This is a genomic window from Thalassospira sp. SM2505 (genome assembly GCF_054901115.1).
In genome coordinates this window covers 403,524-518,866 of record NZ_CM142731.1, presented here as the reverse complement: position 1 = coordinate 518,866, position 115,343 = coordinate 403,524, and the positions used below count along the sequence as shown (strand labels likewise).

Sequence of the window (115,343 nt, the reverse complement as noted above, 5' to 3'; positions counted from 1 at the left end):
CGAAACTGACGCTCGCCTTCGCGGCTAAAACGTACGATACGCGACTCCGCCACCCGCCTGGCCCAGCCCAGATCGTAAAACCGGTCGAGCAATGCCGCGCCGAATGATCCGGCCAGATGGGATTGCCGTGCACTCCAGTCCAGACATTCGCGGCAAAGCGGTCGGCGTTTGCTGCGCAAGGCATCAAGATCAATACCGAATTCCCCGGCAAATGTGATCCCGGCTGCGGTCAGGGCAACACCGTTCAGGTCACTTTCAATCAGATTGCGCTTTGTTAGCCCCTCAAACAGCGCAACCCCCATATCCCCGGCCAGATGGTCATAGCAAACGCGCGCATGGCGTAATTCCGGATCCTTGGGGCCGGTCCGCACCCGGTTATGCCCGACCCGGTTGGCAATCCCCATCAGCACTTCAAGCGCCTCGACAATATCGGGGCCGGAAAGGGTGAAATAGCGATGCCGCCCCTGCTTGCGCGGGGTGACAATCATTCCGGCCTCAAGCTTTGCCAGATGCGAGCTTGCAGTTTGCGGCGTTACACCGGCTTCTTGCGCCAGTTCGGTTGCGGTTAATGCCCGACCACCCATCAGAGCGGTCAGCATGTTTGCGCGCGCCGGATCACCAAGCAATGCAGCCACGCGGGCAATATCGGGTCCTTCTTTCATAGTTCGATGGTAATCGAAGCATCTATGACCGGCAATCGCGATAATGGTCCTGTCACCTGATCTCCTGAAAGGACGTTGTCATGATCACCTGTTTCATCCGCTATGAAATCGATCCATATAAAAAGGATGCCTTCATTGAATATGCCCGCAACTGGGGACAGGCCATTCCGCGCTGCGGGGCCGACCTTGTCGGGTATTTCGCACCGCATGAAGGATCGGTCTCAACCGCCTATGGCATCTACCATTTGCCCGATCTGGCCTCATATGAAGCCTATCGCGCCCGGTTAAAGGACGATCCGTTGGGTCGGGAAAACTACGAATTTTCCCAACGTGAAAAATTCATCCTGCGCGAGGAACGCCAGTTTCTCAAAATTGCTTCCACCCCGCATACGGAGCTGATCAAACCATGATTGCCGTCATCTTCGAAGTCACGCCCCATCCGGCCCGCTATGATGATTACCTTGCCATCGCAGCCGATCTCAAACCGGTGCTTGAGAAAATGGATGGTTTCATCTCGGTCGAGCGGTTTCAAAGCTTGACCACGCCGGGCAAGGTTCTGTCACTATCGTTCTGGCGCGACGAGGAAGCGGTCAAGGCATGGCGCAATATCGGTGAACATCGCACGGCACAGAGCAAAGGCCGAAATACGATATTTGAAGATTACCGGCTGCGCGTGGCAGGCGTGATCCGTGATTATGGCATGCATGAACGCGATCAGGCGCCTGCCGACTCCCGCCATCAGCATGAAAGTCCCTAGATCATAAGTTTTTTTTGATCAGGCCTCTGCCGGTTTCGGGGATGCTTCGTCATCCCCGACCTCTTCGGCGTCGTCAATCTGCTGTGGTTTGGCACCGCCTTTGTAATCAAGCAGCATCACCGCCAGAATGACAATCCCCGCCCCGATAAAAATGACCGGTACCGGCAACATGTCAAAAAAGATCAGATCCATCGCCACCGAGAACGGCAGGGCCGTATAGGCCGCTGGCGACACCACACTGGCATCGGCCACCCGCACGGCCCGCAGAACCATGTAATTGGTCATCATCGCAAAGAAACCGGCCCCCGCCGAATAGGCCCAATCGGCAAAAGACGCCGGCTGCCAGGAAATCAGGGCAATCGGAACCCAGATCACAACTGCGATGATCTGCGGCCAGAACAGCATGGAAAAATTGGTTTCGGTGCGCGTCATGACCTTGGCAAACAGGGTCTGGGCCGAGAAGCAAAAAGCCCCGAACAGGGCCGCGGCAACACCAAGCGGCACCCCGAAACCATCCATGCGCGGCGCGCACATTACCCAAACTCCGACCAGTCCGAGCAGGGTGGCAATCATTTTACGCGCTGTCAGCTTTTCACCGAGAATCACGACGGCGAGCAAGACTGTCAGCAATGCCTCGATAAACAGATAGGCATTGACCTCGGCGATGCTCATCTGGCGCAGCGCAAAGAACACGAAGAACAGCGACCCGTACCACAATATTCCGCGCGCAATATGGGCCATCGGGCGGCGGGTCCTGACTGGACGCACGCCAATAAACATCAGAACGATCAGGAACACCGCAACTGTGGTGACTGCACGCATGGCGATGATCTGTGCGGTCGGGACATCATGGGACACCAGCTTGGCACAGACATCGACAAAAACGCCCGAGGCCATCGCAGCAGTCATCCATAAAACGCCGCGGACATTTCCGCTCAGGCGCATCAGCGTCCCGGTCATGATCGTTTCCAATTTCATGGGTTATTTGGGGGTTTCCGGCAGTCAGGGAGACTGGCTTACGGGGTGGCGCAAGGAGACATCGGAAAATCTTCGGCCGGAAACCCTTTATGCAGATGATACTGCCCGCTTGTTTGGAAAAATACGAATGAAAGGTTTTCAGCCATTGTTGAGTTTTTTTTGCCCCTTTTTAACATCAGTCCTGATAGACAATATTGACGAAGGAAACTGTTCGTATGGAAACACAAAATGCGCCGGAAATTGCCCCCCTTACGCGCACTTGTCGCTTTTGAAGCCACCGCCCGCCACCAAAGCGTAAAAGGTGCAGCCGAAGAATTGCACGTCACGCAAAGTGCCATCAGCCATCAGCTGCGCCAGCTTGAGGAAAACCTTGGTGTTGTGCTGTTCACCCGCAAAGGTCGGGGACTAAGCACAACCAAATCGGCCGAACTTCTTTTGCCGCGCCTGACCGAGGCCCTTGACGGCATTGCCGATATCACCAGCGAAGTCGGCCCGGACAAGGGCAAGGCAATCCGTATCGGCGCGCTTGCAACCCCGGCATTGACCGTATTGCTTTATGAACTTGATAACCTGCGCGACCGGCTGCCATCTGATATTCCCGTCCAGTTCCGCAAGATCGAGTTTGATGACGGGCTTGATCCGCTTGAAATTGATCTGGCTCTTCAAATCGCGCCCAAGGACCTGCCCGGTCCGGAAGACTGGGTAACCGAACTTCTCACCCCGGAAGTCTATACCGCCTTTGCCGCCCCCGAATGGCTGGCAAAGCGCGGCTTTGATGCGTGTCATATCAATGTTTCGGAACTGGGCCCACGTGATATTCTGCTGATTGACAGTGACAGCGAACAGTTTGCCCAGATCGAACAATGGTTCAAGGATGCCAGCTTCTCGCTCGCCGATTGCTGGACCTTCAGCCACCATATCTGGGCACTCGAAGCCGCACGCGCCGGACAGGGCATCGTTGCAAGCACCGATGTCGTTGCACGTAACTATGTCGAACGTGGCGAGCTGGTTCCGCTGAATTTCCCGGATTTCATTTCGCACTGGTGGTATCGCCTTCTGATCCGGCCTGCACGCCAGAAAGACCCGGTCGTGATCGAAGCCGCCAAATGGATCAGGGAACTGATCAATCCCAAAACCGCGTCACTGGCGCGAAAGAAGTTTATGTAAGCAATTTGTCAATTGCCCTTAAGATTTCGTAAGGGTAGGCTCGGGTAATAAAAACGGGCAAAGCTGCACAAAAACGGGGTAAACGGGGTACGTGGGGGGAAGATGACATCCTTGGTGTCGGTCGTGGTCACGACCTATAATTGGCCTGAAGCACTTTCTCTGGTGCTGAATTCGCTTGCCGATCAGAATGATCGTAACTTTGAAATCATCATTGCCGATGACGGATCAGCAGGTCCGACAACACGTGTGATCGAAAATTTTGCAGCAACCTGCCCGGTTCCGGTCAAACATTACTGGCATGAAGATAGCGGTTTTCGCGTCGCCAAGGCGCGTAATGGCGCCATTGCCATGGCCGAAGGCGAACTTGTCATCTTTATTGATGGTGACTGCTGTGTCATGCCCGACTTCATCACCCGCCACCGCAAGGCAGCCGAGGCCGGATGCCTTGTTTCAGGCAAGCGCGTTTTCATCAAGCAGCGCCTGACCAAAACCCTTCTCGAGCGCAAATGGGCCTTTCACAAATGGCCGCGCGCAGCCCTTTTTGCCGTATCGCTTTTCGGATTCTGCAATCGACCGTTCCAGTTCATTCGCCTGCCCCATAAAGGCCCCTGGCTTTGGGAGCATGAAAATTGCTGGCGCAAGGCGCAGACCTGCAATCTTGGCGTTTTCAAAGCCGATATTGATCGTATTCACGGCTTTGATGAAGCATATGAAGGACATGGCTGGGAAGATTCCGATTTTGTCCTGCGCCTGTTGCGGTCAGGCCTGCGGCGCAAGAATGTCGAATATTGCTCGCCGGTGCTGCATCTGTTCCATGATCGCAAAATTCCAGCGCGTCATCAGGGCGGCCTTGTATCCAACTGGCATCTGTTTAACGAACACCTGCTAAATGATCATGATCGTTTCCTGCCATCAACCGTCGTTGCCCGGGCAGAAACCCCTGAATCGTCTTCTTTATTCGCATCCGCAAAAGAAATTGCCTGATTTTCGACCAAGGATGCATGTGGACCCCCTTGGAAGCTGCGGCAATTCGCGATAAAAGGTCGGCATCATTCTCCTTCGGGTGCATTTTTGCATCTTCGAAGCCGAACACAGCCGTCCCGGATACCGGGGCATGCCTTTATAGAAGCGAAAGGGATTTTCCCAGATGGATCTCAGCAAGATTGCCGTCGGCAAAGATGTTCCGTGGGACGTAAATGTCGTCATCGAAATTCCGCAGGGCGGACCGGTCAAATACGAAGTAGACAAGGATTCCGGAGCTGTCTTTGTTGACCGTTTCCTGCATACCTCGATGTATTACCCGGTCAATTACGGTTTCATTCCCAACACCCTTGGCGAAGATGGTGACCCGGTCGACGCGATGGTCATGTTCCGCGAGCCGGTCGTTGCCGGTTCGGTGATCCGTGCACGCCCGATCGGTGTTCTGATCATGGAAGACGAAGCCGGTCAGGACGAAAAACTGATCTGCGTTCCCCATGACAAGATCGACCCCTACTATACCGACATCAAATCCCACGAAGATCTTCCACAGATCTTCCGCGACCAGATCCAGCATTTCTTCGAGCGTTACAAAGACCTCGAAAAAGGCAAATGGGTAAAGGTCACCGGTTGGGAAGGCGCTGAAAAAGCTGCCAGCCTGATCGAAGAAGGTGTCGCACGCCTGGCCAAGTAAATCTGGCAAAATAGTCGGCCCTGCACGATTATAATGATTGCAAACAACGCTCTGTTCGAACGACAGAGCGTTGTTTTTTTGACTTTTTGTCAAAATAGACGACAATGCAGTGTGTTTTGGGGCTCTCATAACGTATCGGAATTCGATCCGTGCCCGATGAACAGAACGACCACCCTTCCAGCATCATAAAAATCATAAGTGCCGACATCACGACGCTGGACACAGATGCGATTGTCAACGCCGCCAATCAGGCCCTTTTGCCCGGCGGGGGTGTTTGTGGTGCCATTCATGCAGCTGCCGGACCGGAACTTGCCAGGGCCTGTGCCCCGCTTGCGCCCTGCCCGACCGGACAGGCATGCATCACACCGGGATTTGGTCTGAACGCCCGTTTTGTCATTCACACGGTTGGTCCCGTCTGGCAGGGCGGAAACCGTAACGAGGCCACCCTGCTTGCTGCCTGCTACCGCAACGCAATTCTGATCGCAGTGCGAAACAACCTCAAATCAATGGCGTTTCCGGCCATATCCACAGGAATTTTTGGCTATCCGGAAAACCTTGCCGCCGACATCGCCGTATCAACCATTTGTGAGGTGACTGGCGAAATTGCCGCAATGCCACAAATTTACCTTTGTTGTTTCTCATCCTCGTCGCGCAATTGTCTCGAAGACGCACTGCGCAGATACCAAAAAGGCACGGACTGAATGCAAAGCGACGCCATTGCACATGAAATATCCCAACCGCTTGAAATTACGGCTTCGGCGGATGGTGTCCTGCGCGTGGGAGATCACGAATTTCGCTGTGCATTCGGGGTTAATGGCATCATTGATGCCCACAGCAAGACCGAGGGCGACGGCAAGACACCGGCCGGACGCTGGAAATTGCGCTATGTGATGTATCGCTCTGATCGCAGACCCTGCCCGAGAACAAAACTGCCCGCAACTACCATTTCCTTCTCGGACGGCTGGTGCGATGATCCCGATCACCCGTCCTATAATTGTCCCGTAAGACTTCCGTTTAGCGGAAGTCACGAAAAACTGTGGCGCGACGACAATCTCTATAACATCGTTGTCGTTCTTGGTCATAACGATGACCCGCCGGTACCGGGAAAGGGGTCGGCGATCTTCATGCATATTGCCAAACCCGACTATAGTGGAACCGAGGGATGTATTGCCCTTTCAGAACAGGATCTGGAAACACTTCTGGGTCTGGTGCAATACGAAACCTATATCTGCATCTCACAGTGAAATCATGCACTTGCCGTTTGGGCAGCGACACCCTAGGTTCAAGAGCTGAATTAATTCACGGGACAAGTCATGATTGAAGACGATTATCTGTATAAAAAGGGCGGAATGTCTGGTTTCGGGGCACGCCTGAAAGGTATTTTCGGATCGCGCAAATTCTGGATTCGCAGCCTTGCCGTAATCGTTCTGATCGCGCTGGTCTATTATCCTGCGGGCATGGCGCTTGTACATCGTATTGATGACAATCCCGATTTTACCGGCAATTACCAGGGTGGCAGCCATGCGGTCAGCACCGCTGCCGGTCTGATCGACCGCGAGGTCAACCAGAACCGCTGGACCGCGAACGACCCGTTCTTCCTGCCCGGTAGCGCACTCGACAATATGCCGAACTTCCAGACCGGCATCATTTATGCCCTGTCGCGTTTTTCGATTGAACTGTCCGATCAGATCGGGCGTACCCGCGGATCAAGCCAGGTTGACCCCGATCTTGATGATGCCGCCGGGCTTTTGAAGTTCCGCGGCGACAAATGGGTGTTTGATCCGACCGTATCGCTGCTGCCCGGTGTGACATCCGAACAGCAATACCGTCAGGCCATCCGCGCACTTGAAAATTACAACAAGCGCCTGACCACCGGCGAGGCCGTGTTTGAACGCCGCGCAGACAATCTTCAGGAAACACTGAACCGGTTTGCCAATGACCTTGGTTCGGCATCGGCCCTGATTGATGACAAGGTCGATGCACCGTCCCTGTTTGATCGCACCGCCGATGACGTGTTCTATGCGACCAAGGGACGCCTTTATGCCTACAGCCTGATCCTGCGCGATCTCGGAACCGATTTCGAACAGATCATCAATGAACGGCAAATTGCGCCAGCCTGGGCAGAAATGATCGGATCGTTGCAATCAGCCGCCGCCCTTGATCCACTGGTTGTGGTGAACGGGTCAGCGGACGGGATCATTTTCCCCAACCATCTGGCGGGACTGGGCTTCTATCTGTTGCGCGCACGCACGCAGATGCGCGAAATCAGCAGCATCCTGCAGCGTTAAGCGTCATTGCGCCCCGATCTGACCGTACGGGGAATACCTGACTTGCGCGCTGCGACTTGATCTTTTCCGCTTTTTGCCCCATTTAGGGGCTAACCTAATGAAATGCAGATTGTTGAGCGGGCAGCATAAGCCCCGGCAATCAGAGTGAGAGGACAAGCCGACCATGTTCATTCAAACCGAACCGACCCCGAACCCGGCGACACTCAAGTTCCTGCCGGGCGAAGAAGTGATGGGCCGTCTGGGCACCGCGAACTTCATTAAAAGTGACGAAGCCGTCAAATCGCCGCTTGCGCGCAAGCTGTTCGAAGTTGATGGCATCGCCGGTGTCTTCCTTGGCGGTGATTTCATCACGATCACCAAGGACGATTCCAAAGACTGGCAGACCCTGAAACCGCAGATTCTTGGCGGTATCATGGAACATTACACCTCCGGCCAGCCGGTTCTTGACCAGAATTCCGATGCCGCAACCGGTGCCAGCACCGCTGCCGAAGGCGACAACGAACTGGTCAGCCAGATCAAGGAACTGCTTGATACCCGTGTGCGTCCGGCTGTGGCCCAGGACGGCGGCGATATCGTCTTCCACAAGTTCGAAGACGGCGTTGTTTACCTTGAGATGCATGGCGCATGTTCGGGCTGCCCGAGCAGCACCGCGACCCTCAAAATGGGTATCGAGAACATGCTGCGTTATTACGTGCCAGAAGTTCAGGCCGTCGAACCGGTAATGGCTGACTGATCTTTCCGAGTCGTTAAAAAAATCTTTAGCCCGGCGCAAACTTTTGCCTGCGCCGGGCGTTATTATTTTGCGTAAACGGGAAGGTTTACGCGGCGTTTTCAACTTGTGGAAATATTGCCCGTTGCGATCTTTGGCGCTGGAAGGCATAGATATCGTCCACTTGGGATGGACAGTGTTACTGATCCTGGAGATACAAGAATGACTAGCGCAAAAACAGGAAATTACCGGAAAATTGCGCTTGCTTCGGTCACCGGAGCAATCGGTTTACTGTATGTTGGCATTTTTGCCGGAATTGATGTCTCTCCGACCCCGGCCGGGTTCGGGATCGATATCCCGGCAGCCAGCCCGAAAGAAGTCACGGTCACAAAGAAAAAGCCCGTTTATCGCCGGGGACCTGAGGTTGTTGCACTTAACCAGTATTTCAACAGCATCGGTTACGACCTGAGTGATATGACGGAAGTACCGCGCGTCTATATCAAGCGCGTCCCCAAGGGTCTTGGGGAACTGGCATCCGTTGACGAGCGCAAGACGCTTTTCCTTCGCATCATGTTGCCGCTGGCCATGCGGGTGAATGAAGAAATTGCCACCCGTCGTGACCGCCTGATGGCCATCCAGGCCAAAGGCATTTCCGGCACTCCGGTCAGTGCGGCGGATCAGCAATGGGTTGAGCAGCTCATGAAACGTTATCGCGTGACCGATGGCGGCATCACGGCTCTGCTTGAACGTATTGATATTATCCCGACCTCTCTGATCCTTGCCCAGTCGGCCGAGGAAAGCGGCTGGGGCACGTCGCGCTTTGTCCGTGCAGGCAATGCCCTGTTTGGTCAGTGGGCGTGGGGTGATGAAGAAGGGATCGTTCCCAAAGATCGCGAGGAAGGCAAGAATCACGTCATCAAGTCATTTGGCAGCCTGATGGACAGTGTGCGCGCCTATGCCCGTAACATCAATTCCCATCCGGCCTATCAGGCCCTGCGCGAACGCCGCGCGGTTCTGCGGGCCAATGGTGACCTGATCAATGGTTGGGACCTTGCCGAAACCCTGACCAAATATTCAGAACGCGGCGAAGAATATGTCGACAGCCTTCATGCCATCATGCGGGCCAATGGCCTCAATGAGCTGGATGGTCTGACCTTTGCGGCTGGCGATGTTCCCCCGCCGCCAAAAGTTCTGGCCTCACTTGACTGATCACGGTCGACTGGATGGACCAACAGATAAGCAAAAGGGACCCCGAACGGGTCCCTTTTTTACATCATCGCACGACAGTGTCAGGTGGCGGTCGGAAATCTTATCGCTCCCCGCGATAGATCCAGCCCTTTTCGGACTTCAGCAACCGGATTTCGTTCTCGACCGTGCGCCGGTCACCGGGCTTGAATTCGCCTTCCTTCATTGCCAGCATTTTGGTTTTCACCAGATCAATCGCGTCACTGACCGTATTGCCAACATCATCCATATTTCCGGCAGCCTTGCCCCTTTCGCTGACATCATCGGCAAAGTCGGCGATTGAACGATCAAAGACCAGCTCATAGCGCACCATCACAATAACCTCGTCATCTCCTTCGGAAATGCTGTTGGTTTTGGTGACATTTTCCACATGGCCGACCTTGGCATAGGGATCTTCGCGGAAACGTTCGATCACCGCTGTGGTGATCTCGTCGGCATTCGGCCCGCTGGCCTGTTCGTCTTCACAGGCGGCAAGAAGCGGGAAAAACATGAAAACAGCGAGAAATCGGGTCAGCTGGCCCATACGGCATTTCCTATTTTTTGTGCAATAATGGCATGACATGTTGGTCATATGCCCAAATCATGTGGCAAAAATCGGGTCAAATTGCCTTTGCCACCATATGGTATCACATAAGATATCCATCCATTATTTCAGAAACGCCGTGTCTGGTCAGGACCATATTTCGATCAAAATCGATATCCATGCTGATGCATAATCCGGAACTATGCTCTGGACAGGACACCAAGCTTGATCCTTTATGAATCAAGGCATTGCACCCAAGGCTTCTGGAACTGAATTGTGATTTTTGATCTGATCATTGCATTTGCGACTGTCTGCGTTGCAATAGTCCTGTCGATGCGTTCTGTCGCCTATTTTCCCTTGTGGCGTGCCGTTGTTACCCCGCTTGCATCAATCATTGGCAGCGGTTTTTTGTTGCTTGGCCCGATCCTGAATATCGGATATGGCGGCTATGCGCCGCTGATCATGCTGGTTCTGTGTTTTGTCGCCTATCTGTTTGGCGGTGCGATCCGCTACAATATCGCATCGGGTGAAAAGGCCATTCAGGATGGCGACTTTGGCCCGCTTGCGATCCGGATCGAAACCCTGTCCTCCTGGGCGCTGGCCTTTGCCTATATCATCTCGGTTTCCTATTACCTCAATCTTCTGGGTGCCTTTGCGCTCAGTCTCACACCATTCAAGTCCGGTTTTGACGCCAAACTTCTGACCACCGCAGTTTTCATCACTATCGTTCTGGTCGGATGGTCGCGCGGTTTCAAAAGCCTTGAGAAGATGGAATATGTATCGGTCAGTTTGAAACTGGCGATCATTGCCGGGTTGCTGGTCGGTTTGATGGCGCATTTCGGCCATCGGGCGCTTGATGACGCCCTTATTTTCAATCCGGAAAAAGTTACCGGCTGGTCCGCTGTCACGCTGACCTTCGGATTATTGATCACCGTCCAGGGCTTTGAGACATCGCGTTATCTTGGATCGGAATATGATGCCAGAACCCGCATCAGATCGATGCGTCTGGCCCAATGGCTGTCGACGGCGATCTATCTGGTTTACATCCTTTTGATTTCATATGTCTTTCGCCCCGATCAGATGTCGCCATCTGAAACCGGCATCATCGACATGATGAAGATTGTCGCCCCGATCCTGCCCTTCCTTCTGGTCGCAGCCGCGCTGGCATCGCAATTCAGTGCGGCAGTTGCCGATACCAGCGGATCGGGTGGTCTGTTTGCCGAACTGTCGCGCAAGCGTATCAGCGAGCGCCAGGCCTATTTACTACTGGCTGTGATCGGCATTGCATTGACCTGGTCGGCCGATATCTATGCGATTGTCAGCTATGCCTCGCGCGGATTTGCCATCTATTACGGCTTGCAGGCGGGCTTGAGTGCGGTGATAGCGGCCAAACAACAAGCTGGCTGGCATCGGGTCGGATTTTACGCGTTGCTCGCCGCATTGGCCGCTGTCATCGCAGTTTTCGGTCAATCCGTCGAATAGCGCCTGCATCAACGCAGCATAGAGACAAAAATGGCGGAGACTGAAAATCAGCTCCGCCATTTTGCAAAAATCATCAGACCTTTACCTTAACCGTGCTCGGCCTCATGAGCAGCCAGGGCGGCAAGATTGACAAGATCATTCACGGTCGAGCCCATCTGTGCGATCTGGGCCGGTTTTTCCAGCCCGATCATCACCGGACCAACCACCGTACCCCCGCCAAGCTTGTCCAGAAGCTTCGATGCCGTCGTTGCCGCATGAAGGGCCGGCATGACAAGCACGTTGGCCGGACCGGACAGGCGGCAGAACGGATAAAGCTTCAGCAATTCGGTATCGAGCGCGACATCGACCGCGATATCACCATCGAATTCGAAATCGACATTGCTGCGTTCAAGAATGCCAACAGCTTCGCGGATACGGTCGGTATCAGGGCTGTAGGGGTTGCCAAAGGTCGAATGCGACACCATCGCCACACGCGGCTCATGACCAAGCTGACGGGCCTTCTCGGCAGCCTGGATGGCGATCTCGGCCAGTTCTTCGGCATTGGGAAGGTTGTGCACGCGCGTATCGGCGATAAACACCGTGCGGCCCTTTGCAATCGCGATCGAAAGACCCATCGGGATTTCGCCCTGCTTGGCATCGATCACGGTTGCGATATCGGTAAAGCTGCGTGCAAAGTTGCGGGTCAGACCGGTGATCAGACCATCTGCATGACCCTTTGCCACCATGACGGAGGCAAAAACGTTACGTTTCTGGTTCACCATGCGCTGGCAATCACGCCACAGATAGCCTTTGCGCTGCAGGCGTTCATACATGAATTCGGCATATTCGGCATTATGACCCGAAAGTGCAGCATTGTTGATTTCAACACCTTCAAGGCTTTCGATGCCAAGTTTCTTGGCACTTTCATGGATGCGATCTTCGCGTCCGATCAGGATCGGCGTGCCATAGCCCGAATTGCGATAGGCCACAGCTGCACGAATGACCGTTTCCTCCTCGCCCTCGGCAAAGGCGATACGTTTCGGATGCGCACGGACATAATCGGAAATCAGCTGAAGATGGGCGGCCGTCGGATCAAGACGACCACGCAGCTGGTTTTCATATTCTGCCATATCAATGATCGGGCGACGGGCAACGCCACTATCCATTGCCGCCTGGGCAACGGCCTTTGGCACCGCAATGATCAGACGCGGGTCAAACGGGGCCGGAATGATATATTCCGGACCATATTGCAGACGACGCCCGGAATAGGCCGCAGCCACTTCGTCAGGCACATCTTCACGCGCCAGCGACGCCACCGCATGAGCCGCAGCAATTTTCATTTCCTCGTTGATCGTCGATGCCTGAACATCAAGCGCACCACGGAAGATATAGGGGAAACCAAGCACATTGTTGATCTGGTTCGGGTAATCCGAACGCCCGGTCGCACAGATCGCATCATTACGGATCCCGGCGACTTCTTCCGGGCTGATTTCCGGGTCCGGGTTGGCCATGGCAAAGATGATCGGCTGTTTGGCCATCGATTTGACCATCTTGGCCGTCACTGCCCCCTTGACCGACAGACCAAAGAACGCATCGGCACCATCCATGGCTTCTTCAAGCGTACGGGCATCGGTTTCTGCCGCATGCGCCGATTTCCACTGGTTCATGCCATCTTCGCGACCTTTATAGATCACGCCGCGCGAGTCACACATGATGACATTGTCCGGCGACACACCCATGCTTTTGACCAGCTCGCAGCAGGCAATCGCCGCCGCACCGGCACCATTGATGACAAGCTTGATGTCCTTAAGCTCGCGCCCGGTCAGGTCGCAGGCATTGATCAGGCCCGATGCCGCAATGATGGCCGTGCCGTGCTGGTCATCGTGGAAGACCGGAATATCCATCACTTCGCGCAGGCGCTGTTCGATGATGAAGCATTCCGGTGCCTTGATGTCTTCAAGGTTGATGCCGCCAAACGAAGCCCCAAGGAAACGCACGCAATTGACGAATTCGTCGACATCCTCGGTCGAGACTTCAAGATCAAAGCCGTCAACATCGGCAAAGCGCTTGAACAGCACAGCCTTGCCTTCCATCACCGGCTTGGAAGCCAAAGCCCCAAGATTGCCGAGGCCCAGAACCGCAGTCCCGTTGGAGATGACCGCAACAATGTTACCCTTCGAGGTGTAATCATAGGCAGTGGCAGGGTTTTTCGCGATTTCAAGACACGGCACCGCAACGCCCGGTGAATAGGCCAGGGACAGGTCGCGCTGGGTGGTCAGCGGCTTGGATGCGGTGATTTCGATTTTGCCGGGGCGGCCGCTGGAATGAAACAGCAGCGCTTCGCGGTCACGAACCTTGATTTCTTTATCTGACATTATGTTTTCACTGACGCTTGCGTGGTAAGTTGGAAAGCAATCTGCATTGCGTGTGTAGTTTATCCTGATCGACATAAATTCGGTGTGGGACCGTCATGTCGGACCGCCCAATAAATCAGGCTTCGCGCCCCGGGTCAAAGGCGACGTTAACGGCAACCGCAAAATTACGTAGCGTTTTCTGTATGTTGCGATGCAACAATACACATCCTTACCTGTATATTTTGATCCTGTTTTCGCGATTGCCAGTTGACCGCGGGTCCGATCATGACAAATCTGTTGGCAAATAGACGTGATTTTTCAGTGACGTAATTGCGCGATCCCGATCCTGCCATCCGGGCATAAAACACGTTGCAGCGCGCAATAAAGGACGGATTTCAAACGGAAAAACACCTTTTCCACGATCCGGAAAAACTCAGGGGAAACAGGGTGATGCAACCGCTTCTAAGGGTTCTGACCATCATCGGAATGACAATCTGCGTCGCGACACCGGGCGTAATGTCCGCAACCGCAGGCGAAACCGTTTCATTCCCCTTTGATCCGGCCACAGGTGAAAGCCGCCTGTATGATGTGGTCAAAACCCGCGAAACCCGGCGCAATCTTCAAAGTGATCAGACAAGTACCAACCGCCTGACCATGTCGATCCCGATAACCGTGACGGGTAAGGATGATCAGGGCTTTGAAATGCGGGCGTCCTATAACGACATCGCCATTACCGCACCGAATGCCGATGACCCGGCCTATCGCCTTGCCACCGGGCTTGCCAGACTGACAGAGGGTTTCGGTTTTGAATTCCGCACAACCGATACCGGCGTTCCGGTTGCCCTGACCAATATGGAGGCGGTCAAAACCGATCTTCTGCCGCGGGTCTTTGCCAAACTTGATGATGTGATCGCGCATTATACCGATAATCCGCGCATGGCCGCGACCCTTGATCCGGTGCGACAGGCCTTTGCCAATATGTCAGCCGGGGTCGGGGTTCAGATCACCCTGCGCGATGTCTTGCCGGTCTTTTCGGTCACGGGGATCGAATTGCCACTTAACGAACCGCTTGCCATCCATCGGGAAATACCGTGGGAGCTGACCGGATCGAACCTTGTGGTCACTGGCGAGATGAAAATAACCGCGATCAATGAGGATCAGGCGACCCTCACGCTCAGCCAAAGCTACACCCGTGAAAGTGTGCGCAACGGCATTGCCTTTTTGCTTTCGCAGATGGCGGGCATGGACAAGGCATCAATGGAACGCACCACCAAACAGCTCCGCGCCTGGGAAGATTACGACATCCAGACGACGATTACCGCCACCCTGCCGCGATCTGGCGGATGGCCGACCCAGATCAACCATCACCAGACCTTTATCGCCGCCGGTCAGACGCAAACAACCCGCCTGAGCTACAGGCTGGCCAACTAAACGGCCTTTTGGTCGCTATTTCGCGACATGCAGATGGATGTTGGTGGCCCCATGTTTTTCCAGAATGGCTTTTGCCGTTGCTTCGGCACCTTCCATCGACGGATCAAGACGCACCCACAGGATCACGGAGCCTGCATCAACTGCACGGGCAAAATCCTCGGTATGCGGGGTGGATGTGACTTCATCAATGAATTCACGAAGGGCAACCGCGCCAACCCCTGCCCCGATCACAATGGCTGCCGGGGCGGTTGCCGCCCCGCCAAACAGGGCAATGGCACCAGATGCCACCAGCGGCACTTCATATTTCACTTCACCGACCAGTGCGGTCAGCACATCTGACCAGGACCGGCCGTCTGATCCGGCGACATCAATCGATTCATGGGAACTCAGAACCGAAAGATCGGTTCGCGCAAAACCACTGCCCCGCAGTGCATTCACGGCAGCATTAAAGCTGTCTTTCGTATCGAACAATCCGACCAGTTCCGGGGCCTGCGAGGTGGTCTGTTCTGCTGCCATTTTGCGCTCTCCTTGGTGACTGTTTTCCGCTACAAGAATGTCAGTACACATCGACAGTCCTGTCCGGTGCAATACATATATATTTTACGGAAATTCAGGCGTTGCAATGGCATAGGTCAAAAACTATGACTTCGCACTTTGCCACCTCTCGTCAATGCCTTCAGGGTTTGCTATCACAGACGTCATGAACAACATCGCTGATACATCCGACACCACACCGACCGCGCCATCCTTTTCCCGTGAAGGCGCAACACCAATGATGATGCAGTTCCTTGAAATCAAGGAACAGTATCAGGACTGCTTGCTGTTTTATCGGATGGGCGATTTTTACGAGCTGTTTTTTGACGATGCAGTCAAAGCCGCCGAAGCCCTTGATATCGCCCTGACAAAACGCGGCAAGCATCAGGGTAACGAAATTCCCATGGCCGGTGTTCCCGTCCATAGTCACGAAACCTATCTTCAGCGTCTTATTCGCAAAGGGTTCCGTGTTGCTGTCTGCGAACAGATGGAAGACCCGGCAGAGGCCAAAAAACGCGGTGCAAAATCCGTGGTCAAACGCGGTGTTGTCCGCCTGATTACGCCGGGCACCCTGACTGAAGACAGCCTTCTCGATGCACGGCGCCACAATTATCTGGCAGCCGTTTCGGAAGTGCGTGGCAAGGTCGGTCTGGCCTGGCTTGATATGTCGACCGGCGACTTTTTTGTTCAGCCCTGCGATATGGCAGGCCTTCCGGCCGCTCTGGCACGGCTTGATCCGGGCGAAATCCTGTTTTCGGAAAAGATGCTCAACCGCGCAGAGGTGTTTGACATTTATGCCGAATACAAAAACATCATCACGCCGCAGCCGACTGCGCGCTTTGATGCCGAAAATGCCCAGCTGCGCCTGAAAAAGCTCTATCAGGTCGAAGCCCTTGATGCCTTTGGCGGGTTCGAGATTGCCGAACTTTCCGCAGCCGGGGCGCTGATTGATTATGTCGATCTGACCCAGAAAGGCCAGATGCCCCGTCTGTCGCCCCCGACCCGTGTGGCCGAGGGTGCGGCGATGGAAATCGATGCCGCCACCCGCCGATCACTGGAACTGATCCAGACCCAGTCGGGCGAGCGCAAGGGATCGCTTCTTTCGGTCATTGACCGAACCCGGACCGGGGCCGGGGCACGGTTGCTGGCCGCCCGTCTGTCGGCGCCTCTGACAAATGCCGAAGAAGTCAATAAACGCCTTGATCTGGTTGAATATTTCCATGATCGCGATGCGCTGCGCTCGGACCTGCGCGCCGCCCTTGGGGAATGCCCCGACATTGAACGTGCGCTGTCGCGTCTGTCGGTTGGCCGTGGTGGTCCGCGTGATCTGGCCGCGATGCGTGATGGTCTGGCCTGTTCCTTTGCGATTGGCAATCTGCTGGCCAAGCCCGATGGCGGCAATGATGGCCTGACCACCCAGCCAGAGGCACTTGGCGATCATTTGACCGCAATGGGCCATCATGGCGATCTGATTGATCTGTTGCGTCGGGCAATGTCGGAAAACCTGCCGCTTCTGGCCCGTGATGGCGGCTTTATCGCCGGGGGATATCACCCGCCGCTTGATGAATTGCGCATGCTTTCAAGCGAAAGCAAAAAACTGATCGCCAATCTTCAGGCTCGTTATACCGAGCAGACCGGGATTTCAAATCTTAAGGTCAAACACAACAACGTTCTGGGCTATTTCATCGAGGTATCGGCCAAAACCGCCGACAAGATGATGGAAGAAGACGAGTTCATCCACCGCCAGACCATGGCAAATGCGGTGCGTTTCACCACCGTCGAGCTTTCCGAACTTGAAAGCAAGGTCTCCAAGGCAGGCGACCAGGCGCTTGCCCTTGAGCTTGAACTGTTCGAGGAACTGGTTGCCGCCGTTCTGACCAAGGCCGACGCCATCGCCAAATGTGCGCAGGCATTGGCCGGTCTTGATGTATCTGCCGCCCTTGCCGAACTGGCCCGTGATCAGGGCTGTGTGCGCCCGAACATCGATAACAGCCTTGCCTTCGACATTCGCGGCGGTCGCCATCCGGTGGTCGAAGCGGCCCTGCGTGAAAATGGCGACTCACCCTTCGTTGCCAATGATTGCCGTCTTGAAGATGAACAAAGCCTGTGGCTGATCACCGGTCCGAACATGGCCGGTAAATCGACCTTCCTGCGCCAGAATGCCCTGATTGCAGTTCTGGCCCAGATCGGCGCATTCGTTCCGGCGGCCAAGGCCCATATCGGGGTGATTGACCGGCTGTTTTCGCGCGTCGGTGCGGCCGATGATCTTGCCCGTGGCCGATCGACCTTCATGGTCGAGATGGTTGAAACCGCATCGATCCTTAATCAGGCCACCGACCGGTCGCTTGTCATCCTTGATGAAATCGGGCGCGGCACGGCAACCTTTGATGGCCTGTCGATTGCTTGGGCTGTGGTTGAAAACCTTCATGAAATCAATCAATGCCGTGGCCTGTTTGCCACCCATTATCATGAACTGACCGCGCTTGCCGCCAAGCTTGCCCATCTGTCCTGTCACACCATGCTGATCAAGGAATGGCAGGGCGAGGTCGTGTTCCTCCATGAAGTCGGTGCAGGCAGTGCGGATCGTTCATACGGCATTCACGTCGCCCAGCTTGCCGGTTTGCCAAAACCCGTGATCAAGCGCGCCGAACAGGTTCTGAAAACCCTTGAAAAGGGCGAACAGGGCGGCGCGGTTTCCAAGCTGGCCGATGACCTGCCACTATTTGCGGTGGCCATCGAACAGGCCGCAAAGGAAGAACGTGCGAGCACCCCTTCCCTGTCGGATGGTCAAAAGGCCCTTCTGGATGCAGTTGCCGATCTTGATCCCGATAACATGACCCCGCGCGAAGCCCTTGATGCACTTTATCGGCTGCGTGCTTTGAAAGACTAGGCAATCAAAACTGGATCTGGCAAAGCTGGATCTGGCGCATGAAAAACAGGCACCTTGCCCTTATATGAGGCAGGTGCCTGTCTTGTTTTGACGAGCAAGCAGCACGATCTAACAGCCCGGATTTCGGCACAGCACATGCATAGGGTGCGGTCGCAATAAATTGTCGTTACTATGGTATTGGCTTTAATCGGCACTCAGACCGCAAGCAGGCGCAAGGAAACCGACCAACGTGACCTACAAGATCAAGAAGCAGCGCGAAATCATCGACCGGAAGACAGTCTTTGCCGAGCTTGAAGCGATTGCAAATGACCCGGATCTGAAAAACTTCAAACAGCGCACCGCAGTTCTCAAAAAGCTGAAATCGGTCATGGAGGCCGGTCGCACTGTCATTCGCACCCGCTTTGAAGCCAGCAATTCCGGTCAGGAAACGGTCTTTTCCAACAGCTTCCTGATGGATCAGCTGGTGCGCCTGATCCATGATTTTGCCATCAGTTTTGTCTATCCGCTGCATAATCCCACCAATGAACAGCGCATGTCGATTGTCGCGGTCGGCGGTTACGGGCGTGGCGACATGGCACCGCATTCGGATGTCGATATCCTGTTTCTGTTCCCCTACAAACAGACCGCCCATGGCGAACAGGTGGTTGAATTCATTCTTTATATGTTGTGGGATCTGGGTCTTAAGGTCGGTCACGCCACCCGGTCAGTTGATGATTGCCTGCGCATGGGCAAACAGGACATTACGATTCGCACCAACCTTCTAGAAAGCCGGTTCGTCTGGGGCGATGAGGAAACCTATAATCTGTTTCGCACCCGATTCATGGATGAACTGGTCAAGGGCAGCGGTCTTGAATTCATTGAAAAGAAACTCAATGAACGCGATGACCGCCATGTCCGGATGGGGGATTCGCGCTATGTGGTCGAACCAAACGTCAAGGATGGCAAAGGCGGCCTTCGTGACCTGCACACCCTGTTCTGGATCGGCAAATATCTTTATCGCGTCAATTCACCGATGGAGCTTGTCGACCTTAAGGTCCTGACCCGCAAGGAAGCACAAGGCTTCCTCAAAGCCCAGAATTTCCTGTGGGCTGTGCGGTGCTGGTTGCACTATCTGTCTGATCGCGAAGAAGACCGTCTGACCTTTGACACGCAGCGCGAAATTGCATCCCGCCTTGGCTATACCGATCATGCCGGGGCCTCGGGTGTCGAGCGCTTCATGAAACACTATTATCTGATGGTCAAACATGTCGGCAACCTGACGCGCATATTCTGTGCCGCCCTTGAAGAACGCCATCAGCGTCGCCCGCTGATCCGTTTCCCCGGCAAGCTGTTTGGCACCAAGGAAATTGACGGGTTCGAATTACGCAATGAACGACTGACCGTTGAAAATCTCGGCGTTTTTGAAGAAGACCCGATCAAGATTTTGCGCCTGTTCCTGGTCGCCCATCAGAACGGGGTCGGCATCCATCCCGAAACCCTGCGTTGGGTGACGCAAAGCCTGAAATTTGTCGATCACAAATTGCAAAATGATCCGGTTGCCAACGAGGTCTTTCTTGAAATCCTGACCCACCGCAACAGCCCCGATATTGCCCTTCGCAAGATGAACGAGGCCGGGGTTCTTGGCCGTTTCATCCCCGATTTCGGGCGTGTCGTTGCCCAGATGCAATATGACATGTACCACACCTATACCGTGGACGAGCACACCATCCGCGCCATTGGCATCCTCAACCAGATCGAAAATGGCGAACTGGCCGGAGACGCCCCTGTGGCCACCCGGATCATGGGCAAGGTTATCTCGCGGCGTGTGCTTTATGTTGCCGTCCTGCTTCATGATATTGCAAAGGGACGAGGCGGTGATCATTCCGAGCTTGGGGCCGAGGTCGCCGAAAAACTCTGTCCGCGTCTTGGCCTGTCACCGGCCGATACCGAAACCGTTTCCTGGCTGGTCAAGGCCCATCTGTGGATGAGCCTGACCGCCTTCAAGCGTGATCTCAATGATCCGACCACGATCAAGGCCTTTGGCGATCTGGTGCAGTCACAGGAACGTTTGCGCTTGTTGCTATGTCTGACCGTGGCCGATATTCGCGCGGTTGGCCCGAATGTCTGGAATGGCTGGAAGGCAACACTTTTGCGTGAGCTCTACTTTGCCACCGACGATCTTCTGTCGGGTGGCCTGAACGCCGACAGCCGCGATTCGCGTGTTGCCAATGCACAGATGGCCCTGCGCGAGGCACTGGCCGATTGGCCAACGGACGATATCGAAGACTTCATTGATCGCGGCTATCCGTCCTATTGGCTCAGTTTCGATACCGATGTGCATGTCAAACATGCCTATCTGACCCGCGATGCCAAGAAAACCGGTGCCGAGATCACCGTTGATGTCCGCATTGATACCGAAATCGATGCCACCGAAATCACGGTTCACACCACCGACCATCCGGGCCTGTTTTCCCAGATTGCAGGTGCCATGGCCCTGTGCGGGGCCAACGTTGTTGATGCAAAGATTCTGACCCTTGCAGATGGCATGGCGCTTGATACCTTCTTTGTTCAGGACACCAATGGCGAGGCGTTTAACGACACCGCCAAGCTCGAAAAGTTGCGTGAAACCCTTGAACAGGTGATTTCGGGCCGCCTGCGTCCCAGTCATGAAATCGAACGCCGCCAGACCAAGGACAACTCGCACCGCACCGCCGTCTTCAAGGTCGAGCCGAACGTCATCATCGATAACAAGGCCAGCCGCACCCATACGGTGATTGAAATTACTGCGCGCGACCGTCTTGGCCTGCTTTATGACATCACGCGCGCCTTGCGTGACCTGTCATTGCAGATCGCATCAGCCCGTATTTCCACCTTTGGCGAACGCGCGGTTGACGTCTTTTATGTGAAGGATGTGTTTGGCCTGAAAATCGATAGCCGGACCAAATTTGTCCAGGTCAAGGAAACCCTGACGCAATCGATTCAGAATAATTAAGACCCGTGAAATACAAACCGGATTGATCCAGCACCCATATGGCGTCCTTGACGCCACCACGGTATGGATCAATCCGGTAGTTCCAATCTCCGCGATCAGAACAGTATCTTGTCGTATGGAGAATTGTGACGGACGAGGAAGGGTAAAAAACCAAATCCGACATCGTGACCTGTTATTCACGGTGTCGTTGTCCTCGGAGTGCAGCAGGTTGAGGTGGATCCCCTTATTTCCCCGCCCGTCCAATAATGAGGCTCGCGTCCCAACGAATCCTCAGCGAATTGGAATTTAGTCCCTCAGCAACCTGTTTTCTGTGACGACTGTCACAACCGGCGAAAAAAATGCCCCGGTTCAACGACTTTCATATTTCTGTGATATAGGTCTGCCCGGTTTGCGACACCTCATTACGACTTCTTCACCTTCACCTGTCAGATTTTCATCCAGCCAGCTTGATAATTGCCGCAATTGGCGATCATCACAGCACACCCCGACGACTCTTTGAGACGGAACGCTTTCGAATGTCGCTTGTACGCTCCATTGCCACGGTGAGTGGCTTTACCCTGTTGTCCAGATTGCTGGGCTTTTGCCGCGACATTCTGATTGCCGGTATGCTGGGGGCCGGGGGCATGGCCGACGCATTTTTTGTTGCGTTCAAATTTCCAAACCTGTTTCGCCGTCTGTTTGGCGAAGGAGCCTTTTCGGCGGCTTTCATCCCGCTTCTGGCCGGTGACATTGAAAAGCGCGGCATGGAGGCCGCGCGCGAATTTGCCGCACGCGCCATGTCGATGCTGGTGCTGATTACCGGTTTTCTGGTTGCAATCATTGAAATCATAATGCCCTGGGCGATGTATGTCTTCGCGCCGGGCTTTGCCCAGGACCCGGAAAAATTCGCGCTGGCCGTCGAATTGTCGCGCATTACCTTCCCCTATCTTGCCTTTATTTCTGCCGTCGCGCTGATGTCGGGTGTTTTAAACACCCTTCACCGCTATGCCGCCGCCGCCGGGGCGCCGATCATTCTCAATATCTGTCTGATTGCCGCCCTGCTTGGCCTGACACCGATGACCGAAACCCCGGCCCATGCCCTTGCATGGGGGGTGGCCGCCGCCGGTGTCGCCCAGTTCATCTGTCTGGTCATTGCCTGCAAACGCGCGGGATTTGCCATCAAATGGCAGATGCCCAGGGTCGATGACCGGGTCAAACTGCTTGGCAAACGCATGATCCCGGGCATGATCGGGGCTGGCGTCTATCAGTTGAACCTTCTGATCGATACCATGCTGGCATCGCTTGTTTCCGACGGGGCGGTGTCCTGGCTTTATTATGCCGACCGTGTACAACAGCTCCCGCTCGGGGTGATCGGTATTGCGATTGGCACTGCTCTTTTGCCGACGCTTTCGCGCCAGTTGCAGGGGGCTGATCCCAAAACCGCGATGTATAGCCAGAATCGCGGCATTGAAATCGCGCTTTTGCTCACCCTTCCGGCCGCGGTTGCCCTTGGCGTCATGGGATTGCCTGTGATCAATGTCCTGTTTGAACGCGGGGCCTTCGGGGCCGAAGAAACCCGCATGACCGGCCTTGCCCTGATCGTTTTTGCCTTTGGCCTGCCGGCATCGGTTCTGGTCAAGGTTCTTGCACCGGGCTTCTTCGCCCGTGAAGACACCAAAACTCCGATCCGCATCGGCATTTCCTGCATGATCCTGAATATCGTTCTGATCATCGCCCTGATGCCATGGTTCGGCCATCTTGGCATTGCTGCCGCGACCTCTGTGTCGGTTTGGGTCAATGCCGGATCATTGGGCTTCCTGCTTCATCGCCGCGGTGATCTTGTGTTTGATGCCCGACTGGTCAGACGGTTGCCGCGCATCTTGCTGGCATCGGTCCTGATGGGGGCGGCATTGTGGTTTGCCATTGATGTCTTGTGGGACAATGATGCGCTTTCGGTCATGCGGATCACCATCATGACGGCCTGTGTCATTGGCGGTTTGATGGTCTATGGCCTATCGGCCCAACTGCTTGGTGCAACCAACCTTTCCGAGCTCAAGGCGACCTTCAAACGCGGAAAAGCCCCCCGCACGGAATAAATCCGGCCAATTCCCGACAAGCTGCTTGACCTCATCGCGCCGGGCGGCTTAACTCCGCGCTGCTTGCTTGCATGCTCGTCCGCCGGCGGGTGTCCAAAACCTGGCGGAGTATGCAGGCTTTATTGATCATCACTTGAAATGGACGACAACGTTATGGAACGTGTGTTTTCGGGCGCTCAGCCCACCGGTAACCTTCATCTTGGCAACTATCTTGGCGCAATCCGTAACTGGGTTGCCTTGCAGAAGCAGTATGATTGCATCTTCTGTGTTGTTGATATGCATGCCATCACGGTCTGGCAGGACCCCAAAGAACTGCGTTCCAACATCCGTGAACTTGCTGCGAGCATGATTGCGTCGGGCATTGATCCGGAAAAACATGTGCTGTTCAACCAGAGTCAGGTTTCCGCCCATGCCGAACTGGCCTGGATCTTTAACTGTGTCGCGCGTATCGGCTGGATGAACCGCATGACCCAGTTCAAGGAAAAAGCAGGCAAGCATCGCGAAAATGCCTCCCTTGGTCTTTATGCCTATCCGAGCCTGATGGCCGCAGACATTCTGGCCTATAAGGCGACCCATGTTCCGGTTGGCGAAGACCAGAAACAGCATCTTGAACTGGCCCGCGATATCGCGCTGAAATTCAACAATGATTACGGCGTTGAAGATTTCTTCCCGCAGCCCGAACCGCTGATCCTCGGTCCGGCGACACGGGTAATGTCGCTGCGGGATGGCGCGAAAAAGATGTCCAAATCCGATGCATCGGATATGGCGCGTATCAACATGACCGATGATGCCGACACGCTGTCCAAGAAAATCCGCAAGGCCAAAACCGATCCGGAACCACTGCCGAGTGAAGCAGCCGGTCTTGAAGGCCGCCCGGAAGCCAAGAACCTGATCACCATCTATGCGGCCCTGACCGACAGCACGGTTGATGCGGTTCTGGCCGAGCATGGCGGCACGCAATTCTCGGGCTTCAAACAGGCGCTGACCGATGTGGTTGTTGAAAAACTCGCCCCGATCACCGAGGAAATGGCACGCCTTAAGGCCGATCCGGCCTATATCGACAGTGCACTGGCAAAGGGTGCGGAGCGCGCCAATGCCATCGCCCAGCCGATCCTGCGCGAGGTCAAGGAAATCGTCGGCTTCCTTAACAGCTGATCAGGTCACCGTTTGAAATGACAAAGCCCGCTTGTGCATCACAGGCGGGCTTTTTTTAAACGCGGCATTGCCAAGGACGATCAGATGGCATTGCCCGTCGATTGGGGCTGGTTCTGCTTTTGCATGGCCTGATATTTCTTCAACCCGTCCATCATGGTCTGGCTGAACCATGCACCAACCGGTTCTTCTGTCCCGATATGGCTTGATGCGCGTTCCATCAGGGGGTGCATTTCGGCTGCGTCCTCTGCTGCGCTGTTGGCCGTATTGTTTGTCGCATTATTCAAGCGCGTATCGCTACTGTGGCTGACCGGGCGCGCTGTCATAGTCCCCTGATCGACGACCGCATTGCTGCTGGCAACGGCTTCTGCTGCCATGGTCTGCGCCTTGTCACGCCCAAGGGCTGCGTTAAACCGTGCTGCCATTTCGGCAGCGGATAACGGTTCACCATCTTCGCCCTGGAATGACGATTTGGCGTTCCGACTTTCCTCTTTTACCGTATTAAGCTTGGCAATACGGGATTCATGTTCGGCCATTTCCGCCGAAATCGCAAAACTGCTGCCCTCCCGGCTTACCCGTCCGCTGCTTTGCGCGCGTGCCCATACCGTATTGCCGCCATCATTGCTAAATGTCGGGCGACGAAGGCCATCACTGGCAGACGAGTTTGATGTAATGGTCTGTTTGAGGTTCGATACCGGGTTGGTAGTTCCCGCTGAGGCCATGGCAACGGCCAGTTCTGCGGGATCATTGGCGGGCAGCTTGCTTGCGCTTTCGGCTTGGCCAATCTGGGGCTCGGATTGCGGCTGCATTTGTGCAGTTTGCTGTGCCTGCAGCACCGGATTTGCTATCGGTTGTACCGATGCCGCGCTTTGCCCCCAGGGCAGATTCAGATCACTTGCCTTGATGCCATAGGCAGCTGCGTTCGAGGCAGTATTGGCCGATGCCAGAATGGTCTGGTCAACCGGGGTGGTGGGTGCTGTTTGCACAATCGTTGCCTGCTCTGCCGCTGAAGTGCTTGCAAGACCGGATGGTGCTGTTTGCGGCCCGGCCATCCAGGGCAGAACCAGATCCCCCTGATATGTGGCGTCAAAGGCTGCGACATTGGTCGGTGTTGCGGGGGTTTCGGACGCATCGGCAATCGCCGTCCCGGCATCACCGGAACCACCACCAAAGCTGTCCTCGACAAAGGCCATGACGTGCGCGCCGGTATCTTCGCCGGTCACCGCATCAACCACGGCATCAATTGCCGCCCCGGCAAGGCCAAAGACCCCGCCAAACAACCCGCCGCCAACGACACGCGCACCGTTACCCAGTTCGTCACCGGTCAGCGACCGGTAAATCATCCCGACACCGGGAATGTGTTGCAGGGGATTAATCACATCAATCATATCGCTGAATTCAAAGCCGTCCTTGCCGAACATATATTCGGAAAAGCTTCGGCCTTCCGATGTATCGGAAAGCTGGTCAGCCGCGTTGGACTGGGCAAACTTGTTGCCTGCCACATCCCCCGCGACGCCCGGAACGCTACCGGGCGAAATTTGCCGCCAATTTGCACCAATCGACATGATTGTCCTCCTCTTGCCAGATAATTTGCAAAAGGAGTGCCAATTTGGGATTTAATTAACTCATTGAAAAATAGGAATTTTATTCTTAGTAGCTCCGACGCATTCCTGCCTGTCGGAATCTTCTGCCGGGTACCCTAGAACAGATGCCCGGCCCGCTCTTTCTTGGTCTGAAGATAGAATTCATTATGACCATTGGACGGGAATTTGTGCGGAACACGTTCCGACACTTTCACCCCCCAGCTTTCCAGACCCGTCATCTTTTCCGGGTTGTTGGTCAGCAAACGCACCGTTTCAAATCCCAACTGGCGCAACATTTCGGCCGCAGGGCGGTACACACGTTCATCGGCATCAAAGCCAAGCTCTTCGTTGGCATCAAGCGTATCAAAACCACGATCCTGCAAGGCATAGGCACGCAGCTTGTTGACCAGTCCGATGCCACGTCCTTCCTGACGCAGATACAGCACAATACCGCCCTGCCCACCCCGCGAGATTTCTGAAATCGCGCCCCGCAATTGTGGGCCGCAATCGCAGCGCAGTGATCCGATCAGATCACCGGTAAAACATTCAGAATGCAGGCGGATCAGAACCGGCTTGTCCTTGGCTGGTTCGTCAATCACGATTGCCAGATGCTCCTGCCCACCATCTTCGGGACGAAACGCAATCACGGTTGCATTTTCGGCATCTTCTAGCGGCACACGGGCTTGGCTGACCTCGCGCAGACTTGCTGCCGAGGCATTTTCATATCCATTGATGCTTTCAGATTGCAGCACCAGCAAATTTTGGGCACGCGCAAGGTTTTCAAGCTGATCGGGCGCAACCGGTACGGTTACGACAGCAGGCAAAAGACGGGCAAGTTTGGCCAGACGAATGGCGGCACTTTCGGCCATCGAAACCGGGCGCCAGTCGCCCTTTGGCAATGCATCAAGATCAAGCAACGGATTGGCGATCTCGCCCAGACGATCGGCATTGATGCCTGATCGATCCGCACTGACAAAGGCGATAAACGGATCATCCTTGCATGCCCGCCCCAAGGATTTTGCCCGAACGCGCGGAATAACAATTGCCGGTGCTTCGCCTTCGCGGGCAATATCACACAGGCGATCAAAACCGATCTGCGACAGGGGTTCTGCGGCAATCACGGCAACGCTGTGGGCTTCACCATTGTCATGGCCCTGCACCAGGACGATCTCGCCACGGCGCAAATCGGCCACGGCGCGCGACACAGTCACCAGATCGGTGGCCGGGGTCAGATTGCTGTTATTTTGGGCCGGGGCGGCAGAACTTTGAGTCATCGTTATCTTGTCTTTGTGATCACAACATCGCGATCCGGTGGGTATGGGGCTGGATAAGGACCCGGATTACTTAATATAACCGCATTGGTCTGTCTGGTTCATTTCCAAGTGATGCGCAAAATCGCAGGAAGATAAACATCTTTCAAGATTTTACGACAAAACTGTCCGGATAAACCGACGACGTGACTGTATTAAGTAAACTGGGTCCTGCACAGGGTTAAAGCGAAAACAGTTTGTTCTTGAAAATGCACTTTAAGGCGCTGATCCTAGGTTATGTACTTTATATAGGGCGGGCTGGCCCGGATGTTCCAGAAAAACAAGAATGTATCCGGCAGTAAGGCAGGCCCAATATATAGACCGGATCGCGCAAGCAGCAAGGGATGGTGAATGTCGACAGGTAAACAGGTTCTTGTGGTCGAAGATGATGCAGCGCTCAGCCAGTCATTGACCGAACAGCTCCGACTGCATGAAGAGTTTGAATGCGTGGTCGCCAAAAGCGGGACAGACGCGCTTGAAGCCGCCAAGGACTCCTATTTTGATGTGATCCTGCTTGATGTCGGATTGCCCGATATGGATGGTCGCGATGTGTGCAAGCTCATGCGCCGGGCCGGTGTAAAATCACCGATCATCATGCTGACCGGTGCCAATAGCGATTCCGATACCATTCTTGGCCTTGAATCGGGGGCCAATGACTATGTCACCAAACCCTTTCGGCTTAATGTCCTTCTTGCGCGCATTCGTGCCCATATCCGCCAGCATGAACAAAGCGAGGATGCCGTTTTTGTGATTGGCCCCTACAGTTTCCAGCCAAGTGCGAAAATCCTGATCGAAACCGCGACCGAAAAGAAGGTCCGCCTGACCGAAAAGGAAACCTCGATCCTGAAATTCCTGTTCCGGGCCGGTGACAAGCCGGTCACCCGCGAGACCCTTTTGGACGAGGTTTGGGGCTATAATGCCGGGGTTACGACGCATACGCTTGAAACCCACGTCTATCGGTTACGTCAGAAAATCGAAAAAGATCCTTCCAATGCCGCAATCCTGATCACCGAGCCTGGCGGCTATAAACTGATCCCGTAACCCCGAATTCCGTCGGTTTTTTTGTATTTCTGCCGTTGGATAAAAAAATCCCGTTCCTTACGGGATTTTTTTGTCACAAACCGTTGGTTCATCCGTCTATGAACTCGGCCTGATTATCCACAGAAAATCAAAAATACGTATTTTTTGGATAAACCCGCATATTTATGGCGATAAACTCACGATATTTGCGGTTTTTGATGCCAAAACACCAAAATTCCCCTCAATTTAAGGCAATATTGGCCGTTCAATAGCCCCTTGACCCGAAAATAGCCGTTCCAACCCGGACATGCGTAGCACCAAGACGGATTGCCGCCTCGTAATCACCGCTCATTCCCATGCTTTTGATTTTCAATCCATGACGCTCGGCAATCTTGCCAAGCATGGCAAAATGCGGAGCTGGTTCTTCGTCGACCGGGGGAATGCACATCAATCCCCTGATCGGAAGTTTCAGCTCATCACGACACATTCTGATAAACTCATCCGCATCCTTGGGCGCGATACCGGCTTTCTGATCTTCTTCGCCGGTATTGATTTGAATGAACAGGTCGGGGCAAAGCCCCGTATTGTCGCGATGCTTGGCCAATGCATTGGCAAGTTTCGGGCGATCAACGGTCTCGATCACATCAAACAGCGCAACCGCATCCTTGAGCTTGTTGGTCTGAAGCGGCCCGATCAGATGAAGTTCGATATCGGGAAATTCTGCGCGCAGGCCCGGCCATTTTCCGGCCGCCTCCTGCACCCGGTTTTCGCCAAAGACGCGCCTGCCATCAACAAGTGCCTTGCGAACATGATCTGCTTCATGATTCTTGCTGACACAGACAAGGGTGACCTCGGCCGGATCGCGCTTTACCGCAGCACAGGCAGTGTTGATATTGCCCTGAATTTCAGCAAGATTTTCGGCAACATCGTTCTTGCCGGGTGACAGATCATTATCGCTCATGGATGATGGGCCTTTAAACGGTGGCAAAGAATGCACGCCCCAAACGTGCAGAACCAGGATTGTATCAATGGATGACACCCTGATAAAGCAGGCGCGCCAACTCAATTTGCGCAATGGCGAGCCAACAGGTGTCATTGCGCCGGTAATTCTGATGACAGATGATCTGCGTTTGCCCGATCCGGTGGCAGCAATCAAGCAATTACCGCGCGACAGCATGGTTATTTTTCGCCATTACGATCATCCCCAGCGTGCCCGCCTGGCCGCAACATTGCGCCAGATATGTCGGGCGCGCCACATCCCGTTTCTGGTGGCAAATGACCTTTCGCTGGCCCTTACGGTTTCGGCAGACGGGCTTCATCTTCCGCAATATCGCATCCTGCAAACGCCGCATATTTATCGGCAAATTCCACGTGATATCGTCGTGACATCGGCCTGTCACGACATGCTGACGCTGAGGCACCTCGCATTACTCCCGGCCCGATATCGCCCCGATGGTGTTTTGATCTCGCCGGTATTTCCAACCCGAAGCCATCCCGGCGCACCAACCCTTTCGCACAGAACGGTTTTGCACATGGCGAGTATTTGCAAACATCTGGGCATCACCCCGATCGGGCTTGGCGGGATTAATGCAAAAACATGCAGAAATCTGCGGTCCTCATCCCTTGCTTCTTTGGCCGGGATAGGGTTTTCTTCTGGCTGAAACCGCCCAAATCCGGTTGATCGGAGAACCACCGCAAAATGCCCCGCCATCTGCACCCATCGCGCAAAACATTCTCGCGATTTGCCTCCAGACACGCCTTTCAGTTTGGCTTGCCCAATGTCAGCACCGCTTTAATTCAGCAATCTGACGACAGTCCTGTTTATTTTACGCGCGTAAATTCCCTTTTGCGCCAACAGGTTCTTGGTACTGCCAAAGGTGTCAATATCAAGTCGGATGCTTTTCGGTTTCAGGTACTTCCACGTGCAAAATGGGCAGATACCGATTTTTCCCGAAATTCCGTGCTGTTTCTGGTGCCTGATGATGCGCTGGGCGATTGTGTTGGCATGACACTTTTCCTCAAGGCCCTTCGTCTGCGTTATCCCTCGATCAGAATTGGGGTGCTAAATAGCGGTGCGGCCTCGGACATCTTTGCGCTGGTCCCCGATATCGAGATTTATCAGCTTTTTATCTCCGCCAAACAACTTGCCCGGTTCGAACATGTGATTGACCTGAGCGAGATGGAGGGCTGGAAAGATATCGCGACCATGCCGGTTAATCCGGAAGAAGCGTTGTGCGAGGCCTTTGATATCCCGCTCAGTCCTCTGCCCCCCCGCAAGGTAGGCGCTGGCCCTGAAATGCAGATCGGGATTGTGCCGATGGCATCATCGCCATTACGGACTTTGCCGATTGATCTTGTGCGCAAGATCACAACATTTCTGGATCAGAAGAACACAAGGATCACAATCGTTCTGAATGCCTATCAGGGGGTGATGAAGGCCTATAAGGCAGCCCTCGGAGATTTCGAATCAGAAAACGTCCGGATTATTGATGGTTTCAAGACAATCGGTGATTTGGTGAGTTTCGTTTCACAGCAGGATTATATGGTGGTTGCCGATAGCGGCCCGGCCCATATCACCAAGCTGTTTCAAACCCCCGGGCTTGGGATATATAGCTCTGCTTCTGCCGATATTCTTCAGGGACGACACCAGAATTTACATAGCTGGCAAAGTGATTTTGTCGGTCCCCATTGCGCCGCGCCATGTGGTCTTGCCAAAGTGCGGGCAACAGCAGATGGAAAAATTGGCTGCATGGGAAGCTTGAACCTGTCTGCAGCTGAACTCGGCCAATTACCCCAAAAAAGCGATCCGGCTTTGGCCATCGCAATGGTGACAGATCACCCGGTACCTTGTGTTATCCAGCTTGTCCAGCAGGCACCTGATATTCTTGAAAAACTCAAAACCGACCTGAATCTGAGCTGAACAGCAGATCGACGTTCATATCCCCATTGAAGGCGTTCAAACAAAAAAAGGGGTGGCCAAAGCCACCCCTTCTTCGTCTGTATCCAATTCCGAAGAATTAGAAGTTCAGAACCAGACCGGTTACAGCGCCGTAACCGTCATTGTCTGCGATGCTTGCGCTATCAGCTTCATCGTCGAACCAGAAGATCGAGGACTTCCAGGTCACGCCGGCGCCAAGGGTGTAAGCAAGACCAAGATCAACGGTGCTGACTTCGCCGGTGCTGGTTGCCGAGGTGGAACCAACTTTGCGGTTGCCGTATTCAGCATAACCATAGGTCAGGGAAACTTTGGCAGCATCCATTGCATAGGAAACGCCTACGTCATATGCGTCGGTGTCACCAGCAGTTTTGGAGTTCTTGCCCTGTGCGTAATCGTCTTCGATGTGACCCCAGGAAGAACCAACGGTGAAGTTGCCAAAGCCAACATTCGCACCAACACCGTACCAGTTGCCTTCGCCCTGGTTTTCGCCAACAGCAGAAACACCGAAGGAAATGCCATCGAAGTCAGCCTGGTAGCTCGCGCCAGCAGAAACGATGTTGTCGCCACCGGTTGCGGTGTCGTTGTTGTTCGAACCGCTGTCGTCAGCATAGGAAACGCCAGCCTGGAAGCCACCGAAATTCGGGGTGAAGTAGGTAACGCGCTTCTGGTCGCCGCTCGACGGAACGGTATCGATCAGGTATGCGTCAACCCAGTTGGTCAGGTCGCCATCGTTAACGCCAACCGGGCCAACAGACGGTGCGGTGATGCCAAGCGAGTCAGCAGCCGAGTCGTCTTTACCCAGTTTGAACTGACCGAAACCGCCGTTTACGAACAGGTACTGTTCGTCGATCTGGTCAGAGGAGGTTTCACCTTCAAGCTCGATGACCGCACCAACTTCGATGCCGTTATCAAGGGTGGTTTTGCCTTTGAAGTGAACTTCGGTGTCGGACTGGAAGGCGTTCTTACGCTCTCCAACGTCCTGGTCAGCGAAGCCAGCCCACTGCTCCATGTAACCACCAACTTCGAGCTGGATTTTCTCAGAAGCCTGAGCGTTGCCTGCGACTGCTACAGCGACGAGCGCGCTGGAAGCAAAAAGAATCTTTTTCATCTTTACCCTCAAAGAATGACGTTTCGGGAATGAAGGGTTGAACCGAGCGGCCCTTCAATCTGTCGAAGGCCATAAAGCCAATTAAATGACTGTCGGTCAATATACTTAACTAACCATGGGTCATTTAAATATCGCAGTGTGACATTTATAGCACAACAATCTGGCATTATACTCGATATTTACGGGATAAATGGCTGATATCATCGTATTTTCCTGTACCAATGGTCACTTAAAATACCTATACGACACAGTAAAAGTATATCTTTTCATTAAATATCCATTGGTCAGAAATTACGCGCAATGAAATCTGACACCGGGCAAGCCCTGCTCTCTCCCATAACAGGCTATTAAAATCGCCCCATCACCGTCGCCTCAAATCGCGACAACAAAAAAGCCCCTGTTACAGGAGCTCACGTTGCAGAACGTATCTGTCAGACTGCCGCACAATCGCGGCGGGCACAGCTCTTCACGTGCGAAACTTTTTCGAGCTTCTAAAGAAAATCCGGCAAAAAAGAAGGGGGTGGAAAATCCACCCCCTTCAATTCTTCAACTAATCTGAAACAGATTAGAAGGAGAGAACGAGACCGGTAACTGCACCGAAGCCTTCGTTGTCATCAGCGGTACCCGCGTCCTGGCCTTCAGAGTCGAAGTAGAAGACAGAGGATTTCCAGGTAACGCCAGCGCCGAGGGTGTAAGCAAGACCGAGGTCGATCGCGCTAACTTCGTCCGAACCAGCAGCAGTGTTCGACGAGTCGTCATCAGCATATGCATAAGTCAGGGAGACGGAAGCTGCGTCCATTGCGTAAGAAACGCCAATGTCGAAATGCTTGTCGTCGTCAGCAGTGGTACGGTTACCACCGGTACCGGTACCGATGTTTGCAGTTACGTTTTCGCCGTAACCGAATTCTGCGTCACGACGCATTGCCGAACCACCGATGGTGAACGCGCCGAAACCGACGTTTGCACCAACGCTGTACCATTCGCCTTCGCCGTAATGTTCACCGGTAACTGCAACAGCAACAGAAACGCCGCCGAAGTCGTTACGGTATTCAACACCAGCAGAAACGCGGCTGTCACCAGCGGTCGCTTTGTCGTTGTTTTCCGAGGTGTCATCGTCAGCGTAGGAAACGCCAGCTTTGAAACCACCGAGCGACGGGGTGTAGTAGGTCAGACGCTTGGAGTCGCCACCAGCCGGAACGGTGTCCGGAATCACTGCCAGCGTAACCCAGTTGGTCATGTCGCCGTCATTGGCGCCAACCGGGCCAACTGCCGGAGCAGAGATGCCCATGTCGTTAGCAGCGCCGTCTTCGGCACCAAGCTTGACCTGACCGAAGCCACCGTTGACATACAGGTACTGTTCGTCAACCATGGTGCCGGAGTTGCCGCCTTCACCTTCGAATTCGATAGCTGCACCAACTTCGATGCCGTTATCAAGGGTGGTCGAACCTTTGAAGTGAACTTCGGTGTCGGACTGGAAAGCGTTTACGTTATCGATCGAATCGTTGTCCTGATCGGCAACACCAATCCACTGTTCCATGTAACCAGAAACGCCCAGGCTGATTTTCTCAGAAGCCTGTGCCTGGCCCGCGAAAGCAACAGCGACGAGTGCGCTGGAAGCTACCAGAATCTTTTTCATCTTTTCCCTCAACGTCTTTGCAAATGCGTTTGCCGCATAACAAAATTTAGGTGAGCAGCTTTTTTGTTTTTACCGCTCGGTTCGACGCTATGGAGCCAGCATTTTTCCGTTCCGTCAACGGTACTGTGATCAAAATGCGACATTTTTCACATCATGTTGCACAAAAACCACACATGTTTTTATTTGCCCCGCGCCCCATCCGCCTTATAGTGCGGGCAACTGCCAAGCGACACTCGTTATTAAGGGCTACACCGTGAACAGTTCTTTCGCCAAAATCCTGTGTATTGCGACACTTTCTGCATTCTTGGCCTCCTGTGCCGGTACACAGGCAGACTATGACAATTTCCCGGGCTCGGCCCCTGGTGATCGCAAAATCAACGGGCGCAGCGCAACCCGTGCTGACTTGAAGAAAGAAGGCACGCTGTTTGGTGACGACGGCCTCAATATCTTTGGTGGCGAGGAAAACAAACAGGGCGGCGGTTCCGGTATTGGCGTTAACAGCTTCCTGTGGCGGGCAACGCTTGATACCCTGTCCTTCATGCCGTTGAATTCCGCTGACCCGTTCGGGGGCGTGATCATTACCGACTGGTATGCACCGGCCGAAACCCCCAATGAGCGCTTCAAGCTGACTGCCTATATCCTTGGCACTGCGCTGCGTTCTGACGCCATCAAGGTTTCGGTATTCCGTCAGGTCAATGTTGGTCCCAACCAGTGGCAGGATGCCGTGGTTGAGGGAGGAACTGTTACATCGCTCGAAGACGCCATCCTGACCCGTGCGCGTCAGTTGCGTATTGACAGTGCCAATGTCCAATAAGGTCAATGACCGGACATACTTTATATATATCACCTGAATATAACCCCCATTCGCTGGAACGCGACTGGGGGTTCTTCATGCGTGCGCAATACCCCGAGATCTATGCCGGTTTGGCTCGCAGCCTTGATGACATGCGCCTGATACTGTTTGCCCGCATCGCGAACATTCTTGCCTCAACCGGAAAAGCTGAAAACCTCCAGGCCAATACAGGCCAGGTAGCCCCAAAGGTCACAACGGATGCGATCGCCAAGAGCAGTGTGTGTGTCTATGACGAAGTCGGACTCGACACCCTGTCACTTGCCTTACTGGCCGATGTTCCCATCCACCGGCCCCTGCACCTGAGCCATAACAGTCTGGTCGGACAATGGCGCTGGTTGCGACAGGTGTGGCGTCATTGCGTTCCCTTGACCTATCCATCCCGACCAGATACGGGCTTGGAAAAGTTCGAGCCCCACCCTGAAATCGTTGAAGCCATCCGGCAAGGCCGCAACAATGCGGCCATTGCCCTCTTGCGGCAAAGCTTTCAAAAACTCGACTCGGGCCAGAGCGACAAAACCGGCATCCGCTATCAAACTTTCCTTGCCAATCTAACTCTGTTTTGCCCTTTTATCGGAACCGAACTATTGTGGCGACAAGGCCTGATCACGGCCGTCAAAGACAGAAGGCTTGATTAAATGAAATTGCGCGCGGTTTTTCCGGTTTTTGCACTCATCACCCTGACAGCACTAGGCGCCTGTGGTTTCCGGCCGCTTTATGCCACCAAGGGCGACAGCTACAATACCGCGGCAAACATGGCACTTGTTGATGTCGCTGTAATCAATGACCGCGTCGGCCAGATAACCCGGAATGCCTTGATCGAGACCCTGACTCCACGCGGTCAAAGTGCCAGTCCACTCTATGACTTGAAGGTAAGCTTGAGCGAGTCGACCAGTGAACAGGGCTTCACCAAGGACAATGAAGCAACCATCGCCGACTATCTGATCACTGCAACTTATGAACTTGTACGCAGACAGGATTCCAAAATTCTGCGCCAAGGGAATGTGCGAACCCACACCAGTTACAACATCGTTGAATCCGACTTCGCCAGCATCGAAGCAGAAAGTGCCGCACAGGCAGATGCTGCCCGCACTCTTGCCCAGCAACTTGCAAATCAGGTCGCCATTGGCTTGCGGTCTCAGTAATTTCCCGGTCGGTGAATTCGTAAATTAATGCGACACCCCATTGCTTTAACCAAGGCGCTTCATGAAGCTTAAAGCAGCCCAAGTTGAGAACTTTTTGCGTGCCCCCGATGCCAAGGCGCAGCTTATCCTGATCTATGGTGAGGATGAGGGCCTTGTGCGTGAACGCGCCGTGAAACTGGCCAGGACCGTGGTCGAGGATCTCAAGGATCCGTTCCGGGTTGTCGAGCTTGGCATTCCCCAGCTTAAGGAAGACGCAGGGCGCCTCCGCGACGAGGCCGCCGCCATCAGTTTTGGCGGCGGACGCCGTGTCATTCGGATCCGCGACATTGGCGAAGCCCAAGCCCCCTTGATTGCTGATTTTCTCACTGATCCTGCCGGTGATGCGCTGATCGTGATCGAGGCCGGCAGTCTGGCATCAAAATCCAAACTGCGTCAGGCGGTCGAGAAGGCCGGCAATGGCATGGCCCTGCCCTGCTATGCCGATAGCGGACGTGATATCGAAGGCCTGATCCAGTCGATCATGGAAGAACACAAGCTGCGCATTGACCGCGATGCCACACGGTATCTGGTCGCCAATCTTGGCTCTGACCGCATGATTTCGCGCAGCGAGCTCGAGAAGCTTGCCCTATACGCTCTCAAGGAAGGTCAGGTGACGCTTGCAGATGCCATGGCCTGTGTCGGTGACAGCTCGGCCCGCCATTATGACGATGTCATTCAGGCCGTTTCACAGGGCAATGTCGTCAATCTTGATGCAGCCCTGACCCGTTTGGTCGAGGAAGGCCTCAATCCTGTTGGCGCACTGCGCATGATGATCAGCTACTTTCAGAAATTGCACCTGGTCAAAGGTCAGGTTGCCCAGGGCATCAGTGCCGATCAGGCCATGAAATCCCTGCGCCCGCCCCTGTTTTTCAAGGCTGCAGACCAGTTCCGCGCCAGTCTGAATAACTGGGCGGTCAATAACCTGCAACGCGCCCTGCAAATCTTGCTTGAGGCCGAAAAGGATTGCAAAAGCGGTCTGGCCATCCCAGAGACCATTGCCCATCGTGCCATGATCAAGGTCGCGGTCGCCCGTCAAAAACAGGGCCGTCGCTAGCACACGCTGGCAGCCTGTAAACCTGGATTAGACATCCCCGCTCTTTAAGCACTATCTCGTAATGCTGCATTGCAGCATTTTTGTATGTAGCAAGTTCTCCTACCCATCTCACGCTTGCCTCCCAATTTACCTCCTCTTCGGTATAGCGACCCTGTTTATTGCCCGGCGGCTTCCCCATCTCAATCGGTTAGATGCCTGAAAAGCACAATGCTGGTCGATTATAAACACAGCACTCCGGGACAGAACGGTACTTGGCAAACAGGTGAGAGAGGGACACCAAAATGAGCAATGCACTTCGTCGCACATTTGCAGCCGGCGTATTTGGCAGCGCAATGCTGGCGCTTCCGCTAGCCGGATTGGCAGGAACATCAATCCTGCCTGATGATGCTTTCAATAGCTGCCCGCTTGAAAAGGCGGAGATGGAAACCTGGTTTCATGGCAAGGAAATCACACTCAATGGCAAGGTGATGGCCGCCAATAGCGCTGCCTTTCCGGCGAAAAACACCAACTGCGATTTCTTTAAATGGTCTGCACAAATGTTCTTGTGGCTGACATCCCCTGCCGAGCTGAAATCGACCGGCGACATGACCTATCTTTTCGATGCTGACGGCTTCTATGATATTTCGCCAGAGAATGACAAGGGTGTCCGCAGATTTCTGAAGAATGACAGCCCGATCAACAATTTCCTGATTCGTGTCAACAAACAGGATCAGAGCGTCCCGACAACCATCGGTGAAACCGGTCAGGCTGGTGGTGGCGGTATCCTGATTTCGCAGGCCGGATCGCTTGTTTATTACGGGATCCATACCAATACATTCTATGGCGCATTTCTAACAGGTCAGAAGGCTGGCAAGATCAGTCTTGGCACCTTCCCGACAACCGAGGAAGACAAGACCGCTGTCGTCGAATACGCCAAGGCAAACGGCCTTGATGCCTCGGCCGCAATGGCGCTTGCCATCGAGCTCAAGACGTCATGGATTGATGCCAGCACGGTTCCCGATCCCGAAAACTACATTCAGGTAAAGGCAGAAGTCCCGAAATATGACACCAGCGTTCCGACCCAATGGACATTGGTTGGCACGGAAACCAGGACGCTCGCGCTGACAGGGATGCATATTGTCGGCTCTGTACAGGGCCATCCGGAAATGATCTGGTCAACGTTCGAGTATAAAAACAATACGCCGAACGGTACATTCTATTATCAGAGCGGAGCAAACGCCGTTACAGAAGCCAATTTTGATGCGTCTGCCTCTGGCTATACATTCTATGCCCCCGACACACCTGTAAACGGTGTGAATGTTGAAACCGCCCATATCGACAAGCATGGCAATATTGTATTGACCCCACCGGCCACCCGAATCGTTCCAACATCTGTGGTACGCACCAACCCATGGGGAACGTCCGGATCAGATGCCAACAGTGCCACGGTCAATGCGCAAATTATCTCGATGAACAACAATGTTCTGGGCAATCTCGTCTCGGGTGATATCAGGGCAAATTATGTACAGATCGGCTCAGTATGGACATCAAACGGGATCATCCCCGAAAGCCCGCTTCCCGATCAAACCAACAGTGACGTCGCCCTATTGGCACCTCAGGTCGGCTCGTCACGGCTGGCCAATACCACCATGGAAACCTATTTTCAGGGCACGCAAATGGGGAACTGCTTCCTCTGCCACAATGCCGGCGGGTCACCTGCCCCGGATAGCAGCTTCGGTGACGAAGAACTCAGCCACATCTTCTTTGATCTGGCACCGTTAAGATAGCGTGATCGATCACAGGCAATCCAACTTGAAAAAAAGCGGGCCACCCAATGGATGGCCCGCTTTTGTGTTTCACGTGGAACAAATGCCCTGATCAGCTTACTTGATCAATTCATCGAGTTCATCTTCATCCACTTCATCACTTTCGATCGGATCATCGCCTTCAGGCCCGTCGATCACGATATCATCGAGATCAAGATCATCATCCTGGCCGTTGCTTTCCGGCAAAGTCGCATCCGCGATATTTTCAAGTTCCGCTGTCAGGCTGTCATCGGCTTCTTCGTCCTCGATGAACATCGAGTCGAATTCATTCTCATCCGAATTCGCCGAGTTGCCGAGATCATCCTCGCTGGCAAGGTCAGTGGTCTTGCCATGTGTCAGGCGCTGCAAGATATCGTCAAGCTGCTCAAGCGTTTCATACCGGATCGAGATTTTTCCCGATGCACCGTCAAAATCGATATTCACCGCCAACCCCAACATGTTGCTAAGGTCGCGTTCCAAAGCCACTGTATCTGGGTCTTTGTTCGAAGATGCCCCACCCGATGATTTTTTCGGACGCGATGCCTTGCCGCCATCGGTTTTGACCAGTTTTTCAGTCTGGCGAACATTCAGGCCCTTCTTGACGATCTGCCCGGCCAGTTCGACAGCATTTTCCGCCCCCAGAAGGGCGCGGGCATGACCGGAGCTCAGCACCTTGTCAGACAGCATCTGCTTGATCGGTGCCGGCAACGCCAGAAGGCGCAGACTGTTGGCAATGTGGCTGCGGCTTTTGCCAAGCGCCTGGCCAAGTGCCTCCTGCGTGTGGGAAAACTCGCTCATCAGGCGGTTATAGCCTTCGGCCTCTTCAAGTGGCGAAAGATCCTGACGTTGCAGGTTTTCAATCAGGGCAATCTCGGCGGTTTCCCGATCGTCGAAATCACGCACAAGAACCGGCACTTCATGCAGTTGCGCACGCTGGGCTGCCCGCCAGCGACGCTCGCCAGCGATGATTTCATAGGTTGTTTCACCGGTTGACGATGCCCGGACAAGAATCGGCTGAATGATGCCCTTCTCGCGGATCGAGGCAGCAAGATCATCAATCGCCTCGTCATCAAAATTGCTGCGCGGCTGAAACGGTGACGGTTTGAGATCGGTGATCGCAATCAGCTGTGTCGTCCCGCCCGGTCCCGGATGACCCGCCGTGGCACTGTCCTGACCGCCAGAAACCGCAACGCTGACATCGTCGTCTTCTTCGCCCAGAAGTGCAGACAGTCCTCTTCCCAAGCCGCGTTTCTTTGCGTCGCTCATGCTTTCACCCCTTCGCGTTTCAGGACTTCACTGGCCAGATTAAGATAGGCCCGTGATCCCGGACATTTCATGTCATAGACCAGCACCGGCGTACCGTGGCTTGGCGCCTCGGACACGCGAACATTCCGCGGGATCACCGTGCGGTACACCACATCACCAAAATAATCGCGCACATCATTGGCCACCTGTGCCGACAGATTGTTGCGCTTGTCATACATGGTCAAAACAATGCCCTGAATCTCAAGTTCGGGATTGAATGCCTTTTTGACACGCTTGATCGTGCGCACCAGATGACTGATGCCTTCGAGCGCAAAGAATTCGCACTGCAAGGGCACCAATACCGCGTCCGATGCCACCAGCGCATTCAGGGTCAAAAGCCCCAAAGACGGCGGGCAATCAATCAGCACGTAATCAACATCCTGCGGCAGTTTGGCAAGCGATTCCTTAAGCTGCATTTCACGACGTTCGAAATCAACCAGCTCGATCTCGGCCCCGGACAAATCCATGCCCGACGGCACAATGGTCAATCGCGGGATCGCTGTATCCTGACGGGCTTCCTCAAGTGAATTGCCATTGATCAGCACGTCATAGGAACTGATCTGGCGATCCGATGGCCGCAGGCCCAAACCGGTACTGGCATTGCCCTGCGGGTCAAGATCAACGATCAGAACACGCTGATTAACGGCGGCCAGTGCCGTGGCGAGATTGATGGTCGTGGTGGTTTTACCAACACCGCCCTTCTGGTTGGCAACCGCGATGATACGCGGGCGATGTCCCATGCCCTGAGACTGGCCCTGTGATTGGGTCGAAAGCGGCAAGTCAATTACATCAGTCACCGGCCAACTCCTTTTAAGATCATCACGACACCATCGGGATCGACCAGACTGGCATGCGTGGTTACATCAAATGACCAACCGGCATCGCGTGCGTCCGCCAGCTCATCTTCAAAGGCACGTCCCTTCAGCAGCACATAATGGCCACCGGATTTCAGATGTCGTTGCCCCAGCTCCAGCAGTTTTGGCAAAGGGGCAAAGGCCCGTGCGGTAATCACATCAGCGTCGCGCGGTGCAGCGGCTTCAATGCGTTCGCGGGCAATTTCGGTTTGACCAAGCACACCACAGACCCGTGCCGCTTCCATCAGGAACACTGTCTTTTTGGTATTGGATTCCATCATGGTGACATTTCCGGCACCCAAAATCGCCAGAACAATGCCCGGGAACCCTGCCCCGGAGCCAAAATCAACAATTTTACCCTCTGCAGCAACATCCTGCAGATAAGGCCAAAGCTGGGCAGAATCCTGTAAATGACGTCCCCAAACGTCTTCTGCCGTGCTGGCGCCAACGATATTAATGCGTGGCTGCCACTTAACGACAAGGTCTGCATAGTCGCTCAAACGGTCCAATGTTTCACGTGAAACATTCAAATCGCGTTCAAACCACGTTTTTACGGGTGCGGAAATGGATTGCATAAATGATTTATACGTCCAGTTTGAAAAACACACCAGACTTGATTTTTTAACTTTTGCGATTTTCATCGCGTCGAAACCGATGAAAACACGAAAATCACCAAAAATGTTTCACGTGAAACATTGCGGCAAGGCTTTGTCACCCGCACGCGAACAGACCTTGCCTCCGTAGACAGATTTTCGGATCAAGAATATGCCCCCTTCTGAATTACCCCGATCCAGAATCGGTATCGGCACGGGCAACCCGTATCAACATCGACATCAGCATCACTATTGGAACCGAAACCGGAATCAAACCACCCCGGGCCCTAACGGTGACACCGATACCCCGATGAAAGAGTGTGGCAAATGTTTCACGTGAAACATTGTCGTTGTGCCCTTCTATCCTTGTTGCCTTGTACTCGCCGTGGGTCAGGTGATTTGGGTGTTTTTGCATCCCGGTGTCAGCACTTCCCGACCTGCTGCACAAAGCCTCCCGCCCCGTCGCCTTGTTACCCGCTCTGCAATTTGATGAAGCTTATGGCGCGCAGCGGCCACGAAAAAACCCGGCTGCGTTGACAACCGGGTTTTGGCAAATTTGCTTTGGTTTGAACGGAGTCAAGGAAGTAGCGCCAGAGACACTTATCAGAGACACTGCCAACGACGCTGTCAGAAACAATGTCCTGACAATTGCCCGCAAAAGTATCAGGCGCTTTTCACCGCCTTCTCGCCTGTCTTGTGCTTATGGCTTTTGATATGACCGAGCAATGCGGTGACTGCCGCCGGGGTGATGCCCGGAATGCGTGACGCTGCCCCGATGGTCTCGGGCTGGATTTCCTTGAGCTTCAAGCGAATCTCAGCCGACAGGCTTCCGACCGCATCAAAATCAAGACCACGCGGCAAGCGTAATTCCTCGTCACGGCGGAAGGCCGCAATGTCAGCGGACTGTCGATCAAGATAGCCCTTATATTGCGCATCAATCGTCACCTGTTCCTTGATCGCCGGATCAAGCGCAGCAAGCTGCGGCCAGACCTTGGATAGCGTATCGAAATCAATATCGGGATAGGCCAGCAGGTCATAGGCCGACCGGCGCACCCCATCCTGATTGATCCGGATGTCGAACTTCGCCAGGCCATTTGGCGTTTCGTTCAGCGCAGAAACCTGATCCTTTGCCGATTGAAGGGCGGCTTTTTTGGCGCCCCAAACCTGCTCTCGGGTTGAGGCAATGCAGCCGATATCAAGGCCCCGATCTGTCAGGCGCTGATCGGCATTATCGGCGCGCAGCATCAGGCGATATTCGGCGCGTGAGGTAAACATGCGATAGGGTTCACGCGTGCCCAGTGTCACCAGATCATCGATCATCACACCGATATAGGCATCGGCCCGGTCAAGCACGAATTCACGTTCACCGCCATCGGCGACGAGTGCCGCATTAACACCGGCAATCAGGCCCTGCCCGGCAGCTTCTTCATAGCCGGTGGTACCATTGATCTGACCGGCAAAGAACAGTCCCGCGACCTTTTTGGTTTCGAGCGTATGACGCAATTCGCGCGGATCAACGAAGTCATATTCAACTGCATAGCCGGGACGGAAGATCTCGACCTTCTCAAGACCCGGAATGGTCGCCAGCATGGCGAGCTGAACTTCCTCGGGGAGCGAGGTGGAAATACCGTTCGGATAGACGGTCGGATCGTCGAGCCCTTCGGGTTCGAGGAAAATCTGATGCTGGTTCTTTTCCGCAAAGCGGACGACCTTGTCTTCAATCGACGGGCAATAGCGCGGACCACTGCTTTTGATCTGGCCGCTATACATCGGCGCGCGATGCAGGTTGGCACGGATGATTTCGTGGGTCGCTTCGGTGGTCCAGGTCATATGACACGGAATCTGCGGCACCGTGATTTCGCTGGTCAGGAAGGAAAACGGATCCGGCGGATTGTCGCCCGGCTGTTCCTGTAAACTGGCCCAGTCAATGGTGCGGCCATCAAGACGTGCCGGTGTTCCGGTTTTTAATCGGCCCAGTTTGAAATCGTATTTTTCCAGCGTTTCGGAAAGCCCCATTGCCGGGGCATCACCGATACGACCGGCCGGTGTGGTTTTCTCGCCAATGTGAATAAGTCCGCGCAGGAACGTACCCGTGGTCAGAACCACCGCACCGGCACGATATTCAGCACCCTCACCCGTGATCACACCAGCAACACGGTTATTCTCGTCAATGATCAGGTCTTCGACGCCACCTTCGAGGATCGTCAGATTTTCCTGATTGGCCAGAATGTCCTGAACCGCTTCACGATAGAGCTTGCGATCTGCCTGGGCACGCGGGCCGCGAACCGCCGGGCCCTTGGACCGGTTGAGCATCCGGAACTGAATCCCGGCGCGGTCAATCGCACGCCCCATCACACCGTCAAGCGCATCAACCTCGCGGACCATATGCCCCTTGCCCAGACCACCAATCGCCGGGTTACAGGACATTTCGCCGATGCGATCGGCGCGATGGGTGACAAGGGCGGTTGCCGCCCCCATGCGCGCAGCCGCTGCCGCGGCCTCACAGCCAGCATGGCCACCGCCAACAACAATCACATCAAAACGGGTTTGCGACACATTCTGTGACATCGAATTCCTCACTCAATCCCTGCGCTGATCCGCTTGCAGGCTTGAACCTTGTCCGGTTCGAATACGCTTATTCTGTCCAGAAACTGGACCAATGTTTCACGTGAAACATTTCTAGGGACTCTTCCCTAATCTTATTTGCCGATACAGAAATCCCCGAAGATAATATCGAGCAAGTCTTCCACATCGACACGTCCGGTAATCTTGCCGATCTCGCGCACTGCAAGGCGAACATCCTCGGCAGCAAGCTCTGCGATTTCGGTCTGCAATCCGCGATCAAGATGATCGCTGGCACTTTCAAGTGCGCGCCGGTGTCTCAGCCTGGTCAAAGGCACAGGTCCGGCAAAATCGAGCCCCTCTTTTACGCGAGTTTCCAGCAGTTGCAAGAGGGTTTCGACCCCCTGCCCGGTCATGGCCGATATGGCCAAAACGGGAAGCTCAAGACCAGCCCCTTCAACCGAGACGCCCTGCCAGACGGCGGGCAAGGCATCCTTGGCGCTGTCATCGACCTTGTTGATCAGAATGATGGTCTTGTCATCAATCAGGCGGGCGGCCTCGGGATCGATATGGGGCCAGTCGGCGCGATCGACAACGACAAGCCGCAAATCGGCATTTTCGGCCCGTTCGGTCGCACGCCGCACGCCTTCGCTTTCGATCACATCAACGCTTTCGCGCAGGCCTGCGGTATCAACCATGGTGACCGGGAACCCGCCCAGATCCAGGTGAACCTCGATCATGTCGCGTGTGGTTCCGGCAATCTCGGAGACAATGGCGGCATCGCGCCGGGCCAGCCGGTTAAGCAGGCTGGATTTCCCGGCATTGGGCGCACCCAGAATAACAATCTGGAAGCCTTCGCGCAGGCGTTCACCACGGCGGTTATCGGCCAGATGGCGTTTGACCTCGTCATTCACGCTGCGCAAATCGCCATGCACCACCGGGACAATCCCGTCAGGCAAATCTTCGTCGGGGAAATCAATATCGGCCTCTATATGGGCCAGTGCCTTCATCAGGCGTGCGCGCCAGCCTTCATAAAGCGTACCAAGCTCACCGGCCATCTGGCGCACGGCCTGTCGGCGCTGGGCGGCGGTTTCGGCATCAATCAGATCGGCAATGCCCTCGGCCGAGGTCAGGTCCATCTTGCCATTTTCAAAGGCCCGCCTGGTATATTCACCAGGCTCGGCAATGCGCAGGCCGCTCTGGCGCGACAGACAATCAAGCACCCCTTCGATCACAGCGCGTCCGCCATGGACATGCAGCTCAACCACATCTTCGCCGGTAAAGCTGGCCGGACCGGCAAAATAGATCGCCACCGCATCATCAAGCCGTTCGCCCGATAACGGATCACGGATCGGCGCATAGACCGCATGGCGCGGCTTGGGAAGCGCATCGCGCCCCAGAAGTGTACAAAGCGTCTGCCCCGATAACGGTCCCGATAACCGGATCACCGCGACGCCTGCACGCCCGGCCCCGGATGACAGGGCAAAGATGGTTTCTCGGCTTGCAATCATGTTTTGTCCGTTATTCCCGTTATTCAAGTAAGGGTGTGCCGCCAAGCTGCTTTCCCTGCGGCACGTCATCAAATCTTGCAGTCGATATCGTTCAGACCGGCCAAAAGGTCAACATATCGCAGTTTTGGCAAACAGGGTTTTAACAGCCAAAACAAAACGGCCCCTCTTTCGGGACCGTTTGCATTGTTACTGATCGGGGCTGAGCTGCAATCTTCCGACCACCTGCCCGCCAACCAGATGATCATCAAGGATGGCGTCGATATCCTCGGTCGTCTCGTAGCGATACCAGGTGCCTTCGGGATAGATCACCATCACCGGGCCCAGTTCGCACCGGTCAAGACATCCTGCGGTATTGATCCGGGTCATCGGAATGCCGAGTTCCTTGGCGCGGACTTTCATATAATTACGCAACTTGGTCGCGCCCTTGGAATTGCAACAGCCCCGCTCATGGCCAGCGGGGCGTTCGTTCTGACACACAAACACATGTGCCTGATAGTAGTGGTCACTCACTTGGATCAGTCCTTGTTACCGCTGCTGCCCGGTGTGCTGTTGAACTGGCCCCAGAAGGCTTTCTGAAGCTGTTCCCAGTTCTGGATGCCCTGCGGCAGCCAGGTATTGAGCATGGTTTCCGGGTCCATTGCCGCCAGATTGGCTTTCATCCGGTCTTCGATCTCTTGCATCATCGCCTTTTGCATCGGCTGGACATCAGGAAGACCAAAGAAGGTGCGGGCCTCCTCGGGGGTGCAATCAATGTTTACCGTTACTTTCATCGCCCTGATCTCCTTTTGTTTCTGCTTGTTTGTCTGCGTCATTATGGCGACTGAACCGGCCATCTCAATCACAATAACCATATTGGCAGCATATTGGATCATTTACCGGCAATATCACGGATTTGAGACAAATATTACAGCCATTTGCCTTTATGTATGACGCCGTTACCCTTAGAGTCGTTCTAACAGCGTTGCCGGTCATGAGATCATGAAGACGGCCAAGCCACAACGATAACGCCATCCCGGCCCCTTGCGGTCAAACCGGTGGCACAGGACACGACATGGAACTCGCACGGAACAATCTTGGGTCGGAAACCAGCCCCTATCTTTTGCAGCACCGTGATAACCCGGTGCATTGGCAACCCTGGAGCACCGAGGTTCTGGCTGCGGCCAAGGCCGCCAACAAGCCTATCCTGCTATCTGTGGGCTATGCCGCCTGTCACTGGTGCCATGTCATGGCCCATGAAAGCTTTGAAGATGACGGCATGGCCGCCCTGATGAATGATCTGTTCATCAATATCAAGCTTGACCGCGAAGAACGCCCCGATCTTGATGCGCTTTATCAGAATGCGCTGGCCCTGCTGGGTCAACAGGGTGGCTGGCCGCTGACCATGTTCCTGACACCGGATGGCGAACCATTCTGGGGCGGGACCTATTTCCCGAAAGAAGCCCGCTATGGTCGACCGGGTTTTGATGATGTGCTGAAAACCGTGTCGCGGATTTTCACCGACAAACCCGACGATGTCCGTCACAACGTCACCCAGATTTCCAATGCGCTGATCAAGATGAATAGCGGGGCTAACGGATCGGTGCCAAACCTTGAGATGATTGATCGCTGCGGGCATGGCTGTTTGCAGATCATGGACGGGGAAAATGGCGGCACATCGGGTGCGCCGAAATTCCCGCAACCCAGCCTGCTGTCGCTGATCTGGCGGACCGGTGTCCGCACCAAGGAAAACGAGCTTCAGCGGATCGTCAAACACAGCCTTGATCGCATGTGTCAGGGCGGGATTTATGACCATCTGGGCGGCGGTTTTGCCCGCTATGCGGTTGATGATCAATGGCTGGTGCCGCATTTTGAAAAGATGCTTTATGACAATGCCCAGCTGATTGATCTTTTATGTGATGTCTGGCGCGTTGATCCCAATCCGCTTTATGCCAAACGGATCGAGGAAACCATCAGCTGGACCTTACGCGAAATGCGCATTCCCGGCGGGGCCTTTACCGCAAGCCTTGATGCCGATAGCGAAGGTGTCGAAGGCAAATTCTATGTCTGGTCGGAAACCGAGATTGACGACCTTCTGGGCCAGGATGCGCCACTTTTCAAGAAATTCTACGACGTTTCGGCACTCGGGAACTGGGAACATAGCAATATCCTCAACCGCACGGCGTCGGGGCTTGGCCTTGCCGATGATGCGACCGAGGAAAAGCTTCGCGAGTTGCGTGAAAAGCTGCTTGTGGCGCGGGCCAAGCGCATTCGTCCGGGCTGGGATGACAAGGCGCTGACCGACTGGAACGCCATGACGATTGCCGCCCTGGCCGAGGCGTCATTGACCTTCCACCGTGCGGACTGGCTGGATTACGCCAAGCTTGCCTTTAACTTTGTCACCAGCAGCCTGATGAAGGGTGACCGCTTCCTGCACAGCTATCGCGATGGCAAGGCCCAGCATGCCGGAATGCTCGAAGATTACGCCCATATGATCCGCGCAGCCCTGCGGCTGTTTGAATGCTTTGGCGAGGATGCCTATCTGCGTGATGCGATTGCCTGGTCGGAAACGGTCGAAACCCTGTTTGCCGATGCCAAGGGCGGCTATTTCCAGTCCGCTTCGGACGCCAGTGATCTTGTCGTGCGCCAGAAACCCTTCATGGATAATGCCGTGCCATCAGGCAATGCCATCATGGCCCAGAATCTGGCAAAGCTCTATGTCCTGACCGGTAACAGCACATATCGTGATCGGGCGGAAATCACGCTTTCGGCCTTTGCCGGACGGATTGGCGAACAATTCCCCAATATGCCCGGATTGCTTCTGGCAGCTGAGATGTTGCAAAACCCGGTTCAGATCGTGCTGATCGCCCGGGATCGCTCGCAGGCCTATCTTGAGATGCGCCGGGCCATTTTTGGCTGCTACCTGCCCAACCGGGCGATTACCATTCTGGGCGATGGTGATCCCCTGCCCAATGGTCATCCGGCCCAGGGCAAAACCGCGATTGACGGCAAGGAAACCGCCTATGTCTGTCAGGGACCGGTCTGTTCGGCCCCGGTGACAAATGCCGATGACCTTGCCAAACTGCTTGCCGATCTGCCAAACAGGGCGGCATAAGGAAACCCAAGGATAACCGCGCCACCACCGCGCTAACCACAGCACCGCATTTACAATCACGAAAGACCCCGTCATGCCCCAGATTTCCATCAATAGCCCGGTCGGCGCGCTTACGATTTTCGAGTTTGACGATCAAATCGTTGCGCTTGATTGGGGATTTGTTGATGAAATGGAAACCAGCCCGGTTCTTGAAGAAGCCAAAAAGCAGCTCAATGCCTATTTTGCCGGTCAGCTCGAAAAATTTGATCTTCCCCTGGCACCTGACGGCACCGATTTCCAGAAGGCGGTCTGGGCAGCAATGTGCGACATCCCCAAGGGCAAGACCGCGACCTACAAGGAACTTGCCGCAGCGGCGGGATCGCCCAAGGCCTTTCAGTCGGTCGGATCGGCCTGTGGCATGAACCCGATCCCGATCATCATTCCCTGTCACCGGGTTCTTGCCAGTGGTGACAAACCGGGCGGCTATTCCGGTCAGGGCGGGCTCGAAACCAAGCGTGATCTGCTCAAGATCGAAGGTGTAGAGCTTGTCATTGGCGATGATCAGGGCAGTTTTGATCTTTAGAACCCGGATCGCCCCACGGGGTTTTGCGGCCCGTGTTTTCATCCTGCGAAATACATAACTCGCCTGCTGCAAATCGGGCTTTTCTGACCTAAACTCAATCCATTGACGAAACAGACGTTCAAAAGAACGAAACAATGGGAGGTCACAAATGACCAAAGCATTCCGCTTTTACGAAACAGGCGGCAGCAATGTGTTGCGCTTTGAGGATGTGGAAGTTGGCGCACCGGGTGCGGGCGAAGTCCGCCTGCGCCAGAAGGCCGTCGGCCTGAACTATATCGATATCTATTTCCGGTCGGGTGTTTACCCCGCCCCGTCGATGCCATCGGGTCTTGGGCTTGAAGGTGCTGGCGTGATCGAGGCGATTGGTGACGGTATCACTGATCTGGCGGTCGGAGACCGCGTTGCCTATGCCGCACAGCCGCTTGGTGCCTATGCCGAAGCCCGCGTCATGCCGGCCAAGGGACTGGTCAAAATCCCCGATGATGTCAGCTTTGAACTGGCGGCGGCTGCAATGCTTCAGGGCATGACCGCGCAATATCTTCTGCGCCGGACTTATAAGGTGCAAAAGGGCGATACGATCCTGATCCATGCGGCTGCAGGTGGTGTGGGCCAGATTGTCTGCCAGTGGGCCAAGCATCTTGGGGCCACGGTGATCGGCACGGTCGGATCACAGGAAAAGGCCGAGATCGCCAAGGCGAAAGGTTGTGATTACCCGATCCTCTATCGCGAGGAAACGGTCTCCGAACGGGTCAAGGAAATCACCAACGGCCAGGGTGTTGAAGTTGTTTATGATTCCGTTGGCAAGGATACGTTCGAAGACTCACTTAAATGCCTCAAACGCCTTGGCACGATGGTCAGTTTCGGTCAGTCATCCGGGGCCGTTCCGCCCATCACACTGGCACAGCTTGCCCCGGGCGCGTTTTTCCTGACCCGTCCGAGCATCTTCACCTATAACGCCACCCGCGAAGAGCTTCTGGCAAGTGCCGGTGAGTTGTTCGAGGTGCTGAAATCCGGCGTGGTCAAGATCGACATTACCGCAACCTACCCGCTGGCCGATGCCGCCCGTGCCCATGACGATCTCGAAGGCCGCAAAACCAACGGCTCCATCGTCTTTACGGTCTGATTGATACCAGCGCTTATCAAAAGAGAGAACACAAAGCCGATACTTCCAAGTATCGGCTTTTCTCATAATCGGCGGCACTGAATTGCAAGAAAAATATCTTTCAAACAACCGCCGTAAACTCAAATTTTCCGTATCCGGAACATTAGAGTTTTGTTAATTTCAACAGTCAGAAATTAAATCTGGATCGGTGTCCCGGGATAATTTCTTAAAAACCTCTTTAGGGCACGCATTGATGTCGCTTCAGGAAATCAAAGAATCAATAATTGCGTCATTCAAATCCGGAATATCTGATCAAGATCCCTATCAACATTGGTTCGTCGAAAATGTCCTGCCTGCCGACCTTCCCGCAGAAGTATGTTCTCTGCCAATTTTGGCACCCGTGCTTGAGGTAGATGCAGGAACACGCGAAGCCAATAACTCCAGCCGTCGATATTTTGATCAGGAAACCATTGAAAAGCATCCCGTCGCAAACGAGATCGCACAAGCAATCCAGTCCCAAGAAGTTGTAGATGCCGTCGAAGAAATCTTTGGTGCGGACCTCAGCGAAACCCGCATCAGACTTGAATTTGCCCAAGATCGTGAAGGTTTCTGGTTACAACCGCACACCGATATCGGTGTGAAGCGTTTTACCATGCTGCTTTATCTCTCCAACGAGACCGGGCACGAAAAGCTTGGTACCGATATCTATCGGGACGCAGAAACCCACGTAAAAGCATCACGGTTTTTTCCCAATTCGGCCCTGATTTTCGTGCCTGCCAACAACACCTGGCACGGCTTCGAGAAGCGCACTATTCCCGGCATCCGGAAGTCACTGATCATCAACTACGTTACCAAGGATTGGCGCGCTGTCGAGCAGCTTCCCTTCCCCGATGAATACGTTAAGTAACAATCATCACGTTCACTTGCAAAATCAAATAGCCAGCTAGATGACAGCTTCTTTGTCATCGCTATGTACTGCGCGGACATCACGGGCAATGGCGTCAAAGCGCGCAGACAGGCCGTCACTGACTTCGCGGCACGGGGCAATCACCGCCTCGGCCCAGTCGACATAGGCCAGGATTTGTTTTTCATCCCAGCCAATCGGGGTATCGGTCAGCATCGCCCCGACATTGGCGACTTTATCGGCCAGTCGGACCAGCTTGGCTCCCGGGGTCAGGTTGGGGGCATTTTCGACCTGTTTTGCCTTGCGATCATCGCGTGGCAAGGCCTTGTCGTCACTGACCTCAAGAACAATGTCGGCAATGGCGTCGTTAAAGCAGGCGGCGATTTCGTCGCGGGTCGCCCCGCAATCCTCGATCACATCATGAAGAATTGCCGCACAAAGGATGGTTTCATCCGTATGGGGTTCGCATTCAACAATCAGGCGGGAAACCTCAATCGGGTGATTGATATAGGGTTCCTCGGCCGGGCCCTTGCGCCGCTGATCGCGATGGGCGCGCGCGGCAAAATCAACGGATTTGAGTAAAAGCTGCATCAAGCGCAATAAAATAGTGAACGAAGAACCCCAGATTCACATGGCTTATGCGTTGTTTCAAGCCTTCATGTCCTATCGACTTCGAAAATCCCGTCCCTACATACAAAACAGAGATGTTTTTCAATCAGGAGGGCCTGGCATATGTCACAGGACATGCGACTGAAACTGACCTTGCGCAATGAAAGCAGCCAAAACCCCCTGCATCTGAGCTCGTTGGCACCAAGCAGTGGCTGGCAAACCGATCCACCGCACCATCTCGATATCGGCGATGAGGCCACCTGCGAGATTACCACCGCCAGCGAACTGGCCATCACCATGCGCTACGGCACCCATCATATCGGTTTGCATCTGGGCAATGGCGCATTCAGCTTTGAACCGGGGGATGCGCGGGTGGAAGGCCAGAAACTGGATGGTCACACCGCCGAACTGACACTGATCCTGGCCTGAAGGGACTATGACCGGGCTTGGGATTGCCACTCCGAAAAGAGCCGGGCATAGATATATTCATCACCCCAACGCCCGTTAAAACAATCATTTTCGATCAGATGCGCCTCGCGACGAAAACCAAGCCGTTCAACAACGCCGGATGAACCGGCATTCTGCGCATCAAGCCGTGCAAAAATCCGGTGAAACCCGAAATGCGCAAAGCCCAGATCGACGATTGCCCTGACCGCCTCGGTGGCATAGCCGCTGCCAGCAAAATCCGGGTTGAAGATATAGCCAACCTCGCCCTGACGGGCATTGATACTGGCAAGTTTCAAAAGAACCTCGCCCAACACAGCGCCATCTTCCCGCCGTGTGACCGCAAGGGTGCAAACATCGCCATCCTGCATGAATTGCGCACGCAGCAGATCGGAAAACTGTTGCTTCAACGCATCGCCCGCAGGCGGGTCGCAATAAAGATAACGATACACCGCAGGCAACGCGTGATAGGCGGCGTAGCCCTCAAAATCAGAAGACACAAACGGGCGAAGGAAGAGACGGCTGGTTTCGATCGGGAACGCTGGCAAGGACAAATTCATTTTAAAACAGGTTGTTATTGATTGGGCGCCCTATCTAGGCAGCCTTTTTCAATGCTGCAAGTCGGCCCTGTGACCTTGATCATGCAGGTCCCCTTTCCAATCATCAGACAATAAAAAACGGGGCCCACCGGACCCCGTTTAATCATCAGACAATTATCTGTATCCGGCCATTTACGCCGGATGTCGATTATCCGTTCATGGAATCGAAGAAATCGTCGTTGTTCTTGGTCGATTTGAGTTTGCCCAGAAGGAACTCCATCGCGTCCTGCGGACCCATCGGGTTGAGGATACGGCGCAGAACCCACATCTTGGACAGGACGCTTTTATCGACAAGCAGTTCTTCCTTACGGGTACCCGATTTAAGGATATCAATCGCCGGGAAGATACGTTTGTCAGACAGTTTGCGGTCCAGAACCAGTTCGGAGTTACCGGTCCCTTTGAATTCTTCAAAGATAACCTCGTCCATACGCGAACCGGTATCGATCAGGGCGGTTGCGATGATGGTCAGCGAGCCGCCTTCTTCGATGTTACGTGCCGCACCAAAGAAGCGTTTCGGACGCTGCAGGGCGTTGGCATCGACACCACCGGTCAGGACCTTGCCCGAGCTTGGCACGACGGTGTTATAGGCACGGGCAAGACGGGTGATGGAATCCAGCAGAATGACAACATCATGCTTGTGTTCGACCAGACGTTTTGCCTTTTCAAGCACCATCTCGGTGACCTGAACGTGACGCTGGGCCGGTTCGTCAAAGGTCGAGCTGATAACCTCACCCTTCACCGAGCGGTCCATATCGGTCACTTCTTCCGGGCGTTCATCAATCAGAAGAACGATCAGATAGGCTTCCGGATGGTTTTCCTCGATCGCGTGCGCAATGTTCTGCAACATCACGGTTTTACCGGTACGCGGCGGAGCGACGATCAGGGCACGCTGACCTTTACCAAGCGGCGACACCAGTTCGATGACGCGGTTGGTGGTGTCCTTGTTGCCTTCCTGGTCGCATTCCCGTTCCATGCGCAACGGCTGATCGGGATAAAGCGGGGTCAGGTTGTCAAAGTTGATGCGATGACGGACTTTTTCCGGCGCATCAAAGTTGACCTTGTCGACCTTGAGCAGCGCGAAATACCTCTCGCCTTCCTTGGGCGATCTGATCTGCCCTTCTACCGTATCGCCGGTCCGCAGACCAAAACGCCGTACCTGGCTCGGGCTGACATAAATGTCGTCGGGCCCGGCAAGATAGTTTGCCTCCGGGCTCCGCAAGAAGCCGAAACCATCGGGCAGCACTTCGAGAACCCCCTCGCCAAAAATGGCATGGTCGTTCTCGGCCAACTGTTTGAGAATGGCGAACATCAGCTCCTGTTTGCGGAGCGTGCTGGCATTTTCGATTTCGAGTTCCTCAGACAGGGCAAGCAGCTCGGTCGGAGATTTCTTTTTGAGTTCCTGAAGATGCATATGTGCGTTTAATGATCTGTGGTTGCCAGATAAGAGAGGATATGGGCGAAGATTTTGGGATAGGATAAGAAGTGCGGTTGACCGTCAGGCAAGGCGCTCAGGATTGCTGGTGCGTGCGGACGGTTCCAAACCTTGTAGTTGCAAGAAAGGCAGGACTTTTCATGTTTCTGGATCGAAACACCCCCGATTGATAACCTCGAACGCCATAATAGTCAAACCGTGTTTCACGCAATGCAGCTATTTTGCAACCGATGTTGTTCAAAAAGCACGTTTCTGTTGCCAGATCGCAGATATAGCGGCGTAAAACCTGCGATTTACGGGGTCCACAAACAGTTCGACTGTCTTCAAAGTCCTGCCATAACTCCCGCCATAACAATGTGCAAGCGGCCCTAGCCTGCCTGAACCTTGTGAACGGAACTCAGGAATTCTTCGACCTCCTGGCGCAGATCAAGCGCAACGCCGGTCACACTTTCACACGCCACCAGAACATTCTCGGCCGCCTGTCCGGCCTGATCGGTTGAAGCCCGGATTTCATCGATATTTCCCGATACCTCACTGGTCCCGTTCGAGGCCCGTTCGATATTGCTGGCAATTTCCGATGTTGCCGCCTGTTGCTGATTAACTGCAGCCGAAAGAGAGGCCGAGGTGGTGTCGATATCACCGATCCGCTTGCCAATCCGTCCAAAAGCCGCCACCGCCTGTTCGGTTGCATCTTGCAGATTGCCCATCTGGCCGGTGATTTCATCGGTGGCCCGCGATGTCTGGGAGGCAAGATTTTTGACTTCATTGGCAACCACGGCAAAGCCCTTGCCCGCTTCGCCAGCACGCGCAGCCTCAATCGTTGCATTAAGAGCAAGCAAATTGGTCTGTTCGGCAATATCGCGAATAAGACCGATCACTTCGCCGATCTTGGCCGCCCCGGTTTGCAAGGCATCGGCAATGGTATCAGCCGCACGGGCATCACGGGCAGCATCAGAGGCAATATCGGCTGCGGCAGAAATCTGGCGTGAAATCTCGAGAATGGAATTTGCCAGCTCCTCGGTCGCCGAGGACACAGCCGCAACATTTTCCGATGCAGTATGGGCATTGCTTGCCACCACACCGGCCCGTTCGCGGCTAGTGCTGATCACGGTGGTCATGTTTTCGGATGTCGAGCGCAAATCATCGGTCGAGCGGCCAATATCGCCCAGAAGCTTGTCGACCCTGCTTTCAAACGCCTTTGCCAGTTTTTCGATCTGTTCGGTCTGAGCAATGCGCCGGGTCTGATCGGCTTCGCGCTGCTTGCTCATTTCCCGGTTCTGTTCAAGATTCTGTCGGAAAATCTCGACCGAACGAGCCATATCGCCCACTTCATCGCCGCGATCCTGACCGGTGATCGTGCAATCAAGATTGCCAGATGCCAGTTCGGTCATGCTTTCGGTCATTTTCCCGATCGGAACAGTGATGCTGCGCCCGACCGCAAGCACAAGCGTACAGGCCACCGCGATCACGATCACCAATCCGGCAAGGGTGGCATAGAAATAGGTTTCGGCTGTCATCAGCTTGTGTTCGGCAAGCCCGTTCAGGCTTTGGGCAATGTGATCTTCGATCTGTTTATAGAGATTGATCTTGACCGTGACCTTGGCGAACCAGTCATCGCCGCGAATGTCACCTGTTGTGCCGCTTACCGGGAAATCAAGCGCCAGCGCGCGCAAATCCTCGACCTCCTTGATTGCCGGGTCCTGTAAGGTCTGATCATAAAATGCCCGGATGTCGGCCGGGGCGAATTGGGCAAAAACCGCGAGATAGGCGCTCTGCAAGGTCACCAGTTCAACAAACCGCCGATAAAGATCAGGGGCGAATTCGCCCTTGCCAAAGCCCACCGCCCCGGCCGCACGTTCAAGACCGGCGCGTTCCTTGGCCTGCATGAAATTGTTATAGGCAGCAATGACCCGCAGGATTTCCGGATCATTGCTCAGCCCGCCCATGACATTGACGGTCGACAGCATCCCCGAAATGATCGAACTGTAAAAACCAACCGTTTCACCCAGTTTCAGTTGCAGATCATCGACCTTTTGCCGGGTGGCGGGAATCTGGTCCATCAGGGTGACAAAGCGGTTGATATCGCGCCCAAGAGACGGGTCGTAATCAGCCAGGTCAAAGGAGGCGATCACAGTGCGCAAGGCATCCATACTGTCATCGGAAAGGTCGCGCTGCGCGGCCAGTTGCGGTCCGAATTGTGCCCCGGACGATCCGATATATCCGGCCGATGTTCCCCGTTCCTTTTGCAATTCGTGAACGGTCGCGCCGAGATAACCGGCAAACTCGGTCAGCGCACGGATTCTCGACAGTTCATCCATTTGCTGGAAACGGCCACTGACAATCACAATTGCCAATATCACCAACCCGGCCACCGGCGGGACAAGTGACAGGATGATTTTTGGTCCGATACGGATAGAACTGAACATGCTGGCCCCCGAAGATACTGATTTCGATGGCCGCCAGAAATTACCCACTCCCGGGCAAGCAAGCCCTTTCCGGTCCTGTGAAAGGCCGGGCGGGTTGCTTTACAATTTTATCGGGTGAAGCTGTCACATTTCCCCCATCAGGTTGATATTGGGGTGCAGCGCGGAAAATCAAGTTTTCTTGATATGCCAAAATCAACAGACCGGAACAGAACGGTTTTCAACCGCCGATCCGTTTGACATGACAGGCCATCAGCGCAGTGCAGCGCAGTTACGCATGGCGTTCGCGAATGATTTCAAGCATGCGGCTGAGCTGATCGTCACTAAGCCCGGCAATCCGTTCGGAAAGAAGATTGGCAAGCTCGGTCGCTTCGGGTTCAAGTCCCGCCGTATCAACGGTGATTTTCGGGTGTGAAAGCTGTGCCAGGCGCTTGATATCGTCGACCTCGTCCCAGACCAGATTGAAATAGCCGCAAATCTGCTGCACCAGACCGGGGCTTGGCCGACCGCGATGGCCATGTTCAAGCGCCGACAAATAGGCCGGTGACAGCTGCAAGGCCGTTGCCATATCGGTCAGGGTGACATTGTTGCGGGCCCGTAATTCCCGAATGCGATTGCCAAAAGGTGTCACGGGCGTCTCCGTTTCAACAAAACATAAAAGGCCCCGGCACCACCATGCTGGATCTGGGCCTGATTGATGGCAAGAATACGATTTCGCAGGCGCGGCGCACTGAGCCATTGCGGGGTCCGCTGACGCAACAACCCGGTACGGCCATATTCATCAGCCCGCGATCCCTTGCCCGTGATTACCAGAACACAGCGTTTTCCAGCCTGCCAGCTTTCCTCGATAAAGGCATTAAGCGCATTATGGGCAACATCCTGGGTCATGCCGTGCAGGTCGATGCGACCATCAATGGTCATCTTGCCTTTCTGGAACTTATTGGCCGTCGAGCGGTCAATCCCGTCGGTCACACCGGGCTTGAGATCAGCCAGCGTTTGCTTTTTGATCTGCGGGCCACGATCGGCATTGCGGGCCGACGGCAAATTGCGCGCCGCCCGGTTTTCCTCGGACCGTTCAAGGTTTTCAGCCAGATTGTCGGGCAACTGGATGGCCGTATCGCTGGTATGGATGTCATCATCAGGTGCACACATGGCATCATCACCCTTGCGCCGTTTGGTGCGCAAGGGTTTGACGTCACGTGTAAAGACCTCCCACAGGGTCTTTTCCGCGTCACTGACGGTACGGCGTCGTTTATTTGTTTTCTTTTGTGTCATCCACCAGAACGATATGCAGTCGGCGCGGTCCATGTGCGCCAAGCTGTATCGTCTGTTCGATATCGCCCGTTCGCGAAGGTCCGGTCACCCAAAGGAATGTTCGCGGCATATTGCCGTGTCCTTCCTTTTCGCGCAACCGCGCCCATACCTCTTCATAGGTTCCGACGATATCAGATGCCTTCAAAACAACGATATGGGTGTCTGGCAGCATGTTGAGCGTATAGGGCGTGCCTGCCCCACTGCGCAGCATCAGGCTTCCGGTTTCGGCGACACCGCCGAAGCTTGGCGTCACCGAAACAGCGTCTTCCGGACCGGCGATCCCGGTTGAAACTTCGAGTGCCGTATCACTCCAGGGCAACCCGGAAACCGCAGAATCCGGGGATGTTTTAATCCGTGCGGGTAAATTGTGATCAGCAAGGAAACGGGCCACTTCGCGCGGAATGTCATTATCGCTGACCACCATGGCAACGGTCGCATTGACACTTTTTGCCATTTCCTCAAACAGTTCGACCTGCTTGGGATGGGCAAGCTGGGCACGCTTGGGCACCACCGGATTGGCTTTGGGCGATGACAAACGTTCGGTTACGGAAACCGGCGCAGCTTCGCCCGCGCCCCGGCCAAGACTTTTGCGAATCCGGCCCAGAATCGCATCGCGCGAGGAGGTGTTGGACGAGGTGCTCATTTCGAACCTCCCTGCTGTTTTTGTTTTTCGGCCCAGAGTTCCTTGAAGGTTTTGCCCTCGGGCGCCGGAAGATCACGCATGTCGGTCCAGCCCCCGGCAAGCGGCAATTTGGCGATCTTGCCCTTGCCGCCTGACATTTTGCCCAGAACCTTTGAGGCAATCCCGGTGACGGCCCGATAAAGCTTTGGTTTTGAAGCAAAAAATGCCCACGTTTTGATACCGTAACGGAATGAGGACGGGCTGAGATGTTTTTCGAATTCCCGTTCACGCCAATGACGCATCATCTTGGGCAGCGGGATCCGCATCGGACAGACTTCTTCGCATTTCCCGCAGAAGGTCGAGGCATTGGGAAGATGCCCGGCCTCGTCCACGCCAATCAGCGATGGAGAGAGAACCGATCCCATCGGACCGGGATAGACCCAGCCATAGGCATGACCGCCCACCGCCCCATAGACCGGGCAATGGTTCATGCAGGCCGCACAACGGATACAGCGCAACATGTCCTGGAACTCGGTGCCCAGCATGTTCGAGCGACCATTATCAAGCAGGATCACGTGATATTCTTCGGGCCCGTCAAGATCGCCATCGCGTTTCGGGCCGGTCGAAAACGTCGTATAGGATGACATTTCCTGACCCGTGGCCGAGCGGGCGAGAACGCGCAGGATACTTGACGCATCTTCAAGGGTCGGCACCACTTTTTCAAGGCTGGCAATCGCAATATGAACCCGCGACAGGGTCTGGGTCAGATCGCCATTGCCTTCGTTGGTGACAATCACCGAGGTGCCGGTTTCGGCAATCAGGAAGTTCGCCCCGGTAATCCCGATATCCGCGGCAAAGAAATGTTCGCGCATGACTTCGCGCGCTTCATCAAGCAATTCCCGCGGTTCGACCAGTGACCTGTTGGGATCGCGCCCGGTATGGGTTTCGCGGAAGCTGTCAGCGACCTGTTCCTTATGAACATGGATGGCCGGTGCGATGATATGGCTTGGCGGTTCGTGCCTGAGCTGAATGATATATTCACCAAGATCGGTCTCGACGACTTTGAGATCCTGTTTTTCCAGGAAGTCATTCAGCCCGATTTCCTCGGAAATCATCGATTTGCCCTTAAGGACCGATTTGGCGTTCTTGTCGCGGCAAATCTTTGCCACCACTTCACGGGCCTCGGCGGCATCGGCACACCAATGGACATGACCGCCATTGGCCTTGACGTTTTCTTCGAATTTCAAAAGATAATGGTCAAGATTTTCAAGCGTATGATTCTTGATGTCCCGGGCCTGATCGCGCAGCGCCTCAAATTCCGGCATTTTTGCCGCAGCCGCAGAACGCTTTTCCTGAAAACCGGATTTCAGACGGCCAAGGGCACGTTGCAGGCTTTCATCGCGCAGCGCGCCATGAACGTTTTCCTTGAATTTCGGGGATGTTGACACATTCATGATGCTTACTCCCCACCCGTCTTGGAATTTGATCCGGCAATTGGCGGGGCGGCCATGGTCATATCGGCCAGCACTTCGGCAACGTGGCGAACTTCGACATCCGATCCTTCACGCGCAAGCTTGCCCGCCATGTTCATCAAACAGCCCATGTCCCCTGCCAGCAGGGTTTTGGCCCCGGTCTGTTTGATATCTTTGGTCTTGTCACCGACCATCTTGCCGGAAATTTCGGGATATTTGACGCAGAATGTCCCGCCAAAACCACAGCAGGTTTCAGGTTCGGAAAGTTCGGAAATCTCAAGCCCCTTGATGGAATTGAGCAATTTGCGCGGCTGTTCCTTGACCTTGAGCTCACGCAGGCCCGAACAACTGTCATGATAGGTGACCTTGCCCTCGAAACTTGCCGGGACCGCATCGACCTTCATCACATCGGTCAGGAAGGAAACCAGCTCGAACGTCTTGTCAGACAGGGCCTTGACCTTGTCGGCCATGGCCGGATCATTGGCAAACAGTTCGGGGAAATGCTTTTTGATCATGCCGGCACAGGACCCGCTGGGAGCAACGACATAATCATAATCGGCAAACATATCGATCAGCGGCCGGGCGACCTTGCGCGCCGATTCATTGTCACCGGAATTATAGGCCGGTTGCCCGCAACAGGTCTGATCCATGGGCACATCGACCTCGCACCCTGCTTCTTCAAGCAGCTTCACTGCCGAAAAGCCGACCGTCGGCCGGAACATATCGACAAGACAGGTCACAAAAAGACCAACGCGCGGTTTTGAAGGCGTCATGGCGTATCCTCTCTCGGGCTTTTGGGCCATTGACGGATGTTTTGTGCGGGCAGGAATCCGTCTGGCCGAAATCTCTTATAATTGGTATTACCAATTTCGGGCGGACAGGTCCAGACCAAGAACATTACGACTGTCATTATTTACAGAGCACGACACATCAAACCCGGCCCTGCACTTGCAGGAACCGGTATGGCATCGTGCCCGGTAAACCCGGTAAAAAAGTACCTAGTTCTCGTCGATCAGCTTTTTGAGAAGATCGATCATTTCGGCCTTTTTGTCGGCGCCAATGCGATCATCAAGCTGTTTTTTGTGGATCTCGCCCTTTTCAAGTACCCGCGCATACAGCTCGCGTCCCTTGGGGGTGATATAGCTGGCATAGGAACGACGATCACCTTCAACACGAATGCGTTCGATCAGGTCGTCATCTTCCATCTGGCGCAGCGACAGGGTCACTCCGGACTTGTCCCGTCCGGCAGCACGGCAAATCTCGACCTGGGTAATACCGGGATTTTCATGGATCAGGACCAGAAGCGTAAAATTCCCCGGTCGCAGGGAATCGTTCCCGAGAATCTCCGAGAAATCCGAGAATGCTTTTTCATAGGCGCGGCGCAAATAAAATCCGATGAAATCTTCAAGCGGACCCAGCGCGACATCGTTGTTTTTAGCCAAGTTTTTAATCTCGTTCTATTGAAAGACACGGAAATCGGACCCGATCAACGCCATGTCTTTTCGAATAACTTCGTTACTTCGAAATATCAACTATATCCCGCACACCGGTCTGGGCCATAGCATTCGTCAGCTCTGTCTGAAGCATGGTGAATGCTTCTGCCGCACCATCCTGCCCAAGTGCCGCAACACTATAGAGAAACGCCCGTCCCATCAGCACAAAATCAGCCCCGGCCATCAGGGCCTTAAGAACATCTTCGCCGCTTCTGATCCCGCCATCAACAATCAGCGGGAAATCAGGCCCGACCGCATCGCGGATCGGTCCGAGCGCATCAAGGGTTGCCGGTGCACCATCAAGCTGCCGCCCGCCATGATTGGAAACCACAATGGCATCCACGCCCTCACTTGTGGCCCTTTGTGCGTCCTGTGGCGACAAAATCCCTTTCAGGATCAGCTTGCCCGGCCATTTCGAACGGATATCGGCCAGAAGATCCCAATCCAGCCGACCAGAACTTTGCTTGGCCATCAGGCTGGCAAGCGATGTGGTACTCGCCCCCGGTTCGGCATAGCGTTCAAGATTGGCAAAGCGCGGTGCCCCATGGCGCAAAACGCCAAGCGACCATTTCGGGTGACTTGCCAGTTCCCAGATGAATCGCGGCGTGATTTTAAGCGGCAAGGCAAACTGGTTGCGCAAATCGCGACGTCTTTTGCCCGGACGCGGCACGTCGGCAGTAACAATCAGGGTATCATATCCGGCGATGCGGGCCCGTTCGATCAGATCATCAACGATTTCCTGCGAACTGCCGACATATAGCTGGAACCAGCCGGAATTCGGCGCACAGTCGCGCAGGTCTTCAAGCTTGGCGGTCGACGGGGTCGATGCGCAATAGGGCACACCGGCCTGCTCGGCCGCGCGGGCAAGAAACCGGTCAATTCCCGGCCAGGCCAGTCCGGCAAGTCCAACCGGGGCCACTCCGTATGGTGCCGCCCAGGACTTGCCGAGAAACCGGGCCCGGGTTGACAGATCCCCATCAACATTGATCAGGGCGCGTGGTTCAAGGATACGGTTGATAAAAGCTGCACGGTTGCGCCCCAGACCGGTTTCGGTCCCCGCCCCGCCATCAATAAAGTCAAAGGCAAAGCGCGGCATTCGCCGCCGCGCTTTTTCCCGTGCATCATCAAATGAAACAAGTCGCGACATGATATCAGCCCTTGCCAACACCATGCGATGTCGGACGGGACGCGAAATCACGCAATGCGTCGGCATCGGCAACAAAACCAAGTCCCGGTTTTTCCGGCAGGGTGATTGTCGAGCCGACACGATCGGGCAGGTTGCCATAGAGCGCGCGGCACATTTCGACCGATATCAGATGCCATTCCACCAGACCGCCATTTGCCATGCCCGCATGCAGATGCATGTTATGGAACGGGAAGGCACCGCCATTTGCCATCGTGACATTGTGGGCCTGGGCCAGGGCTGCAACTTTCGCACCGGCTGTCAGACCGCCACAAATCGCGACATTGGGCTGAATCACGTCAACCGCGCCAGCTTCAAGCAGGTCACGGAACCGGAAAAGCTGACCTTCATTCTGACCGGCCGCAGTCCGCATTCCGGTCTGTTCTCGCAAGTCACGCATACGTTTCACATCATTGTCACGCAGCGGTTCTTCAAAGAAGGTCACATTATAGTCTCGCAAACGATCAGCAAGATAACGCGCCGACGACGCATCCAGGCTGCAATTTGCATCAATGAAGAGGTCGCAATCGCCAATTGCCTCGCGCACAATGCGGACACGCTGGATGTCTTCGTCAATGATTGCGCGTACCGATGCGCCATCATTGCGTTTCTTAAGGGCATGATGGCCGACCACCATCTTGAAACGTTCGACACCATCATTTTTAAGATGCTTTGCCGCATCAGAAAGCTGGTCACGATCAAAGGAGCCAAAACCAAAGGTCACATAAAGCGGTACTTCGTTGCGTGCACCGCCAAGCAGACGCCAGCAGGGCTGATCGACCACCTTGCCAAGAATGTCCCAAAGTGCGAGATCAACCGCCGAAACAACGTGGCTGGCGTAACCGGTCTGGCCACGCGGGCTGAGCAGCCAGTATAGACGTTCGGCAATATGTTCGCGGTTGAGACTGTTCAGGGAAACGATGTTCGGTTCGACAAGTTCACTGATGATCCCGGCAATGACTTCCTCGTCGGTAATAGCGGTAAAACCATGCCCCACCACCCCGTCTTCGGTTGTAATCTCGATCACAACACAAGACAGTGCCGTTTCAACATCAACCGGTCCAACAGCAAGGTTTACCGGGATATAGGCCGGGATGGCCTTAACGGATTTGATGGCAAGGTTCACGTTTCTTCTCCTTGATTTATAAGGCTTTTGTTCGGGTTTCTGCGACCCGAAAACGATAAGTTTGAAATAATGTATAACTAGATAGTTGACTACTAGAATGTTTATAGTCAATCTAATTTTAATGATCGACACCAGCGAGAATGTGCGATCACAGAAAAACCCTGGGAGGATCCAAAATGCGATTTATGACCAAGACAGCCATTGCAGCCCTAATCGGAATTTCGTTCGGCGCAGCTGCCTTTCCGGCCCAAGCCGAGTTTCCTGAAAAGCCGGTAAAACTGATCATTCCGTTCCGTGCCGGTGGCGGCAGTGACGGTCTGGCCCGTGCCGTTCAGGCAGTTATCGAAAAAGAAAAACTGCTGCCAGCGCCGGTAGTTGTTGTGAATGCCGATGGTGCAGCAGGCACAGTTGGTACCCGTCACGTGCTTGAATCAAAGCCGGATGGCTATACTGTCCTGCAGATTCATCAGGAAATGTTTGCCGCCGCCGCCCTTGGCCGCGTGAACTATAGCCCCGCCGATTTTGAACCGGTCATTCAGGCCAGCCAGGGCTGCATGTTTGTTGCTGTGCCAATCGATTCCGAATTCAACAGCCTTCAGGATATGCTCGACTACGCCGCGAAGAATCCGGGCGATCTGAAACAGGCCGACGATATCGGAAGCGCAACGCACTTCCCGTCTGCACAGCTGATGGCGGCTTCCGATACCAGCTGGACGATTGTTCCGACGGGCGGAACGTCAAAACGCTTTGCCGCATTGAAAAGCGGATTGCTTGACATGGCATTCATGTCTGCATCCTGGATCACGCGCGGCAAGGAAGATCTGAAACCGCTGGCGGCTCTTGGTAACGAACGTTTTGACGATGCCCCCGATCTGCCAACCGCCAAGGAACTCGGCTTTGATGTCGAGGCCTGCCTGAACCGCCGTTACTGGGTTCCGGCCGGAACCCCGCAGGAAAATATCGACAAACTTGCCGATGCGATTGAAATCGCCCTGCACAGCCCGGAAGTTGCGGCCTATCTCGAGAAAAATGGTGAAACGTTGTCCATCAAACGCGGACAGGAGCTGAAGGATGCGGTTGCGCAGGACTATCAGCGCTATGTTGACGTGGTGGAGATCGTCAAGAAGTCTTCTGCCAAATAGAAACCCTTTGTAAAAGGCGTTCCCTGTTCGCAGATGACACCCCGCCCCGATCAATGATCGGGGCGAAATTGGAGTAGTCCAATGTACCGCTTCCTCACTCAGAACGCGGTAGCGATTGTTTTCCTACTTCTGGTCGCCGCTTTTGCGGCGGCCAGCCTTTACGGAAGCAGCCTGCTACCCCCTGCCAGCTACGAACCGCTTGGCAGCGCCGCTTTTCCCAAAGCCCTTGGACTGATCACTCTTGGTCTGGTTGCCTTGCAGGCGATCAGTCTGATCAGAAATCATTCCGGCACTGAATCCCCGGCGGATCCGGAAAGTGTCACCCGGTCCTTTTCCTGGAAGAAATACCGCAAACCGGCGCTGATGCTGGCGACCATGGTGCTCTACCTTGCGGCCATGTCCTATGCCGGGGTTGATTTCCGCATTTCAACATCGGTCTTCCTGTGTCTGGCCATGTGTCTTCTGGCCCGACCCAACAGTCCGAAAAAGGTTCTTTTGATTGCCGGAAGCAGCATCGTGCTTGCCGTCGTGCTCGACCTTGTTTTCAAGCATCTGTTTTATATCGATATCTAACGTCCCGGCACAGATTGCAGGGTCAGGAGTATCTCAATGCTCGACGCATATATTTATGTCTTTACGTCCGGTCTGATCTGGATTTTTGCCGGAGCCGGGATCGGGATATTTGTCGGTTCAATCCCCGGCCTGTCTGGTGCAATGGTTATTTCACTGACCTTGCCGATGACTTATTTCATGAATGGCAATGATGCCTTGCTGTTGCTTGTATCGATGTATATCGGCGCAACAACCGGCGGGTTGATCAGTGCGACCCTGATGCGGATGCCCGGCACAGAAGCCGCAATCATGACCACCCTTGACGGCTATCCTATGGCGGCTCGCGGCGAACCGGGACGGGCATTGGGTCTTGGCGTTCTGGCATCTGTCTTTGGCGGTATTTTCGCCTGGGTGATGCTGGCTGTTCTTTCGCCACCCCTGTCGGCAATCGCAGTTAAATTCGGGCCCTTTGACATCTTTGCCATGACGGTTGTCGCGCTCAGCCTGATTGCCGCAGTATCACAGGGCAGTCTTCTGGCCGGCCTGATATCGGCGGCCTTCGGCGCAATGCTTTCCCTGCCCGGAATTGATCCGATTTCTGGCTCCATCCGCCTGACATTCGGCTTTTCGTCGCTTGATAACGGTTTGACCCTTTTGCCGGTTATTCTTGGCATGCTGGTTCTGGGACAGGTCCTGATTGATTGTGAAGGTGTTCTGAGCGGCACCAAGGCAGGCAAGGCAAAAGCCCGCGTTTCCATGCATTGGCGCGATGTCACCAATTATCTGATGACCTATATCCGGTCTTCCTTTATCGGCACCTGGATCGGCATTTTGCCCGGCGTTGGCGGAACAGCTGCATCTGTTGCGTCCTATTCCGTGGCCAAGGCAGCCTCCAAAACCCCGGAAAAGTTTGGTAACGGTGCTGAAGAAGGCATTATTGCTGCTGAAACTGCAAACAATGCGGGTACGGTCGGCGCGCTCGTACCGCTGATCACCCTTGGCATTCCCGGGTCAGTGATTACGGCGGTTTTGCTTGGGGCGATGGTCATTCACAACCTTAATCCCGGCCCGCTGCTTTTCGCCGAAAACCCCGACGTTGCCTATACCATCATTGCCGGTGCCCTTGCAGGCAACCTTGCGATGTTTCTGATCATGGTGGTCGCAACACCGTTTCTGGCCAAACTTGCCCATATCAACAAAGCCTACCTTCTCGCGCCCATTGTTGTGTTCTGTATGATCGGGGCTTTTTCGGTCTCAAGCCGGTTCTTTGATATTGGTGTCATGCTGGTATTTGCCTGCCTGGGATATGTCATGACCAAGGCCCGGATCCCCACGGGAGCCTTTATCATCGCCTATATCCTGACCCCGATGGCTGAACAGAATCTCAGATCCGGTCTGGTAATTTATGACGGCAGCTTCTTGCCACTCATTACCAATCCGGTATCGGGCATTCTTCTTGCGATTGCGGTTCTTTCGATTGTCTGGAGCCTGCGCAGCGAATTGAAATTGCGTAAAAAGCAGAAGGTATCGTAATGCCAAATCCTGTTCCAACATTTGGACTCATCGTACCACCGCGTGAAGGCCAGATCCCACCCGAAGCACAGCATATCTATCCGGATATGAATTTTATCGCCCGCGGTCTTGGTCTGGTGGAAATGGCCCACAAGGATTACGACCGGGTCATCGCCGATACCGCCGATCATGCCATTTTGCTTGCTGCATCGGGTGCAGATGCGGTCAGTCTGATGGGAACGTCGCTAAGCTTTTTTAAAGGCCCGGATTTCAATGAAAAGCTGATTTCAATATTGAAATCAGCGACCGGGCTTCCTGCCACCACGATGAGTCAGGCGATCATTGATGGTCTGGCCCGGTTTTCTGCCAAAAAAATTGCCGTTCTGAGCGCCTATGAAGACGATGTGAATGCCAAGCTGTGCGACTATCTGTCTGTCTATGGCATCAGGGTAATGAAAATCGCGGGCCTCAATATTCGCAATATTGCCGATCTTCCGCATATTTCTGGCGAATATCTGATGGCGCGGTGCCGGGAATTGCTGATGCAAAGCGGGGAATGCGATGCCTTGCTTATTTCATGTGGCGGGTTGCGGACGATTGATCTGGCACCGACCCTTGAAAAGGAAACGGGAATTCCGGTGGTTTCAAGTGCCGTGGCGGGACTTTGGGCAACAGTCAATCTGATCGGTGATCAGAAACACCGCGACACATTCGGCATGCTGTTTGCCGATCCGTCACAGAACTGATTTCAGCCGTTTCCTATTCATCAAGACCCGAGAGATCTATACATCCCAGGCCGTTATTTCCTAGATCAAGCATCGCCCGGATGAACCCGTTTTCAGGGTTGGCTGAAAGCCCGTGAGAGCGGCGATTTTCAACAAAGAAACCGTCAGTTTTAAAAAGATCAAGCTGTCTTTGCAGGCCGGATATATCGTCATCGGGAACATCGCCACTTATGGCAATGTAAAGGTAGCAACTGCGATAGGGCACGACGCCGTCAATCTCGGGAAGATCTTCCCCCCTGGCCTCGTCATTGGCCTGATCAATGTAATAGCGCAGCACATTGCCACCAATTGCAATCAGATCAACACGATCTGCCCGCATCATCGGCAAAAGAAGCTCTTCACGCGGTACAATAACCAGTCTTTGTGCCCCCCGCGCGCGCAAATAGGTTTCACGCGCCGACCCCATCAGGACACCGATGCGAGCATCCTCAAGGATGTTGGAAAATCCCCTTTCCGCCCAGCCATGCATTGCGAAACCATAGAGATTCCATATCGTCCGACTGACCGGACCAACCCATTTGAAACTGTTTTCACGATCCTGCGACCGGGTCATCGGATAAATGACATGACCGCTTTCGTGATCGGCTTCTTCAAGCTGTCGTTTCCAGGGCATCTGATCGACAAGTCTGGCCTGCAATCCGGCCTTGTCAAAAAGTTCGATTACAAGACTGTCAAAATATCCCGGTTCACGCCGACCGGCTGACCGACTGCGTGCATTTTCGGAAAGATGAATGACATAGTGCCCGCCAAATGGAGCACGATCACTTTGCGCATGTGCTTCACCCCTGTTCTCATGGGCGAAAGACACAGATAAATCTGGAATTGGAATAAAAAGAAAACAGGCGGCCAGAACAAGTGAACTGATGCATTTGGCAATATGCCGGTCGCGGAAACGGGATTTCAGGCTATTTCGCCTCCCCATATCACGCCTCTTGTTTCTTTAACCAAAGGGCGTCTTTGACCTTGCTTTCGATATAGGCCTGATGGGCGGCAAGTTCTGCCTCACTTATGACATGCGGACGCGGTTCAAGCCGGTTTGATTTCGGACCAAGAACGCGTCTTCCATTGCCCTGATCATTGCCATCGCCATCCTGTGCGTTGGGATCAAGTGACAGGCCATGCTGACGCCCGCCCAGAAGTTCAAGATAGACCCGGGCAAGCAGATCGGAGTCAAGCAGTGCCCCGTGCAGGGTACGGTTGGAGTTGTCGATCTTGAAACGGCGGCACAATGCATCAAGGCTGACCGGGGATCCCGGAAACTTTTTGCGCGCCATCTGCACCGTATCAAGCGCACGGTCCATGGCGATGCGCGGCTTGTTCAACCATTCAAGTTCCGCATTCAGGAACTTCATGTCAAAGGCGGCATTGTGAATGACCAGAACCGAATCCTCGCCAATGAATTCGATAAAATCATCGGCAACCTCGGCAAAGACCGGCTGGTCTTTCAGGAAGTCATCGCCAAGCCCGTGAACGTCGAAGGCCTCTTTGGGCATCGGGCGCTCGGGATTGATATATTGGTGATATTGCCGCCCGGTCGGCATGTGATTGATCAGTTCGATACAGCCAATTTCCACCAGGCGGTGGTCTGCATAGGGATCAAGGCCGGTGGTCTCGGTATCGAGGACAATCTCACGCATAAAATCTGGGTCCGATGGTCAGCTTAACTGGTCAATAATGCCTTGAATATATTGAAAAGTCACCGCACGTCCCAACCCTGTCGGGATGACATAATCGCACCGTTTGCGCTTTTCAATATCGGGCATCTGTTTGGACAGAATGGCGGAAAATTTTTCATCCGTCATCCCTTGTCGTGCAAGAACACGCTGACGTTGAACAAACCCCGGTGCGGAAACAACCGCAACGGCATCACAGCGTTTTTCACCACCTGTTTCATATAAAAGCGGGATATCCAGCACCACCAAAGACCGTCCCAGCATCTGCTGGCTGCGCAAAAAGCGGATTTCAGCCGCCCGCACCAGCGGATGCAGAATCGCTTCGAGTTTTTTAAGAACTTCCGGATCGGAAAATGCCCGTTTGCCCAGTGCCTGCCGGTCAATCCTGCCATCTTTGATGATATCGGGAAAAGCCGCCGCAATCGGATCAAAGGCAAGTCCGCCCGGTGCCATCAGGATATGGGTGGTTGCATCGGCATCATGGACCGGCACGCCAAGAAAACGAAACATCGATGCCGCCGTCGATTTTCCCATCCCGATCGACCCGGTTAAGCCCAATATCACCATAACAGGATTACCTTTATATGCTTAATCAGGCGAAAGAACGAAATCGCGCAGTTCCTGGGTGACTTCCGGATCAATGCCGAACCAGCGATGAAATCCCGGTCGGGCCTGATGAAGCAACATGCCAAGACCATCGACAATCGGGTTGCCGCGCTCACGCGCCTGGGCAAGAAGATCCGTGATCAGCGGCGCATAGACAATATCGGTGACAAGGGCCGATGTCGGCAAACCATCAAGGTCGATATCGAGTTTCGGCTGCCCGACCATGCCAAGACTTGTCGTATTGACCAGAAGCGCCACGTCCGAAAGGACATCGGGCGACAAAGGCCAGTCAATAACCTTGAGACGCGGATCGTTGAATTCGCGTGTCACATCCTCGGCCCGTTTGCGGGTGCGGTTGGCAATCCGGATTTCAGGGCTTCCTTCGTCGAGAAGGGCAACCAGAATGGCGCGCGATGCCCCGCCCGCGCCCAGCACCACCGCCGGACCGGATGTAAAATCGATCCCGGGGGCTTCCTGACGCAGGTTTTCAATAAAGCCGAACCCGTCGGTATTATCACCCAAAAGCCTGCCATCCTTGGCAAAGGTCACGGTATTGACCGCCCCGATGCGACGTGCCCGGTCCGAAAGCTCGTCACATTCGGGCATGGCCATTTCCTTTTGCGGGATGGTGACATTGACCCCGGAAAAGCCCAGATTTCGAAGCGAAATCAATGCTGCCTGAAAGTTTTCCGGCTCGACCGGCAGGGGCATGTAACTGCCATCAATCCCGTATTTCGCAAGCCAGTAGCCATGCAGGCGCGGCGATTTGGAATGCGATACCGGCCATCCCATCACACCGGCCAGACGCGAGGTTCCAGAAAGGGTACGGTACGGAATACGGGCTGTCATGATGCGATAGTTTCCTGCCTGACGGGAGTTATTCGGGTTTTCGTTTTGTTTTAAATAATGTGCCAAACCGCATGGATGCCCGCCTGAGCGGGCATGACGAAAAAAGAAGATTTTTCCAAAACCGTCACTCCCGCGAAGGCGGGAGTCCACAAGGCTTGGCAAAGTGCTTTTTATGCCTTGAGCACACCATGATCGCGCAAGAAACCGATCAGTGGCAATAACGGCAAGCCAAGAACCGTGAAATAGTCGCCGCGCACTTCGGTAAAGAGCTGCGCACCAATGCCTTCAAGCTGATAACCGCCAACGCAATTGAAAATCTCTTCACCGGCGGCATCAAGATAATCTTCAAGCCATTCATCGCTGAAATTGCGCATCGTCAGATGGGCGGTATCAATCGTGCCCCAGATGCGTGACCCTTCCTTATATATAACAGCGGCTGAAACCAGCTGATGGGTTTTACCCCGCAGGGCCAAAAGCTGTGCTCTTGTATTGTCACGGTCGCGCGGCTTATCAAACCAGATGCCATTGCATTCAAGCATCTGGTCAGCGGCAATCACAATCCCGTCGGGCTGCTGACGATACATGCGCAGCGCCTTCATTTCCGCCAGTGTTTCGGCAGCTTCGGCGGCACTGGCCCCTTCGGCCTTCATCGATTGTTTATAGCCTTCCTCGTCAATCATCGAGGCGACTGCTTCGCAGGCGACACCTGCATTAGTCAGCATGGCATGACGGGTCTTGCTGCTGGAAGCCAGAATAAGCCGATGGTTCATAAGTCTTTATATCCTGTTCGAAAGTCCGTTAGTGACCGCGCCGGTCATACATGGTTGCCAGGATCATGGCAGCGGTTTCTTCAATGGATCGGCGGGTGACATTGATAATCTTCCAGCCGCGATCGGTAAAATAGCGTCTTGCCTGATGGACTTCATCGCGCACGGCCACCGGATCAACATAATCACCGCCCTCGCCGCGTTCGATCTGACGCAGGCGGTTTTTGCGGATCGAAACCAGCTGATCAACATCCTTGATCAGACCAACCACCAGCGGCTTTTTGAGCTTATCAAGTTCAGGCGGCAGCGGACATCCGGGCACAAAGGGAATATTGGCCGTCTTGATGCCACGATTGGCCAGATAGACCGAAGTTGGGGTTTTCGATGTTCGCGACACACCGACAATCACCACATCGGCCTCTTCAAGATCCCAGCCTGATTGGCCGTCATCATGAGACAGGGTGTAATCAATTGCCTCGATCCGGCTGAAATATTCCTCGTCCATTTTATGAAGGGCGCCGGTACGACCCCGCGATTGCTGGCCAAGGTAACCGGCCATCATGGTCACGGTATTATCAAGGACGTGACTGTGAGGCACCTGAAGCCTGCGACAGCCTTCTTCGAGTTTGCGGCGAATGTCGCTGTCAAACACGGTGTAAAGGACAATGCCGGGATTGCGTTCAATATCGGCCAGAACACGGGCCAGCTGGGCGTCGGTTCTGATCAGCGACCAGACATGTTCATGGGCACGCACATCGGGAAATTGCGCAATACAGGCGCGCGCGACACCGTCAACAGTTTCGCCCGTTGAGTCCGAGACCAGATGAAGATGAAAAATATTGTCTGTCTCGACCATATGCTGTCCGTTTTTTGATCACTTTTCGCAATGCAAGCCCGCTTTATCCACTTTTTGCGCGCCAAGCGATTTTTCCAAGTTTTTTAAAACCCGGATTTGGGTGTTCGATATTCCGATCACTAACCGGACGGATAAGGTATATTAGCCCAACCCGGAGTTAAGCAATCGGAGTCGGGCCTGTGGACAATTGTGGATAACGGGAGCGACTCCGGCCCGATTTTTTCCACAGGAATTATCCTCCCCCTCATACAAACTTTCTCAAGGCGTCTGTCCCGACCGGGATAAGTAATTATTTTTTCCCGTAATAGCAGGGATAAGAAGGCAAAAACCAGTGTTATTCACCTTATCCCCGTTATTCAAAATCGGCTTTTCCCAAGCTCAGGTCTGGGAGTCGTTCGGAGTCGTACACAGTTTTCCCCAAACCCGTTTGAGATGAATCATTTTTCCCGAGTCGGAATGTGAATAAACTGTGCACTAAATTTAATCCCTGTTATCCACAGGTATCCACCTACAAACAACATCCTTTTTTATTAAATAAGGTTTTGTTAGGCAGAACGTGGAAAACGTCCTGGCTCAGTTCCCAGGACAAAATTCACGGAAACGAAACTGGCCACCTGGTCCTCGGGTCAAAGACCGGAACCAGATAAAAAAGCGATCGGGACAGACGAACAGGAAACCAGATGCCCAATACCACGAAGACTTTCTTGCGCGCCCTTAGCGGTGAAACCTTGCCGGTACCGCCAATCTGGCTGATGCGCCAAGCAGGTCGATATCTGCCAGAATACCGTGCAACCCGTGGAGAAGCAGGATCATTTCTTGATCTTTGCTATAATCCCGATCTTGCCTGCGAAGTTACGTTGCAGCCGCTCAGGCGCTATGACTTCGATGCGGCAATTCTGTTCTCCGATATCCTCGTTATACCGCAGGCACTTGGGCAGCATTTGGCCTTCAAGCAGGGAGAAGGCCCACAGCTTGAGGCCATCCGCGATGCTTCGGGCCTTGGCAAACTTTCGGTCGAAGGCATCCATGATACGCTTGGACCGGTCTATGAGACGGTCTCGAAGCTTTCGGCAGCCATCCCGTCGCACACGGCCCTCATCGGCTTTGCTGGCGCCCCATGGACCGTTGCGACCTATATGGTCGAAGGCAAGGGGTCCAAGGATTTTGCCAATATCCGTCGCTTTGCCTATGGCGATCCGGACGGCTTTGCCCAGCTGATCGACATTCTGGTTGAGGCCACCACGCAATATCTGCTCAAACAGGTCGAAGCCGGGGCCGAATGCATCCAGCTGTTTGAAACCTGGGGCGGTGTGCTTTCTGAAACCGGCTTTAAACGCTGGGTGATCGAACCGACCAGACAGATTGTTGCCAATTTGCGGGCGGTCCACCCGGATTTGCCGATTATCGGCTTCCCGCGCGGGGCCGGTTTGCATCTGATTGATTTTAAAAACCAGACCGGTGTGACCGGTGTTGGCCTTGATAGCGGGGTTCCGCTTGATTGGGTGGCAGAAAATCTTCAGAAACTGGGCCCGGTACAGGGCAATCTTGATCCGATGTATCTGATCACCGGTGGAGATGCGATGCTTGCCGAGACCAGACGGATTCTTGATACGCTGGGCAACGGGCCGTTTATCTTTAACCTTGGTCACGGCATTACGCCTGAAACGCCGCCGGAAAATGTCGAGAAACTGGTGAAGTTTATCCGCAATCAATAAGCATCAAGTGCAGACAATGACTGCATTTTATTTCGTGATTATTGAAATCAATCAAATCGATTGGAAAATTCAATGCGTATGATGGGTTAAATCCGTTGCGTATCCACCCTGTTTGACCAATATAGGGCACGGAGCGGGACGGGTTTATCCATTGACGAGATTTCCGGTTGGACGGAACTGGTCAAAACGCCATGTAAGGATAATCCTATGTCCGAGACGACGCGCAAGAAACGCGCCATTGTTCTTTTCAATCTTGGCGGCCCGGACAGCCCGGAAGCCGTCGAACCGTTTCTGTTCAATCTGTTCAATGATCCGGCGATCATCAGCTTGCCCAATCCGTTCCGGTTTTTGCTGGCCAAACTGATTTCGCGCCGTCGCGCACCGATTGCCCGCGAGATCTATGATCATATCGGCGGAAAGTCACCGCTTCTGGAACTGACCCGGGAACAGGCGGATGCCTTGCAGGCAGCCCTGAATTCCGAAGATGACGGCTATGAAAACCGTTGCTTTATCGCCATGCGCTATTGGAAACCGTTTGCCGATGAAAGTGCGCAAGCGGTCAAGGCATGGGGGGCCGATGAGCAGATATTGCTGCCGCTTTATCCGCAATTCTCGACCACGACCAGCGGATCATCGGTCAAGGACTGGAAACGGGCCTGTCACAAGGTTGGCCTGACTGCACCGATCAAAACCGCCTGTTGCTACCCGACCAATCCGGGCTTTGTCGAGGCATCAGCCGAGATGATCCGCGAAGGTTACGACCGGGCATTGGCCAAAACGGTCGAACTTGGCATTGATAAGCCGCGTGTCCTGTTTTCGGCCCATGGCGTGCCCAAGGCAGTGATTACCAAGCGTGGCGACCCCTATCAGTCGCAGATCGAAAAAACATCGGCCGCCGTGGTCGAAAAGATGGCGATCGAGGGACTGGACTGGAATGTCTGCTATCAAAGCCGGGTCGGTCCAATGGAATGGATCGGTCCGTCGACCGAACATGAAATCGAACGGGCCGGACGCGAAGGCAAGGCCATCGTTGTTGTGCCAATTGCCTTTGTCACCGAGCATTCGGAAACCCTGGTCGAACTTGACATCGAATATGGCGAACTGGCCCATGAAAAGCAGGTTCCGGTCTATGAACGTGTGCGCACGGTCTGTTCCCATCCGAAATTCATCAATGGACTTGTTTCGGTTGTGAAACAAACACAGGATGAACTCGATCAAAAGGGCTCTGATGATTACACGGTGGAAAGCCGTGGCTGGTGGTGCCCGGATGAACATTCCTGTGCAAATGCCAAACAGCCGGGTCTCAAGTCCGCCGGGGCATAGGTAAAAATGCAAATGATTTCAGGCCGGTTCCGTTTTGGGACTGGCCTGTTTGCTGTTATGGTTTGAAAAATTCCGCGCTACGTTTGGTAAAGCCAACAGCATCAGACCGTTCAGTCAGAGAAGAGAGAGATGGATACATACAGCATTGTAAAATCCCTGCATGTCATCAGTGTCATTGCCTGGATGGCGGGGCTTCTCTATTTGCCGCGGCTTTATGTCTATCACTGCGAAGTTGAACCGGGCTCGGAAGCCAGCGAGAAATTCAAGATCATGGAACGGCGTCTTTTGCGCGCCATCATGAACCCGGCAATGATTGCAAGCTGGATATTTGGCGGATATCTGATCCATGTTGCCGGTGTGATGAGCGACGGCTGGTTCCATGTGAAGCTGTTATGCGTCGTGTTGATGACGATTGCCCATATGATGCTGGCCCGTTATCGCCGGGCATTTGAAGCCGACGCCAATACCAAATCCCAGAAATTCTATCGTATTTTCAACGAAGTACCGACGGTCCTTATGATCATTGTGGTCTTTATGGTGATCGGGCGTCCGTTCTAAACAGCATTGCCTATTCGGCATAGCGTCTAAATATTACGATATGAAAATAAAAAGGCCGCCAAACCGGCGGCCTTTGTTTTGGTATCGAACCAAGTAGAGAACAGATTGGGTCAATCAGGCATTTCCAGCCGGCTGACCTTCCATCTGTTTTGCAAATTTCTTGCGGAAAAGATCAGCAAAATCAATCTGCTGCATCATCAGCGGCGGGAAGCCGCCATCGGCAGTCAGGTCTGCGATGATCTTGCGCACATAGGGGAACAGCAGGCGCGGAACTTCGATCATCAGAACCGGCAGACGGTGTTCGTCGGCAACATTCAGGGTGACCACACAGCCATACTGAAGTTCTGCGATGAAAGCGACCTTATCGCCAACGTCTGCTTTGACATTGATCTTGATGGTCACTTCGTGAAGTTTCTGATCCTGGGTGGTGCGTGCCTCGACATCGACATCGATGTTGATTTTCGGCTGCTGCTGCAGGGCAACGCTTTCCGGTGCATTCGGATTTTCAAACGAAAGATCCTTGATGTACTGGGTATGGATCGTAATCGGATTGCCGGCTGGCTGCTGCTGTGCGCCGCTTTCTGCACCGGTGGTATTCTCGGCCATTAAAGTCTAGCTCCCTTGAGTCTTCGGTCTTGGTCAGAAAAAAGCCTTCAGGCTGGTGATTTGCGCAAGCGGTCCCGACGAGGATGTTGATTACCTTGCGGGGCTGTGGTCACAAACCGGCTGAACTGCTTGTTTCTGACGCCGTGCAATTACGGCAGATCAATTGGCCTAGCACGGATAACAGCCACGGGCAAGCCAATCAGATTGTCTGCAAAGCCCATATTTCTGCGGTTTTAAGTGATGGTCAGGCTGCGCGGGTTTTGAAATTACAGGCAGAATCACAAACAAAATCATAGAAGGCTGGCCGTTTGAATTGGCCAGCCTTGTGAATTTGTGATTTTACGGTGAAATTGCCGTCTAGCTGCGCGGTGGCAGATTTGGCGGAATACCGGAATCTGTCTTGCTGTTCATATCCCGGTCAGACGGTGTGTCATCGTTGCGCACACCGTTGGTATTGCTGCTGACATCTTCGAAATCGCCATCAATGATCGGACCGGCCCCGCGACGGCCAGTACCCCGGCCAGCACCTGTTCCGGCACCCATGCCGCCACCCATACCACCGGGGCGACCCGTATGACTGCTGCGCCCGGCACCAAAACCGGCACCGCCAAAGCTTGTGCGGATATTGCCCGACTGGACCAGTTTCATGATGACCTTTGCTCCGACCAGCTGGCGCAGGGGCGGAACCAGAAGCAGGAAGCCCATGGTATCGGTGACAAAGCCCGGCGTCAGAAGCAAGACACCGGCAATCAGGATGCAGATGCCATCAAACATCGGACCGATGGGCATTTCGCCCTGATCCATCTGGCTTTGGGCCTTGGCAAGGGTTTGTAATCCCTGTGCGCGCATCAGCGACGTTCCAAGAATAGCCGTCAGAATGACGATGCCGATGGTTGGCCACAAGCCAATCAGTTCGCCAGCCTGAATAAAGACCGCGATTTCAATGATCGGCATTGCGACGAATATCGCCAGGACATAAAAACCCATTTTTTCTCCGTTCCTTGCGCCTTTGACCGCAGATTTTCCGGTAATTGGATCGTATTTTAACGTCATTCCTGACGCTGTGCTTAAACAATTGCAGAAAACAACTTGGATTTCAGTGATTTCCTATTACTCTGCAGTCTGTATTGGTCGGGAAACTAGTGCGATAACGCGACAAAAATGCGGCAGAGCGCCAGTATCATCGCCATATGATGGTGAAGACGATCACACGACAGAGCGTGATCATCGGTTGCCCTTGCATTTGGTTGGGTTCATACCATCTCTCGACCACGGTTGTGATATAAATCCGGCCTGTTTGAAACCACTAGGATCAAGAGATCGGTCTTGCAGTATTTCGATATCTTTTTATTCGCACTGATTGCTGTTTTTCTTGTGCTGCGTTTGCGGGGTGTTCTTGGCCGCCGTACCGGCAACGAAAAACAGGGGCCATCCAATATTTTTGGCCGTCAGTCCCATGAACAGGATGCCAATGGCGCGCAGAAGGATGCGACCGCGCCCAAGACGGACAATGTCTATCGTTTGCCTGATTCTGCAAACGAACAGGATGCGACAGATGTTCCATCAGGCACCTTTGCGACCTTGCAGAAGATTCAGAAATTCGATCCGAGCTTTACCCAGCAGGACTTCCTGAATGGCGCGCGCATGGCGTTCGAAATGATTGTCGAATATTTTGCCAAGGGCGACAAGGATGGCCTCAACCCGCTGCTTTCGGCAGAAGTTTACAAGAACTTTGCCGCAGCAATCGATGCCCGCGCCCAAAAGGGCGAGCATGAGGAAACCACACTTGTCGGCATCAAAAGTGCAACCATTCATGATGCCAGCCTTGAAGGGCGCACGGCCTATGTCACGGTCAAATTCGTCTCCGAGGAAGTCTCGGTCATTCGCAATGACGAAGGTGACGTGATTTCCGGTGATCCCAATCAGGTGATCGAGGCCGAAGACCTTTGGACTTTCGCGCGCAATATCGAAAGCCGCGATCCCAACTGGCAACTGGTGGCAACCGAAACCCCGGAAGAAGAAACCACCGACTGACGGGTTTCTTGCGAGATCAGAAATTCTGGGCGATCCGGGCAACCGGGTCGCCTTTTTTATTGTCCGGGCTGGCAAGGTTTGATGGCAAGTGCCTGCGGTTATCGGCTTGTTAAGCATGTTGCGGGCAAGATTGGTGCGTTCGTGCGCCGCAATCTTGCCGGTGCTGTCTGCCTTGCCAAGTCATGCCAATGCCATGCTAATGAACGGGTTCTATCTTGAAGCGACGTCTGGTTCTTTCCCGCAGTCTTTCCATTATCTCTGTTCTTGTTGGTGCCGGTGCTGCCCTGATCTGGATGTTCTGGCCGCAAATTACCGGCCAGTTCGAAGCACCCCCCAAGCCGGAAGATGAACTGAGCCTGCGCCCGGCGACTTTCACCATGCTTGATGGCTGGCAATCCGATGACATGCGCCCGGCCATTCGTGCCTTTGCGCGGTCCTGCAAGGCGATGCTGCGGCGCGATGATGACAAGATGGTCGGACCTGATGGGCGCATGGGAACCATCGGGCAATGGCGCAATGTGTGCGAAATGGCGGTATCGCTCGATGTTGACGCCCTGCGCAAGGAAGATGCGCGCGCGTTCTTTGAAAGCGATTTCAAACCCTATCTCAGTGGCAATGCCAATAATCCCGAAGGCCTGTTCACCGGCTATTACGAACCGGAATTGCGTGGCAGCCTGACCCGTGAAGGCCCATATCAGACCCCGATCTATCTGAAACCCGACGATATGATTTCGGTCGATCTTGGCGATTTCAGTGACGAGCTGAAAGGCAAGAAACTGGTCGGACGCCTGACAGGCAGCAACCTGAAACCCTATTTTGACCGGGCTGCCATCGAACAAGGGGCGCTTTCGGGCCGCGATCTTGAAATGGTCTGGGTTGATGATGCGGTTGATGCCTTTTTCCTGCAAATTCAGGGGTCCGGACGGGTTGTGCTGCCCGATAACAGCGTATTGCGCATCGGATATGCCGCCACAAACGGGCATCCCTATTTTGCGATTGGCCGCGAGCTGATTGAACGCGGGGCTTTGACCCGAGAAACGGTATCACTTCAGACCATCCGCAAATGGCTTCACGACAATCCCGGCGAGGCCGACGGGGTAATGAATACCAACGCATCCTTTGTGTTTTTCCGCCCGCTTCAGACTGACCCGAACGATCCGACAGCAGGTCCCCTGGGATCACAGGGGGTTGCGCTCGAACCGGGGCGCTCCCTGGCGGTGGATCGCCGTTTCCATGCCATGGGAGTACCGGTGTGGGTTGAAACCCGTGATCCGATGAATGCGGACCGGTCATTTAACCGCATGATGATTGCCCAGGATACTGGCGGGGCGATCCGGGGGCCGGTGCGCGGCGATATCTTTTTCGGACCGGGCGAAGATGCCGCCCTGTTTGCCGGTCATATGAACCGCAAGGGTCAGAAATATGTTTTGCTGCCCAACAGCATTGATCCGGCGAGCTGGGAACCGAAAGCAACGCAGTGAATGGTCAAGTCCGGCCAGATTATCATTTGAAGCAGGGTTTAGAGGTCATCACATAGCACTTGATCCGGTTCGATCTTGGCAAACCAGAAGGAAAAGCACTTTATGCTCCGTCACATTGTACTTTTGCAGGTCGCTGATCACATCCCGGCAGATCAGGTTGATGCCATCATTGACCAATTGGCCAAAACCGCCATGTCCCTTCCTGGCACAAAGGCCTTTTGTGGCGGCAAAAAGAAGATTGGAAGCGGTCTTAGCCAGGGTTTTACCCATGGCTATAATATCGATTTCGTCGATGAAGCCGCGCGGGATGCCTATCTGGCGGAACTTGATGGTGACCGGGTCGGTAGCAGATTGTCCGAAATCACCGTCGGGGGGCTTGGCGGGATTCTGGTGATGAATATCGATATCAGCAATATCCAGACCCCGGATAAAACCTCTGATCAAAAACCGCAATTGCGATGGGTTTGATCGGATAGATATAGTTATCTGATCTTGTTTTCAGGATAACTTGGTCTTCTGGCCGGAAAACATCGCCATAAGCTTTCCGCCAAAGACGTTAATGACAAGTCCGGCCATCACCAATGCCGCCGAGATCATCTTGATCGGACCAAAATCCTCGCCCAGAACCAGGGCCGAGGTCGCCATGCCGACAATCGGTACCAGCAGGGTAAAGGGGGCGACTAGTCCGACCGGCAAGGTCGAAAGCAACCGTCCCCAGATCGCAAAGCCGACCAGTGTCACCGGATAGGCCAGATAGAGGATCGAGCCAACACCGATCCAGCTGATCTGATCGCTCAGTGTGGCCAGATTTGCGCGGTCTTCGGTTGCAAAGGACAGAATGGCCAGCGGGATTGGTGGAATCAGGCTGGCCCAGACGACAAAGGACAGCATCTGAACCGAACCGGCCTGTTTTATGATGATATTGGCCACACCCCATGCGGCGGCGGCTGCAACCACCAGAACAAGGCCAATGGCGGTAATTGATCCGTCGGAGACAAACATCAGCAACCCGACCCCGAAAAAGGCCACCAGCATGGCGACATAGCGATGCGGGCCGATCTTTTCGCCCAGCACAAACATGCCCAAAATCAGGGTAAAGAAGGCCTGGAGTTGCAAGACAAGGGATGAAATCCCGGCCGACAAGCCCAGATCCATGCCCAGAAACAGCAGGGAAAACTTGATACAGCCCAGAACCACACCAAAGCCGACCACATATTTCCAATGACATTTCGGCCGCGGCAGGAAGAACACAGCGGGCAAGGCGGCAAAGGCAAAACGCAGCGATGACAACAGGATCGGTGGCATTTCACCCAGCCCGAGCTTGATCACGGTAAAGTTCGCACCCCAGATGGTGACGACCAGAAGAACTGCGAAAAACTGACCAAGTGACATGGGGCTTGGGACCTTGCGGAGGTTTTGCTGGGGTATTGGGGCGTGCGGGGAAAATTCACGCTATGCCTGTCATCGCCGTTCGACAATCAAAACAATGTCATGGTGACAAAGAAAAACACCGGACAGCATCGCCATCCGGTGTTGATCGAAATCCCAGAATATCGTGATGTCAGAGCAGGTTACTGTGCAGCAACCACAGCTTCATCACCGGAGTCATCCACGCCCGCACCCGATTTGCCGCAGCCCGAAACGCGGGATTTGCGCAGGCGCTGGCTTTCGGATTTCAACTGACCGCAGGCAGCAAGAATGTCGCGGCCGCGCGGCCAGCGGATCGGCGCTTCATAGCCGTTATCAAGCAGGATCTGCGCGAATTTCTTGATGTCGTTGGTGGGCGTGCATTCATAATCCGAACCCGGCCATTTGTTGAACGGGATCAGGTTGAATTTGCAGTGAATGCCCTTGACCAGCTTGGCCAGCGCGCGGGCGTGCTCAGGCTTGTCATTGACGCCCTTGAGCATGACATATTCCATCGTGATCGGACGCGAATTGGACATGCCCGGATAGTTCCGGCAGGCATCCATAAGCTCCTTGAGCGGGTATTTCTTGTTGATCGGCATGATTTCATTGCGCAGATCATCATCAGGCGCATGCAGCGAAATCGCCAGACCGACACCAAGTTCCTCGCCACAGCGCACGATTTCCGGAACCACGCCGGATGTCGACAGCGTCACACGGCGGCGCGAGATCGAAATACCTTCGCCATCCATGGCAATGCGCAGGGCATCGCGGACATTTTCATAGTTAAACAGCGGCTCGCCCATGCCCATCATGACGATGTTGGACAAACGACGAATGCCATTGGCCGGGGTCGGCCATTCGCCATAGCTGTCGCGTGCCACCATGAACTGGCTGACAATTTCGCCCGGTGTCAGGTTGCGCACCAGAAGCTGGGTGCCGGTATGGCAGAATTTGCAGGTCAGCGTGCAGCCGACCTGTGATGAAATGCAGACAGCACCGCGATCTTCGTTGCGATCGGGGATATAGACCGTCTCGGCCTCGTTGCCGTCATGGAACTTCATCAGCCATTTATGGGTATCATCCGAGCTTTTCTGATCAGCTGTCAGAACCGGACGCCCGACATAGAAATCCTGCGAGATACGATCACGCAGCTTTTTGGAAATATTGGTCATATCGTCGATGTTGGTCACACCGCGGTTATAGATCCAGTTCCAAAGCTGTTTGACGCGAAACTTGCTTTCACCCATGTCGGCCATGAGTTCGGTCAGTTCTTCGCGGGTAATCCCGACCAGATCGCGCCGACCGTCGGCAGCCTGCCCATTGGCGGCGCGCGTAACGAAGTCGGAAAGCGATGGCCCGTCCTGCGTCGCAGGGGCATCGGTCTGGGGTGCGTTTTCGGTCAGGACGTCGGTCATCCCGGGGTCTCTCTCTTGGTTCTTGTGGTCTTGCGGGTCTTGTCTGGGGGCTATGCGTTTTACGCGATCGCGCGACTATACCAGAAAAGATGCAAAAATGCTTGGCCCCGCATATAGCGGGGCCGGGCGAAATTAGAAACGATAAATTTCACATTGCTGCTATCGCGCATATGCAATCAGGGTTGCACATAAAAGGGACGCAGCATCACCTATCGGTTTGCAAAAACGCGATCAGTTGACCGGCTTGGTGTTGCAAGCCTTTGAAATAGCGTTATAGGCGGCCGTAAAGCCCGACAGCGAATAGGTATCGGTGGTTTTGGTATCACGCGTTGAATAGCCAACCACGACCATGTTCGAACCCGATTTCATGGCACTGACAAGCTTGCGGTCGGTTTCGGCATCAACCGCCCAGGCAGAATCCGCATGGGTAAACAGGCTGAATTTCTTGGAATCGATTCGAAGATCGACCGTGCTTTTGTCCTTGTAGGTGTAACCGGTAATGAAGCTGACTTCATTAAACAGTTTCAGACCCGGACGGTGAGTTACCATTACGTAAATCTTGCCGCGCTGGGTATAGTCACCTTTGGCCGATGTCGGCTGGCTGCCCATATAGCAGACTTTCTGACCTTCTTCGGAATAGGTGTAAGCTTCCCATTTGCCAAAAACGTCAATCAGCTTGGGCGAATTCTGGGCCTGCACGCTGGTGGCAGGAATGCTGATCGCAATCACTGAGACAAAGGCTGACAGGGCAGCGGCAATCGAAGTTCTGACGAGACGATGGGCGTGTTTTTTCATGAGGTCGCGTATCGTGTCTGAAGTTTCGGGACAGGCCCAAACGGGCCAGGAAGGAGGTAATAAAGCCATCAGATATGGCAAATTTATGAGGTTGCCTGGCTGAGTCTGCCGACAAAAGGTAAAGATTAAACCAAGATGATCAGCGCGATCTGCGAATTGGCAGGCTGGCGGGTGATTTCCGGTCCTATCCGTTGGCGAGATTCAGTTTTACAACCTGATCAAGGCAATCCTGAACCGAAATTACGCTGTTTCCACGGCGCATACGGGCCAGCATGTGAGCCAGTTCACGTGGTTGTCCTTCTGCCTTGGGAACAAAAAAGGCATCAAAGGAACATTGTTCGGAACGATATTGCCATACGCGGATTTCGCCTTCGCCGCGGACCATTTCCGGTGTGCCGATTCTGGCTTCAAAGGCGTCTTCTGACAGGCCTTTAAGCGTTTCGCTCGGGATTTGCTTGAACGGGATGGCAGCGGTTTTGCCCGGTTTGGTATTTTCAGGCTTCTTGCGGACAACCGGACGTGATGTCTTGATCTGGCCGCTTTCTTCAAGCATGCCATAGTTGGTATTGGTGGTGCCTGGCGGCACGGCATTGCCGCCACAGGCACTTAAGCCCACGGCAATCAGGGCCAGAATGCACAACACCCCGAACGGACGGATGATGTCCGATCGGGGTGTCTGTATGGTCAAACCAACTGCGCGCACGGGACTTAGGAATCTTCCGATTTGCGCGGAATGGTGATCGCCGCGGTGGTGCCGGCGCGCGACAGGCCGTCGTCGCTGCCCTCGACATAGTCGAGTTCACCCTTGATGCGGGCACCATTTTCGATCTGCAACGATCCGTAAGTGATCTTGCCGTTGATTTCGGCGGAATTGATCACGGTGACGCGACGTGCGGTCAGGTCACCTTCGAACTTGCCACTGATTTCTGCTTCGTCAACCTGTGCCGACCCGATGAAGGAACCGCCTTCGGACACTTCAAGACGGGTGCATTCCTTGATCTGGGCTTCGACAACGCCCTCGACGACCAGAACGTCACAGGAACCGATTTCACCCTTAAGCGTGATATCGCGACCGACCGTCAGCTTTTTGCCCTCGGCATTGCTGGCCGCACTTGCAGGACGGCCCGAATTGCCACGGGTCGGGATTTCAAGCGGGCGTTTCGGGATTTCCGGGCGGAAGCTGGTAGAATGCGGTTTACTGGACATTTGCGGTTCATCCTTTGTGCGCGGCTTGGTGAAGAGCTGCGGCTCAGTACGTTTTTCTGTTTTTACGGCACTGCCAGAGGCGTGCTCGGATGCGATCTCTGTCGACCTGGTCGTGGTCCCGGAAAGGGTGCCTGATCCATCCTTGACAGATGTATCGGACGAAGCCGCATTACTGTCGACTGTTTTATTGGCTTTTTTCTTCCCAAACATTGGATGACCAGATCCTTGTATTGCAGTTTCGGTTCAGCAATCCGCTCTCCGTCTGCCTTGTGCGTGCCGTGTCATGCGGCGGTGTTCCAGCGTTATGCACTTTGGGGCACAAAGGTGCCAAGGCGAACAGAATAGTGGACCATAAAGGCTGTTGCGATAATCGGCGCGACCAGATTGACCACCGGAATGGTCATCAGGAAGGTCAGGCCGATACCGGCAAGCCAAAGCTTTTTCTGGCGACTTTTGCGAATGGTCTCAACCGTGCGTGCATCATAACGGCGTGCCGCAACCAGTTCAAAATATTCGCGCGACAAAAGATATCCGTTCATCGTGTAGAAGGCGATGACATAAAGCGGACCAGCCAGAAGAAGCGGCAAAATCAGAATGTTAAGCGCAAGGGCCGTCAGCGCGAATTTCAGGCCGCTGATCAGGGCCTCGGAAATCGGCTGCGGACGGGTTTCGGGCAAGGTCGGGTAATGCTTGTCTTCGACCGCATCGGCAATCTGATCAAGCAACAGGCTTGAAATCAGAACCGTGGCTGCGGGAAACAGCAAAATCACCAGCAACATCAACCCGATGCCAAGCAGCCAGTCGACCGCACTTTCAAGCCAGCCGCCATCGGTGAAAAAGGTAATGGAATTCAGGCCAAGCCAGATCAAAACCCAAAGACCGATAATGGTGGCCAATGCACCGGCAACACCAATCAGTACGACTTTGCGAAAACGCGGGTCGGAAAATTGTGCGATGGATTTCAGAAAGTCATTGATCATCGAACGTGTCGGTCCTGTCGTGTCGTGTCATTTGGCGAACTTTGCCTGCAAGGGAATCATGCCTGATGTTCCTATGCAATTAAAATTAACAGCCCGTGAAATCTGCGCAAAAAAGCAGAAAATTTCCCAAATCCGGCCGGGTCGGGACCCGAACCAAGTTTTCCGTCTTATCGTGGCGTTTGGGCAAAAAAAAGGCGTCCGGCCAGGGGGGAGAACCGGACGCCAGCGCTCCGATGATCTGGAGCGTGAGGAAAGGTAGGGGAGACCTCTTCCTCACACCGGGTTCCCATCATTAAGGGGAACCTTGTGACAGACTCACATATAGGAAGCTCGCTGCCCCTCCGCCATAGCATCCGGGCCGAAATTTGCCCTGCCTCACGAATGTTTGAGTGATTCTGAACAATGGCCGATTTCATTACGAAACCCCAATGGCGACAAGGGTTTGAATCAAAAAATATTTAATAGTAACCGGCCCGAAAGCCGGTCTGTCTGATCGGGCAAGACAGATGAGAAATTTTTATGATCAGTTGCCGCTTTGCGGCCAGATACGCTTGAATTTGAACAGGGCCGGATCAAGCGCAACGCCCTCTTCGGTGTTGAAAAGCGTTACTGTGGTTTCAATCCCGGTCGGATCGGTGACGATCCACTGGCGCAGCTGCATCGGTTTTTCGGCAAAGACCAGCGTCACACTGCCTGCACCCGGATCGGTTTTACGGACCAGTTCAACGCGGATGGTTTCGGCGGTGCGCTGAAAATTGACGACTTTGACCTTGTCGGTCAGCGAGATGTTTTCCGCCAGAATGATACCGGCCGGGGTTTCATCAATGTCGAAATAGGTCGGCGCATTGATTTCCTTGTCATAGTAAATGAAATCATGCCCGGTCGAGACCAGAAGGATTTGTGCCGGCGGGTTATATTCAAACCGCATCTTGCCCGGACGTTCCATGAACAATTCGCCCTCGGCGGCCCCGCCATCCGAGGAAATCTGTACGAAATCGGCCTTGAGCGTGGTGATATTCGCCAGATAGTTTTCGATCTTGCTGATCATTTCCGGGCTGATTTTGTCAGCCGACTGGGCGTGTGCTGCCTGTGGCAGGAAAGCGACGCTGGCAAGGGTTCCAAGACCGATGGCAGTGGCAAGGACACTTGCAGCAATCAAGGACCGGCTTTTCTTGCCGATATTTTGCAAATGTGCCCTGGAATTCTTACGCGAAAAAGTCATGTGCCTGTCCGGTCTTCAAAACAAATAATTGATGGCGATTGCGGAAGATGAATGGCGGATGATAAAAATCCTGCCAAATGTAATCGCAACATCTTACATATCGCATCATTTGGCCGGGAAGGCCAGCCGGGTCAAGCCATGCCCGCAAATGATCACAATTGGCCGTTTTGGGCCATAATTGTCGACATGCAGGTCAGGGGCAGCACCGTCCCGGTGAACAGGAGAACGCGTTTAATGAGCCGTATCGTCGCCATCCAGATGGATCCGATCGAATCAATCGATATCAAAGGGGACTCCACCTTTGTCATGGGCCTTGAAGCCCAGGCGCGCGGATATGAACTTTTGCATTATCATCCCGATGACATGTTCTATGACCGCGGCCGCATCAAGGCCGAAGTTCGCCCGATGACCCTGCGCTACGAGCATGGCAATCATCATGATCTTGGCGCGTCCAGGGTCATTGATCTGGCAAAGGAAACCGACGTCATCCTGATGCGTCAGGACCCGCCCTTTGACATGAATTACATCACGGCGACCCATTTGCTTGAGGCGATCCATCCGGAAACATTCGTGGTCAACCATCCGGGCCATGTCCGCAATGCGCCAGAAAAGATCTTTGTCACCGAATTCCCCGATCTGATGCCGCCAACCCTGATCACGCGATCGGCTGCGCGCATCCGTGAATTCCGCGAAGAATTCCACGACATCATCGTCAAGCCGCTGTTTGGCAATGGCGGGGCGGGTGTTTTCCATCTCAAACCGGGGGACGAGAACCTTAATTCCCTGCTGGAACTGTTTGCAGCCCAGTCGCGCGAACCCTTGATGGTTCAGGCCTATTTGCCTGATGTGCGCAAGGGCGACAAACGCATCATTCTGGTCGATGGCAAGCCGGTTGGCGCGATCAACCGTGTTCCGGCCGAAGGCGAGGCGCGATCAAACATGCATGTTGGCGGTGTTGCCGAGAAATCGCTTCTGACCCCGCGCGAACTTGAAATCTGTGACCGCATCGGGCCGGAGCTCAAAAAGCGCGATCTGATCTTTGTCGGGATCGATGTGATCGGGGATTATATGACTGAAATCAACGTCACCTCGCCGACCGGCTTGCAGGAAGTTAACCGCTTTGACGGATCGAAGCTTGAAAGCCTGATCTGGGATGCGATCGAGACGCGCCTGTCCTAAGTGAACGGCTTTTTCGAAATCAAGGGGCAAGTGATCCGGGTCGCTTGCCCTTTTTTGTTCCGATTGCTTTTCTGAACTTCAACAATCCGTTCAGGATGTGGTCAGGTTTTATGTCCATCAGCACGGAACCACCTTACCGACTGAACGTATAAGTGACGTAGCACTTCGGCAGATGACAGGGACAGATGACAGCCAGCACGCCATCAACAAGCACTGATACCGACCTGTTCGGGCCGTTCCTGTTTGCCCGTGGCGGCACCGGTCAGATATCGCGGATCGCCGCACTTGTAGTTGCGCCCGAAGGGCTCGACATTCCCGAATTTCGCACAGATTCCGGCCAGCCTGTTCTGCCGGAATTGCTGGCGACACTTTATGGGCGCTGCTATTGGCGGTTTGAGTTCGAGCTGCCCGCCAATGCGGATGCCTGTTATCATTTCGGAAGTGAAACGTATTCTGTCTGCACGGATTTTACCGGTGATCTGCGGATCGGGTTTGTGTCCTGTAACGGGCAGGAAGACGGTGATCTTGACCGGCCGCTTGAAGACCGCAATGCATTGTGGATTGATCTGGCCAGACAACATCAGGACAGGCCTTTTGCGTTGTTGCTCCATGGCGGGGATCAGGTTTATGCCGACGGGGTGTGGGAGTGCCATCCGGGCATCATTGCCTGGGACAAGGCGCGCCGCCGCCAGAAACTTGCCACGGCATTTACCGAAGACATGCGTGATGCGGTTCTGAAATTCTATCTTGATCATTATCTGGCGATCTATGGGCAACCCCAGATCAGTCATATGCTTGCCCGCGTGCCGTCGCTGATGATGTGGGATGACCATGATATTTTTGATGGCTGGGGCAGCCACAAGAAATGGTTTCAGGGATCACAAGTGGTGCGTGGCATGTTTGCCTGCGCGCGGGCGGCATTCTGTTTGATGCAGCTTGCAACCAGTCCGGATACCGGTCCGAAAACCCTGCCTGCAATGGTGCTTGACAGGGACGGAAGAAGCCTTGGCTGGCGGGTGGATTATCCGGGGCTGAGCCTGATTGCGCCCGATCTTCGATCCGAACGGACGCCCAATGACATTATCGGTGATCACGGCTGGCGCGATCTTCCGGGTGCCCTTGAAACCATACCCGATGGCAATCGCATCCTGTTGATGTCGAGCGTGCCGGTGATTGGTCCGCGCCTGTCACTGGTCGAGATGTTTTTGCATCTGTTGCCCAGCGCCCAGAAATATGAAGACGATCTGCGGGATCAGTGGCAAAGCAGATGGCACCGGCGCGAATGGTGCCGGTTCCTTGAATTGCTTGAACGCATTGCCAATGATCATGATCATGAAATTACCCTTCTGTCGGGGGAAATCCATGTTGCAACCCGCGGGACTTTTGAAACAGCGGGTAAAACCCTTCATCAACTGGTGGCCTCGGGCATTTCCCACACCGCCCCGCCGGTGATGTTTGCAAGGGTGTTGGGTTTGCTTGCATGGATCGGGGATCATCCGTTGCCTGATCGCCCGACCAGACTAAAACCGCTGCCGGGGCGCAAAGGAACCTATTGTGCAGCGCGAAATTACCTTACACTGGCCCGCAAGAATGAACGCTGGGATGCAAACTGGCATCTTGAGGGGATCGGCGAGACACCGGATCTGACGATATAGGGCGTTACAAAATCCGTAACGTTCAATAACGGCAAGGGATTTTGACCATGATGCAGCTTTACTATTCTCCAACGTCACCTTTCTCGCGCAAGGTACGTGTTGTTTTGCGTGAACTGGGTCTGGAAAAACAGGTCAGTGAAATCCTGATTGATCCCTGGACCGATGCTGCCCTTCGCGCCCATAACCCGCTGGCCAAGGTTCCGACCCTGATCCTTGAAGACGGGATGGCGGTGTTTGAATCAGCGGTGATTTGCGACTATCTTGACCAGCTGGCCCGATCAAAAGGCCAGTCCGAAGGCGTGATCCCCCAAAGCGGGGTCGAACGGCTTAATGCCCTGAAATGGCAAGGACTTGCCGATGGCATGATGGCGGCGACGGGACGCCTTTTTGCCGATTCAAAGCGCGATGAAACAGATCGTTCCGATTTCGTAATGGAACGTCAGGCAGCCGCAGTACAAAGCGCAATTGATGCCATCCTGGACGGCCTGCCGCAATTGCGGACCGAAGCGCCACATATTGGCACATGGTCGGTTCTGGTCGGGCTTTATTACATTGATTTCCGCTGGCCCGAACGGCGATTTGACATTCCGGTCCGGGTGCGCGACTGGATGGCGATCATGTCCGAACGGGAATCTTTGACTGAAACTGTGTTCCATTTGCCCCATGACACGGATTGACAGCGATCAGAAGCCAATTGCCTGCGATCAGGTCATGGGTTAAAGCCATCGTGAAACCTGCCTGATCGCGCTATAATGCGATTTGGCCCCATTCGATGAAAAGAGCCTTCATGACCGAACCGACAATCACCAAAGCCATGCGTGAACGCGCTTGGGCCCGTGCCGCCCGCATTGACGGCGAGGACGCCCGCATTGTGCGCAAGCATGAAGCCAGCGGCATCACCATGAAAAAGGAAAGCTTTGGCAAGTTTCGCAATTTCGGCTGGACCGTTGTGAACGAAGAAGCTGTACCCTGCCGCAAGGAATTCCTGCCGCCGCGTGATGGGGCGGATAAAAGCGACGACTGATCGTTGCGAGGCCCTTTTCCTGTTTTTACTGCTGCCTGTCGGGCAAATGTGATGGGCCGTGAATTGACATTTGATCTGCCAGACGGCGCAATGGGTGCAAATCCCTTGCGCCTTTTTCTTTGATCATACTGGCAGGATGACATGTCAGAAAATGCTGCCTTGCCGCCATCGGGCATCTGCGACATCGCGTTTGTGCCCCTTGAGACCATCGCACCTGATGACATTATCGCCCATATGTCCGATCCGCGAATGGCAACGCATATGCCGTTGCTTGACGGGCCGTGGGATCAGGACAGCTATCAGCAATTTATGGCCCATAAATCGCAATATTGGCAGCGTGATGGGCTGGGGCATTGGGCAATCCTGTGCGATGGCGACTATGTCGGCTGGGGCGGGTTTCAAAAAGAGGGTGAAGACTGGGATTACGGGCTGGTTTTAAGGCCACAGAATTTCGGACTGGGCATGGTGATCACCCGCAAGGCGCTTGATCTTGCCCGTTCGGATCGGCGCATTTCCTCTGTCACGTTTTTACTGCCGCCAACCCGCACGAAACTGGGGGCGTTAAAACGCATGGGGGCTGTGTTTGACGGGCAGGTTAGCCATGAAGGGGCAGTTTTCCTGAGATACCGGCTTGATACTGCTTAGCCGGATCAGTTTTTCTGACGGGGTCGCAGCCTAGCGTTCCGGTTCCTGCGAAAGACTGATCAGATCGGCCAGAAGTTGTTGTGCATTGGAGCTGGCGACCAGACTTTCGAGCTGATCCTGGGTTTCCTTCCAGACCGGAAAGGCGCGCACCAGAAGCGCCATGCCGTCCTTGGTCAGGCTGATCAAACGGCCGCGTTTGTCCCTGGGGTCCGGGGTGATTTCAACAAGTCCGCGTCGTTCCAGCGGTTTGAGATTGGCGGTCAGCGTGGTGCGATCCATCGCCAGAAGATCGGCAACATCTTTCATATGCGGTGGCGACGGCCGGTTTAGGGACATCAAAAGCGAATATTGCCCGCTGGTCAGATCAAGCGGGCGAAAGGCATCGTCAAACCGCCGTGCAATCGTGCGTGCCGCCCGCCTGACATGCAGGCAAAGGCACGAGTCCCGCACCATAATGGTATCGGCAAACGGGACCTTCTGATCGCTGTGGTTGAAATCTTTTTTTGACATGGAATAATTATGTTGATATCAACGTATTTGTCAAACGGGAAAATCATAAAAGACTAATCAATTATCCGGTTTGAGTGTCGCCGCCGATCCAAATTCATTCTGCCCGGCAAGGAGGATGCCCCATGCAGAAAATAAGCCCCTTTTTGTGGTTCAACGGCAATGCCGAGGAAGCCGTCAATTTCTATGCCACGGTTTTTCCGGGCACGAAAATTGGCAAGGTCATGCGTGGCACGTCTGCCGGACCCGGTCCGGAGGGACAGGTTCTGACCATCGGATTTGAGTTGTTCGGACGGCAATTTACGGCCTTTAACTACCCGTCGGAATTCAAATTCACCGAAGCCGTATCCTTTGTCGTTGATTGCAAGGATCAGGCAGAGGTCGACTATTACTGGGATTGTCTGTCCGAAGGCGGCGAACCGCGCGATTGCGGCTGGGTCCGCGACCGGTTCGGCCTGTTCTGGCAGATCACCCCGACCCGTCTGATTGACCTGATGACCGATCCCGATCCCGGGATCGCTGCCCGGGCGGCTGGGGCCATGCTGACCATGCAAAAAATCGATATTGCCAAGCTTGAACGTGCCTGTGCCGCAGGGTGAGGCTGCTTATCCCTCGTTCGTCAAACATCTGACCCCCCTCGTGTCACCAACAAAGGATATGTCTGATGAAACATGCGACCAGCAAAGACTATCAGGAGATCAAAAACGTTTTTGACCGCTGGATTGAAGCGGCCAGTAACCGGAATGTTGATGCGATCATGGACCTTTATCACGACGATATCTGTTCCTATGACGCGGTCGGGCCGCTGCAAATTAACGGTCGGGCCGACTATCATGCCCATTGGCAAAGCTGCATGCCCGATCAGGGCGACATGATTTTTCAATCACAGGAACCGGTTATCCGGGCGTCTGGCCATCTTGCGGTGGCACATTTCCTGATCCGGTGTGGCATTCGTAACCCGGATGGCAGCGAACAGGCCAGCTGGATGCGCGCCACCAGCCATCTTGAAAAGCAGGGTGGGCACTGGCGCATCATGCATGAACATTTTTCCGTGCCTTTTGATTGTGACAGCGGTGAAGCCCAGTTCGGGCTGGAGCCGTGACCCTTGCGACCACCTTTTTTACAAGGAATACCCCGATGAAACTGATCACTTATCTGAATTTTGATGGCAACTGCCGTGAAGCATTTGAGTTTTACAAATCTGTTCTGGGCGGTGAATTGATCATGATGGCCTATGGCGATACGCCGATGGCCGGAGACATGCCAGACCATAATGACAAGATCGCCCATGCCTGCCTGATGGGGGATGACTGGCATCTGATGGCATCGGATTGCCCGCCTGGTTACTTCAGTCCGATGCAGGGCATGAATGCCTCGCTTCATTTTGAAAAGCCCGACGAAGCAAAGAAAATTTTCGATGCGCTTTCGGTCGGTGGCACGGTGACCATGCCGTTTGAGGAAACCTTCTGGTCGCCGGGTTATGGCATCTTTGTCGACCGGTTCGGCACGCCTTGGATGATCAATACCGAGATGCCCGCCGATGCGCAGGCAGGATCCGCCTAGTCCGCTGTTGATAAACGATTTGTTGCCCTGATCCCCGTTTCCCGTCAAAGTAATGCAACTTGTGGTTACGGGGATCAGCCAGCATGACAGCGCGGGTTACGACAGTTGCCTTTGCCGGAATTGAAACGATTGCCGTCGATGTTCAGGTGCAAATGGCAAGTGGCCTGCCGGCTTTTACGGTGGTAGGGCTGCCTGACAAGGCCGTTTCCGAGGCCCGCGAACGTGTGCGATCCGCCCTTTCCGCGATGGGACTGGCTTTGCCGCCCAAACGGATCACGATTAATCTGGCGCCAGCCGATTTGCTTAAGGAAGGATCGCATTTCGATCTGCCGATTGCCTTGGGCCTTCTGGCCGAAATGGATGTGATCGGCCATGAGGATATCGAGCGGTTTCTGGTGCTCGGCGAGCTTGGCCTTGATGGCAGTATTACAAAGGTTGGCGGGGTTTTGCCCGCTGCGATGGAAGCCGGGATGTGCGAATGCGGGATTATTTGCCCGCATGATAACGGGGCCGAAGCCCTTTGGGCCGGTGATCTGGAAATCCTCGCGCCCAAGACGCTGATCAGCCTGATCAATCATTTCAAGGGAACGCAGATTCTTGCCCGTCCGGTCCGCCATGAGGACGGCGAAATCAGCGAATTTCACGGCGACCTGCGCGATATCAAGGGACAGGAAAGTGCCAAGCGCGCGCTTGAGATCGCAGCCGCCGGTGGCCATAACCTTTTGATGTCGGGACCACCCGGATCGGGCAAATCCATGCTGGCCGCCCGCCTGCCCGGTATTTTGCCCGATCTTGATGCCAGACAGGCGCTTGAAACCACGGTGATCCATTCGGTGTCAGGATTGCTGCCTGCAGGCGGGCTTATTCGCACCCGCCCCTTCAGGCAACCGCACCATTCAGCATCTATGCCCGCCCTTGTCGGGGGTGGTGTAAATGAACACAAAATATGAGACTGTAAAATTAAATATGAGAACTTGTGTCGGAAAATATGAGAATGCCAAAATGGTACGGGTGAATCTCAAATTTTCGTTGTGAAGACAGTATTCAGTTTCACATACGAATTTAATTGAACAGCACCATATAATTTTTATATTAGTCATAGTGTGAGTTGCGGGATCAGTTCCCTCGTGCTAGCGAGAAAACCCTGCAGCAAGAGAATTGGAGCGGGTGACTTAGGTTGCGCCGCTTTTTTTATTTAACTTGATTTATCCGATGCGGACGCCCTAGTGATCGTATCAAACGGAGTTTTCGGGATCGCTTTGATCCGTTGAGAACTCCGTCGTATCGGCTAGCTATTCAGATACCCCTGTCTGTTTTGCTGCTGTTGTATTTCGAGATCGATTTTATCAGTTCAAATATCCGTTCACGCAACACATCATCCTCAACACCGTAATAACTGCGTACAAGTTCTAAAGTTTCTCGCCGCTGCATAGGGTCCTCACGAGAAACGAAGAGTTGAGTAACAATCTTGTTGCGTTGAGCAATAGACTTGTCAGTAAGATCGCGTGGTATGTCATCGTAGAAATAACTGACCGGAACTTTGAGTGCTTGGGCAATATCATATAGCCTTGATGCACTTACTCGATTGGTTCCCCGCTCATACTTTTGAACCTGCTGGAAAGTAATACCCAAAAGTTTAGCAATTTCTGTCTGCCCGAAACCGTTAAGCATGCGGAGCTCGCGCAATCTTCTACCGACATGAAGATCAATTGGGTGAGGTCCTACTGTTTTTGTTTTTCGCCGTCCGTTACGCATTGGTTTGCGACGGCGATTATCGTCTGGCTGTTTAGAAGGCATGCTTGTCTGATTCCGCGGACGCATTGAGAGAATAATATTCTAAATAATGCAAATTCGGGAGCTGTTGCTATTCATGTTTGAGCATTTTGATAGTGAAGAAATGTAAGTGATCAGCTCTCTTCTGCACTATTAAAGCGCAATCAGCTTATCTACATTGTGCTGCCTTTCAAATTTTCTGAGAATGGAGCTCTCAATCATCCTTCCTCAAACGGGGTGTGGGAGAAACTATCGGACGTTTTGCGTGGAGGATTGCAAAGCTTTTCGTCTCGGTTATCTGCTGACAATTAGATAGGCTACTGCAGAAAATCCGTTGGCGCGCTGACCTTTCTAAAACGCAAGAAGCCGCCTACCAGGTGGTTAGTCTGGATCAAAGGCGGCTTCTCTAATTGAGAGGTGATTGCTTTAGATAGAACCAACTCGGTATCAGCTGAACCAATGTGTGATTTATTGACGGTATTGTCAATAAATCCCCGATCACAAAACACCCCAGGTATGAGGTCTGTACAATCAATAAATCGCCCATTAAGCGTGCTCAAAACAACACCTTTGAAATCAGACTGACATGCAGTCACTCTCATCATGAAACAAAAAAGAAAATCAGGTTGAACATCGGGTATCATTCATAACCGGTATAATGCTCCGTCTCTAGATTGAAACAATTGTTGGCTATGCAATCATTGTCGTGAGCTTCGTGGGTATCAGTATCGGCATCCGGCTCGGAAGTCATATTTCGGTCGATTTCCTTGATGCTTTTGTCCCGGAAAAATACGTTCCGGCGTTACATGCGATTGCCATGGCCCTCGGGATTATATTTGCCATTGCGCTAATCTATTATGGAGGAAAACTCTTCCTGCCCCCTTGGGCGCGGTCAGTTATCCCCGCCTCTTACAGCATGATCCGGAGACTGATTTTATCATTACTGACAGCACTGCGCACTGAACTGATTGAAGGTAAGTCGAGGGCGCTCACCCCGCCATTTCCATGACAAAGACAAATGAATCACAAGCAACGGATATCACTCAAATAACTTTTATCTCGGCCCTGACACTTCGAAAGGATGTTTGACAGTTAGACTGCTCGAACAGAACTCAGGAATGCTTGCACTTTCTCACGCAATTTGTCTGTTTCATGTAATAAACTGCCCGAAGCATCTAATACTTGTTCAGCTGCTCCACCTGTCGAAACCGCAGCTTCATTCACACTAATAATACTACTAGTGACTTCGGTGGTACCCCCAGCGGCTTCTTGGACGTTGCGAGTGATCTCGAGTGTAGCAGCTCCCTGTTGCTCAACAGCGCTTGCAATTGCTGCCGAAACTTCACTAATCTCCGAGATAGTGGAAGAGATTGCAGCGATTGCCTCAACCGCACCATCAGTCTCACTTTGGATATTTGAAACCTGCGCAGTAATCTCATCAGTTGCTTTTGATGTCGCTGTCGCCAAATTCTTGACTTCTGCAGCCACCACAGCGAAACCCTTACCCGCGTCACCAGCACGAGCAGCCTCAATCGTCGCATTTAGAGCAAGAAGGTTAGTTTTCTCGGCAATATCGCTAATCAGTCCAACAACGTCACCAATCTTTTGCGCTGCATCCGCCAACCCACGTACCCGGACATTCGTTTCTTCCGCATTTACAACGGCTCGAGCTGCAACCGTGGATGACTGCCCCACCTGTTGATTTATTTCGCTAATCGAAGCGCTTAACTCTTCAGTTGCACTCGCTACTGTTTGAACGTTAGTCGAGGCCTGTTCGGCCGCTGTCGCAACTATCCCAGCTTGCCGACTTGTCTCTTCTGCAGTATTGGTCATTCCAGTCGCAGTCGATTGCATTTCCTTGGCCGCAGTTACGAGGGCTTTGAGCACAAAAGCCATTTCACTGTCAAACTCGGCGGTAAGTTCGCTTATCTTCTCGGCTCGTTTTTCTCTTAATTTTAGCGCTTCAGCTTCTTTCGTGGCAAGCTGATCAGCACGAATCATGTTTTCTTTGAACACCAATACTGCTTGAGACATTTCTCCAATTTCATCTCCACGATGCTCACCTGGAACATTTGCTTCTTTGTCCCCCGCAGCTAACTTTTTCATCACTTCAGTAATTTGCACGATAGGTTGAGAGATGCCCCTCCCAATTAACCACGCGAAAATTACACCAATGATGATTGCAGCACCCGCTAGTATCTCGCTGATCAAAACAGATCTTTTAGATGCAGCAGCAGCGCGCGGGCCGATCTCATCTTGCTCTGCTTTTACGTCAAGCTTGAGGTCTTCTAACTCACTGGCAACAATCGGCCCGATACGCTCTAACTCATTGGAAACCAAATCGCCACGTACTGGATCAAAAACCGAGAGCGAAACGATTTCTTCAAAAGATTCAGAATATGCTGTCAAGTTATCTGAAACTACTCTCGAGGCCTCTTTTCGGTTTCCTTCGGACAGTAAAGACCCTAGTTCTTGATTCAACAGCTTAGTCGTGTCGAGCATATCAAGTACTATTTGGGCATCTTCAGGGCTATTGCTTAATAGATAATCTTTAACTGCCACCCGTGCCTCCAACAGCTTCTCCTGCACACGGACCGCTTGATTTGATTGGAGAACAACTTCTCTGTAACGCGTAAAGTCTGTCCCCACACTACTCATGGAAACGACGCCTAACACGGCAACGGTTGCCAGAAGCAACAGGATGAGCGCAAAGCCTCCGAAAACTTTTGTCGAGATTTTTAAGTTACGCATTAGATTAGTCATCGCTTTCCTCCGAACGGCCAGCATTCGCTGGCTGCTGCTTCCAATTGTTATTCTAAGCCAGATGTGTCATTGGCCCTTTTATAATTAGAGATCGAAGATATTATGCCATTTTATTTCAGTAAATGAAGTCGCGTCAGCCAGGATAAACATCTCCTGAGGCTGGAAATAGACATGCGCACGCGAGTAATCCGCTACGCACAAAACTAACCGCGACGCTTACCCTAATCGACGGTCGGGATGCAGCACTGGGATAACTATAGACGAAACGGGATCGGTAAAATGCAGTGACCATGAGCTCCGCAGCATAAAGCTGCCGGTAAAAAGTCCAATCTCGGGAAAATGCAATATCAAACAGCCCTATGACATCGCGAAAAAAAGGGAGGCATGAAGCATATGCGCACACCTCCCTTGCACAACTGGAACGCATCAAGCTCCAGGAACTTTTTGATCCTTCGCCTCTTTCGCTGAGGAGGGTGACGTTGAGAAGTAGTTTCGTGCAAGTAGTGCACTGCCCACAACAATCGCACCCAAAGATACGAGCATGTACGGCGCGACACTGCCAACAGCGACGCAAATGAACAGGCTTCTCATTAGCCGCGACAGAGTGCCATTCATATAGCCCTCTATTGCAGCCGCCAGTGAAATCGTTCCGATAACACCGCCGATCACGGCAAGCCCAATCTCAATGGATGAACCGGAACCGATGATAGCAGGATTCCAAATAAAGACGAATGGCAGCAGAAAGCCGACTGCGGCAAGTTTGACTGCATCAAACGCAATCTTGAATGGATCCTCTTCTGCAATGGCCGCTGCCGCCAGCGCCGCAACCGCAATCGGTGGCGTCAAGGCCGACAGGATCGCGTAGTAAAGCAAGAACATATGAGACTCAAGAAGCGGATATCCCAACTTTGAAAGTGCTGGCCCAACGAGAACTGCTGCAAGAATGTAAGCACTTGGTGTTGGCATCCCTAAACCGAGAATGATGGTCACCACAGCGGAAATCATCAAGGTGATAACCGGATCCGCACCACTGATTGTCATGATCACGTTTGCCGCTTTCATGCCAAGGCCCGTCATAGACAGACCTCCGATTACAAGTCCCGCAGCCGCGCACGCGCCAGCAACGGGGAGGATGCGCAGTGTGGTTTCACCAAGGCCTTCAACTACACGCCAAACGCTCATGCGGGTTCGCGCAGAGCAAGCCGCTGCAATGACGACAGAAGCAGCTCCCAAGCCTGCCGTCATGGTTGGCGAATAACCAAGCGACAGTGCGAGTATGATCACCGCGATCGGGACAATAAACATCCAGCCATTAATGAGGGTTGCCTTAAGCGTAGGGACATCATCTGGATAGGAGCGCAGATCGCGTTTGACCGCGCGCAAGTGAACCTGCGAGAAAACGCCAAGATAGTAAAGGATCGCTGGAATAATCGCGGCGTAGACGACTTCGCGATACGCAAACCCTGTGTACTCAGCAAGAATGAACGCGGCTGAGCCCATGATAGGCGGCATGGCGCTGCCACCTGTGGATGCAGCAACTTCAACTGCGCCGGCGAAACGCGATGAATAGCCAAGGCGCTTCATGATTGGGATCGTTATCGAGCCCGTCGCGACGACATCAGATACGGGACTGCCTGAAATCGTTCCATACATGCCTGATGAGATAACAGCGACCTTTGCTGGACCACCGGGGCTCTTTCCAGTCAGCGAGGCAGCAAGGTTAAAGAAGAAGTCCCCTCCGCCAGCAAATGACAGCAACGTCCCGAACAGAACAAATAGGAAAACATAGCTAGCGACAACCTGGATCGGGACACCAAAGACACCGTCCGTTGTAAAGATTAGCGCATCCAGCAGGTAGGTGTATTCGATCACTCCGTGCCCAAAGGGCGGGGGTAGCAAGTGACCGAACAGGTTGTAGGCCATAAAACCGAGAACAACGATCGTAAGACCTGCACCCGTCGTGCGACGCGTCGCTTCAAGTGACAAGAATAGAAGTGACGACCCGAAGAAAAGTTGAGCAGGTGTAAGCTCTTCAAGCAAAGTAATCCGGCTTGAAATCACACTTGCATTCACAAGGAAAAACACTCCGGTAGCGAGGCTCAGTACACTTAACACCCAATCAATAATGGTCGGTTTGTCCCGTGCATTAGTTGTTGCACCGACCACCAAGAAGAGCATCGAGAACAAGGCGCTAAGAAACAGAATGCCAATTATAAGCGGGTCCGAGATAACGAAGAGGTTGCCGTAAATAACCCCGATCGCAAATAGCGCCGCCAAGCTGATCAGAACTTTGTGGGGTAGGGCCGCAAACGTACGTTTGCGGCCTGTGTTTACAAGTGACTTCATCATTTGAGAAGTCCTGCCTCGCGATATGCCCGTTCTGCACCGGGATGGAACGGCAGAACATCCTGATCAGCCATAAGCTCCGGGGTCAGCGCCTTCATAGAACCGTGAACCGCCTTGATCTCGTCAACATTTGCAATCAAAGCCTTGGTAAGGTCATATGCAGTTTCTTCCTCCATCTGATCCGTCGCCACCAGAAGAGCACCAAGGGCCGACGTTTCGACATCATTTGGCTGATTGGAATAACTTCCTCCGGGGATTGTATAAGTTTGAGTTCCGAAACGGGCATTCGTGGCATCAATTACATTCTGGGGAATGTCGAGGACAATGACTTCATTGTTTTCGTCAATTGCGCGGAATGAGGAATGAAGAACAAAGACACCATTGGTAACAATGTCGATACGACCATCCTTCAGCAGTTCTGCCTGGTCGTTTGCCCCGGCCTGAACAATGCGTCCACCATTTGCCTCAACAGCTTCCGTGGTTAACCCAGCTTGTTCGAGCATGAACAACGCTACGTTGGACGTAATGTTACCCGAACGGTTTACACCAATACGCACCGGTGCTTTTGCTGTTGCAAGATCGTCGAGGCTATCGATGTTGTATTCGTCGGCAATCGACTTCGCCAAGAAGAAATGCATCGGCGCCCAATTATACATGTAACCAATTGCACGCATGTTGTTTACAGGAGCCTTGAAGGGTTCTTCACCTGCCAGAGCAATCTTCACTTCAGCGTTGTGAACTAATCCCGTATCCGTCCGGTTTGCTCCCAGCAAACCAATATTTGCAAATCCACCACCAGTTGCCTGATATGTTACAACGGAATTTGGGTCTGATTGTTTTACGGCACGGTCGATACCTGCGCCGAGAAGGGACCACAAGCCACCCGGATTGCCACCTGAGAGCGTCAGGTTTACCGGTTCAGCCTGTGCAGTGTTAACGCCGAAGGCCAGTCCAATAGCCGCGGCAAGAGTCAAAAGCCTCATTCTTTCCTCCCTAATGGGTAAGATCTCAATTTATAATTTCTGTTATTTTTATTGGATGCCGACCGTCAAAGGTCCCACTGGAACGGCATCAGGCCTCGAAAGTGATATTGACGTTCTTTTGCTCGGTGTAAGACAGCATCTCGCCCAAGCATTCTTCGCGTCCGATGCCGGATTGCTTCATCCCGCCATACGGTGTGCCAAGGAAATGGTCGCTGGAATTGTTGACCCAGACATACCCGGCGCAAATGTCATCAACTGCACGCATAGCTTGTGAGATATCGCGCGTCCAAACCGAGGCAGTGAGCCCGTAATCAACCCCATTTACCGCTTCGATCAGGGAGTCATAGTCACTCCATTTGAGGACGCTCAGCACCGGTCCGAACACTTCTTCTTGCGCAATGCGCATATCGGGGGTGACGTCAGCAAATACAGTCGGTCGAACAAAGAAGCCATGAGACAGCTCTTCGGGTACATCGCCGCCCGCCACCATCCTGGCACCTTCATTCTGCGCTATTTCTATGTAACCGCGGACCTTGTCATACTGACCGCGCGTCGAGAGACAGCCCATTTCGGTACTAGGTGAGAGTGGATCGCCCGGCTTTACTGCATCAAATGCGGCGGCCAACTGATCAACGACGGGATCATATAGGCTTTCATGGACGAATACCCGACTGGTCGAGCCACAAGACTGTCCTGCTGTCCATGGCAGGTTCATGCCCTTGACCGCGCTTTGAACAGCCTTTTCAACATCCGCATCCGGGAACATGACAAGTGCGTTCTTTCCGCCCAGTTCCAATGACACATGTTTAAGTGTATCGGCAGCCTGACGCATGACGGCACGCCCGGTTGCGGCACTGCCGACAACGCTGACGCTGGCGATACCGGGATGGGTTGAAAGTCCTGCCCCCAGATCAGGGCCGCCATTCAGCACATTCAAAACGCCTGGTGGGAAAAGTCCGCCAATAAGTTCGGCAACCTTTAGGCTTGAAAGCGGTGTTTCTTCCGATGGTTTGATGATCACACTGTTGCCAGCCATGATTGGCGGCGCAAGCTTTGCGCAGGCGAACATCAGCGGGTGATTAAATGGGACGATGCGTGCCACGACACCAACAGGCTCTCGCACAACATAGTTCACTTTCCCCGCCCCAACCGGGACGGTCTCACCTTTAATCTCCGTGGCCAAGCCCGCAAAGAATTCCATCAAGGTAACTGCGATATCCACGTCAAACAGCATCCCCCGCAACGAGTTACCGCTGTCGAGAGCGTCAAGTCGCGCGAGTTCTTCCTTGTGCTCCTTGATCTTGCTTGCAGCTTCGCGCATAACACGCGACCGTTCCAAAGGGATCGTCTTCGCCCAAATTTTCTGACCTGCAGTTGCAGCTTTTACAGCGGCTTCAAGTTCTTCCTCGCCGGCACTGTCAACTTTGGCAACTTCTTGTCCGGTCGATGGGGAATAAACCGGTATCTGCTGGCTAGAACTTCTATGCCAAGCTCCACCATAATAAACCCCTTGGGGGAGTTTGTTGGGCAATGTGCCCAGGGCTGCAGAAGCGGCGACTACCTGCTTCATGTGATTTTTCCTCCCGGGAATTTCCGTGTTTATTATTTTTTGTAATCACGGAAAGGTCTCTCTGGTCTTTTTTATAAGATATCTAAATTAAATGGCAGCAAAGGAGATCAGTCAACCATAAAATTAGATATCTTAGTTTTGTTCGAAAAAAATAGCAGGCTCACAAACGAACCTGCTATCAAAACCTTATTCGGCAGCGACACTTTTCTCTTCCACAAGAGTTCGCCAATCCACTGTCTGCGGATAGACCCCCTCGCGCGAAGCGATGTCTGCATGCGGAATTCTTGGCTCGACGGTACCGATCGCATCGCCACCGGCAGCAACTTTTCTGGCTGCATCAACCATCAAGCGGCGAAACTCGACAATCGCGAGATCGGAAGCCCCAAGAATATCTACCGATCGATCAACAATGGCACCCATAGATACCCACATCACAATATCCTGATTGGGAATACCCTTAACACCCGTGAAACTCCCGAGCTTCATAGCCTGGCGATCCTGCAGGAAATTATTGTGCAATTGACGCTGGGAGACCCAACGATCATCAAGGTGAATGCCTTTTTGTGCGTGATTGAATTTTCGCCACTCTTCGGTTGTCGGACAGGCCTTTCCACCCCAGGCAATGAAATGGAAATGAGTGGTTTCATCGTCAATAGGAACGATAACACTCGCAACATTATAATTGTTATTCGGCGGGATCAGAGATGTATAGGGTGCAATATACTCGGTAATACGAAGATAGTTATGGGTACTAGGATTTTTGATCGGCTTACGGATCGCAGCATAGTGGAAGCCGTAGCTGGTCGTTTGGGTCTGCATGCGCGGAGATTTATCCGTCGAAGGGCGGTACCATGCCTGATCATCCGCGGAAGCGCCTTCAACGCGGGCCGGCTTCATATCCGATGAATGCAAACTGGACGAATGTGCGGAATCGATCTGCCCTTCGGTAATCTGCGCCCAGTTGGCCGGAATCCTGATTTTCAGGATTGAAACCTGGGTATCTTCGGTCGGGGCAAATGCAGGTGGCGAAAACGGATACATGTCTTCTTCTTCGCCAAGCCATGCCCAAACAAAGCCCCCCCATTCGACGGTCTTGTAAGACTTGTGCTTTACCTTCTCATGTAGCGGACTGCCTTCGGGTTCGGACGACATGGCAACACAGTTGCCTTCAACATCGAACTTCCAGCCGTGATAGAGGCACCGCAGTCCGCAATCTTCGTTACGACCAAAAACCAGAGATGCACGTCTGTGCGGGCAGAGCTCATCAAGAAGACCAAGCTTTCCGTTTGAATCCCGAAAGGCGACATAGCGATTGCCAATCGCCTCCACCAGCAGCGGTTTGCCATCCGCTTCGGCAACTTCTTCAATGAGGCAAACCGGCGTCCAGTGCTGGCGCATCAGCTTCCCCATTGGCGCATCACCCGAGACGCGGGTTAACAGGTCATTCTCTTCATGGCTGAGCATAACGTGAACTCTCCTCCTTTGTGTTTTCTTAGATATCAAAGAATCAATATCACATCATTACAGGCATCTAGTGACTTGACAAGAATTATTAGATATCTAATTTATTCATCAAAGTTACTTCGGGAGGAAAAAATGTCAACAGAATTAGAAAGCATAAAAATGCGCGTAGAGGCACGGCGTCAGCTAACGCCTTATATTTGCGAGTTTACGCTTTCCCCCGTGGATGAGATCGAACTCCCTGCCTTTGCGCCGGGATCGCATATCACCGTCGAAACGCCATCCGGCGCGATGCGCCGCTATTCGCTTGTTAATGATGGGGAATTTCCGGAAACCTACGTGATTGCCGTGAAACGCGAGCCTGAATCGCGTGGCGGATCATCCTCAATGCACGAGTCAGCTACTGAAGGTAGCGAGATTACAATTCAGGCACCCGAGAACTCGTTCGCACTCAAAAATGCACCGAAATATTTGCTGATTGCAGGCGGAATCGGGGTCACTCCAATTTACGCAATGGCCAATCACCTGTCTGCGCAGGGCAAGCCGTTCGAGATGATCTACTGCACCCGATCTGCCGAGGAAACTGCATATCTGGATGATATCAAAAACGCATTCGGATCACGCGTTAAGTTTCATCACGACAATGGCGATCTCAATCAGGTTTATGATTTCTGGGATCACTTCGAAGAGCCCGGTGCCGGGCATGTCTATTGCTGCGGTCCATCCCCCTTGATGGAAGAAATCAAAGCCATCTCAGGCCATTGGCCGGAAGGGCGTGTGCATTTCGAAGACTTCAAAGCCGTCGATGCCGTGCGCGAAGACGATAAACCGTTTGAAGTGAAAGTCGCCAATCTCGATACCACCATCACGGTTCCTGCTGACAGGTCCGTTCTCGAAGCACTTCGTGATAATGGCATCAAAACGGTAAGCTCTTGTGAAAGCGGCACCTGTGGCACTTGCCGCTGCAAGCTGATCGAAGGGGATGTTGACCATCGCGACATGGTCCTGATGGATGAAGAAAAAGACAGCCAGATCATGATTTGTGTCTCCCGCGCAAGGGAGGGAAATCTTGTCATCGAACTCTAATCAGCCGAAGCTTGAGGCGCCCTTGCGCCTTGGCGTCATCGGGCTTGGTCGCGGGTTCATGCTGACATTGCCAAGCATCAATGCAGATGATCGGGTGCAACTTGTTGCGGCATGCGCACCGCGGGAATCTTCACGTGCGGCGTTCGAGCAGGAGTTTGGCGGGCGCACCTATCAGAACGTCGAGGATATTTGCGCCGATCCGGACGTCGAAGCCGTCTATATCGCCACACCGCATCAAATGCATGTCGATCACGTGGAAATTGCTGCGAAAGCCGGAAAGCATGTTTTGGTTGAGAAGCCACTTGCGATCCATCTTGAAGACGGCATCAAAATGGTCGAAGCCTGTGAGAAAGCGGGCGTGCAACTGATTGTGGGCCCCAGCCACAGCTTTGATGGGGCTGTAATGTTGGCCCATAAGATCATTCAGTCTGGCGATGTCGGCAACGTCCGCATGATTCATGCAATGAACTATACCGACTTCCTATATCGTCCGCGTCGACCGGAGGAACTCGTCACAGAAGAAGGCGGCGGAGTGATTTTCAGTCAGGCTGTCCACCAGCTTGATATTGTTAGGCTTCTGGGTGGCGGCATGATGAAAACCATCACTGCGGCCACCGGGAACTGGGATCCGGCCCGCCCGACTGAAGGCGCATATAGCGCATTGGCTACATTTGAAGGCGGTGCCTTTGCCTCTTTGACCTATTCGGGCTACGCGCATTTTGATTCCGATGTATGGCAAGGCTGGGTTGGCGAACTTGGCTATCCGAAGGACCCTGAAAGCTACGGTCAAGCCCGCAAAGCCTTGACCAAGGTTTCAAGCCCGGAAGAAGAATCCGCCCTGAAATCCGGTCGAACATATGGCGAAACCCCGGCACGACCACCCGCGCCAAACCACGAACATTTTGGCCCGATCATTGTCTCGTGTGACGGCGGCGATCTGCGGATTACGCCCAACGGGGTTTGGCTGCACGGCCATTTCGAACAGAAATACATTCCTGCACCGCTGGAGATGGGCCCACGCGCCGGCGTTAACTCCGCCTTGATTAAAGCTGTCCGCTTTAACGCTCCGCCATCACAAACCGGGCGCTGGGGCCTTGCCACGCTTGAAGCGTGCCACGCGATTTTGCAATCCGCAGAAGCGGCAGCACCGGTCAAGCTGCTTCATCAAATACAGACACAAAAAACAAATATTGGAGGAAACTCGTGAGTAATCTGACACTTTCACTTGCCTACGGAGACTATGATCGCACCAGGCCGATTTTTGATGGACGCGTCAAAATTGATGGCGTAGATCCCGTATCAATGCTGCTGTCCCCGGAAGAAATGTTCTTCCGGGCATTCCGTAACGAAGATTTCGATGTCAGCGAGCTTTCATTTTCGTCCTACTGCGTAAAACTCGCACGAGAAGAATCTCACTATGTGGCAATTCCGGTCTTCCTGTCGCGCGCCTTCCGCCACACGTCGGTTTACATCCGGACGGACAAAGGCATCAATAGCCCCGAAGACCTCAAAGGACGCCGCATCGGTATTGCGGAATATCAGCTGACGGCAAATGTCTGGGTGAGAGGCATTCTTGAGGATGACTATGGGGTAAAACCATCCGACATCCATTGGGTACGTGGTGGCATGGACACGCCGGGTCGGCCGGAAAAGATCAAGGTTGATCTGCCCGATGATGTCAAAATGACCCAAGCGCCAGAGGGTGCCACGCTTAATCAGATGCTGGCAGATGGCGAAATTGACGGCTTCATTGGCCCGCGTTGGCCAAAATGCTTCAATGAAGGCCATCCGCATGTCGGGCGTTTGTTCTCTGACAGCATCTCTGCGGCAGAAGATCATTACAAACGCACTTCGATCTTCCCGATCATGCATGTGTTGGGCGTGCGCAAAAGCTTGGCCGAGCAACATCCGTGGCTTCCCGGTGCGTTGCTCAAGGCGTTCTCGCAGTCAAAGAAAATGGCACTTGATGCGCTGAGCGATACATCTGCGACAAAGGTCACCATGCCGTTCGTCGAAGACACACTTGATCGTGCGAAAAACCTTCTGGGTGATGATCTGTGGCCATATGGCGTTGCGCCAAACCGCAAAGTCATCGAGACGTTCCTTGACTATCACTACCGCCAAGGACTTTCACCGCGGAAACTTTCGATCGACGAGCTTTTCCACCCCTCCACGCGTGAGGTCTTCAGCCTATGACCAATACCATCGCAAAAACATCTGCAGTCATGCCCTCCTTGCCGCACATTCTGATCGAGGAAGGCGTTCGCGCCGCCCTTAAGGAGGATCTTGGACGCGCCGGCGACCTGACCACGGATGCAACAATTGGTCCTGATCTCAGTGCAAAAGTATCTTTGGTCTCGCGTGAAGCCGGGCGTTTATGTGGCGTCGATTTCGCACGAAGTTCCTTTGCGCTTGCCGGTGCGGGATTGGCGTTTGAAGTCTTTAAAAAGGATGGTGATGTTCTGGCACCGGGTGATGAAATCGCCCGGGTCAGCGGCAATGCGCGCGCCATCCTGTCATCAGAACGTGTGGCACTGAACTATCTGTGTCATCTGTCGGGCATTGCGACGACAACGGCAAAATTCGCAGATTTGATTACCCACACAAAGGCACGGATTTGCTGCACGCGCAAAACCACGCCGGGCCTGCGCGCATTTGAAAAATATGCGGTCCGTTGTGGTGGTGGTGCCAACCATCGCTTTGGTCTCGATGATGCCGTCCTGATCAAGGATAACCACATTGCCGTTTGCGGCTCCATCACCAAGGCAATCAAAGCTGCGCGCAACTATGTCGGGCATCTTGTCGTGATTGAAATTGAAGTCGATACATTGGCCCAGCTTGAAGAAGCGCTTGAAGCGGGGGCATCGACGGTGCTGGTTGACAATTTTGGCATCAGCGGCCTGAAAGATGCGGTTGCCCTTAACGCTGGACGGGCACGGATCGAAGCATCCGGTGGCATCAATATCGACACCATCAAGGACGTTGCGGAAACCGGGGTTGATTATATCTCAAGCTCGAAAATCACCATCTCGGCACCGACCCTTGATATCGGCCTCGACGTAACACTGGGATAAGAAAATGAAACAATTTCAGCCTGGCGATATTATCGAAGTCAAACTTCAAAACGGGCTTGGGTATGTGCAAGTGACCCACAACCATCCCGCCTATCCGGAAGTCGTACGTGCCCTGCCTGGGCGTCACAGCAAACGCCCGGATGATATCGCAATGCTTGTTGCGGGGAAAACTGCTTTCACCTGCATGCTGCCGCTGTTCTCAGTCATGGAAAAAGGCGGGCTTGAAGGTGAAAAAATCGGAAGCACGAAAATCCCCAGTGCCGACAGCACCTTTCCGACATTTAGAACCCCTATCCGGGACAAGCAAGGCAACGTTGTTTACTGGTGGTTCTGGGACGGGGAAGGTTTGCGCTATGATGCGGAACCGGATGCCTCGACCGATGGAATGCCGATGCGCGAAATCACAACGGCAGACACATTGATCGAAAAGCTTTCGGCGGCCTGATCAATACCCTTATGTCGGAATGCGGGTCGGGGGAACTTTACGTCCTTCCTCACCCGCTTTTCGCTCATCCTCTTCAAGATTATCCAGAATCAGAAGCATCCCCTTACGGATTATATCCAACTCGGAAGATGACAATCCTGCCAGCGCAACCTCGTTCACCTCTACGGCAAGCGGTTCAAGTTCGATGCGCAGTTCTTTGCCACGCTTGGTCAGAAACACATGCTGTTTTCGCTTGTTTCCGGCTAGCGTTCTTTTTTCAAGAAAACCAAGCGCTTCAAGCCGCTGCAGAGCCGTATGGGTTGTGGGTTCAGTTAATCCGGCTTCTTCACTCAACTCACGTTGTGTCAGACCTTCCTGCTCCCACAGGATGCGTAAAAATATCCACTGCCCGAACGTAACATGATGAGAGGCCAAACGTATTTGCAAAGACCGGTTAAAACCCCGAGTTGCCAACCGGATAATATGAGCAAGACGCTCTCGCGAATTGGGAACTCTGTTTTCTTTATCGGTCATGAACAAAACGACGCCCTTAAAGCCAACTGAAATATTTTGCGTTTGACTGATACAGTCGTCGTATAGAGGAGTCAAACATGCTTGATACAAAGCATATCAAGCATGTTTGACGCATGCCATATTTACTCTGCTGTTTCATCCGCCGTGCGGGTCATTCCCGCAGACATTGCTTTGCTGTAACCCGGGGTGATGCGTGCATCGATAACGACAGCATTGCCCTGTCTGACATCCTCGAGTGCCACCTCAATTGCCGATTTCAAATCACGCGCATTGGTCACGGGACCAATGGCCTTTACCCCTTGCGCGCGGGCCATGGCAGCAAGATCGATATCAGGTCCGCCAATATGCTGACCGATCCATTTGTTTTCAACTGGGCGTTCACGGCTGACGGCAACTTTTTCCTGATGGATTTCGTCATTATAGAAAGATCGATTATTGGCAATGATCGCGAGGAAAGGGATACCGTAACGGGCCGCGGTCCAGAAGGCCGAAACACCCATAAGGTAATCGCCATCCCCCAACACGGCAACGGGTAGCCGATCTGTACCCTTCAGTGCCAGTGCTGCCCCGACCAGCATACCCGGCCCTGAGGCAATACCTGCGCCACCGTCATAGCCAAGATAGTCAAGTGGATGACGGAAATGCCACAAATCCCCACCCCAACTCAATGGCAGACGAACAAGAGACACAACCTCGTTTTTCAGCCCATCGCCGAGGGCCGCAGCAAGGGTATCTACATCCATAGGCCCCAAATCATCTGTCAACTTTCCGGTACTGAAAGCCGGCAAGTTCTGCGGTTTCAATTGGGGTGTTAAACCGACCTCTTTACATAGTGTACGTATGACGATGTCGGGCTCAGCCGCAATATGCAGATCAGCTCGAACCGCGGCCTGATGATCAAGGCTCCAGCCATTGTGAAGTTGGTGATCAACCGATAGCTGAACGAGTGGTGCATTCTCGGCCTGAGCGCCAGCCTGTTTGAGTGTGCCCGCAACGTCTACCCAGTCAAAACTGACAATCAAATCAGCTTCGTTGAGGACTTTTGCACCATCAGGGGAAAGGAAAAATCCTGGCGTTCCGGAATGAAGAGAATGGTCTGTCGGAAAGGCCGCACCCAGTTTGATATCGGTGAGAACGCGAGCATTGAAATGCTCTGCCAAAGCCACTCGGTATGCCCAGTCATCTGCAGACCGAGAAACTCGGCCCATAAGAAATACTGGGGACCGGGACTCTTTTAGCCGCGTGTGAAGTTCCGCAAGCGCGTCGGGCAATAATCCCTGTGACATAGGCAACTTAAAACGCCTTGGATCGGGTGTCTTGATCGGGGCTGTGACAGCCTCTTCCTGTACTGCAACATCAAAACAAATATACACAGGAGCCATGGGTGCTGTTTTTGCAATTAAAGCGCCGCGAATCATGGCCTCAAGCGAAGCAGATAACGATGCAGGTTGATCATCCCATTTGACATATGGCCGAACAATCGCCGCCTGATCGCGCGACGTGTGGATCCAATCTATCCAAGGTCGTCGTTCCGTCGCATCGACAGGACCGGTTGCCCCAAAGACCATAACAGGGACTCGGTCACACCAGGCATTGTAGATAGACATTGTCGCATGCATTAAACCGACATTTGCATGCACAATCGCGGCCATAGGCCGTCCGGTTACCTTCGCCCAGCCATGTGCAATTGCGACGGTATGTTCTTCATGAAGGCACAACAGCATTTGAGGATTTTCGTTGCCCAGATGATTAACAAGGCTGTCATGCAGCCCACGAAAACTGGAACCGGGATTAAGCGCTACATATTCGACATCGAGAGCACGCAGCATCTCCGCGATCAGATCGCTCCCCCACAAGCCTGTTGTCTCGGATATGACAGGCCGCTCGACCTTTTCCATCTCTTCCTCCCGATTTTTTACTTTAGTTGGTGTTCTTTATAGTCTCCCATTTAAGTACTTCGATATCTAATATCATGTCAAACGGGTTTTCCGATGCTATCTGCGGCTCTGATCCTCGTGACGGAGCAATCTGCTTCTGTTTTTCCGTCTGGGTAGCTAAGCGGGACTTCCTGCTTGTTTGGGAGCGGATGGTGAGGCCGTCGCCGGGCACTTGAATGTGCACTGGAAAGAGGTGGTCGATAAATGCGCGGTTCGTGATGTCACTGCGACGTGCTGCCCTAGACGATAAACAGACCTGCTCTTACACGCCGCAAAACCCTGTCCCTTTACTGGACCAATGGCGGCTCCACCCTTGACCAAACTCCGTATCCGCAATCGTGCTCAATGCTACGAATGCGTGGCACTGTTTGAGGAATAAACTCTAAGAGCAGTCTGACATGCAGGAGAGGGAGTCGACCAGCCAGTATCTCGGTTCGGAGAGTCATTTCGCCTCGATGGCAGATGACTCACCTTGGTCAACAGTTTCAAAGCAATCTTGGCTATTGCCGGTATCTGATCTGAAACCGATACGCGCTATCACTGTCCGTCCAGACAGTTGTCTAGATATTGCCGGGTTGTAAGCAGAGCTGGCAATCCATCTGCGATCATGACATCAAGGGGTTTCGCCCCAAGAAACAGCGGCCCCTGATTGGGCAGCAATATCCAGGAGCGGGCGATCGGCGTGTTAAAATACAGCTCAAGGCTGCGATAGATGCCGATCAGTGCGCTCAGCCTGAGCATCTGATCGACATTGATCCGGCCGCGATAATTCGGGCGGCGCGCGCCGCGCCATTTGCCCGGGGACATATCGGCAAGGGCTGCCGCCTGACGGGCGGACAATGCCCAGTTGTGTGCAATATTGCGATAGGCCTTGAGCGCGACCGCAGTCGCTCTGGGGTTCTGGCTGAAGTGCGCTGCCGTGGTCCGTGCCTCCCGTTTTATCTCTTCTGCCCGTCAACAAGCTGGAAATGTCGTCCCGTTTCGCCCATCATACAAGGGTGACATGGGTCGAGAGTTGGATGCATGACAAGGGAGGTCCCTATGGATTCCACCAGCATCAATCTTTTTCTCTTCGGCACCGGGGCCTTTTTCGTCCTGCTGCTCATTGGCATAAAGATCGGCGAATATCTGGAAAAGCACCCGAAGCCGGACTGACCCTTTTCCCTGGGCGAAAGATAGGCGGCGCGGTGCGGCCTGGCCTCTCGGCGAGCCGATCGTTTCGGAGAAGCCAAAGCCCGCCGGAGATTGGCGAGCTTTGGCCATTGTCTGTCGGGGGAGGCTTAGAGCCAAACGGTGCCGACAGCCCAGAATTGAGATGTTGGGTGGAGAGGATACCCTGTCAAGCAGGCGGGCAATCGTTTCGGCTGTGAATTTGTCCGTTAAGGTCTTTTAACGGACAAATTCATCTACTGTTCGGCCAAGAAGAAAAGGCAGATGGCAGGGCCCTGTTTCGATCATCGGTGGCGCAAATAGGTGAATAGTGTCTTTTGGTTGATTATTTTTAAGTGAAGATTCGCTGAAGTTGTTTTATTCTGTGCTTTCAGTAGATTTCCAAGGAGCTTGATGATGACCAAGATCAAAGGAAAGAACGACGGTCCCGGTGGGCGCAACGAGCACTACGACGTTGGACCTCGTAAGAATGTTCCGCGTAAGCAAATAGTGAACGAGATTAAAAAAGGTCAGCATCCTGACGCCCATGTTGTGAAGATCAATGGTCGGGAATACGCGCGCGACAATCCTGATCGCTCGAAAAAAGACAATGTGAACCGTTAAGTCTCATTGCACATTCTGACACGAGTACTAAAGGCGAAATTGCTGCCGTTTAAACTCTGCTATTCTTCCGAGATGTTGGCCGAATTGAGGGCAGGAGTGCTACCCATGACAAAATATGTAGTGGGATAACCCAGTTGAAGCGGATTTTGTGATACCAATAGTTTTGGCACTTTCCAGCAAACCATTAACCACCTTTGCATAGCCCCCCTACTCTTAATTGGGGCGTGGTTGATCAAGCATTGACGTTTGCTTCTGGTCTAGAATGGCTCCCATCAAATTGCACAAATCGATCTGGAAGGTTTTTTCATACCTTCTGATTGGGACGTTCCTTTGGCAAATGGGGGGAGAGATGAGATCAAAACTAGTAAGTATTTCCGTAAAGAATGTCGGATGTATTGGCAGCGAGACATTGACCGTTAAGCTGGACAATATTCTTTGCCTGGTTGGTGCAAACAACGCCGGAAAGACTACAATCCTGAGAGCCTACGAGCTGGCGCACACGCCGAGTTCATTCGATTATGCCAAGGATCGTTGCAATTGGGCTCCCGAAGGTGAAGCGTCGGAAATTCAACTTGATGTGCATATCCCTGAGGGTATGGGCAATGTTGACGAGAAATGGAAATTTGATGACGGCAACGGTCTGCGCATCGTACGAAGTCGCTGGATATGGCCTGCAGATCGTGAAGGCATTACGCGTGAGACTTGGGATCCAGAGGTCGAGGACTGGGCAAGTGATGGTAAGGCCGGCGGGGCCGACAATGTATTCAAGTCTCGTTTACCAAAGCCAATGCGTGTCGGTTCTCTAGATGACGCGATCAAAACGGAAGAAGTGCTCCTCACTTTGGCTTTGAGCCCCATCGTGACCGAGTTAAAGGCGTCCGCGAAGGACGAGAATTCGGATCTGTTTAAAGCAAGACTGGCACTTGCCGATACAGTGAATAAAGTGGCTGTACCGCACGAAGCACGGATAAATGAAATCTCAGAAAAAGTGATGGGGAGCTTGCAAGCTGTATTTCCTGATC

Annotated in this window: 109 protein-coding genes and 1 pseudogene (2 of these 110 cut by a window edge); 56 read left to right on the top strand and 54 right to left on the bottom strand. The window is 53.7% G+C overall.

The window, feature by feature from the left end; translation table 11 throughout:
* A protein-coding gene (locus ACTU44_RS02370) for an ArsR/SmtB family transcription factor (protein ID WP_462096567.1) crosses the window boundary here: on the bottom strand, positions 1-662 show its 5' portion. The gene continues 19 nt to the left of window position 1, outside the view; the window shows 662 of its 681 coding nt (coding positions 1-662); it begins with the start codon at positions 660-662; its stop codon lies off the left edge, out of view.
* Between the two features lie 80 nt (positions 663-742).
* Between ACTU44_RS02370 and ACTU44_RS02365 the strand changes: the two genes are divergently transcribed.
* On the top strand, positions 743-1,072 hold the full coding sequence (locus ACTU44_RS02365) for an NIPSNAP family protein (RefSeq protein WP_114096444.1): 330 nt from the start codon (positions 743-745) through the stop codon (positions 1,070-1,072).
* Positions 1,069-1,419, top strand: a complete 351-nt coding sequence (locus ACTU44_RS02360) for an antibiotic biosynthesis monooxygenase family protein (protein WP_114096443.1) — start codon at positions 1,069-1,071, stop codon at positions 1,417-1,419. Before ACTU44_RS02365 ends, ACTU44_RS02360 begins: the two co-directional genes overlap by 4 nt.
* A gap of 18 nt (positions 1,420-1,437) precedes the next feature.
* On the opposite strand, the gene ACTU44_RS02355 is transcribed toward ACTU44_RS02360, so the two are convergent.
* On the bottom strand, positions 1,438-2,379 hold the full coding sequence (locus ACTU44_RS02355; protein ID WP_462096566.1) for a DMT family transporter: 942 nt from the start codon (positions 2,377-2,379) through the stop codon (positions 1,438-1,440).
* Positions 2,380-2,625: 246 nt separating this feature from the next.
* Here ACTU44_RS02355 and ACTU44_RS02350 point away from each other — a divergent pair, with 246 nt between their 5' ends.
* The 8 genes from ACTU44_RS02350 to ACTU44_RS02315 all read left to right on the top strand — a co-directional run bounded on the left by ACTU44_RS02350 (position 2,626) and on the right by ACTU44_RS02315 (position 9,442).
* The gene (locus tag ACTU44_RS02350) at positions 2,626-3,564 is read left to right on the top strand and encodes a LysR family transcriptional regulator (RefSeq protein ID WP_114096442.1); all 939 of its coding nucleotides are present in this window, start codon (positions 2,626-2,628) and stop codon (positions 3,562-3,564) included.
* Positions 3,565-3,666: 102 nt separating this feature from the next.
* On the top strand, positions 3,667-4,548 hold the full coding sequence (locus ACTU44_RS02345) for a glycosyltransferase (RefSeq protein WP_114096441.1): 882 nt from the start codon (positions 3,667-3,669) through the stop codon (positions 4,546-4,548).
* Between the two features lie 163 nt (positions 4,549-4,711).
* Positions 4,712-5,236, top strand: coding sequence for an inorganic diphosphatase (gene ppa, locus ACTU44_RS02340; protein ID WP_114096440.1), 525 nt, complete (start codon positions 4,712-4,714; stop codon positions 5,234-5,236).
* A gap of 149 nt (positions 5,237-5,385) precedes the next feature.
* A complete protein-coding gene (locus tag ACTU44_RS02335) occupies positions 5,386-5,937 on the top strand; it encodes a macro domain-containing protein (RefSeq protein WP_462096565.1) in 552 nt (183 codons plus the stop codon).
* Positions 5,938-6,480 (top strand): L,D-transpeptidase family protein, encoded by a 543-nt coding sequence (locus tag ACTU44_RS02330; RefSeq protein WP_114096439.1) that lies wholly within the window; start codon positions 5,938-5,940, stop codon positions 6,478-6,480.
* Positions 6,481-6,549: 69 nt separating this feature from the next.
* Positions 6,550-7,524: a DUF2333 family protein gene (locus ACTU44_RS02325; RefSeq protein WP_114096438.1), complete on the top strand. Its 975-nt coding sequence runs from the start codon at positions 6,550-6,552 to the stop codon at positions 7,522-7,524.
* A gap of 163 nt (positions 7,525-7,687) precedes the next feature.
* Positions 7,688-8,257 (top strand): NifU family protein, encoded by a 570-nt coding sequence (locus ACTU44_RS02320; RefSeq protein ID WP_462096564.1) that lies wholly within the window; start codon positions 7,688-7,690, stop codon positions 8,255-8,257.
* Positions 8,258-8,455: 198 nt separating this feature from the next.
* Positions 8,456-9,442 (top strand): glucosaminidase domain-containing protein, encoded by a 987-nt coding sequence (locus tag ACTU44_RS02315; protein ID WP_462096563.1) that lies wholly within the window; start codon positions 8,456-8,458, stop codon positions 9,440-9,442.
* Between the two features lie 100 nt (positions 9,443-9,542).
* On the opposite strand, the gene ACTU44_RS02310 is transcribed toward ACTU44_RS02315, so the two are convergent.
* The gene (locus ACTU44_RS02310; protein ID WP_336079764.1) at positions 9,543-10,001 is read right to left on the bottom strand and encodes a hypothetical protein; all 459 of its coding nucleotides are present in this window, start codon (positions 9,999-10,001) and stop codon (positions 9,543-9,545) included.
* 276 nt (positions 10,002-10,277) lie between these two features.
* Here ACTU44_RS02310 and ACTU44_RS02305 point away from each other — a divergent pair, with 276 nt between their 5' ends.
* The gene (locus tag ACTU44_RS02305; RefSeq protein ID WP_462096562.1) at positions 10,278-11,483 is read left to right on the top strand and encodes an APC family permease; all 1,206 of its coding nucleotides are present in this window, start codon (positions 10,278-10,280) and stop codon (positions 11,481-11,483) included.
* Positions 11,484-11,569: 86 nt separating this feature from the next.
* Here the strand turns inward: ACTU44_RS02305 and ACTU44_RS02300 are convergent, their stop codons facing one another.
* Positions 11,570-13,837 carry an NADP-dependent malic enzyme gene (locus tag ACTU44_RS02300; RefSeq protein ID WP_114096433.1) on the bottom strand — a complete coding sequence of 756 codons (2,268 nt, stop codon included), beginning with the start codon at positions 13,835-13,837 and terminating at the stop codon, positions 11,570-11,572.
* 429 nt (positions 13,838-14,266) lie between these two features.
* On the opposite strand from ACTU44_RS02300, the gene ACTU44_RS02295 reads away from it, so the two are divergent.
* Positions 14,267-15,247, top strand: a complete 981-nt coding sequence (locus ACTU44_RS02295; protein ID WP_462096561.1) for a hypothetical protein — start codon at positions 14,267-14,269, stop codon at positions 15,245-15,247.
* Positions 15,248-15,262: 15 nt separating this feature from the next.
* Here ACTU44_RS02295 and ACTU44_RS02290 read toward each other — a convergent pair whose 3' ends face one another.
* Positions 15,263-15,763, bottom strand: a complete 501-nt coding sequence (locus tag ACTU44_RS02290; RefSeq protein ID WP_462096560.1) for a hypothetical protein — start codon at positions 15,761-15,763, stop codon at positions 15,263-15,265.
* Positions 15,764-15,947: 184 nt separating this feature from the next.
* On the opposite strand from ACTU44_RS02290, the gene mutS reads away from it, so the two are divergent.
* From mutS to trpS, 4 genes are all read left to right on the top strand, one after another.
* Positions 15,948-18,671: a DNA mismatch repair protein MutS gene (gene mutS / locus ACTU44_RS02285; protein ID WP_462096559.1), complete on the top strand. Its 2,724-nt coding sequence runs from the start codon at positions 15,948-15,950 to the stop codon at positions 18,669-18,671.
* A 229-nt stretch (positions 18,672-18,900) separates the two neighbouring features.
* Positions 18,901-21,642 carry a [protein-PII] uridylyltransferase gene (locus ACTU44_RS02280; protein WP_114096429.1) on the top strand — a complete coding sequence of 914 codons (2,742 nt, stop codon included), beginning with the start codon at positions 18,901-18,903 and terminating at the stop codon, positions 21,640-21,642.
* A gap of 515 nt (positions 21,643-22,157) precedes the next feature.
* Positions 22,158-23,717 carry a murein biosynthesis integral membrane protein MurJ gene (gene murJ / locus ACTU44_RS02275; RefSeq protein WP_462096558.1) on the top strand — a complete coding sequence of 520 codons (1,560 nt, stop codon included), beginning with the start codon at positions 22,158-22,160 and terminating at the stop codon, positions 23,715-23,717.
* Between the two features lie 153 nt (positions 23,718-23,870).
* Positions 23,871-24,872, top strand: coding sequence for a tryptophan--tRNA ligase (gene trpS / locus ACTU44_RS02270; protein ID WP_336080435.1), 1,002 nt, complete (start codon positions 23,871-23,873; stop codon positions 24,870-24,872).
* A gap of 80 nt (positions 24,873-24,952) precedes the next feature.
* Here the strand turns inward: trpS and ACTU44_RS02265 are convergent, their stop codons facing one another.
* Positions 24,953-26,434: a hypothetical protein gene (locus ACTU44_RS02265; protein ID WP_462096557.1), complete on the bottom strand. Its 1,482-nt coding sequence runs from the start codon at positions 26,432-26,434 to the stop codon at positions 24,953-24,955.
* A 134-nt stretch (positions 26,435-26,568) separates the two neighbouring features.
* Entirely contained in the window at positions 26,569-27,726 is a 1,158-nt protein-coding gene (ribA, locus tag ACTU44_RS02260) for a GTP cyclohydrolase II (RefSeq protein ID WP_462096556.1), read from the bottom strand.
* A 387-nt stretch (positions 27,727-28,113) separates the two neighbouring features.
* Here ribA and ACTU44_RS02255 point away from each other — a divergent pair, with 387 nt between their 5' ends.
* Positions 28,114-28,803, top strand: coding sequence for a response regulator transcription factor (locus tag ACTU44_RS02255; RefSeq protein ID WP_114096425.1), 690 nt, complete (start codon positions 28,114-28,116; stop codon positions 28,801-28,803).
* Positions 28,804-29,047: 244 nt separating this feature from the next.
* Here the strand turns inward: ACTU44_RS02255 and ACTU44_RS02250 are convergent, their stop codons facing one another.
* Entirely contained in the window at positions 29,048-29,743 is a 696-nt protein-coding gene (locus tag ACTU44_RS02250; protein WP_462096555.1) for a YggS family pyridoxal phosphate-dependent enzyme, read from the bottom strand.
* 67 nt (positions 29,744-29,810) lie between these two features.
* Here ACTU44_RS02250 and ACTU44_RS02245 point away from each other — a divergent pair, with 67 nt between their 5' ends.
* The gene (locus tag ACTU44_RS02245; protein ID WP_462096554.1) at positions 29,811-30,443 is read left to right on the top strand and encodes a thiamine phosphate synthase; all 633 of its coding nucleotides are present in this window, start codon (positions 29,811-29,813) and stop codon (positions 30,441-30,443) included.
* Positions 30,444-30,481: 38 nt separating this feature from the next.
* The gene (locus tag ACTU44_RS02240; RefSeq protein ID WP_462096553.1) at positions 30,482-31,702 is read left to right on the top strand and encodes a glycosyltransferase family 9 protein; all 1,221 of its coding nucleotides are present in this window, start codon (positions 30,482-30,484) and stop codon (positions 31,700-31,702) included.
* A 97-nt stretch (positions 31,703-31,799) separates the two neighbouring features.
* On the opposite strand, the gene ACTU44_RS02235 is transcribed toward ACTU44_RS02240, so the two are convergent.
* Both ACTU44_RS02235 and ACTU44_RS02230 read right to left on the bottom strand, forming a co-directional pair.
* Entirely contained in the window at positions 31,800-32,828 is a 1,029-nt protein-coding gene (locus ACTU44_RS02235; protein WP_462096552.1) for a porin, read from the bottom strand.
* 565 nt (positions 32,829-33,393) lie between these two features.
* Positions 33,394-34,464: a porin gene (locus tag ACTU44_RS02230; protein WP_462096551.1), complete on the bottom strand. Its 1,071-nt coding sequence runs from the start codon at positions 34,462-34,464 to the stop codon at positions 33,394-33,396.
* Positions 34,465-34,717: 253 nt separating this feature from the next.
* On the opposite strand from ACTU44_RS02230, the gene ACTU44_RS02225 reads away from it, so the two are divergent.
* From ACTU44_RS02225 to ACTU44_RS02205, 5 genes are all read left to right on the top strand, one after another.
* Positions 34,718-35,278 (top strand): DUF3576 domain-containing protein, encoded by a 561-nt coding sequence (locus ACTU44_RS02225; RefSeq protein ID WP_462096550.1) that lies wholly within the window; start codon positions 34,718-34,720, stop codon positions 35,276-35,278.
* A 77-nt stretch (positions 35,279-35,355) separates the two neighbouring features.
* On the top strand, positions 35,356-35,952 hold the full coding sequence (locus ACTU44_RS02220; protein WP_462096549.1) for a hypothetical protein: 597 nt from the start codon (positions 35,356-35,358) through the stop codon (positions 35,950-35,952).
* A complete protein-coding gene (gene lptE / locus ACTU44_RS02215; RefSeq protein WP_462096548.1) occupies positions 35,953-36,459 on the top strand; it encodes an LPS assembly lipoprotein LptE in 507 nt (168 codons plus the stop codon).
* A 61-nt stretch (positions 36,460-36,520) separates the two neighbouring features.
* On the top strand, positions 36,521-37,552 hold the full coding sequence (gene holA / locus ACTU44_RS02210) for a DNA polymerase III subunit delta (protein ID WP_462096547.1): 1,032 nt from the start codon (positions 36,521-36,523) through the stop codon (positions 37,550-37,552).
* Between the two features lie 281 nt (positions 37,553-37,833).
* On the top strand, positions 37,834-39,318 hold the full coding sequence (locus ACTU44_RS02205) for a hypothetical protein (protein ID WP_462096546.1): 1,485 nt from the start codon (positions 37,834-37,836) through the stop codon (positions 39,316-39,318).
* 96 nt (positions 39,319-39,414) lie between these two features.
* Here the strand turns inward: ACTU44_RS02205 and ACTU44_RS02200 are convergent, their stop codons facing one another.
* The 7 genes from ACTU44_RS02200 to ACTU44_RS02170 all read right to left on the bottom strand — a co-directional run bounded on the left by ACTU44_RS02200 (position 39,415) and on the right by ACTU44_RS02170 (position 46,931).
* Complete coding sequence (locus ACTU44_RS02200) at positions 39,415-40,602, bottom strand: ParB/RepB/Spo0J family partition protein (RefSeq protein ID WP_462096545.1); 1,188 nt, start codon at positions 40,600-40,602, stop codon at positions 39,415-39,417.
* Complete coding sequence (locus tag ACTU44_RS02195; RefSeq protein ID WP_147251921.1) at positions 40,599-41,381, bottom strand: ParA family protein; 783 nt, start codon at positions 41,379-41,381, stop codon at positions 40,599-40,601. The genes ACTU44_RS02200 and ACTU44_RS02195 overlap by 4 nt, the downstream gene beginning before the upstream one ends.
* A 53-nt stretch (positions 41,382-41,434) precedes the next feature.
* Positions 41,435-42,070: a 16S rRNA (guanine(527)-N(7))-methyltransferase RsmG gene (gene rsmG / locus ACTU44_RS02190; protein WP_114096861.1), complete on the bottom strand. Its 636-nt coding sequence runs from the start codon at positions 42,068-42,070 to the stop codon at positions 41,435-41,437.
* 681 nt (positions 42,071-42,751) lie between these two features.
* Positions 42,752-44,656 (bottom strand): tRNA uridine-5-carboxymethylaminomethyl(34) synthesis enzyme MnmG, encoded by a 1,905-nt coding sequence (gene mnmG, locus ACTU44_RS02185; RefSeq protein ID WP_114096412.1) that lies wholly within the window; start codon positions 44,654-44,656, stop codon positions 42,752-42,754.
* 131 nt (positions 44,657-44,787) lie between these two features.
* On the bottom strand, positions 44,788-46,161 hold the full coding sequence (gene mnmE, locus ACTU44_RS02180; RefSeq protein ID WP_462096544.1) for a tRNA uridine-5-carboxymethylaminomethyl(34) synthesis GTPase MnmE: 1,374 nt from the start codon (positions 46,159-46,161) through the stop codon (positions 44,788-44,790).
* Between the two features lie 186 nt (positions 46,162-46,347).
* On the bottom strand, positions 46,348-46,671 hold the full coding sequence (locus tag ACTU44_RS02175; protein WP_114096410.1) for a (2Fe-2S) ferredoxin domain-containing protein: 324 nt from the start codon (positions 46,669-46,671) through the stop codon (positions 46,348-46,350).
* Between the two features lie 5 nt (positions 46,672-46,676).
* Positions 46,677-46,931, bottom strand: coding sequence for a DUF6489 family protein (locus tag ACTU44_RS02170; protein WP_114096860.1), 255 nt, complete (start codon positions 46,929-46,931; stop codon positions 46,677-46,679).
* 281 nt (positions 46,932-47,212) lie between these two features.
* Here ACTU44_RS02170 and ACTU44_RS02165 point away from each other — a divergent pair, with 281 nt between their 5' ends.
* From ACTU44_RS02165 to ACTU44_RS02150, 4 genes are all read left to right on the top strand, one after another.
* Positions 47,213-49,252 carry a thioredoxin domain-containing protein gene (locus ACTU44_RS02165; RefSeq protein ID WP_462096543.1) on the top strand — a complete coding sequence of 680 codons (2,040 nt, stop codon included), beginning with the start codon at positions 47,213-47,215 and terminating at the stop codon, positions 49,250-49,252.
* A 73-nt stretch (positions 49,253-49,325) separates the two neighbouring features.
* A complete protein-coding gene (locus tag ACTU44_RS02160) occupies positions 49,326-49,814 on the top strand; it encodes a methylated-DNA--[protein]-cysteine S-methyltransferase (RefSeq protein ID WP_462096542.1) in 489 nt (162 codons plus the stop codon).
* Between the two features lie 148 nt (positions 49,815-49,962).
* Entirely contained in the window at positions 49,963-50,937 is a 975-nt protein-coding gene (locus ACTU44_RS02155; RefSeq protein WP_462096541.1) for a quinone oxidoreductase family protein, read from the top strand.
* 232 nt (positions 50,938-51,169) lie between these two features.
* Positions 51,170-51,823 (top strand): 2OG-Fe(II) oxygenase, encoded by a 654-nt coding sequence (locus ACTU44_RS02150; RefSeq protein ID WP_462096540.1) that lies wholly within the window; start codon positions 51,170-51,172, stop codon positions 51,821-51,823.
* Between the two features lie 36 nt (positions 51,824-51,859).
* Here ACTU44_RS02150 and ACTU44_RS02145 read toward each other — a convergent pair whose 3' ends face one another.
* Positions 51,860-52,411 (bottom strand): HD domain-containing protein, encoded by a 552-nt coding sequence (locus ACTU44_RS02145; RefSeq protein ID WP_114096405.1) that lies wholly within the window; start codon positions 52,409-52,411, stop codon positions 51,860-51,862.
* A gap of 141 nt (positions 52,412-52,552) precedes the next feature.
* On the opposite strand from ACTU44_RS02145, the gene ACTU44_RS02140 reads away from it, so the two are divergent.
* On the top strand, positions 52,553-52,858 hold the full coding sequence (locus ACTU44_RS02140; protein ID WP_114096404.1) for a hypothetical protein: 306 nt from the start codon (positions 52,553-52,555) through the stop codon (positions 52,856-52,858).
* A 5-nt stretch (positions 52,859-52,863) separates the two neighbouring features.
* Here the strand turns inward: ACTU44_RS02140 and ACTU44_RS02135 are convergent, their stop codons facing one another.
* The 11 genes from ACTU44_RS02135 to ACTU44_RS02085 form a co-directional block, all read right to left on the bottom strand.
* Positions 52,864-53,421, bottom strand: a complete 558-nt coding sequence (locus ACTU44_RS02135) for a GNAT family N-acetyltransferase (protein WP_462096539.1) — start codon at positions 53,419-53,421, stop codon at positions 52,864-52,866.
* 199 nt (positions 53,422-53,620) lie between these two features.
* Complete coding sequence (gene rho / locus ACTU44_RS02130) at positions 53,621-54,883, bottom strand: transcription termination factor Rho (protein ID WP_114096402.1); 1,263 nt, start codon at positions 54,881-54,883, stop codon at positions 53,621-53,623.
* Positions 54,884-55,272: 389 nt separating this feature from the next.
* Positions 55,273-57,330: a methyl-accepting chemotaxis protein gene (locus tag ACTU44_RS02125; protein ID WP_462096538.1), complete on the bottom strand. Its 2,058-nt coding sequence runs from the start codon at positions 57,328-57,330 to the stop codon at positions 55,273-55,275.
* 268 nt (positions 57,331-57,598) lie between these two features.
* On the bottom strand, positions 57,599-57,958 hold the full coding sequence (locus ACTU44_RS02120; protein ID WP_114096400.1) for a helix-turn-helix domain-containing protein: 360 nt from the start codon (positions 57,956-57,958) through the stop codon (positions 57,599-57,601).
* Positions 57,955-58,602 (bottom strand): Smr/MutS family protein, encoded by a 648-nt coding sequence (locus ACTU44_RS02115; RefSeq protein WP_336079716.1) that lies wholly within the window; start codon positions 58,600-58,602, stop codon positions 57,955-57,957. The genes ACTU44_RS02120 and ACTU44_RS02115 overlap by 4 nt, the downstream gene beginning before the upstream one ends.
* Positions 58,580-59,284, bottom strand: coding sequence for a LutC/YkgG family protein (locus ACTU44_RS02110; RefSeq protein ID WP_114096398.1), 705 nt, complete (start codon positions 59,282-59,284; stop codon positions 58,580-58,582). The genes ACTU44_RS02115 and ACTU44_RS02110 overlap by 23 nt, the downstream gene beginning before the upstream one ends.
* Positions 59,281-60,717 carry a LutB/LldF family L-lactate oxidation iron-sulfur protein gene (locus ACTU44_RS02105; protein WP_114096397.1) on the bottom strand — a complete coding sequence of 479 codons (1,437 nt, stop codon included), beginning with the start codon at positions 60,715-60,717 and terminating at the stop codon, positions 59,281-59,283. Before ACTU44_RS02105 ends, ACTU44_RS02110 begins: the two co-directional genes overlap by 4 nt.
* 5 nt (positions 60,718-60,722) lie before the next feature.
* Entirely contained in the window at positions 60,723-61,508 is a 786-nt protein-coding gene (locus ACTU44_RS02100) for a (Fe-S)-binding protein (RefSeq protein ID WP_114096396.1), read from the bottom strand.
* A gap of 225 nt (positions 61,509-61,733) precedes the next feature.
* A complete protein-coding gene (locus ACTU44_RS02095) occupies positions 61,734-62,177 on the bottom strand; it encodes a MarR family winged helix-turn-helix transcriptional regulator (RefSeq protein WP_336079711.1) in 444 nt (147 codons plus the stop codon).
* Between the two features lie 73 nt (positions 62,178-62,250).
* Positions 62,251-63,375: an alpha-hydroxy acid oxidase gene (locus ACTU44_RS02090; protein WP_462096537.1), complete on the bottom strand. Its 1,125-nt coding sequence runs from the start codon at positions 63,373-63,375 to the stop codon at positions 62,251-62,253.
* A gap of 4 nt (positions 63,376-63,379) precedes the next feature.
* Complete coding sequence (locus tag ACTU44_RS02085; protein ID WP_114096394.1) at positions 63,380-64,537, bottom strand: mandelate racemase/muconate lactonizing enzyme family protein; 1,158 nt, start codon at positions 64,535-64,537, stop codon at positions 63,380-63,382.
* 176 nt (positions 64,538-64,713) lie between these two features.
* Between ACTU44_RS02085 and ACTU44_RS02080 the strand changes: the two genes are divergently transcribed.
* The 4 genes from ACTU44_RS02080 (at position 64,714) to ACTU44_RS02065 (ending at position 68,489) form a co-directional block, all read left to right on the top strand.
* Positions 64,714-65,679 (top strand): tripartite tricarboxylate transporter substrate binding protein, encoded by a 966-nt coding sequence (locus ACTU44_RS02080; protein ID WP_220150263.1) that lies wholly within the window; start codon positions 64,714-64,716, stop codon positions 65,677-65,679.
* An 81-nt stretch (positions 65,680-65,760) separates the two neighbouring features.
* Positions 65,761-66,252, top strand: a complete 492-nt coding sequence (locus tag ACTU44_RS02075) for a tripartite tricarboxylate transporter TctB family protein (RefSeq protein WP_462096536.1) — start codon at positions 65,761-65,763, stop codon at positions 66,250-66,252.
* A gap of 36 nt (positions 66,253-66,288) precedes the next feature.
* Positions 66,289-67,764, top strand: coding sequence for a tripartite tricarboxylate transporter permease (locus ACTU44_RS02070; protein ID WP_114096391.1), 1,476 nt, complete (start codon positions 66,289-66,291; stop codon positions 67,762-67,764).
* The gene (locus ACTU44_RS02065; RefSeq protein WP_462096535.1) at positions 67,764-68,489 is read left to right on the top strand and encodes an arylmalonate decarboxylase; all 726 of its coding nucleotides are present in this window, start codon (positions 67,764-67,766) and stop codon (positions 68,487-68,489) included. The genes ACTU44_RS02070 and ACTU44_RS02065 overlap by 1 nt, the downstream gene beginning before the upstream one ends.
* A 13-nt stretch (positions 68,490-68,502) precedes the next feature.
* Here ACTU44_RS02065 and ACTU44_RS02060 read toward each other — a convergent pair whose 3' ends face one another.
* The 6 genes from ACTU44_RS02060 to ACTU44_RS02035 all read right to left on the bottom strand — a co-directional run bounded on the left by ACTU44_RS02060 (position 68,503) and on the right by ACTU44_RS02035 (position 73,279).
* Positions 68,503-69,336 carry a substrate-binding periplasmic protein gene (locus tag ACTU44_RS02060; RefSeq protein ID WP_462096534.1) on the bottom strand — a complete coding sequence of 278 codons (834 nt, stop codon included), beginning with the start codon at positions 69,334-69,336 and terminating at the stop codon, positions 68,503-68,505.
* A 115-nt stretch (positions 69,337-69,451) separates the two neighbouring features.
* On the bottom strand, positions 69,452-70,165 hold the full coding sequence (gene dnaQ / locus ACTU44_RS02055; protein WP_114096388.1) for a DNA polymerase III subunit epsilon: 714 nt from the start codon (positions 70,163-70,165) through the stop codon (positions 69,452-69,454).
* Positions 70,166-70,183: 18 nt separating this feature from the next.
* Positions 70,184-70,768: a dephospho-CoA kinase gene (coaE, locus tag ACTU44_RS02050; protein ID WP_336079701.1), complete on the bottom strand. Its 585-nt coding sequence runs from the start codon at positions 70,766-70,768 to the stop codon at positions 70,184-70,186.
* A 21-nt stretch (positions 70,769-70,789) separates the two neighbouring features.
* Positions 70,790-71,656 carry a shikimate dehydrogenase gene (locus tag ACTU44_RS02045; protein WP_462096533.1) on the bottom strand — a complete coding sequence of 289 codons (867 nt, stop codon included), beginning with the start codon at positions 71,654-71,656 and terminating at the stop codon, positions 70,790-70,792.
* A 170-nt stretch (positions 71,657-71,826) separates the two neighbouring features.
* Positions 71,827-72,426, bottom strand: a complete 600-nt coding sequence (locus tag ACTU44_RS02040) for a Maf family protein (RefSeq protein WP_114096386.1) — start codon at positions 72,424-72,426, stop codon at positions 71,827-71,829.
* Positions 72,427-72,454: 28 nt separating this feature from the next.
* Positions 72,455-73,279 (bottom strand): pyruvate, water dikinase regulatory protein, encoded by an 825-nt coding sequence (locus ACTU44_RS02035; RefSeq protein ID WP_114096385.1) that lies wholly within the window; start codon positions 73,277-73,279, stop codon positions 72,455-72,457.
* Between the two features lie 680 nt (positions 73,280-73,959).
* Between ACTU44_RS02035 and hemE the strand changes: the two genes are divergently transcribed.
* The 3 genes from hemE to hemJ all read left to right on the top strand — a co-directional run bounded on the left by hemE (position 73,960) and on the right by hemJ (position 76,875).
* Positions 73,960-74,994: a uroporphyrinogen decarboxylase gene (gene hemE / locus ACTU44_RS02030; protein WP_462096532.1), complete on the top strand. Its 1,035-nt coding sequence runs from the start codon at positions 73,960-73,962 to the stop codon at positions 74,992-74,994.
* Positions 74,995-75,201: 207 nt separating this feature from the next.
* Positions 75,202-76,317 carry a ferrochelatase gene (gene hemH, locus ACTU44_RS02025; RefSeq protein WP_462096531.1) on the top strand — a complete coding sequence of 372 codons (1,116 nt, stop codon included), beginning with the start codon at positions 75,202-75,204 and terminating at the stop codon, positions 76,315-76,317.
* Between the two features lie 129 nt (positions 76,318-76,446).
* Positions 76,447-76,875, top strand: a complete 429-nt coding sequence (hemJ, locus tag ACTU44_RS02020; protein WP_462096530.1) for a protoporphyrinogen oxidase HemJ — start codon at positions 76,447-76,449, stop codon at positions 76,873-76,875.
* Positions 76,876-76,989: 114 nt separating this feature from the next.
* On the opposite strand, the gene secB is transcribed toward hemJ, so the two are convergent.
* Together secB and ACTU44_RS02010 are read right to left on the bottom strand one after the other, a co-directional pair.
* Positions 76,990-77,481 carry a protein-export chaperone SecB gene (gene secB / locus ACTU44_RS02015; RefSeq protein ID WP_114096381.1) on the bottom strand — a complete coding sequence of 164 codons (492 nt, stop codon included), beginning with the start codon at positions 77,479-77,481 and terminating at the stop codon, positions 76,990-76,992.
* Between the two features lie 357 nt (positions 77,482-77,838).
* Positions 77,839-78,468: an FxsA family protein gene (locus ACTU44_RS02010; protein WP_462096529.1), complete on the bottom strand. Its 630-nt coding sequence runs from the start codon at positions 78,466-78,468 to the stop codon at positions 77,839-77,841.
* Positions 78,469-78,807: 339 nt separating this feature from the next.
* On the opposite strand from ACTU44_RS02010, the gene ACTU44_RS02005 reads away from it, so the two are divergent.
* The 3 genes from ACTU44_RS02005 to ACTU44_RS01995 all read left to right on the top strand — a co-directional run bounded on the left by ACTU44_RS02005 (position 78,808) and on the right by ACTU44_RS01995 (position 81,464).
* On the top strand, positions 78,808-79,515 hold the full coding sequence (locus ACTU44_RS02005; RefSeq protein ID WP_114096378.1) for a Tim44/TimA family putative adaptor protein: 708 nt from the start codon (positions 78,808-78,810) through the stop codon (positions 79,513-79,515).
* Positions 79,516-79,730: 215 nt separating this feature from the next.
* The gene (gene mltA / locus ACTU44_RS02000) at positions 79,731-80,996 is read left to right on the top strand and encodes a murein transglycosylase A (RefSeq protein ID WP_462096528.1); all 1,266 of its coding nucleotides are present in this window, start codon (positions 79,731-79,733) and stop codon (positions 80,994-80,996) included.
* A gap of 102 nt (positions 80,997-81,098) precedes the next feature.
* The gene (locus tag ACTU44_RS01995) at positions 81,099-81,464 is read left to right on the top strand and encodes a Dabb family protein (RefSeq protein ID WP_462096527.1); all 366 of its coding nucleotides are present in this window, start codon (positions 81,099-81,101) and stop codon (positions 81,462-81,464) included.
* A 30-nt stretch (positions 81,465-81,494) separates the two neighbouring features.
* Here ACTU44_RS01995 and ACTU44_RS01990 read toward each other — a convergent pair whose 3' ends face one another.
* The 7 genes from ACTU44_RS01990 to ACTU44_RS01960 all read right to left on the bottom strand — a co-directional run bounded on the left by ACTU44_RS01990 (position 81,495) and on the right by ACTU44_RS01960 (position 88,024).
* Positions 81,495-82,388, bottom strand: coding sequence for an EamA family transporter (locus ACTU44_RS01990; protein WP_462096526.1), 894 nt, complete (start codon positions 82,386-82,388; stop codon positions 81,495-81,497).
* Positions 82,389-82,567: 179 nt separating this feature from the next.
* The gene (gene rlmN, locus ACTU44_RS01985; RefSeq protein WP_336079685.1) at positions 82,568-83,821 is read right to left on the bottom strand and encodes a dual-specificity RNA methyltransferase RlmN; all 1,254 of its coding nucleotides are present in this window, start codon (positions 83,819-83,821) and stop codon (positions 82,568-82,570) included.
* A gap of 231 nt (positions 83,822-84,052) precedes the next feature.
* Positions 84,053-84,616, bottom strand: coding sequence for an invasion associated locus B family protein (locus ACTU44_RS01980; protein WP_462096525.1), 564 nt, complete (start codon positions 84,614-84,616; stop codon positions 84,053-84,055).
* Positions 84,617-84,800: 184 nt separating this feature from the next.
* On the bottom strand, positions 84,801-85,304 hold the full coding sequence (locus ACTU44_RS01975) for a hypothetical protein (RefSeq protein ID WP_462096524.1): 504 nt from the start codon (positions 85,302-85,304) through the stop codon (positions 84,801-84,803).
* A gap of 20 nt (positions 85,305-85,324) precedes the next feature.
* The gene (locus ACTU44_RS01970; RefSeq protein ID WP_258548574.1) at positions 85,325-85,822 is read right to left on the bottom strand and encodes a bactofilin family protein; all 498 of its coding nucleotides are present in this window, start codon (positions 85,820-85,822) and stop codon (positions 85,325-85,327) included.
* 302 nt (positions 85,823-86,124) lie between these two features.
* Positions 86,125-86,802, bottom strand: a complete 678-nt coding sequence (locus tag ACTU44_RS01965) for an EI24 domain-containing protein (RefSeq protein WP_114096369.1) — start codon at positions 86,800-86,802, stop codon at positions 86,125-86,127.
* Between the two features lie 523 nt (positions 86,803-87,325).
* Positions 87,326-88,024, bottom strand: coding sequence for a LolA family protein (locus tag ACTU44_RS01960; protein ID WP_114096367.1), 699 nt, complete (start codon positions 88,022-88,024; stop codon positions 87,326-87,328).
* 234 nt (positions 88,025-88,258) lie between these two features.
* Between ACTU44_RS01960 and gshB the strand changes: the two genes are divergently transcribed.
* From gshB to ACTU44_RS01935, 5 genes are all read left to right on the top strand, one after another.
* A complete protein-coding gene (gshB, locus tag ACTU44_RS01955) occupies positions 88,259-89,203 on the top strand; it encodes a glutathione synthase (protein ID WP_462096523.1) in 945 nt (314 codons plus the stop codon).
* Between the two features lie 185 nt (positions 89,204-89,388).
* On the top strand, positions 89,389-90,858 hold the full coding sequence (locus ACTU44_RS01950; protein WP_462096522.1) for an alkaline phosphatase D family protein: 1,470 nt from the start codon (positions 89,389-89,391) through the stop codon (positions 90,856-90,858).
* 47 nt (positions 90,859-90,905) lie between these two features.
* The gene (locus tag ACTU44_RS01945; protein WP_462096521.1) at positions 90,906-91,535 is read left to right on the top strand and encodes a glutathione S-transferase N-terminal domain-containing protein; all 630 of its coding nucleotides are present in this window, start codon (positions 90,906-90,908) and stop codon (positions 91,533-91,535) included.
* 110 nt (positions 91,536-91,645) lie between these two features.
* Entirely contained in the window at positions 91,646-91,882 is a 237-nt protein-coding gene (locus ACTU44_RS01940) for a hypothetical protein (RefSeq protein WP_114096364.1), read from the top strand.
* A gap of 141 nt (positions 91,883-92,023) precedes the next feature.
* Positions 92,024-92,527, top strand: a complete 504-nt coding sequence (locus tag ACTU44_RS01935) for a GNAT family N-acetyltransferase (RefSeq protein ID WP_462096520.1) — start codon at positions 92,024-92,026, stop codon at positions 92,525-92,527.
* Between the two features lie 30 nt (positions 92,528-92,557).
* Here ACTU44_RS01935 and ACTU44_RS01930 read toward each other — a convergent pair whose 3' ends face one another.
* Positions 92,558-93,037, bottom strand: a complete 480-nt coding sequence (locus tag ACTU44_RS01930) for a MarR family winged helix-turn-helix transcriptional regulator (RefSeq protein ID WP_462096519.1) — start codon at positions 93,035-93,037, stop codon at positions 92,558-92,560.
* Positions 93,038-93,159: 122 nt separating this feature from the next.
* Here ACTU44_RS01930 and ACTU44_RS01925 point away from each other — a divergent pair, with 122 nt between their 5' ends.
* The 4 genes and pseudogenes from ACTU44_RS01925 to ACTU44_RS01910 all read left to right on the top strand — a co-directional run.
* Positions 93,160-93,633, top strand: coding sequence for a VOC family protein (locus tag ACTU44_RS01925; protein WP_336079669.1), 474 nt, complete (start codon positions 93,160-93,162; stop codon positions 93,631-93,633).
* Between the two features lie 65 nt (positions 93,634-93,698).
* Positions 93,699-94,136 carry a YybH family protein gene (locus ACTU44_RS01920; protein ID WP_462096518.1) on the top strand — a complete coding sequence of 146 codons (438 nt, stop codon included), beginning with the start codon at positions 93,699-93,701 and terminating at the stop codon, positions 94,134-94,136.
* Between the two features lie 35 nt (positions 94,137-94,171).
* A complete protein-coding gene (locus ACTU44_RS01915; protein WP_462096517.1) occupies positions 94,172-94,597 on the top strand; it encodes a VOC family protein in 426 nt (141 codons plus the stop codon).
* Between the two features lie 83 nt (positions 94,598-94,680).
* Positions 94,681-95,526 (top strand): annotated as a pseudogene (locus tag ACTU44_RS01910) (YifB family Mg chelatase-like AAA ATPase); the annotation flags it as partial.
* 367 nt (positions 95,527-95,893) lie between these two features.
* Here ACTU44_RS01910 and ACTU44_RS01905 read toward each other — a convergent pair.
* Complete coding sequence (locus tag ACTU44_RS01905; protein WP_223304932.1) at positions 95,894-96,394, bottom strand: helix-turn-helix domain-containing protein; 501 nt, start codon at positions 96,392-96,394, stop codon at positions 95,894-95,896.
* A 649-nt stretch (positions 96,395-97,043) separates the two neighbouring features.
* Between ACTU44_RS01905 and ACTU44_RS01900 the strand changes: the two genes are divergently transcribed.
* The gene (locus ACTU44_RS01900) at positions 97,044-97,379 is read left to right on the top strand and encodes a TRAP transporter small permease subunit (protein WP_083952712.1); all 336 of its coding nucleotides are present in this window, start codon (positions 97,044-97,046) and stop codon (positions 97,377-97,379) included.
* A gap of 83 nt (positions 97,380-97,462) precedes the next feature.
* Here the strand turns inward: ACTU44_RS01900 and ACTU44_RS01895 are convergent, their stop codons facing one another.
* The 5 genes from ACTU44_RS01895 to ACTU44_RS01875 all read right to left on the bottom strand — a co-directional run bounded on the left by ACTU44_RS01895 (position 97,463) and on the right by ACTU44_RS01875 (position 105,496).
* Positions 97,463-99,133 carry a methyl-accepting chemotaxis protein gene (locus tag ACTU44_RS01895; protein WP_063086832.1) on the bottom strand — a complete coding sequence of 557 codons (1,671 nt, stop codon included), beginning with the start codon at positions 99,131-99,133 and terminating at the stop codon, positions 97,463-97,465.
* A 426-nt stretch (positions 99,134-99,559) separates the two neighbouring features.
* Positions 99,560-101,482: a TRAP transporter permease gene (locus tag ACTU44_RS01890; RefSeq protein WP_063086242.1), complete on the bottom strand. Its 1,923-nt coding sequence runs from the start codon at positions 101,480-101,482 to the stop codon at positions 99,560-99,562.
* Positions 101,479-102,462 carry a TAXI family TRAP transporter solute-binding subunit gene (locus tag ACTU44_RS01885; RefSeq protein WP_063086240.1) on the bottom strand — a complete coding sequence of 328 codons (984 nt, stop codon included), beginning with the start codon at positions 102,460-102,462 and terminating at the stop codon, positions 101,479-101,481. The genes ACTU44_RS01890 and ACTU44_RS01885 overlap by 4 nt, the downstream gene beginning before the upstream one ends.
* Before the next feature lie 88 nt (positions 102,463-102,550).
* On the bottom strand, positions 102,551-104,032 hold the full coding sequence (locus tag ACTU44_RS01880; protein ID WP_063086238.1) for an aldehyde dehydrogenase family protein: 1,482 nt from the start codon (positions 104,030-104,032) through the stop codon (positions 102,551-102,553).
* A gap of 186 nt (positions 104,033-104,218) precedes the next feature.
* Positions 104,219-105,496: a Rieske 2Fe-2S domain-containing protein gene (locus tag ACTU44_RS01875; RefSeq protein ID WP_063086236.1), complete on the bottom strand. Its 1,278-nt coding sequence runs from the start codon at positions 105,494-105,496 to the stop codon at positions 104,219-104,221.
* On the opposite strand from ACTU44_RS01875, the gene ACTU44_RS01870 reads away from it, so the two are divergent.
* Genes ACTU44_RS01870 through ACTU44_RS01850 form a run of 5 tightly spaced genes read left to right on the top strand, consistent with a single transcriptional unit; the run spans position 105,485 to position 110,098 of the window.
* On the top strand, positions 105,485-106,579 hold the full coding sequence (locus ACTU44_RS01870; protein ID WP_223304934.1) for a PDR/VanB family oxidoreductase: 1,095 nt from the start codon (positions 105,485-105,487) through the stop codon (positions 106,577-106,579). The two genes, ACTU44_RS01875 and ACTU44_RS01870, sit on opposite strands and share 12 nt — an antisense overlap.
* Positions 106,563-107,786, top strand: coding sequence for a Gfo/Idh/MocA family oxidoreductase (locus ACTU44_RS01865; protein WP_223304935.1), 1,224 nt, complete (start codon positions 106,563-106,565; stop codon positions 107,784-107,786). The genes ACTU44_RS01870 and ACTU44_RS01865 overlap by 17 nt, the downstream gene beginning before the upstream one ends.
* Complete coding sequence (locus tag ACTU44_RS01860; protein ID WP_462096516.1) at positions 107,783-108,775, top strand: ABC transporter substrate-binding protein; 993 nt, start codon at positions 107,783-107,785, stop codon at positions 108,773-108,775. The genes ACTU44_RS01865 and ACTU44_RS01860 overlap by 4 nt, the downstream gene beginning before the upstream one ends.
* Positions 108,772-109,653: a carboxylating nicotinate-nucleotide diphosphorylase gene (gene nadC / locus ACTU44_RS01855; RefSeq protein WP_462096515.1), complete on the top strand. Its 882-nt coding sequence runs from the start codon at positions 108,772-108,774 to the stop codon at positions 109,651-109,653. The genes ACTU44_RS01860 and nadC overlap by 4 nt, the downstream gene beginning before the upstream one ends.
* Before the next feature lie 4 nt (positions 109,654-109,657).
* Positions 109,658-110,098 carry a hypothetical protein gene (locus ACTU44_RS01850; protein WP_462096514.1) on the top strand — a complete coding sequence of 147 codons (441 nt, stop codon included), beginning with the start codon at positions 109,658-109,660 and terminating at the stop codon, positions 110,096-110,098.
* Positions 110,099-110,107: 9 nt separating this feature from the next.
* Here ACTU44_RS01850 and ACTU44_RS01845 read toward each other — a convergent pair whose 3' ends face one another.
* From ACTU44_RS01845 to ACTU44_RS01835, 3 genes are all read right to left on the bottom strand, one after another.
* Positions 110,108-110,611: a MarR family winged helix-turn-helix transcriptional regulator gene (locus ACTU44_RS01845; protein WP_063086228.1), complete on the bottom strand. Its 504-nt coding sequence runs from the start codon at positions 110,609-110,611 to the stop codon at positions 110,108-110,110.
* Positions 110,612-110,733: 122 nt separating this feature from the next.
* Entirely contained in the window at positions 110,734-112,509 is a 1,776-nt protein-coding gene (locus tag ACTU44_RS01840) for a thiamine pyrophosphate-binding protein (protein ID WP_063086225.1), read from the bottom strand.
* Positions 112,510-113,085: 576 nt separating this feature from the next.
* On the bottom strand, positions 113,086-113,388 hold the full coding sequence (locus ACTU44_RS01835; protein ID WP_198155600.1) for a hypothetical protein: 303 nt from the start codon (positions 113,386-113,388) through the stop codon (positions 113,086-113,088).
* Between the two features lie 723 nt (positions 113,389-114,111).
* On the opposite strand from ACTU44_RS01835, the gene ACTU44_RS01830 reads away from it, so the two are divergent.
* Positions 114,112-114,321 carry a DUF3892 domain-containing protein gene (locus ACTU44_RS01830; protein WP_209220769.1) on the top strand — a complete coding sequence of 70 codons (210 nt, stop codon included), beginning with the start codon at positions 114,112-114,114 and terminating at the stop codon, positions 114,319-114,321.
* 262 nt (positions 114,322-114,583) lie between these two features.
* Positions 114,584-115,343, top strand: partial view of an ATP-dependent nuclease gene (locus ACTU44_RS01825; protein WP_209220771.1) — the start only. 1,229 nt of this gene lie beyond the right edge of the window; 760 of the gene's 1,989 nt are visible here — the first part of the coding sequence; the start codon lies at positions 114,584-114,586; its stop codon lies off the right edge, out of view.

Bases quoted from the DNA above. Each gene is read 5' to 3' on its own strand.
- ACTU44_RS02365 (WP_114096444.1), top strand. From the start codon at position 743: ATGATCACCTGTTTCATCCGCTATGAAATCGATCCATATAAAAAGGAT.
- ACTU44_RS02360 (WP_114096443.1), top strand. From the start codon at position 1,069: ATGATTGCCGTCATCTTCGAAGTCACGCCCCATCCGGCCCGCTATGAT.
- ACTU44_RS02355 (WP_462096566.1), bottom strand. From the start codon at position 2,379: ATGACCGGGACGCTGATGCGCCTGAGCGGAAATGTCCGCGGCGTTTTA.
- ACTU44_RS02350 (WP_114096442.1), top strand. From the start codon at position 2,626: ATGCGCCGGAAATTGCCCCCCTTACGCGCACTTGTCGCTTTTGAAGCC.
- ACTU44_RS02345 (WP_114096441.1), top strand. From the start codon at position 3,667: ATGACATCCTTGGTGTCGGTCGTGGTCACGACCTATAATTGGCCTGAA.
- ppa (WP_114096440.1), top strand. From the start codon at position 4,712: ATGGATCTCAGCAAGATTGCCGTCGGCAAAGATGTTCCGTGGGACGTA.
- ACTU44_RS02330 (WP_114096439.1), top strand. From the start codon at position 5,938: ATGCAAAGCGACGCCATTGCACATGAAATATCCCAACCGCTTGAAATT.
- ACTU44_RS02325 (WP_114096438.1), top strand. From the start codon at position 6,550: ATGATTGAAGACGATTATCTGTATAAAAAGGGCGGAATGTCTGGTTTC.
- ACTU44_RS02320 (WP_462096564.1), top strand. From the start codon at position 7,688: ATGTTCATTCAAACCGAACCGACCCCGAACCCGGCGACACTCAAGTTC.
- ACTU44_RS02315 (WP_462096563.1), top strand. From the start codon at position 8,456: ATGACTAGCGCAAAAACAGGAAATTACCGGAAAATTGCGCTTGCTTCG.
- ACTU44_RS02310 (WP_336079764.1), bottom strand. From the start codon at position 10,001: ATGGGCCAGCTGACCCGATTTCTCGCTGTTTTCATGTTTTTCCCGCTT.
- ACTU44_RS02300 (WP_114096433.1), bottom strand. From the start codon at position 13,837: ATGTCAGATAAAGAAATCAAGGTTCGTGACCGCGAAGCGCTGCTGTTT.
- ACTU44_RS02295 (WP_462096561.1), top strand. From the start codon at position 14,267: ATGCAACCGCTTCTAAGGGTTCTGACCATCATCGGAATGACAATCTGC.
- ACTU44_RS02290 (WP_462096560.1), bottom strand. From the start codon at position 15,763: ATGGCAGCAGAACAGACCACCTCGCAGGCCCCGGAACTGGTCGGATTG.
- mutS (WP_462096559.1), top strand. From the start codon at position 15,948: ATGAACAACATCGCTGATACATCCGACACCACACCGACCGCGCCATCC.
- murJ (WP_462096558.1), top strand. From the start codon at position 22,158: ATGTCGCTTGTACGCTCCATTGCCACGGTGAGTGGCTTTACCCTGTTG.
- trpS (WP_336080435.1), top strand. From the start codon at position 23,871: ATGGAACGTGTGTTTTCGGGCGCTCAGCCCACCGGTAACCTTCATCTT.
- ACTU44_RS02265 (WP_462096557.1), bottom strand. From the start codon at position 26,434: ATGTCGATTGGTGCAAATTGGCGGCAAATTTCGCCCGGTAGCGTTCCG.
- ribA (WP_462096556.1), bottom strand. From the start codon at position 27,726: ATGACTCAAAGTTCTGCCGCCCCGGCCCAAAATAACAGCAATCTGACC.
- ACTU44_RS02255 (WP_114096425.1), top strand. From the start codon at position 28,114: ATGTCGACAGGTAAACAGGTTCTTGTGGTCGAAGATGATGCAGCGCTC.
- ACTU44_RS02250 (WP_462096555.1), bottom strand. From the start codon at position 29,743: ATGAGCGATAATGATCTGTCACCCGGCAAGAACGATGTTGCCGAAAAT.
- ACTU44_RS02245 (WP_462096554.1), top strand. From the start codon at position 29,811: ATGGATGACACCCTGATAAAGCAGGCGCGCCAACTCAATTTGCGCAAT.
- ACTU44_RS02240 (WP_462096553.1), top strand. From the start codon at position 30,482: ATGCCCCGCCATCTGCACCCATCGCGCAAAACATTCTCGCGATTTGCC.
- ACTU44_RS02235 (WP_462096552.1), bottom strand. From the start codon at position 32,828: ATGAAAAAGATTCTTTTTGCTTCCAGCGCGCTCGTCGCTGTAGCAGTC.
- ACTU44_RS02230 (WP_462096551.1), bottom strand. From the start codon at position 34,464: ATGAAAAAGATTCTGGTAGCTTCCAGCGCACTCGTCGCTGTTGCTTTC.
- ACTU44_RS02220 (WP_462096549.1), top strand. From the start codon at position 35,356: ATGCGTGCGCAATACCCCGAGATCTATGCCGGTTTGGCTCGCAGCCTT.
- lptE (WP_462096548.1), top strand. From the start codon at position 35,953: ATGAAATTGCGCGCGGTTTTTCCGGTTTTTGCACTCATCACCCTGACA.
- holA (WP_462096547.1), top strand. From the start codon at position 36,521: ATGAAGCTTAAAGCAGCCCAAGTTGAGAACTTTTTGCGTGCCCCCGAT.
- ACTU44_RS02205 (WP_462096546.1), top strand. From the start codon at position 37,834: ATGAGCAATGCACTTCGTCGCACATTTGCAGCCGGCGTATTTGGCAGC.
- ACTU44_RS02200 (WP_462096545.1), bottom strand. From the start codon at position 40,602: ATGAGCGACGCAAAGAAACGCGGCTTGGGAAGAGGACTGTCTGCACTT.
- ACTU44_RS02195 (WP_147251921.1), bottom strand. From the start codon at position 41,381: ATGGGACATCGCCCGCGTATCATCGCGGTTGCCAACCAGAAGGGCGGT.
- rsmG (WP_114096861.1), bottom strand. From the start codon at position 42,070: ATGCAATCCATTTCCGCACCCGTAAAAACGTGGTTTGAACGCGATTTG.
- mnmG (WP_114096412.1), bottom strand. From the start codon at position 44,656: ATGTCACAGAATGTGTCGCAAACCCGTTTTGATGTGATTGTTGTTGGC.
- mnmE (WP_462096544.1), bottom strand. From the start codon at position 46,161: ATGATTGCAAGCCGAGAAACCATCTTTGCCCTGTCATCCGGGGCCGGG.
- ACTU44_RS02170 (WP_114096860.1), bottom strand. From the start codon at position 46,931: ATGAAAGTAACGGTAAACATTGATTGCACCCCCGAGGAGGCCCGCACC.
- ACTU44_RS02165 (WP_462096543.1), top strand. From the start codon at position 47,213: ATGGAACTCGCACGGAACAATCTTGGGTCGGAAACCAGCCCCTATCTT.
- ACTU44_RS02160 (WP_462096542.1), top strand. From the start codon at position 49,326: ATGCCCCAGATTTCCATCAATAGCCCGGTCGGCGCGCTTACGATTTTC.
- ACTU44_RS02155 (WP_462096541.1), top strand. From the start codon at position 49,963: ATGACCAAAGCATTCCGCTTTTACGAAACAGGCGGCAGCAATGTGTTG.
- ACTU44_RS02150 (WP_462096540.1), top strand. From the start codon at position 51,170: ATGTCGCTTCAGGAAATCAAAGAATCAATAATTGCGTCATTCAAATCC.
- ACTU44_RS02145 (WP_114096405.1), bottom strand. From the start codon at position 52,411: ATGCAGCTTTTACTCAAATCCGTTGATTTTGCCGCGCGCGCCCATCGC.
- ACTU44_RS02140 (WP_114096404.1), top strand. From the start codon at position 52,553: ATGTCACAGGACATGCGACTGAAACTGACCTTGCGCAATGAAAGCAGC.
- rho (WP_114096402.1), bottom strand. From the start codon at position 54,883: ATGCATCTTCAGGAACTCAAAAAGAAATCTCCGACCGAGCTGCTTGCC.
- ACTU44_RS02125 (WP_462096538.1), bottom strand. From the start codon at position 57,330: ATGTTCAGTTCTATCCGTATCGGACCAAAAATCATCCTGTCACTTGTC.
- ACTU44_RS02115 (WP_336079716.1), bottom strand. From the start codon at position 58,602: ATGACACAAAAGAAAACAAATAAACGACGCCGTACCGTCAGTGACGCG.
- ACTU44_RS02110 (WP_114096398.1), bottom strand. From the start codon at position 59,284: ATGAGCACCTCGTCCAACACCTCCTCGCGCGATGCGATTCTGGGCCGG.
- ACTU44_RS02105 (WP_114096397.1), bottom strand. From the start codon at position 60,717: ATGAATGTGTCAACATCCCCGAAATTCAAGGAAAACGTTCATGGCGCG.
- ACTU44_RS02100 (WP_114096396.1), bottom strand. From the start codon at position 61,508: ATGACGCCTTCAAAACCGCGCGTTGGTCTTTTTGTGACCTGTCTTGTC.
- ACTU44_RS02090 (WP_462096537.1), bottom strand. From the start codon at position 63,375: ATGTCGCGACTTGTTTCATTTGATGATGCACGGGAAAAAGCGCGGCGG.
- ACTU44_RS02080 (WP_220150263.1), top strand. From the start codon at position 64,714: ATGCGATTTATGACCAAGACAGCCATTGCAGCCCTAATCGGAATTTCG.
- ACTU44_RS02075 (WP_462096536.1), top strand. From the start codon at position 65,761: ATGTACCGCTTCCTCACTCAGAACGCGGTAGCGATTGTTTTCCTACTT.
- ACTU44_RS02070 (WP_114096391.1), top strand. From the start codon at position 66,289: ATGCTCGACGCATATATTTATGTCTTTACGTCCGGTCTGATCTGGATT.
- ACTU44_RS02065 (WP_462096535.1), top strand. From the start codon at position 67,764: ATGCCAAATCCTGTTCCAACATTTGGACTCATCGTACCACCGCGTGAA.
- dnaQ (WP_114096388.1), bottom strand. From the start codon at position 70,165: ATGCGTGAGATTGTCCTCGATACCGAGACCACCGGCCTTGATCCCTAT.
- coaE (WP_336079701.1), bottom strand. From the start codon at position 70,768: ATGGTGATATTGGGCTTAACCGGGTCGATCGGGATGGGAAAATCGACG.
- ACTU44_RS02045 (WP_462096533.1), bottom strand. From the start codon at position 71,656: ATGACAGCCCGTATTCCGTACCGTACCCTTTCTGGAACCTCGCGTCTG.
- ACTU44_RS02040 (WP_114096386.1), bottom strand. From the start codon at position 72,426: ATGAACCATCGGCTTATTCTGGCTTCCAGCAGCAAGACCCGTCATGCC.
- ACTU44_RS02035 (WP_114096385.1), bottom strand. From the start codon at position 73,279: ATGGTCGAGACAGACAATATTTTTCATCTTCATCTGGTCTCGGACTCA.
- hemE (WP_462096532.1), top strand. From the start codon at position 73,960: ATGCCCAATACCACGAAGACTTTCTTGCGCGCCCTTAGCGGTGAAACC.
- hemH (WP_462096531.1), top strand. From the start codon at position 75,202: ATGTCCGAGACGACGCGCAAGAAACGCGCCATTGTTCTTTTCAATCTT.
- hemJ (WP_462096530.1), top strand. From the start codon at position 76,447: ATGGATACATACAGCATTGTAAAATCCCTGCATGTCATCAGTGTCATT.
- secB (WP_114096381.1), bottom strand. From the start codon at position 77,481: ATGGCCGAGAATACCACCGGTGCAGAAAGCGGCGCACAGCAGCAGCCA.
- ACTU44_RS02010 (WP_462096529.1), bottom strand. From the start codon at position 78,468: ATGGGTTTTTATGTCCTGGCGATATTCGTCGCAATGCCGATCATTGAA.
- ACTU44_RS01995 (WP_462096527.1), top strand. From the start codon at position 81,099: ATGCTCCGTCACATTGTACTTTTGCAGGTCGCTGATCACATCCCGGCA.
- ACTU44_RS01990 (WP_462096526.1), bottom strand. From the start codon at position 82,388: ATGTCACTTGGTCAGTTTTTCGCAGTTCTTCTGGTCGTCACCATCTGG.
- rlmN (WP_336079685.1), bottom strand. From the start codon at position 83,821: ATGACCGACGTCCTGACCGAAAACGCACCCCAGACCGATGCCCCTGCG.
- ACTU44_RS01980 (WP_462096525.1), bottom strand. From the start codon at position 84,616: ATGAAAAAACACGCCCATCGTCTCGTCAGAACTTCGATTGCCGCTGCC.
- ACTU44_RS01970 (WP_258548574.1), bottom strand. From the start codon at position 85,822: ATGTCCAGTAAACCGCATTCTACCAGCTTCCGCCCGGAAATCCCGAAA.
- ACTU44_RS01965 (WP_114096369.1), bottom strand. From the start codon at position 86,802: ATGATCAATGACTTTCTGAAATCCATCGCACAATTTTCCGACCCGCGT.
- ACTU44_RS01960 (WP_114096367.1), bottom strand. From the start codon at position 88,024: ATGACTTTTTCGCGTAAGAATTCCAGGGCACATTTGCAAAATATCGGC.
- gshB (WP_462096523.1), top strand. From the start codon at position 88,259: ATGAGCCGTATCGTCGCCATCCAGATGGATCCGATCGAATCAATCGAT.
- ACTU44_RS01950 (WP_462096522.1), top strand. From the start codon at position 89,389: ATGACAGCCAGCACGCCATCAACAAGCACTGATACCGACCTGTTCGGG.
- ACTU44_RS01945 (WP_462096521.1), top strand. From the start codon at position 90,906: ATGATGCAGCTTTACTATTCTCCAACGTCACCTTTCTCGCGCAAGGTA.
- ACTU44_RS01940 (WP_114096364.1), top strand. From the start codon at position 91,646: ATGACCGAACCGACAATCACCAAAGCCATGCGTGAACGCGCTTGGGCC.
- ACTU44_RS01935 (WP_462096520.1), top strand. From the start codon at position 92,024: ATGTCAGAAAATGCTGCCTTGCCGCCATCGGGCATCTGCGACATCGCG.
- ACTU44_RS01930 (WP_462096519.1), bottom strand. From the start codon at position 93,037: ATGTCAAAAAAAGATTTCAACCACAGCGATCAGAAGGTCCCGTTTGCC.
- ACTU44_RS01925 (WP_336079669.1), top strand. From the start codon at position 93,160: ATGCAGAAAATAAGCCCCTTTTTGTGGTTCAACGGCAATGCCGAGGAA.
- ACTU44_RS01920 (WP_462096518.1), top strand. From the start codon at position 93,699: ATGAAACATGCGACCAGCAAAGACTATCAGGAGATCAAAAACGTTTTT.
- ACTU44_RS01915 (WP_462096517.1), top strand. From the start codon at position 94,172: ATGAAACTGATCACTTATCTGAATTTTGATGGCAACTGCCGTGAAGCA.
- ACTU44_RS01905 (WP_223304932.1), bottom strand. From the start codon at position 96,394: ATGCCTTCTAAACAGCCAGACGATAATCGCCGTCGCAAACCAATGCGT.
- ACTU44_RS01895 (WP_063086832.1), bottom strand. From the start codon at position 99,133: ATGACTAATCTAATGCGTAACTTAAAAATCTCGACAAAAGTTTTCGGA.
- ACTU44_RS01890 (WP_063086242.1), bottom strand. From the start codon at position 101,482: ATGATGAAGTCACTTGTAAACACAGGCCGCAAACGTACGTTTGCGGCC.
- ACTU44_RS01885 (WP_063086240.1), bottom strand. From the start codon at position 102,462: ATGAGGCTTTTGACTCTTGCCGCGGCTATTGGACTGGCCTTCGGCGTT.
- ACTU44_RS01880 (WP_063086238.1), bottom strand. From the start codon at position 104,032: ATGAAGCAGGTAGTCGCCGCTTCTGCAGCCCTGGGCACATTGCCCAAC.
- ACTU44_RS01870 (WP_223304934.1), top strand. From the start codon at position 105,485: ATGGCTGAGCATAACGTGAACTCTCCTCCTTTGTGTTTTCTTAGATAT.
- ACTU44_RS01875 (WP_063086236.1), bottom strand. From the start codon at position 105,496: ATGCTCAGCCATGAAGAGAATGACCTGTTAACCCGCGTCTCGGGTGAT.
- nadC (WP_462096515.1), top strand. From the start codon at position 108,772: ATGACCAATACCATCGCAAAAACATCTGCAGTCATGCCCTCCTTGCCG.
- ACTU44_RS01850 (WP_462096514.1), top strand. From the start codon at position 109,658: ATGAAACAATTTCAGCCTGGCGATATTATCGAAGTCAAACTTCAAAAC.
- ACTU44_RS01845 (WP_063086228.1), bottom strand. From the start codon at position 110,611: ATGACCGATAAAGAAAACAGAGTTCCCAATTCGCGAGAGCGTCTTGCT.
- ACTU44_RS01840 (WP_063086225.1), bottom strand. From the start codon at position 112,509: ATGGAAAAGGTCGAGCGGCCTGTCATATCCGAGACAACAGGCTTGTGG.
- ACTU44_RS01830 (WP_209220769.1), top strand. From the start codon at position 114,112: ATGATGACCAAGATCAAAGGAAAGAACGACGGTCCCGGTGGGCGCAAC.